At 63.3% G+C, this 109,198-nt stretch carries 122 protein-coding genes and 1 riboswitch (1 of these 123 cut by a window edge); of the genes, 68 read left to right on the plus strand and 54 right to left on the minus strand.

Annotated features, from left to right (window positions below; all coding sequences use genetic code 11):
• The 19 genes from ACODRW_RS13170 to ACODRW_RS13260 all read left to right on the plus strand — a co-directional run.
• Positions 1-369, plus strand: a 369-nt coding sequence (locus tag ACODRW_RS13170) for a hypothetical protein (protein WP_488905918.1), incomplete at its 5' end; no start/stop codon positions are given.
• A gap of 347 nt (positions 370-716) precedes the next feature.
• Entirely contained in the window at positions 717-851 is a 135-nt protein-coding gene (locus ACODRW_RS13175; protein ID WP_488905919.1) for a hypothetical protein, read from the plus strand.
• The gene (locus ACODRW_RS13180) at positions 851-1,183 is read left to right on the plus strand and encodes an HNH endonuclease (protein WP_488905920.1); all 333 of its coding nucleotides are present in this window, start codon (positions 851-853) and stop codon (positions 1,181-1,183) included. The genes ACODRW_RS13175 and ACODRW_RS13180 overlap by 1 nt, the downstream gene beginning before the upstream one ends.
• Positions 1,180-1,422 (plus strand): hypothetical protein, encoded by a 243-nt coding sequence (locus ACODRW_RS13185; protein ID WP_488905921.1) that lies wholly within the window; start codon positions 1,180-1,182, stop codon positions 1,420-1,422. Before ACODRW_RS13180 ends, ACODRW_RS13185 begins: the two co-directional genes overlap by 4 nt.
• Positions 1,423-1,581: 159 nt before the next feature.
• Complete coding sequence (locus tag ACODRW_RS13190) at positions 1,582-2,025, plus strand: terminase small subunit (protein ID WP_486636661.1); 444 nt, start codon at positions 1,582-1,584, stop codon at positions 2,023-2,025.
• An 82-nt stretch (positions 2,026-2,107) separates the two neighbouring features.
• Positions 2,108-2,617, plus strand: coding sequence for an HNH endonuclease (locus tag ACODRW_RS13195; RefSeq protein WP_488905922.1), 510 nt, complete (start codon positions 2,108-2,110; stop codon positions 2,615-2,617).
• Positions 2,610-4,283, plus strand: a complete 1,674-nt coding sequence (locus tag ACODRW_RS13200; RefSeq protein ID WP_488905923.1) for a terminase large subunit — start codon at positions 2,610-2,612, stop codon at positions 4,281-4,283. Before ACODRW_RS13195 ends, ACODRW_RS13200 begins: the two co-directional genes overlap by 8 nt.
• Positions 4,284-4,294: 11 nt before the next feature.
• A complete protein-coding gene (locus ACODRW_RS13205; RefSeq protein WP_488905924.1) occupies positions 4,295-5,551 on the plus strand; it encodes a phage portal protein in 1,257 nt (418 codons plus the stop codon).
• Positions 5,529-6,365, plus strand: a complete 837-nt coding sequence (locus ACODRW_RS13210; protein ID WP_488905925.1) for a head maturation protease, ClpP-related — start codon at positions 5,529-5,531, stop codon at positions 6,363-6,365. Before ACODRW_RS13205 ends, ACODRW_RS13210 begins: the two co-directional genes overlap by 23 nt.
• Positions 6,366-6,367: 2 nt before the next feature.
• Positions 6,368-7,585 (plus strand): phage major capsid protein, encoded by a 1,218-nt coding sequence (locus ACODRW_RS13215; protein WP_488905926.1) that lies wholly within the window; start codon positions 6,368-6,370, stop codon positions 7,583-7,585.
• A 54-nt stretch (positions 7,586-7,639) separates the two neighbouring features.
• A complete protein-coding gene (locus ACODRW_RS13220; RefSeq protein WP_488905927.1) occupies positions 7,640-7,855 on the plus strand; it encodes a hypothetical protein in 216 nt (71 codons plus the stop codon).
• Positions 7,836-8,180 (plus strand): head-tail connector protein, encoded by a 345-nt coding sequence (locus tag ACODRW_RS13225; protein ID WP_488905928.1) that lies wholly within the window; start codon positions 7,836-7,838, stop codon positions 8,178-8,180. Before ACODRW_RS13220 ends, ACODRW_RS13225 begins: the two co-directional genes overlap by 20 nt.
• A gap of 1 nt (position 8,181) precedes the next feature.
• Positions 8,182-8,493: a phage head closure protein gene (locus ACODRW_RS13230; RefSeq protein WP_488905929.1), complete on the plus strand. Its 312-nt coding sequence runs from the start codon at positions 8,182-8,184 to the stop codon at positions 8,491-8,493.
• A 7-nt stretch (positions 8,494-8,500) separates the two neighbouring features.
• The gene (locus ACODRW_RS13235) at positions 8,501-9,022 is read left to right on the plus strand and encodes an HK97 gp10 family phage protein (protein ID WP_488905930.1); all 522 of its coding nucleotides are present in this window, start codon (positions 8,501-8,503) and stop codon (positions 9,020-9,022) included.
• Positions 9,023-9,024: 2 nt separating this feature from the next.
• Positions 9,025-9,375 carry a DUF3168 domain-containing protein gene (locus ACODRW_RS13240; RefSeq protein ID WP_488905931.1) on the plus strand — a complete coding sequence of 117 codons (351 nt, stop codon included), beginning with the start codon at positions 9,025-9,027 and terminating at the stop codon, positions 9,373-9,375.
• Complete coding sequence (locus tag ACODRW_RS13245; RefSeq protein WP_488905932.1) at positions 9,375-9,809, plus strand: hypothetical protein; 435 nt, start codon at positions 9,375-9,377, stop codon at positions 9,807-9,809. Before ACODRW_RS13240 ends, ACODRW_RS13245 begins: the two co-directional genes overlap by 1 nt.
• A gap of 51 nt (positions 9,810-9,860) precedes the next feature.
• Entirely contained in the window at positions 9,861-10,505 is a 645-nt protein-coding gene (locus ACODRW_RS13250; protein WP_488905933.1) for a phage tail protein, read from the plus strand.
• Between the two features lie 13 nt (positions 10,506-10,518).
• The gene (locus ACODRW_RS13255) at positions 10,519-10,830 is read left to right on the plus strand and encodes a phage tail assembly chaperone (protein ID WP_488905934.1); all 312 of its coding nucleotides are present in this window, start codon (positions 10,519-10,521) and stop codon (positions 10,828-10,830) included.
• A gap of 47 nt (positions 10,831-10,877) precedes the next feature.
• On the plus strand, positions 10,878-11,144 hold the full coding sequence (locus tag ACODRW_RS13260; protein WP_488905935.1) for a DUF1799 domain-containing protein: 267 nt from the start codon (positions 10,878-10,880) through the stop codon (positions 11,142-11,144).
• A gap of 440 nt (positions 11,145-11,584) precedes the next feature.
• Here the strand turns inward: ACODRW_RS13260 and ACODRW_RS13265 are convergent, their stop codons facing one another.
• The gene (locus tag ACODRW_RS13265) at positions 11,585-11,890 is read right to left on the minus strand and encodes an Arc family DNA-binding protein (RefSeq protein WP_488905936.1); all 306 of its coding nucleotides are present in this window, start codon (positions 11,888-11,890) and stop codon (positions 11,585-11,587) included.
• An 89-nt stretch (positions 11,891-11,979) separates the two neighbouring features.
• Here ACODRW_RS13265 and ACODRW_RS13270 point away from each other — a divergent pair, with 89 nt between their 5' ends.
• The 17 genes from ACODRW_RS13270 (at position 11,980) to ACODRW_RS13350 (ending at position 25,651) form a co-directional block, all read left to right on the plus strand.
• Entirely contained in the window at positions 11,980-12,144 is a 165-nt protein-coding gene (locus ACODRW_RS13270; protein ID WP_488905937.1) for an Arc family DNA-binding protein, read from the plus strand.
• 118 nt (positions 12,145-12,262) lie between these two features.
• Positions 12,263-12,508, plus strand: a complete 246-nt coding sequence (locus ACODRW_RS13275) for a hypothetical protein (protein ID WP_488905938.1) — start codon at positions 12,263-12,265, stop codon at positions 12,506-12,508.
• A gap of 1 nt (position 12,509) precedes the next feature.
• Positions 12,510-13,214, plus strand: coding sequence for a phage antirepressor KilAC domain-containing protein (locus ACODRW_RS13280; protein ID WP_488905939.1), 705 nt, complete (start codon positions 12,510-12,512; stop codon positions 13,212-13,214).
• Positions 13,215-13,272: 58 nt separating this feature from the next.
• Positions 13,273-16,353 (plus strand): phage tail tape measure protein, encoded by a 3,081-nt coding sequence (locus tag ACODRW_RS13285; RefSeq protein ID WP_488905940.1) that lies wholly within the window; start codon positions 13,273-13,275, stop codon positions 16,351-16,353.
• A gap of 8 nt (positions 16,354-16,361) precedes the next feature.
• Complete coding sequence (locus ACODRW_RS13290) at positions 16,362-16,709, plus strand: hypothetical protein (RefSeq protein WP_488905941.1); 348 nt, start codon at positions 16,362-16,364, stop codon at positions 16,707-16,709.
• 254 nt (positions 16,710-16,963) lie between these two features.
• Positions 16,964-17,440, plus strand: coding sequence for a DUF1833 family protein (locus tag ACODRW_RS13295; RefSeq protein WP_446024375.1), 477 nt, complete (start codon positions 16,964-16,966; stop codon positions 17,438-17,440).
• Between the two features lie 9 nt (positions 17,441-17,449).
• Entirely contained in the window at positions 17,450-17,833 is a 384-nt protein-coding gene (locus ACODRW_RS13300; RefSeq protein WP_488905942.1) for a hypothetical protein, read from the plus strand.
• Positions 17,824-21,870 carry a TipJ family phage tail tip protein gene (locus tag ACODRW_RS13305; protein ID WP_488905943.1) on the plus strand — a complete coding sequence of 1,349 codons (4,047 nt, stop codon included), beginning with the start codon at positions 17,824-17,826 and terminating at the stop codon, positions 21,868-21,870. Before ACODRW_RS13300 ends, ACODRW_RS13305 begins: the two co-directional genes overlap by 10 nt.
• Positions 21,871-21,879: 9 nt before the next feature.
• Complete coding sequence (locus ACODRW_RS13310; protein ID WP_488905944.1) at positions 21,880-22,242, plus strand: hypothetical protein; 363 nt, start codon at positions 21,880-21,882, stop codon at positions 22,240-22,242.
• Positions 22,239-22,469 (plus strand): hypothetical protein, encoded by a 231-nt coding sequence (locus tag ACODRW_RS13315; protein WP_488905945.1) that lies wholly within the window; start codon positions 22,239-22,241, stop codon positions 22,467-22,469. Before ACODRW_RS13310 ends, ACODRW_RS13315 begins: the two co-directional genes overlap by 4 nt.
• On the plus strand, positions 22,459-23,394 hold the full coding sequence (locus tag ACODRW_RS13320; protein ID WP_488905946.1) for a hypothetical protein: 936 nt from the start codon (positions 22,459-22,461) through the stop codon (positions 23,392-23,394). Before ACODRW_RS13315 ends, ACODRW_RS13320 begins: the two co-directional genes overlap by 11 nt.
• 7 nt (positions 23,395-23,401) lie before the next feature.
• Complete coding sequence (locus tag ACODRW_RS13325) at positions 23,402-23,713, plus strand: hypothetical protein (RefSeq protein WP_488905947.1); 312 nt, start codon at positions 23,402-23,404, stop codon at positions 23,711-23,713.
• Positions 23,713-24,000: a DUF5658 family protein gene (locus tag ACODRW_RS13330; protein WP_488905948.1), complete on the plus strand. Its 288-nt coding sequence runs from the start codon at positions 23,713-23,715 to the stop codon at positions 23,998-24,000. Before ACODRW_RS13325 ends, ACODRW_RS13330 begins: the two co-directional genes overlap by 1 nt.
• Before the next feature lie 18 nt (positions 24,001-24,018).
• Entirely contained in the window at positions 24,019-24,294 is a 276-nt protein-coding gene (locus tag ACODRW_RS13335) for a phage holin family protein (protein WP_486636634.1), read from the plus strand.
• 58 nt (positions 24,295-24,352) lie between these two features.
• Positions 24,353-24,784, plus strand: coding sequence for a lysozyme (locus ACODRW_RS13340; protein WP_488905949.1), 432 nt, complete (start codon positions 24,353-24,355; stop codon positions 24,782-24,784).
• A 1-nt stretch (position 24,785) separates the two neighbouring features.
• Complete coding sequence (locus tag ACODRW_RS13345; protein ID WP_488905950.1) at positions 24,786-25,163, plus strand: hypothetical protein; 378 nt, start codon at positions 24,786-24,788, stop codon at positions 25,161-25,163.
• Positions 25,164-25,318: 155 nt separating this feature from the next.
• The gene (locus ACODRW_RS13350; RefSeq protein ID WP_488905951.1) at positions 25,319-25,651 is read left to right on the plus strand and encodes a hypothetical protein; all 333 of its coding nucleotides are present in this window, start codon (positions 25,319-25,321) and stop codon (positions 25,649-25,651) included.
• A gap of 495 nt (positions 25,652-26,146) precedes the next feature.
• On the opposite strand, the gene ACODRW_RS13355 is transcribed toward ACODRW_RS13350, so the two are convergent.
• The 4 genes from ACODRW_RS13355 to ACODRW_RS13370 form a co-directional block, all read right to left on the minus strand.
• Positions 26,147-26,452: a hypothetical protein gene (locus tag ACODRW_RS13355; protein WP_235088824.1), complete on the minus strand. Its 306-nt coding sequence runs from the start codon at positions 26,450-26,452 to the stop codon at positions 26,147-26,149.
• A gap of 81 nt (positions 26,453-26,533) precedes the next feature.
• On the minus strand, positions 26,534-27,163 hold the full coding sequence (locus ACODRW_RS13360; RefSeq protein WP_488905952.1) for a porin family protein: 630 nt from the start codon (positions 27,161-27,163) through the stop codon (positions 26,534-26,536).
• Positions 27,164-27,414: 251 nt separating this feature from the next.
• Positions 27,415-27,726 carry a hypothetical protein gene (locus ACODRW_RS13365; RefSeq protein WP_227108148.1) on the minus strand — a complete coding sequence of 104 codons (312 nt, stop codon included), beginning with the start codon at positions 27,724-27,726 and terminating at the stop codon, positions 27,415-27,417.
• 655 nt (positions 27,727-28,381) lie between these two features.
• Positions 28,382-28,636, minus strand: a complete 255-nt coding sequence (locus ACODRW_RS13370) for a hypothetical protein (protein WP_488905953.1) — start codon at positions 28,634-28,636, stop codon at positions 28,382-28,384.
• A 325-nt stretch (positions 28,637-28,961) separates the two neighbouring features.
• Between ACODRW_RS13370 and ACODRW_RS13375 the strand changes: the two genes are divergently transcribed.
• Positions 28,962-29,402 carry an SRPBCC family protein gene (locus ACODRW_RS13375; protein WP_227108146.1) on the plus strand — a complete coding sequence of 147 codons (441 nt, stop codon included), beginning with the start codon at positions 28,962-28,964 and terminating at the stop codon, positions 29,400-29,402.
• On the opposite strand, the gene ACODRW_RS13380 is transcribed toward ACODRW_RS13375, so the two are convergent.
• From ACODRW_RS13380 to ACODRW_RS13395, 4 genes are all read right to left on the minus strand, one after another.
• On the minus strand, positions 29,371-31,080 hold the full coding sequence (locus tag ACODRW_RS13380; RefSeq protein WP_107799275.1) for a cation:proton antiporter domain-containing protein: 1,710 nt from the start codon (positions 31,078-31,080) through the stop codon (positions 29,371-29,373). The two genes, ACODRW_RS13375 and ACODRW_RS13380, sit on opposite strands and share 32 nt — an antisense overlap.
• 149 nt (positions 31,081-31,229) lie before the next feature.
• Entirely contained in the window at positions 31,230-32,189 is a 960-nt protein-coding gene (locus ACODRW_RS13385) for a GGDEF domain-containing protein (protein WP_107799276.1), read from the minus strand.
• Between the two features lie 102 nt (positions 32,190-32,291).
• Complete coding sequence (locus ACODRW_RS13390; protein WP_107799277.1) at positions 32,292-33,413, minus strand: DmpA family aminopeptidase; 1,122 nt, start codon at positions 33,411-33,413, stop codon at positions 32,292-32,294.
• 2 nt (positions 33,414-33,415) lie between these two features.
• Positions 33,416-34,786, minus strand: a complete 1,371-nt coding sequence (locus ACODRW_RS13395; RefSeq protein ID WP_107799278.1) for an APC family permease — start codon at positions 34,784-34,786, stop codon at positions 33,416-33,418.
• Positions 34,787-34,900: 114 nt separating this feature from the next.
• Between ACODRW_RS13395 and ACODRW_RS13400 the strand changes: the two genes are divergently transcribed.
• Entirely contained in the window at positions 34,901-35,692 is a 792-nt protein-coding gene (locus tag ACODRW_RS13400) for a helix-turn-helix transcriptional regulator (RefSeq protein WP_107799279.1), read from the plus strand.
• Positions 35,693-35,699: 7 nt separating this feature from the next.
• Here the strand turns inward: ACODRW_RS13400 and ACODRW_RS13405 are convergent, their stop codons facing one another.
• The 5 genes from ACODRW_RS13405 to ACODRW_RS13425 all read right to left on the minus strand — a co-directional run bounded on the left by ACODRW_RS13405 (position 35,700) and on the right by ACODRW_RS13425 (position 39,634).
• Entirely contained in the window at positions 35,700-36,476 is a 777-nt protein-coding gene (locus tag ACODRW_RS13405; RefSeq protein ID WP_305883555.1) for a transporter substrate-binding domain-containing protein, read from the minus strand.
• A 75-nt stretch (positions 36,477-36,551) separates the two neighbouring features.
• On the minus strand, positions 36,552-37,229 hold the full coding sequence (locus tag ACODRW_RS13410; RefSeq protein ID WP_488905954.1) for a hypothetical protein: 678 nt from the start codon (positions 37,227-37,229) through the stop codon (positions 36,552-36,554).
• 86 nt (positions 37,230-37,315) lie between these two features.
• Complete coding sequence (locus ACODRW_RS13415) at positions 37,316-38,119, minus strand: hypothetical protein (protein WP_488905955.1); 804 nt, start codon at positions 38,117-38,119, stop codon at positions 37,316-37,318.
• A gap of 64 nt (positions 38,120-38,183) precedes the next feature.
• The gene (locus ACODRW_RS13420) at positions 38,184-38,705 is read right to left on the minus strand and encodes a cupin domain-containing protein (RefSeq protein ID WP_107799283.1); all 522 of its coding nucleotides are present in this window, start codon (positions 38,703-38,705) and stop codon (positions 38,184-38,186) included.
• A 176-nt stretch (positions 38,706-38,881) separates the two neighbouring features.
• The gene (locus ACODRW_RS13425) at positions 38,882-39,634 is read right to left on the minus strand and encodes a copper homeostasis protein CutC (RefSeq protein ID WP_253314656.1); all 753 of its coding nucleotides are present in this window, start codon (positions 39,632-39,634) and stop codon (positions 38,882-38,884) included.
• Between the two features lie 97 nt (positions 39,635-39,731).
• On the opposite strand from ACODRW_RS13425, the gene ACODRW_RS13430 reads away from it, so the two are divergent.
• Positions 39,732-40,220, plus strand: coding sequence for a MaoC family dehydratase (locus ACODRW_RS13430; protein WP_227108138.1), 489 nt, complete (start codon positions 39,732-39,734; stop codon positions 40,218-40,220).
• A 15-nt stretch (positions 40,221-40,235) separates the two neighbouring features.
• On the opposite strand, the gene ACODRW_RS13435 is transcribed toward ACODRW_RS13430, so the two are convergent.
• Both ACODRW_RS13435 and ACODRW_RS13440 read right to left on the minus strand, forming a co-directional pair.
• Positions 40,236-41,186 (minus strand): GMP reductase, encoded by a 951-nt coding sequence (locus ACODRW_RS13435; protein WP_227108136.1) that lies wholly within the window; start codon positions 41,184-41,186, stop codon positions 40,236-40,238.
• 187 nt (positions 41,187-41,373) lie between these two features.
• Positions 41,374-42,021 (minus strand): ParA family protein, encoded by a 648-nt coding sequence (locus tag ACODRW_RS13440; protein WP_227108134.1) that lies wholly within the window; start codon positions 42,019-42,021, stop codon positions 41,374-41,376.
• A gap of 103 nt (positions 42,022-42,124) precedes the next feature.
• Between ACODRW_RS13440 and ACODRW_RS13445 the strand changes: the two genes are divergently transcribed.
• On the plus strand, positions 42,125-42,787 hold the full coding sequence (locus tag ACODRW_RS13445; RefSeq protein ID WP_474456433.1) for an HAD family hydrolase: 663 nt from the start codon (positions 42,125-42,127) through the stop codon (positions 42,785-42,787).
• An 85-nt stretch (positions 42,788-42,872) separates the two neighbouring features.
• Here the strand turns inward: ACODRW_RS13445 and ACODRW_RS13450 are convergent, their stop codons facing one another.
• Entirely contained in the window at positions 42,873-43,802 is a 930-nt protein-coding gene (locus ACODRW_RS13450; RefSeq protein WP_107799289.1) for a DHH family phosphoesterase, read from the minus strand.
• A gap of 58 nt (positions 43,803-43,860) precedes the next feature.
• Entirely contained in the window at positions 43,861-44,448 is a 588-nt protein-coding gene (locus ACODRW_RS13455; RefSeq protein WP_488905956.1) for an IMPACT family protein, read from the minus strand.
• Positions 44,449-44,564: 116 nt separating this feature from the next.
• On the opposite strand from ACODRW_RS13455, the gene ACODRW_RS13460 reads away from it, so the two are divergent.
• From ACODRW_RS13460 to ACODRW_RS13500, 9 genes are all read left to right on the plus strand, one after another.
• A complete protein-coding gene (locus ACODRW_RS13460; RefSeq protein ID WP_255411645.1) occupies positions 44,565-44,693 on the plus strand; it encodes a hypothetical protein in 129 nt (42 codons plus the stop codon).
• Positions 44,694-44,840: 147 nt separating this feature from the next.
• Positions 44,841-45,275, plus strand: a complete 435-nt coding sequence (locus ACODRW_RS13465) for an NfeD family protein (RefSeq protein WP_488905957.1) — start codon at positions 44,841-44,843, stop codon at positions 45,273-45,275.
• A gap of 5 nt (positions 45,276-45,280) precedes the next feature.
• Complete coding sequence (locus tag ACODRW_RS13470; protein ID WP_107799292.1) at positions 45,281-46,231, plus strand: SPFH domain-containing protein; 951 nt, start codon at positions 45,281-45,283, stop codon at positions 46,229-46,231.
• Positions 46,232-46,346: 115 nt separating this feature from the next.
• Positions 46,347-46,880, plus strand: a complete 534-nt coding sequence (locus ACODRW_RS13475) for a septation protein A (RefSeq protein WP_107799293.1) — start codon at positions 46,347-46,349, stop codon at positions 46,878-46,880.
• Positions 46,880-47,182 (plus strand): YciI family protein, encoded by a 303-nt coding sequence (locus tag ACODRW_RS13480; protein WP_474456431.1) that lies wholly within the window; start codon positions 46,880-46,882, stop codon positions 47,180-47,182. Before ACODRW_RS13475 ends, ACODRW_RS13480 begins: the two co-directional genes overlap by 1 nt.
• Positions 47,179-47,445 (plus strand): BolA family protein, encoded by a 267-nt coding sequence (locus ACODRW_RS13485; RefSeq protein WP_081544784.1) that lies wholly within the window; start codon positions 47,179-47,181, stop codon positions 47,443-47,445. The genes ACODRW_RS13480 and ACODRW_RS13485 overlap by 4 nt, the downstream gene beginning before the upstream one ends.
• A 29-nt stretch (positions 47,446-47,474) precedes the next feature.
• A complete protein-coding gene (locus tag ACODRW_RS13490; RefSeq protein WP_107799295.1) occupies positions 47,475-48,263 on the plus strand; it encodes a peptidylprolyl isomerase in 789 nt (262 codons plus the stop codon).
• Positions 48,264-48,289: 26 nt separating this feature from the next.
• Complete coding sequence (locus tag ACODRW_RS13495; RefSeq protein ID WP_107799296.1) at positions 48,290-49,072, plus strand: peptidylprolyl isomerase; 783 nt, start codon at positions 48,290-48,292, stop codon at positions 49,070-49,072.
• A 255-nt stretch (positions 49,073-49,327) separates the two neighbouring features.
• On the plus strand, positions 49,328-50,959 hold the full coding sequence (locus tag ACODRW_RS13500; RefSeq protein ID WP_227108124.1) for a methyl-accepting chemotaxis protein: 1,632 nt from the start codon (positions 49,328-49,330) through the stop codon (positions 50,957-50,959).
• Positions 50,960-51,074: 115 nt separating this feature from the next.
• On the opposite strand, the gene ACODRW_RS13505 is transcribed toward ACODRW_RS13500, so the two are convergent.
• Positions 51,075-52,625 (minus strand): APC family permease, encoded by a 1,551-nt coding sequence (locus ACODRW_RS13505; protein WP_107799298.1) that lies wholly within the window; start codon positions 52,623-52,625, stop codon positions 51,075-51,077.
• A gap of 378 nt (positions 52,626-53,003) precedes the next feature.
• Here ACODRW_RS13505 and ACODRW_RS13510 point away from each other — a divergent pair, with 378 nt between their 5' ends.
• Complete coding sequence (locus ACODRW_RS13510) at positions 53,004-54,092, plus strand: polyamine ABC transporter substrate-binding protein (protein ID WP_107799299.1); 1,089 nt, start codon at positions 53,004-53,006, stop codon at positions 54,090-54,092.
• A 77-nt stretch (positions 54,093-54,169) separates the two neighbouring features.
• On the opposite strand, the gene acnA is transcribed toward ACODRW_RS13510, so the two are convergent.
• Positions 54,170-56,842: an aconitate hydratase AcnA gene (acnA, locus tag ACODRW_RS13515; protein ID WP_235088844.1), complete on the minus strand. Its 2,673-nt coding sequence runs from the start codon at positions 56,840-56,842 to the stop codon at positions 54,170-54,172.
• Between the two features lie 323 nt (positions 56,843-57,165).
• On the opposite strand from acnA, the gene fumC reads away from it, so the two are divergent.
• Positions 57,166-58,545, plus strand: a complete 1,380-nt coding sequence (gene fumC / locus ACODRW_RS13520; RefSeq protein WP_488905958.1) for a class II fumarate hydratase — start codon at positions 57,166-57,168, stop codon at positions 58,543-58,545.
• Between the two features lie 194 nt (positions 58,546-58,739).
• Here the strand turns inward: fumC and ACODRW_RS13525 are convergent, their stop codons facing one another.
• Positions 58,740-59,429, minus strand: coding sequence for an SOS response-associated peptidase (locus tag ACODRW_RS13525; protein ID WP_107799302.1), 690 nt, complete (start codon positions 59,427-59,429; stop codon positions 58,740-58,742).
• Between the two features lie 227 nt (positions 59,430-59,656).
• Here ACODRW_RS13525 and ACODRW_RS13530 point away from each other — a divergent pair, with 227 nt between their 5' ends.
• The 4 genes from ACODRW_RS13530 (at position 59,657) to ACODRW_RS13545 (ending at position 61,438) form a co-directional block, all read left to right on the plus strand.
• Positions 59,657-60,181 carry a P-loop nucleotide/nucleoside kinase family protein gene (locus tag ACODRW_RS13530; RefSeq protein ID WP_107799303.1) on the plus strand — a complete coding sequence of 175 codons (525 nt, stop codon included), beginning with the start codon at positions 59,657-59,659 and terminating at the stop codon, positions 60,179-60,181.
• A gap of 166 nt (positions 60,182-60,347) precedes the next feature.
• The gene (locus tag ACODRW_RS13535; RefSeq protein WP_488905959.1) at positions 60,348-60,794 is read left to right on the plus strand and encodes a hypothetical protein; all 447 of its coding nucleotides are present in this window, start codon (positions 60,348-60,350) and stop codon (positions 60,792-60,794) included.
• Between the two features lie 120 nt (positions 60,795-60,914).
• Positions 60,915-61,187 carry a hypothetical protein gene (locus tag ACODRW_RS13540; RefSeq protein ID WP_107799305.1) on the plus strand — a complete coding sequence of 91 codons (273 nt, stop codon included), beginning with the start codon at positions 60,915-60,917 and terminating at the stop codon, positions 61,185-61,187.
• A gap of 8 nt (positions 61,188-61,195) precedes the next feature.
• Positions 61,196-61,438: a hypothetical protein gene (locus tag ACODRW_RS13545; protein ID WP_488877135.1), complete on the plus strand. Its 243-nt coding sequence runs from the start codon at positions 61,196-61,198 to the stop codon at positions 61,436-61,438.
• A gap of 143 nt (positions 61,439-61,581) precedes the next feature.
• Here the strand turns inward: ACODRW_RS13545 and ACODRW_RS13550 are convergent, their stop codons facing one another.
• From ACODRW_RS13550 to ACODRW_RS13620, 15 genes are all read right to left on the minus strand, one after another.
• On the minus strand, positions 61,582-62,172 hold the full coding sequence (locus ACODRW_RS13550) for a HupE/UreJ family protein (RefSeq protein WP_488905960.1): 591 nt from the start codon (positions 62,170-62,172) through the stop codon (positions 61,582-61,584).
• Positions 62,156-62,821 (minus strand): urease accessory protein UreG, encoded by a 666-nt coding sequence (ureG, locus tag ACODRW_RS13555; protein ID WP_235088850.1) that lies wholly within the window; start codon positions 62,819-62,821, stop codon positions 62,156-62,158. Before ureG ends, ACODRW_RS13550 begins: the two co-directional genes overlap by 17 nt.
• Positions 62,822-62,851: 30 nt before the next feature.
• On the minus strand, positions 62,852-63,532 hold the full coding sequence (locus ACODRW_RS13560) for an urease accessory protein UreF (protein ID WP_488905961.1): 681 nt from the start codon (positions 63,530-63,532) through the stop codon (positions 62,852-62,854).
• Positions 63,529-64,023, minus strand: a complete 495-nt coding sequence (gene ureE, locus ACODRW_RS13565; protein ID WP_486637097.1) for an urease accessory protein UreE — start codon at positions 64,021-64,023, stop codon at positions 63,529-63,531. The genes ACODRW_RS13560 and ureE overlap by 4 nt, the downstream gene beginning before the upstream one ends.
• 9 nt (positions 64,024-64,032) lie before the next feature.
• Positions 64,033-65,733, minus strand: coding sequence for an urease subunit alpha (gene ureC / locus ACODRW_RS13570; RefSeq protein ID WP_107799311.1), 1,701 nt, complete (start codon positions 65,731-65,733; stop codon positions 64,033-64,035).
• On the minus strand, positions 65,730-66,035 hold the full coding sequence (locus ACODRW_RS13575) for an urease subunit beta (RefSeq protein ID WP_488877133.1): 306 nt from the start codon (positions 66,033-66,035) through the stop codon (positions 65,730-65,732). The genes ureC and ACODRW_RS13575 overlap by 4 nt, the downstream gene beginning before the upstream one ends.
• 10 nt (positions 66,036-66,045) lie before the next feature.
• On the minus strand, positions 66,046-66,348 hold the full coding sequence (gene ureA, locus ACODRW_RS13580; protein WP_107799313.1) for an urease subunit gamma: 303 nt from the start codon (positions 66,346-66,348) through the stop codon (positions 66,046-66,048).
• 27 nt (positions 66,349-66,375) lie between these two features.
• A complete protein-coding gene (locus ACODRW_RS13585; RefSeq protein WP_488905962.1) occupies positions 66,376-67,218 on the minus strand; it encodes an urease accessory protein UreD in 843 nt (280 codons plus the stop codon).
• 3 nt (positions 67,219-67,221) lie between these two features.
• Entirely contained in the window at positions 67,222-67,920 is a 699-nt protein-coding gene (gene urtE / locus ACODRW_RS13590; protein ID WP_488905963.1) for an urea ABC transporter ATP-binding subunit UrtE, read from the minus strand.
• Between the two features lies 1 nt (position 67,921).
• On the minus strand, positions 67,922-68,755 hold the full coding sequence (gene urtD, locus ACODRW_RS13595; protein ID WP_488905964.1) for an urea ABC transporter ATP-binding protein UrtD: 834 nt from the start codon (positions 68,753-68,755) through the stop codon (positions 67,922-67,924).
• 37 nt (positions 68,756-68,792) lie between these two features.
• Positions 68,793-69,893 (minus strand): urea ABC transporter permease subunit UrtC, encoded by a 1,101-nt coding sequence (gene urtC / locus ACODRW_RS13600; protein WP_488905965.1) that lies wholly within the window; start codon positions 69,891-69,893, stop codon positions 68,793-68,795.
• Positions 69,894-69,901: 8 nt separating this feature from the next.
• Positions 69,902-71,452, minus strand: a complete 1,551-nt coding sequence (gene urtB, locus ACODRW_RS13605; protein ID WP_488905966.1) for an urea ABC transporter permease subunit UrtB — start codon at positions 71,450-71,452, stop codon at positions 69,902-69,904.
• An 18-nt stretch (positions 71,453-71,470) separates the two neighbouring features.
• Entirely contained in the window at positions 71,471-72,736 is a 1,266-nt protein-coding gene (urtA, locus tag ACODRW_RS13610) for an urea ABC transporter substrate-binding protein (protein WP_488905967.1), read from the minus strand.
• Between the two features lie 130 nt (positions 72,737-72,866).
• Positions 72,867-73,784 carry a response regulator gene (locus tag ACODRW_RS13615; protein ID WP_488905968.1) on the minus strand — a complete coding sequence of 306 codons (918 nt, stop codon included), beginning with the start codon at positions 73,782-73,784 and terminating at the stop codon, positions 72,867-72,869.
• Positions 73,760-77,101, minus strand: coding sequence for a hybrid sensor histidine kinase/response regulator (locus ACODRW_RS13620; RefSeq protein ID WP_488905969.1), 3,342 nt, complete (start codon positions 77,099-77,101; stop codon positions 73,760-73,762). Before ACODRW_RS13620 ends, ACODRW_RS13615 begins: the two co-directional genes overlap by 25 nt.
• Positions 77,102-77,367: 266 nt before the next feature.
• Between ACODRW_RS13620 and ACODRW_RS13625 the strand changes: the two genes are divergently transcribed.
• Together ACODRW_RS13625 and ACODRW_RS13630 are read left to right on the plus strand one after the other, a co-directional pair.
• Positions 77,368-77,523: a DUF5993 family protein gene (locus tag ACODRW_RS13625; protein ID WP_158274275.1), complete on the plus strand. Its 156-nt coding sequence runs from the start codon at positions 77,368-77,370 to the stop codon at positions 77,521-77,523.
• A gap of 10 nt (positions 77,524-77,533) precedes the next feature.
• Positions 77,534-78,082, plus strand: coding sequence for a disulfide bond formation protein B (locus ACODRW_RS13630; RefSeq protein ID WP_107799321.1), 549 nt, complete (start codon positions 77,534-77,536; stop codon positions 78,080-78,082).
• Positions 78,083-78,100: 18 nt separating this feature from the next.
• Here ACODRW_RS13630 and ACODRW_RS13635 read toward each other — a convergent pair whose 3' ends face one another.
• On the minus strand, positions 78,101-79,027 hold the full coding sequence (locus ACODRW_RS13635) for a DMT family transporter (protein ID WP_107799322.1): 927 nt from the start codon (positions 79,025-79,027) through the stop codon (positions 78,101-78,103).
• Between the two features lie 120 nt (positions 79,028-79,147).
• On the opposite strand from ACODRW_RS13635, the gene ACODRW_RS13640 reads away from it, so the two are divergent.
• A complete protein-coding gene (locus ACODRW_RS13640) occupies positions 79,148-80,053 on the plus strand; it encodes a LysR substrate-binding domain-containing protein (protein WP_227108087.1) in 906 nt (301 codons plus the stop codon).
• Between the two features lie 4 nt (positions 80,054-80,057).
• Here ACODRW_RS13640 and ACODRW_RS13645 read toward each other — a convergent pair whose 3' ends face one another.
• The gene (locus tag ACODRW_RS13645; protein ID WP_107801776.1) at positions 80,058-80,333 is read right to left on the minus strand and encodes a hypothetical protein; all 276 of its coding nucleotides are present in this window, start codon (positions 80,331-80,333) and stop codon (positions 80,058-80,060) included.
• 447 nt (positions 80,334-80,780) lie between these two features.
• Entirely contained in the window at positions 80,781-81,455 is a 675-nt protein-coding gene (locus ACODRW_RS13650; RefSeq protein WP_146176637.1) for a hypothetical protein, read from the minus strand.
• Between the two features lie 263 nt (positions 81,456-81,718).
• On the opposite strand from ACODRW_RS13650, the gene ACODRW_RS13655 reads away from it, so the two are divergent.
• Both ACODRW_RS13655 and ACODRW_RS13660 read left to right on the plus strand, forming a co-directional pair.
• Positions 81,719-82,195, plus strand: coding sequence for a MarR family winged helix-turn-helix transcriptional regulator (locus ACODRW_RS13655; protein ID WP_235088857.1), 477 nt, complete (start codon positions 81,719-81,721; stop codon positions 82,193-82,195).
• Positions 82,192-82,716, plus strand: coding sequence for a hypothetical protein (locus tag ACODRW_RS13660; RefSeq protein WP_488905970.1), 525 nt, complete (start codon positions 82,192-82,194; stop codon positions 82,714-82,716). The genes ACODRW_RS13655 and ACODRW_RS13660 overlap by 4 nt, the downstream gene beginning before the upstream one ends.
• On the opposite strand, the gene ACODRW_RS13665 is transcribed toward ACODRW_RS13660, so the two are convergent.
• Positions 82,685-83,554 (minus strand): LysR family transcriptional regulator, encoded by an 870-nt coding sequence (locus ACODRW_RS13665; protein ID WP_253315463.1) that lies wholly within the window; start codon positions 83,552-83,554, stop codon positions 82,685-82,687. The genes ACODRW_RS13660 and ACODRW_RS13665 overlap by 32 nt on opposite strands.
• A 102-nt stretch (positions 83,555-83,656) precedes the next feature.
• Here ACODRW_RS13665 and ACODRW_RS13670 point away from each other — a divergent pair, with 102 nt between their 5' ends.
• Positions 83,657-84,730 (plus strand): alkene reductase, encoded by a 1,074-nt coding sequence (locus ACODRW_RS13670; protein WP_488905971.1) that lies wholly within the window; start codon positions 83,657-83,659, stop codon positions 84,728-84,730.
• Between the two features lie 33 nt (positions 84,731-84,763).
• Here ACODRW_RS13670 and ACODRW_RS13675 read toward each other — a convergent pair whose 3' ends face one another.
• From ACODRW_RS13675 to ACODRW_RS13685, 3 genes are all read right to left on the minus strand, one after another.
• Positions 84,764-85,678 (minus strand): tetratricopeptide repeat protein, encoded by a 915-nt coding sequence (locus ACODRW_RS13675; RefSeq protein WP_488905972.1) that lies wholly within the window; start codon positions 85,676-85,678, stop codon positions 84,764-84,766.
• A gap of 38 nt (positions 85,679-85,716) precedes the next feature.
• Positions 85,717-86,835: a hypothetical protein gene (locus tag ACODRW_RS13680; RefSeq protein ID WP_253315466.1), complete on the minus strand. Its 1,119-nt coding sequence runs from the start codon at positions 86,833-86,835 to the stop codon at positions 85,717-85,719.
• 120 nt (positions 86,836-86,955) lie between these two features.
• Positions 86,956-87,468 carry a hypothetical protein gene (locus ACODRW_RS13685; protein ID WP_488905973.1) on the minus strand — a complete coding sequence of 171 codons (513 nt, stop codon included), beginning with the start codon at positions 87,466-87,468 and terminating at the stop codon, positions 86,956-86,958.
• 651 nt (positions 87,469-88,119) lie between these two features.
• On the opposite strand from ACODRW_RS13685, the gene ACODRW_RS13690 reads away from it, so the two are divergent.
• On the plus strand, positions 88,120-88,623 hold the full coding sequence (locus ACODRW_RS13690) for a hypothetical protein (RefSeq protein WP_488905974.1): 504 nt from the start codon (positions 88,120-88,122) through the stop codon (positions 88,621-88,623).
• Between the two features lie 14 nt (positions 88,624-88,637).
• On the opposite strand, the gene ACODRW_RS13695 is transcribed toward ACODRW_RS13690, so the two are convergent.
• A complete protein-coding gene (locus ACODRW_RS13695) occupies positions 88,638-89,459 on the minus strand; it encodes a DUF2971 domain-containing protein (protein WP_488905975.1) in 822 nt (273 codons plus the stop codon).
• A 71-nt stretch (positions 89,460-89,530) separates the two neighbouring features.
• Positions 89,531-92,362, minus strand: coding sequence for a valine--tRNA ligase (locus tag ACODRW_RS13700; protein WP_488905976.1), 2,832 nt, complete (start codon positions 92,360-92,362; stop codon positions 89,531-89,533).
• Positions 92,363-92,479: 117 nt separating this feature from the next.
• Between ACODRW_RS13700 and ACODRW_RS13705 the strand changes: the two genes are divergently transcribed.
• The 3 genes from ACODRW_RS13705 (at position 92,480) to ACODRW_RS13715 (ending at position 97,746) form a co-directional block, all read left to right on the plus strand.
• On the plus strand, positions 92,480-93,706 hold the full coding sequence (locus tag ACODRW_RS13705; protein ID WP_107801778.1) for a diguanylate cyclase: 1,227 nt from the start codon (positions 92,480-92,482) through the stop codon (positions 93,704-93,706).
• 179 nt (positions 93,707-93,885) lie between these two features.
• Positions 93,886-95,772 (plus strand): amidohydrolase, encoded by a 1,887-nt coding sequence (locus tag ACODRW_RS13710; RefSeq protein ID WP_488905977.1) that lies wholly within the window; start codon positions 93,886-93,888, stop codon positions 95,770-95,772.
• Between the two features lie 138 nt (positions 95,773-95,910).
• The gene (locus ACODRW_RS13715; RefSeq protein ID WP_107799341.1) at positions 95,911-97,746 is read left to right on the plus strand and encodes an amidohydrolase; all 1,836 of its coding nucleotides are present in this window, start codon (positions 95,911-95,913) and stop codon (positions 97,744-97,746) included.
• 97 nt (positions 97,747-97,843) lie between these two features.
• Here ACODRW_RS13715 and ACODRW_RS13720 read toward each other — a convergent pair whose 3' ends face one another.
• The 3 genes from ACODRW_RS13720 to ACODRW_RS13730 all read right to left on the minus strand — a co-directional run bounded on the left by ACODRW_RS13720 (position 97,844) and on the right by ACODRW_RS13730 (position 99,321).
• Positions 97,844-98,176, minus strand: coding sequence for a DMT family transporter (locus tag ACODRW_RS13720; RefSeq protein WP_081544619.1), 333 nt, complete (start codon positions 98,174-98,176; stop codon positions 97,844-97,846).
• The gene (locus ACODRW_RS13725; RefSeq protein ID WP_107799342.1) at positions 98,177-98,629 is read right to left on the minus strand and encodes a multidrug/biocide efflux PACE transporter; all 453 of its coding nucleotides are present in this window, start codon (positions 98,627-98,629) and stop codon (positions 98,177-98,179) included.
• 242 nt (positions 98,630-98,871) lie between these two features.
• Positions 98,872-99,321, minus strand: coding sequence for a multidrug/biocide efflux PACE transporter (locus tag ACODRW_RS13730; protein WP_107799343.1), 450 nt, complete (start codon positions 99,319-99,321; stop codon positions 98,872-98,874).
• Between the two features lie 136 nt (positions 99,322-99,457).
• Between ACODRW_RS13730 and ACODRW_RS13735 the strand changes: the two genes are divergently transcribed.
• A complete protein-coding gene (locus ACODRW_RS13735; RefSeq protein ID WP_488905978.1) occupies positions 99,458-100,318 on the plus strand; it encodes a LysR family transcriptional regulator in 861 nt (286 codons plus the stop codon).
• A gap of 44 nt (positions 100,319-100,362) precedes the next feature.
• Here the strand turns inward: ACODRW_RS13735 and ACODRW_RS13740 are convergent, their stop codons facing one another.
• The 3 genes from ACODRW_RS13740 to speA form a co-directional block, all read right to left on the minus strand.
• Entirely contained in the window at positions 100,363-100,797 is a 435-nt protein-coding gene (locus tag ACODRW_RS13740; protein WP_107799345.1) for a hypothetical protein, read from the minus strand.
• 219 nt (positions 100,798-101,016) lie between these two features.
• The gene (locus ACODRW_RS13745) at positions 101,017-101,472 is read right to left on the minus strand and encodes an RICIN domain-containing protein (RefSeq protein WP_107799346.1); all 456 of its coding nucleotides are present in this window, start codon (positions 101,470-101,472) and stop codon (positions 101,017-101,019) included.
• A 263-nt stretch (positions 101,473-101,735) separates the two neighbouring features.
• Complete coding sequence (gene speA / locus ACODRW_RS13750) at positions 101,736-103,616, minus strand: arginine decarboxylase (protein ID WP_107799347.1); 1,881 nt, start codon at positions 103,614-103,616, stop codon at positions 101,736-101,738.
• Between the two features lie 655 nt (positions 103,617-104,271).
• Between speA and astE the strand changes: the two genes are divergently transcribed.
• Positions 104,272-105,270: a succinylglutamate desuccinylase gene (gene astE, locus ACODRW_RS13755; protein ID WP_488905979.1), complete on the plus strand. Its 999-nt coding sequence runs from the start codon at positions 104,272-104,274 to the stop codon at positions 105,268-105,270.
• 118 nt (positions 105,271-105,388) lie between these two features.
• Here the strand turns inward: astE and blaCHA are convergent, their stop codons facing one another.
• The gene (blaCHA, locus tag ACODRW_RS13760; protein WP_107799349.1) at positions 105,389-106,276 is read right to left on the minus strand and encodes a CHA family extended-spectrum class A beta-lactamase; all 888 of its coding nucleotides are present in this window, start codon (positions 106,274-106,276) and stop codon (positions 105,389-105,391) included.
• Between the two features lie 216 nt (positions 106,277-106,492).
• Between blaCHA and ACODRW_RS13765 the strand changes: the two genes are divergently transcribed.
• Complete coding sequence (locus tag ACODRW_RS13765) at positions 106,493-106,816, plus strand: DUF3761 domain-containing protein (RefSeq protein ID WP_227108053.1); 324 nt, start codon at positions 106,493-106,495, stop codon at positions 106,814-106,816.
• Positions 106,817-107,015: 199 nt separating this feature from the next.
• Here the strand turns inward: ACODRW_RS13765 and ACODRW_RS13770 are convergent, their stop codons facing one another.
• Together ACODRW_RS13770 and ACODRW_RS13775 are read right to left on the minus strand one after the other, a co-directional pair.
• Positions 107,016-107,996, minus strand: coding sequence for a sodium:calcium antiporter (locus ACODRW_RS13770; RefSeq protein ID WP_488905980.1), 981 nt, complete (start codon positions 107,994-107,996; stop codon positions 107,016-107,018).
• Between the two features lie 56 nt (positions 107,997-108,052).
• A riboswitch (yybP-ykoY riboswitch) is annotated at positions 108,053-108,197 on the minus strand.
• Between the two features lie 110 nt (positions 108,198-108,307).
• Positions 108,308-109,198 carry the end of a penicillin acylase family protein gene (locus ACODRW_RS13775; RefSeq protein ID WP_488905981.1) on the minus strand. It continues 1,275 nt past the right edge of the window, so only the last 891 of its 2,166 coding nucleotides appear in the window; its start codon lies off the right edge, out of view; it ends in the stop codon at positions 108,308-108,310.

Below are 109,198 nucleotides of genomic sequence, written 5' to 3' on the forward strand. Positions count from 1 at the left end.
TGCGACCTGAAGGCGCAAAGCGCGATGGTGATGGCCAAGATCAACCGGCTGCCGCTGGACCAGCGCGCCGTGCTGTGGGCTCTCCACGTTCAGCGCGAAACCGAGATGGTCTACCTGACAACGCACACGCCCTGCCGCTTCGGCTTCAAGACGGACCTCGACCTTATTCGCAAATGGGCAACCGGTGAAGGGCCGGGCTGCCGCGAGGTTGGAGACAGACACAAAATAAATTTTAAGACCGCGAATCGATACGAGAGACAAGTTGTGCAATTGCTGGAAGTCTTGATGCATAAGGCTTACAGCGCTCTAGAAGAGCCTCACTCCATAGCCCTGAAGCACCTACTGTACTCCGAACGCTTGACAGCCTGATGGTACAAAACTACTATATTTGCAGCAGCCCGAACTACGTCCAGAGTTCGGGCTTTTTGCGTTTCAGGCGCCATTCAGCCTACATCATCGAGACCCCCGCTCTGGGACATTGCTCTCGGCCGGTGGGCATTCTTCTGGAAAGTAGCCTCGGCTTGCGCAGTCATATTTCCTGTCGAGCGATTGTGAAATGTCTTCCCACTTGTACAGCAAGACAACCAGAAGCATAACGGCTGCTGCCGCGGAGATTCGCAGAAGCAGCTTGAACAAGTCAGCCATCCATATTCCCTTCAAGAATTACACCGTCCAATACTAGCCGGATGGCATCTTCCATTAAAGAGGTATGTGCCATGCGCACCTGGTATCTGCAAACCGACGGCAAGCGCCGCCTGATTGATGATCACATCCATAGCGGCTTTGTTGAGCTGGAACGCTGTGATGCGGAGAACTGGCTCGAGGCCAAGCGCATACTGGTCAGCGACTAATGCCCAAGCTAAAGACCCTGGGCAACCGAATCGGCTCGCTGAACACCGCCCGGGTGCAAACGATGCAAGCCGGCAGCTGGCGCACCAGCGAGATGACCAGTTCGCAACGCGGGTATGGATACCGCTGGCAGAAGGCGCGGGAGGGATACCTGCGCAGTCACCCGCTGTGCGTGATGTGCCAAGCGCGTGGGATGGTGGAGCCGGCAACGGTGGTTGACCACATCGAACCTCACCAAGGCGACCAGGCTAAGTTCTGGGATAAGACCAACTGGCAGGCGCTGTGCACGCCCTGCCATAGCAGCGAGAAGCAGAAGCAGGAGCGAGCGAGATGAGCATCAAGCCCCACAGCAACTACCAGAACAGAACCGTGCACACTGCCAACGTTGACGAAGCCGATCTGCATGCTCTGGCGCTGAAAGCTGTCGCCGAGAGCGTTGGCCTTGATCCAACTGCCCAAAACCTTGTTGTGCGTATCTACTCAACGACCCATCAAGAAGGCAGCCTTGGCACCAGCAAGCCGCGCGTTGTTGTCGAGATCATCGAGGATCACCGCGACTCAACTGGAGCGTAATCATTCAGCTGTGGCTGTCTATGGGCCTGCGCGGCCCTGTTCCAAGCATCAGCTCGGACCCTGCCGCCGGCAGGGGGGGTCAAAACCCTGGGGGGCATGAACCCTAGACCGGCTGTATTCCCACGCGCAGATTATTTCCCCCTTCTACGGATTTTGTTAATGGCTTTAACACCACGCAAACGGGCGTTCGCGGATGCCGTGTTAGCCGGCAAATCCAATAAGGACGCGGCAATCGCTGCGGGATACAGCGAAAAAACGGCGTCGGCGGCAGGGTCGCGCCTTGTTAAAGACCCTGATGTCGTCGAATACCTCGCGAAACACCGCAAAGCGGTAGAAAACGGCTCGCCACCTCCGTCCGCCCCATCGTTCGACCTTGGTAAGGCTCTGCAGCACAGCGATCCGCTGGTTTTCCTTAAAGCGGCCATGAACGACCCAGAACTGGAGCCGCGACTGCGCATCGATGCGGCCAAGGCGATGCTGCCGTTCACGCATAAGAAGCTGGGCGAAGGTGGCAAGAAGGACGAGAAGGACGAGGCTGCAAAGCGCGCTGCAAACAAGTTTGGCGCATTGGCACCTCCATTGAAGCTCGTTAGCGGCAAATGAATCGGATCCACAACAAGGTGAAGCCCGGAAGCGTAGACGCGCTTACCGGGCTTCTGTCCATTCAGACTTAATCGAGGCTCTCATGGCCAAGGCAGATCTAACCGCTGATCGAATCCGGGAAGTAGTCAAGTATGACCCGGTAACTGGAATTTTCACGTGGATCAAGACGCAGAGCAACCGCGCGATTGCCGGACGACGTGCTGGAACCAATCGTGGTGGCGGATACAGGCGGATATCTATCGATGGAGTTCTTGTTTATGAGCACCACCTGGCGTGGCTGCTTTGCAAAGGCGAATGGCCTACAAAGACGATCGACCATAAAGATGGAAATCCATCGAATAACGCGATCGAAAATCTACGCATTGGAACTCTAGCGGAGAACTGCCAGAACTTCGGCCTGCGCAAGACAAACACGAGTGGACATACAGGGGTTTCGCTTCATCGTAAGACGGGTAGGTGGTGCGCCTATATCTGGAAGGACAGGAAGAAGTTCCATCTAGGCCTATTCGATACGATTGCAGCAGCCGCGGATGCGTATGCGCGCGCCAAGGCCACTCTTCACACATTCCAACCGGTGTTACGAGATGCCTGAATGGACGACTGCATGCCCAGACTGGGGGGAACGGATCAAGCGCGGAGAGTCGATCATTCCGCCACCGATATTCCCTGACCAGGCTGAGCAAGCCCTCGGCATCTTTAAGCAGTTGAAGATCGTAGACGCACCAGGTTCGCCAACCTTTGGCGAGGCTGGTGCGCAGTGGGTGTTCGATCTCGTTGCGTCCGTATTCGGTGCGTATGACCCGGAGAGCGGGCGCCGCCTTATCACTGAATGGTTTGTCTGTATCCCGAAAAAGAACTCGAAATCTAGCTTGGCCGCGGGAATCATGATGACGGCCATGATCCTGAACTGGAGGATGTCTGCCGAGTACGCGATTCTCGCACCAACAATCGAAGTTGCGAACAACAGCTTTGCACCGAGCCGGGACATCGTGAAGCACGAGGAGGAACTCGACGACCTCTTCCATGTGCAGACACATATTAAGACGATCACGCATCGAACGACGGGTGCGACATTGAAAGTGGTCGCCGCCGACGAAAACACCGTCGGTGGGAAAAAGAGTGTAGGTACGCTCATTGATGAGCTTCACCTGTTCGGCTCCCAAGCGTCTGCTGAGCAGATGTTTCGAGAGGCAACCGGTGGTTTAGCATCGCGGCCGGAGGGCTTTGTCATCTATCTGACAACCCAGTCCGCAGATCCACCGGCCGGCGTGTTCCGGCAGAAGCTTCAATATGCGCGCGATGTGCGTGACGGGAAGATCGAGGATAACCGTTTCGTTCCCATAATTTTCGAGCACCCGCCCGACATGGTTGCGGCTAATGAGCACTTGAAAGTCGAAAACATCGCGATGGTAAACCCCAATCTTGGGTACTCCGTCGACGAGGAGTTCTTACGGCGCGAGTTTACCAAGGCACAGGCAAGTGGCGAGGGATCACTCCGAGGCTTTCTTGCAAAACACGCCAACGTTGAAATCGGCCTGGCGCTGCGGATGGACCGCTGGGCCGGCGCTGACTTTTGGCTGCAGCAAGCCCGCTCCGGGCTAACGCTTGAGGAGATTATCGCGCGAAGCGAGGTGATCACGGCCGGCATCGATGGCGGCGGCCTAGACGATCTTTTGGGTTTGTCCTTAACCGGCAGAGATCGCTCAACTGGTGAGTGGTTGGCATGGATGCACGCCTGGGCTCACCCGTCAGTGCTGGAGCGCCGCAAAGAAATCGCCTCAGCTTTGCAGGACTTCGCTCGCGATGGCAGCTTGACCTTGGTTAAGCGGATTGGTGAAGACGTCGATGAGATGGCCTCTTATGTTTCCCAGGTGGATGAGGCGGGGTTGCTGGACATGGTTGGCATTGACCCTGGAGGCATTGGCGGCGTGTTGGACGCTCTTGAATCTACTGGCATCGACAAGGAAAAGATCATCGGCATCAGCCAAGGCTGGAAGCTGGGGGGCGCAATCAAAACCGCAGAGCGCAAGCTCGCTGAGGGGGTTTTGGTTCACGACGGCTCGCGCATGATGTCCTGGTGTGTTGGCAATGCCCGCGCCGAGCCCCGCGGCAATGCCATCCTGATTACCAAGCAAGCCAGCGGCACGGCGAAGATCGACCCCTTGATGGCGCTATTCAATTCTGTGCAGTTGATGGCCCTCAACCCGGCGGCGCGAGGCGCATCCGTGTATGAGGCGCGCGGTATTCGATTTCTCTGAGGCTTCCTCCAATGAAATGGCTAGACAAAATACTTGGCGGCGCTAAGGCGACCGCCGCCGCCCAGCCACGCGCGGAAGCCGGCACAGGCATCACCTTCACCGGGCTGGATGACCCTGCGCTGCTGGAGTTTCTCCGCAACGGCTTGAGCTCGATGAACCTGCAGGGTGCCAGCAGCCTGCGAAATATGGCTGTCCTTCGCTGCGTTTCCCTGATCTCCAATGGGATCGGCATGTTGCCGGTCAATTTGCTGGAGTATGGCGACGCAAAAACGGTGGTAGAGGCTCACGCCGCGCATCGACTGATTAAGCGCAAGCCCAATGACTGGATGACGCCGATAGAGCTGAAGTCGCTGCTGCAGCTCCACGCCCTGCTGCATGGCAATGGCTACGCCAGAATCATCTGGGCCGGTGATAGGCCGATTCGAATGATCCCGCTTAACCCGTTGCGGACCGAGCCCAAGCTGACCGATGAATGGCGGATGGTTTACGAAACCACTCTGAACAACGGCAATAAGCTGACGCTGCCTGCCAAGGAGGTCTTTCACCTGCGCGACCTCTCGCTGGATGGCATTAAGGGCTTATCTCGATCCAAGCTGGCAGCCGAGGCAATCCAACTCGCGATCAGCGCGGAAAAAGCCGCCGGCCGGGTGTTCAAGACCGGGGTGATGGCCACCGGCGCCATCGAGGTGCCGAATGCGCTCTCCGACAATGCCTACAAGCGAATCAAGGAATCGCTGACCGACAACTACGGCGGCGCAGAAAACGCAGGCAATTGGATGGTGCTGGAAGAAAACGCCAAAGCAAACCGCTTCTCCAGTACTGCAGCTGAAGCCCAGCAGATAGAGAACAGGAACCACCAAATCGAAGAAGTCGCGCGGCTGTATGGCGTGCCAAGACCGCTGCTGATGATGGATGACACAAGCTGGGGCAGCGGTGTCGAGCAACTGGCGATTTTCTTCGTGCAGTACACCTTGGCGCCATGGTTCGTCGCCTGGGAGCAGGCGCTTGCGCGAGTTTTCCTAACCGACAAGGAATTGGACAAGCTCTACTTCAAGTTCAATGAGCGCGCCCTGCTCCGCGGCACGCTGAAAGACCAGGCGGACTTTTTCACCAAGGCGCTTGGCGCCGGCGGCCACGCGCCATGGATGTCGCAAAACGAGGTGCGCGGGCTATCCGAAATGCCGCGCTCGCCAGACTCCAGCGCCGACCAACTGCGCAACCCGATGACCCAAAAGGACAAGCCAAATGAGCCTGATCAAGCTGCCTGAAATCAGCGCTGACATTAGCCTCGGCAACATCCAGTTCGACATGCGTCCTGACGCGATGGAGCGCTGGGATCCGAGCATTGAGGCTTCCGACAAGGGAGAAGCCTCCATCTCCATCTATGGTCGCATTGGCCAGACTGACGACGGCTCCGGCGTCACCGCCAACCGCATTGGCGCCGCGCTCCGGGCCATAGGCCAGCGCGACGTGATGGTGAACATCAACTCGCCCGGCGGCGACTTCTTTGAGGGAGTGGCCATCTACAACCAACTCAGGGAGCACCAGGCGAAGATCACCGTCCGCGTCCTGGGAGTAGCCGCCTCGGCGGCATCGGTGATTGCCATGGCCGGAGATGACATCCTGATGGGCGACAGCACGCACATCATGATTCACAACGCATGGGCTGTGGCTGTCGGCAATCGACATGACTTCATCGAGTCCTCCAATCGGCTGGCCGTTTTTGATGCCGCGATGGCCAAGGTCTATGCCCAGCGAACGGGCATCGAAGAGACCGAAGCCGCTGCAATGATGGATAAGGAAACCTGGATCACTGCTGAAGCGGCGATATCCCGCGGCTTTGCAACGGGCCTGCTGCCCGCGTCCACGGTGTCCCAGACGCAGGCCTCCGCCAGCAACCAGAAGGCGATGGCTATCGTGGAAGCCGCCATGGCCAGGGCCGGTTATACCCGCTCAGGCCGCCGGGAAGTTTTCAAATCGCTGTTCTCTGGCACGCCGAGCGCTGCCGCACCTGCCACGCCGTGCGCTGGCGCCGAAGATGCAGCACTGCTGCAAAAACTGATCCTCTCCTTGAAAGCGTGAACATGAACAAACCTATCCCTCGCGGCCTGCTGGCCGTTCGCGCCGAAAGCGCCCCAGACGTTAAAGCCGTCGTCGACTCTCTGCAAAAGACCTTCTCCGACTTCAAAGCCGAGCACACCCGCCAGCTTGAGGATATCCGTAAAGGCCTCCCCACGGGCGACCAGGCCGGCGTTGTTGAACGCATCAATGCCGAAGTTGATCGCCTGCAAAAAGAAGTGGAAGACCTCCATGTCAAAATGGCGGCCGGCGTCGGCGGCCCGCAAGCAGGCATCCGCGATCAGGAGTATTCCACCGCCTTCATGGCCCACATGAAGAAAGGCGACGTTCAGGCCTCGCTGAACAAGGGCTCCGACCCGGATGGCGGCTTCCTCACCCCGACGGAGTGGGATCGCACCATCACCAGCAAGCTGAAGCTGATTTCGCCGATGCGGTCCTTGTGCGCGGTGCAAAGCATTTCCGGTAATGGCTTCACCAAGCTGTTCAGTGTGGGCGCTCCTTCCAGTGGCTGGGTGGGTGAATCCGAAGCCCGTCCGGCGACGGGCCAGGGGCAGTGGAAGCAGCTCTCCTACGCCACTGGCGAGATCTACGCCAACCCGTCCGCCACCCAGCAAATCCTGGACGATGCCGAGATTGATCTGGAATCCTGGCTGGCTGGTGAAGTGCAGGACGAATTCGCCAAGCAAGAAAACCTCGCCTTCCTGTCCGGCGATGGCGTGAACAAGCCGTTCGGCCTGCTGACCTATGTTGCCGGCAACGCCAATGCCAACAAGCACCCCTTTGGCCCCATCGCCAAGGTAAACAGCGGCGCGGCCGCGGCGATCACCGCCGACAGCATCATCAGCCTGATTTACGACTTGCCCAGCGCATTTGCTGCCAATGCGGCGTTCACCATGAACCGCAAAACGCAGTCCAACGTTCGCAAACTGAAAGATGGTCAAGGCAACTACCTGTGGCAGCCTTCCTATGTTGCCGGTCAGCCGGCAACCCTCGGTGGCTACGCCATTACCGAGGTGCCCGACATGCCGGATGTCGCAGCCAACTCGCTGCCGATCTTGTTCGGGGACTTCAAGCAGGGTTACCTGATCCTCGATCGCATCGGTGTCCGCGTGCTGCGCGACAACCTCACCAACAAGCCGTTCGTGAGCTTCTACACCACCAAACGTGTGGGTGGCGGCCTGCTGAACCCCGAGCCGCTGCGCGCGTTGCAAGTGGCCGTCTGAACGGCGCCAAGTTTATCTGGGCGGCTTCGGCCGCCCTACTTCATGGAGAAAACCATGCCCAAGTTTGCTAAGCCGTTCATCGGCGTGAAGGACCAGGATATCTACCCCTCTACGTTTGAAGCCGGCGACGAATGCCCGCCGGAGCTGGAACTGGCGGCGAAAGAAGCTGGCGTTCTGGCGGAAGGCGGTAAAAAGTCCGCCGCCAAAGAAGCGCAGACCCCTCCGCCGGCTGGAACGGAAGAATCGACCGATGCCGCTGGTCAATCCTGATACCGCCCGGCGACATTGCCGGGTTGACTCGGATGAAGAGGCCGACCTGATAGCGATCTACCTGGGGGCGGCCGAAGAAGCGTCGATGGCCTACCTCAATCGGTCGGTCTACCCGAACAAGCAAGAACTGGATGCCGCGGTGGCTGCGGGTACCGCGGGTGCCAACCCGATGGTGGTCAACTTCGCCATACAGGCGGCCATTTTGCTGACGCTCGGCCATCTCTTCATGAACCGTGAAGACGTGATCGTCGGTGTATCGGCCATTGAGATGCCTCGCGGCTCTCGCGACTTGCTTCGTCCGTATCGCATTATCCAAGGGGTCTGAAATGAGAGCGGGCCAACTCGACAAACGCGTCATCCTTCAGCAGTTGGTCCACGGTCGCGACCGCGCCGGCCAGCCGACCAACACCTGGCAGGATCTGCCGCCCATCTGGGCAAACGTCCGTTTCATGAACGGCCGCGAGTACATCAGCGCAGATCGTCAGCAGCAGGAAACGGTGGCCAGCATCCGCATCCGGCGCCGGCCGGTCACCGCCAGCATGCGGGTGCGCCACGCCGGCGTGATCTACGAAATATCAGCGGTGCTGCCGGATCAGCGCGGCGAGTATCTGGACCTCGCTGTTAAAGCAATCAAGTGAGACGGCCATGGGAAGACGGAGAGGAAGCGGAAGCGGCCGCGGCCACAGCACATCGGCGCAGCTATTCGACCGCGGCAGCGTCGGCATTGGCTTCGATCACTCGGACATCACCGCCGGCTTGAGTGAGCTGGCGGCCAAGCTGAGCGATGCCATGCTGTCTGGCGCGGCCGCCGGCGCGCGCGTGCTGTATGACGAAATCCATGCCAACGTGCCCGAGCAGTCCGGCCGGCTGAAGCAGTCCATTTACCGGACCTACGTCAAACAGCGCTCAGACGAGAAACGGCAGATCTACGCCATCGGCGTCAACAAGCGCACCGCCAAGCATTGGCACCTGATCGAATATGGCCACTGGCGCGTCAACCGCTTGGTGCAACTGAAAAGTGGCGAATGGGTGCCGACCAAGGAGCGGCTGGCTCATCCGGTTTGGGTGCCGGCCGAACCCTATCTGCGCCCGGCCTACGACGCCAAGATCGGCGCCGCGCTGGATGCCGCCCGTGACCGCATGCGCCAGAAACTGCAGGAGGGATAGCCGTGCCGCTGGAAGAACAATTGTTCAACACCCTGGGGCCGCTGGTTGCCAGCAACGTGTTCCCGGATACCGCTCCGCCAGGCACTGCGCCGCCCTACATCCTCTACCAGCAAGTCGGGGGCCAGCCGGTGCAGTTCCTGGAAGGCATTGGCAGCTGTGTCATGCCTCGTGTGCAAATCACCATCTGGTCGGAGTCCCGGCTGCAAGCCGCTGAGCTCCAGCGCGCCGCCCAGCGTCTGCTGGTGGCAGGACCGTTGTTCGGGCTGATTGCCGGCGGCGCGGTGGTGCTGTACGACCCGGCTGTCGGCTACCGCGGCAGCCGTCAGGACTTCCACTTTTCAGGAGACCCGTAATGCAGCCGACGCTGGCAGCCGGCACCGAGCTGGCCATCTCGCTGGCGCTGCCGGTCACGACGGACGCCGCCGGCTTTGCCGCGCTGGGGTTTACCCGAGTTCGCGGCGTGCGCACGGTTGGCGACATGGCAGAGCAGTGGCAGACCAGCGTCACCAACCTGGCAAACCGCAGTTACCCGCATGTCGCCAAGACCTGGCCCAGCGCCATCCAACAGGACATTGATCTGCTGCAGGTGGACGACGTCGGCCAGGCACAACTGATGCAGGCCTTTGGCCAACGCGGGCCCGCCGCTTTCCGCTTGGCCCAACCCGCCGGAGGATTTTGGTTCACCGCGCTGGTCACCTCGCGCGCCATCGGCGGAAGGTCGCCGGATGCACTGCTTGCCCGGCGCTTCACCCTGGTGCTGACCGCGCCACCGATCGAAATCGCTTAACCCACTGGCCCGCCCTGCGCGGGCCTTACTTTTTACGAAGAGAGGACCGACATGGCTGTTACCCTGCCCAGCGGGAGCACCCTGCAGATCGCCAGCGCTTACGGCGCGGCCAAGACCATCACCGCCATCACCAACGCCAACCCGGGCGAGGCCAGCGCCGTCGGCCATGGCTTTGCCGCCGCCGACATCATCGAGCTGACCAGCGGCTGGCAACGGCTGAATGGCCGCATCGTCCGCGTTGGTCCGGCGCCGGCCGCTGACAAGTTCAAGCTGGACACCATGGATACCACCGACACGAAAACCTATCCGGCTGGACTGGGTGTTGGCAGTGCCCGCGCCGTCTCCGGCTGGGTGCCCATGCCGCAGGTGCTGGAATTCAACACCAACGGCGGCGAAACCACCTACGCAAACTACAAGTTCCTGGAATCGGACGAAGAGCAGCAGATTCCCAGCGGCCGCTCGGCCATGTCCATCGCCATCAAGCTGGCCGATGACCCGACCCTGCCCTGCTACGCCGTACTGCGCGCAGCGTCCGACAGCCGCAAGCCCACGGCAATGCTGCTGACCCTGCCCAACGGTGGCGTGCTGCTCTACAACGGCTACGTGTCGTTCAACGACACCCCCGAGCTGTCCCAAGGCAACATCATGTCGGTGAAGGTCAGCTTCTCGCTGATTGGTCGCCCGACCCGCTACTGATCTGGAGGCCACCATGGCAAAACTGACCCTGGCCGCCGCGCCGACCTTTCCCGCCACCGTCGCCATCCCCGTACCGGGTGGCGGTACCGCGGAAGTGGTGCTTACCTTCAAGCACTGCACCAAGTCCGAGCTGCGCAAGCGCATCGAGAAGCTGGAGCAGACCAGTGATATCGACCTGATCGAATCCTGCGCCGCCGGCTGGGATCTGGACGACGAGTTCAACCGGGCCAACCTGGTGCAGTTGCTGGAAAACCATCATGGCGCTTGGTCGGCGATCTGGGGGGCTTACCTGCAAGAGCTCGTTGGAGTTCGGGAGGGAAACTAAAGGCCGCCGCGCGCGCGCTCTATGAGCCGGCGCCTGATGCAGCAAAATTGGCATCATTCGGGCTCCGGCCAGAGGATATGAACGAGCAGGACGTGGAGGTATGGCCAGATAATTGGCAGGCCGTCACTCTGTTTGCTCGAATGCGCACGCAATGGCGGGTTGGCTTCGGTGGTGCGGTCGGATTGGATTACAACGTGCTGTATCGGATGATCGGCCGCCTCAAGCTGGACGACGTCGAGGCGGAGGAACTGGAAGAGGACGTCCAGGTGATGGAGCTTGAGGCGTTGCGGGTGATGGCGGAGACAGGTGCCTAGCCCAAAAGCAGTCATGGTGATAGCATAGTTACGCGAAAACAAAGGGCTATTTTGTGTATGAAATATCTAGCATCCGCCATCGCAACCATGTTCGCTTTACTTGTTGCGGCCGGCGTGTCTCCAAACCCTGCGTTTGCCTCGCTGGTATTCATAGCTTTTCTGCTATTAGCTATCATCCCCGCAAAAATTGCAGAGAATAAGGGGCATGACTTCGTGTCGTGGTGGAGTTACGGGGTCGCCCTTTTCATTGTTGCATTCGTCCACTCGCTACTGCTTAAGCCAAACGAGGCCAGAGTAGAGGCACAGTACTTAGCTGAAGGCAGCTCAAAAAAGTGTCCATTTTGCGCAGAGCTAGTGAAACAAGAAGCTATAAAGTGCAGGCATTGTGGTAGCAACATCTGATTATCAGGAATGTCAAAAAGCCGCCCATGGGCGGCTTTTCACTTTGGTTTCTTCTTATTCTGTAGTGCTTGGAACCGTTCCATCTCATCTTCGCTGAAGACTCGCTCGACGATACGATCAGCAATCTCCCGAATCAAAAGCTCGCCGTTGGCTTCATCGATCAGCGCAGGGATAGTAGCTACTACGGCTCCTTCGGACGCAGCCGTCTCTCTCAAAAAAGACATCTCAAGCCGGTGAACAATCTCTGCATTGAGAGACCGGCCATTCTCTATAGCGGACTCCTGAAGGTTTCCCTTCAGGGCTTCCGGCATCCTGATGTTCACTTGTGGGTCTGTGCGTGCCATAAGCCAAATATTAATGCAGCACGGTGCTTGACCGCAATGAAGCACGGTACTACTATAGCACTGTGCTTTACCAAAAAGGGCCCTCGTAGATGAAAGCCATCGTTCCACAGCCAACGAGCATGAGGTTGCCAGAAGACCTTAAGGTCTGGCTGCAGCATAAGGCCGTTGATAACCGCAGGAGCTTGACAAGCGAAGTAATCGCGCGTCTTGAAGCCAGCAGAAAACAGGAGGAGAAAATTGAAGAATCATCCTGACGGTCACTTGGAGGCTGGTGGCCCGCTCTGGCAAGATTGCATTACAAACGAAAATGCCCCGGCGGCAACCGGGGCATCTAGAGAATTTCTGAATCGGGTAATTCAAGGAGAATTCGCTATGGAAACTAGCGCAAAAACCCAAAAAAGTCAAGTCAAGACCATGGCAGCCCGTAGCATGGACGCCGCCGACATCACCATGATTCACGCGGATAGCCTCTCCGGAATTCTGGCTGCTATTGCTAGGCTGTCGCAAGACGATACGATCACTAAACTGGCATCGCTTGGAAGAGCTGTCGCTGGCGACTTGCACAACGAGGCCGACATCTTCCGCGAGGAAGCAGAATCCATCGCCTTGGGGGTGTGACATGGAACTGATGACAATGAGCGCCGGCCAGCCGCTGACCATGAGCAGCCGGGAGATCGCGGATCTATGCGATAAGCGCCACGACCATGTTATGCGCGACATCCGCAACATGCTCAGCGACCTGAAAATCACTGACCCCAAATTTGGGGGCAGCTACCAAGACAGTACCGGCCGCGCCCTGCCGTGCTTCAATCTCGACAAAGAACTGTCGATGACTCTCGTCGCCGGCTACAACGTAGTACTGCGCAACCGCATCATCAAGCGCTGGATGGAGTTGGAGCAGAAAGCGCAACATCCCGACCCGATCCAGGTGCTGAATGATCCGGCGGCAATGCGCGGCCTGCTGCTGACCTACAGTGAGAAGGTTTTGTCACTGGAAAGCAAAGTGGAGTCCATGGCGCCCAAGGTCCAAGCCCTGGAGCGCATCGCGGAAGCCGAAGGCGCATCATGCATCACTAATGCTGCCAAGGCCTTGCAACTGCGACCGAAGGACTTGTTCACCTACCTCAATCAGCACCGCTGGATTTACAAGCGCCCCGGTAGCGCATCATGGACCGCCTACCAAGACAAAATTCAGGCCGGTGTGCTGGAGCACAAAGTCACTACCGTCAGCCGCGGCGATGGTAGTGAAAAAGTGGTTGAGCAGGTGCTGGTGACGCCCAAGGGGCTGGCCAAACTTGCTGAGAATGTTCGAACGATGCACTAAATCGCCTGTTATCTACTCAACCCGCCCTACGGCGGGTTTTTTATTGCCTGGAGTCCAAATGTCCAACGAACAAATCGGCCGCGGCGTCATTGAGCTCGAAGTCCGTGAAGAAGGCGTCACCGCCGCAATCGCAAAAGTTGACGCGGCTGTTGCCGGACTCGGGCAAACCGCTGCCAAGGCCGGCACGGAAGCCGGCGCCGGCATCGACAAGATCGGCCAGGGCGCGGAAAAGGCGGCGGGCAAGACCGAGCAATCCGGACAGCGCGTTAAGAAAACCCTGGCCAGCCTGCGTGAGAGCGCGGCGCCGGCGGATGCGGTCAGCGGATCGCTTGAGAAAATCGGCGACGCCGGCAACGAGGCCGCACGCAAGCTGGATGCTGCAACCCGCAACATGATCAGCTCGATCCAGCGCACCATGGTCACGATGCGCGTTGGCGACCGCAATAGCGCGGAGTATTTCCGGGTTCTCGCCGGCCAGCGCGGCGTTGATGTGGGGGCGTTGGAGCCCTACCTAAAACAGTTAGAAGCTGTATCGGCGCGCCAAGTCCGCGTTGGATTGACCGCGGGTGAAATGTCGAACGCAATGCGCATGCTGCCGGCGCAATTCACAGATATCGCCACTTCGCTCGCAGGCGGGCAAAACCCGATGCTTGTTTTCATACAGCAAGGCGGCCAAATCAAAGATATGTTTGGCGGTGTCGGGCCGGCCGCAAAGGCAATGGCCACTTATGTTCTCGGCCTTGTTACACCGCTCACTGTTACTGCTGCCGCATTTGCTGCGGTTGGTTACGCCGCATATCTCGGCAACGAGAATGTGAGCAGATTCAAAGACACGGTCAAACTGACCGGAGGCTCACTTGGTCTTAGCAGGGGTGAAATTGAAGCCTTTGCTAACGCGATAAAGATGTCTGCGAATGCGAGCACTCAAGCATCACGAGAAATGCTTGATGCTATAGCAAGAACCGGCCGGGTCGGCGGAGATTCGCTCAAGGCGATATCAGCGGCCGCACTAGCATACGCTGAAGTGTCAGGAGAGAAAGCCGAATCTGTTGCAAAAGACTTCTCAAAGATGGCGGATGGGGTTGCAGATTGGGCCGCTGAGCATAATAAGTCCATGCATTTTATTACGGCTTCAGAGTACGAATACATAAAGACACTAGAAGAAAGTGGAGACAAGCAAGAGGCCATTCGTGTTGTCTCCGACAAATTGCACCGTCAATTTGCCACAAGCGATAGCGAGAATCTCGTATTGCTTGTGAAGATATGGCGAGGCTGGGGATATGTAATTGACGATGTAGGGGAAGCAATGAAGCGTATTGCTTCTGCGGCCATTGGTATAGCCCCTCCAATAGAAAACCTATTCTCGGAAGCTGACAAGTCTGTACAGAACACCCTCAAGTCGCTAAGCAGTAATATGCTTACCCCAGCAGCACGAGAAACACTGCAAAGACAGCTGCAAGCACAGATAAAAGAAAGGGATGAGCTTGCAACACAAATCACTACACAGGCAAGGAAGAACAGGTTAAAACAAGCTGAAGCTGAGGCATCAGAGGATTCAATTGAATATCAGCGCTTGATCGAATCTCAAATGTCGAAGTCAGAAAAACGACTAAGCGCCTTCAAAAAGCTCAACGCGAGCTACTTCGGAAAAGGCAATACCGAAAAATTCGGAACAGATCAAATTAACGATTTGAGCTTGCTTTCCGAAGGGATGTTACTTGCACATGGTAAGAATGCCCAAAGGGCTCTTGCGGAATATAAAGCTGCGCGTGCTGCTATTGAAGAGAAGTTTAAAGATCCGCATCAAAGGAAATCATCGGCATTCGGCAAGGCCGAAGACCGTGATGTTGCTGACCTGCGCGCTCGGATCGAGGCTGAAAACCAGATTGCCGCGGCGATGCGGCAAAACGGCGCCGCATACGAAAAAATGACCGAAGGCGCGAAGCTGGCGCTGAAGTTTCGCCAGCAAGAAGGCGTGGCGATCACGGACGCGGCCAAGGCCAATCTGCGCTTGCGCGCCAGCCTGGCCGACGAGCTGGGATATCGCCAGGAACTGACCAAGGCACTGATGGAGCAGATCAGCGTCCAGAAAGCCCTGGACGAAGCGGACCAGCGCCGCGCCGGCGAGCAGGAGCTGCAAAGCGAGGATGTGCGCAAGCAACTGGAATTCCTGACCATGAACATGGTCCAGCGCGAGAAGTCGCAGGCAGCATGGGAAGCGGAGAAGGAAACCAAACGCCAACTGCTGGACCTGCAAATCAAGCTCAACCAGGCGCGCGCCGATGAGGCGGCCGCATCCACGCCTGGCGCCAAGGCGGTCCGATCCAAGATTGTTGATGACCTGGAAGGCGAGAAGCGCCTGTTGCAAATGGAGGGCGCCAAGAAGGTGGAAGCCGCGGTTCAGGCGGTGAATGACCGGCTCGCCATGGGCAGCAACTGGGTGGTCAGCTCGCGCCGCGCCCTGGAAGACTACGCCGACAACGCCATCAACATCGCTGATGAGGTTGGCGCGGCGTGGACCCGTGGCATGGGTGGCATGGAGGATGCGCTGGCCAAGTTCGTGATGACCGGCAAGGCCAGCTTCAAGGATCTGGCCAACAGCATCATCGAGGACATGATCCGCATCCAGATCCGGCAAAGCGTTACCGGTCCGTTGGCTGGCATGCTGCCGGGCTTGTTGTCCGGGGTTTTCGAGCGCAGCGGCCCCGCGGCCCCCATTGAGGCAGGAACCGTCATGCAGTCATCCGGCGGCGCCTGGCTGCGCGGCGTGCAGATGTTCGCCAACGGCGGCGCATTCACCAACAGCATCGTCAGCAAGCCTACGGCGTTTTCCCACGCAGGCGGGCTGGGGGTGATGGGTGAAGCTGGGCCCGAGGCGATCATGCCTCTGACCCGCGACGCGGCCGGCCGGCTGGGGGTGCGCACTGCTGGCAATGCCGGCGCGGCGCCGTCGGTGGATGTCCAGGTCAACGTGATCAACCAGAGCAGCCAGCCGCTGCAGGCCCAGCAGCAAGGGCAGCCGCGTATCGATCAGTTCGGCAAGGTCATCATCGATATGCTCGTCACCGACGTGCGCCGCGGCGGCCCGGTGTCGTCCACCATGGAAGCCGCCTACGGCCTGCGCCGCGGCGGCAGATAAGGAGAGCTATGCCCATCACCGCCCTGCCCGACTACGTGATGATTGACATGGAGGGCTACAACGAGAAAGCCGACTTCGGCGTGCAGCGCTCGCCGATGGATGGTGGCATTCCGAAGCAGCGCGCGCGGTGGTCGCTGCCGATCGTGACTCGCAGCATGACGCTGCTGATCGACGGCGCGGCCAACCGCGACGCCTTCGACGCCTGGCACCGGGAGACGCTGCGCGGCGGCGTCGACTGGTTCACGCTGAGCTTGTTCGGCAAGACCGCCCGGGCGCGCTTCACCGAGCCGCTGTCATTTCGGCCGAGCGGGCCGGAGGCGTGGACGGCGACGGCCGCCGTGGAGACGATTGGGTAGTCCAAAACCCGCAGGAGGAATCAAAATCCGGCGCCCTCGACAATTTGATGGTCTTTTAATCATCAATGGTATTGACCATCATGGAAAATTGTCTTGTTCGGCTGAGTTTTTTTGCTCTGATTATTGACTACGTAAGTCCAGGCACTTGTATCACTTCTGTCGTGCTGCTCATGTTGAGCTGTTTGCACGCGTGGCTTCACAGGCCATAAAACGTAGCCCCGCTCCTGCGGGGCTTTTTCATTTCTGGAGTCCGTATGGCCCGCCCCTACTCCCAACACGCGCGCGAGCAACTCAATGCCACCAGCGCTGACGACATCATGTTGGTCCTGCTGGAGATTCGGCACCCGTTGCTGGCTGTGCCGGTGCGCGTGGTCAACGACATGCAGAACATCGTGGTGGCCGGCAACGAGTTCATCGCCTGCGCGTTCAACATCACGCTGCCGGACGACTCCGACAATCAGTTGCCCGAAGCCCAGCTTGAAATCGACAACATCGGTCGCGAGTTGACTCAGTGGCTGGAGCAAAGCGGTGGCGGCGCCGGCGCCACCTGCCGGATCATGCAGGTCATGCGCGCCACGCCAGACCTGATCGAATTCGACATCACCATGGACTTGACAGGCCTGGCGATGGACCAGTCCACCGTTAGTGGCAAGCTCTGCTTCACCGACCTGCTCAACCAGCCCGCCGTCACCGTCTATTACCGGCCGGAAACCGCCCCCGCCCTGTTCTGAGGTTTTCCCATGCATTGGTCTGATCGCTATGTCGGCCAGGACTATGTCGCCGACACGGCCGACTGCGCCGTACTCGCCGGCACGGTCGCGCGTGAAGTGCTTGGCCTTGATGTCCAGCTCCCTGGCGAGCGGCGGCCCGGGCCATTTGGGCGCAATGCGCTTATCCAGCAGCACCAGGGCGCGTTCGCACGGCGAGTCGATACGCCGGCGGATGCTCAACCGGTGCTGCTGATTGCTCGCGGCCGCGCTCAGCACATCGGTGTGATGTGCCACTTGGCCGGCGAGTGGTGGGTACTGCACGCCGACGAATCCGCCGGGTTTGTGGTGCGCCAGCGGCTGCGCGACATGCCGCGGCAAGGCTATCAAGTTGAAGGGTTCTACGAATGGCTGTGACCAAACCGAAACTGGTGCATCTTCCGCACCCGCTGACCACCAATGGCAGGCAGGTGATCTACGAAGCCTTCCGCCGCAATGAGACCCTGGGCGGCTACCTGCGCCGGCTGCATATTGAAGTGGACCGCGCCCCGCTGGCTGTACAGGTCAACGGCCGGCCGCTGGCCGACTGGCGCCGCTACCGTCTGAGAGGCGGTGATTTTATCGAAGTCCGCGCGGTGGTGGCCGGCGGTGGCGGCGGCAAGATTCTCCGCTCGGTCGCCATGATCGCGCTGGTGATGATGGCCCCGCAGGTCGGTTTGATGCTGGCCACCCAGATTGGCATGTCGGCCACACTGGGCACCGCCTTGGTCATGCTCGGCGGTTCGATGCTGATCAACGCCCTGCTGCCGCCGCCCATGCCCGATTTAGGCGGTGTGAGTGGTCGCGATTACTCCGCCAGCAACAATTACGCGCTGTCCGGCGCTCGCAACCGCGCCCGAACCTTCGCGCCGATGCCGCTGGTGATCGGCCAGCGCCGTTTCGTGCCAGACGCCGGCGGCAACCCGTTTACCGAGTTCTCTGGCCAGGACCAGTTCCTGTACCAGGCCTATCACTTCGGGCTGCAACCCGATCTGCAATTGTCAGACTTCCGCATTGGCGATACGCCGATTGGCAATTACCAGGGCGTCGAGCTGTTCCATGCTGCCGCAGATGGACAGCTGCCGGCGGCGTTCGGCAATGTCAGCAGCGACACTGGCCGCGAGATCAAGGCCAGCGACGGCTGGGTGGTTCGTCAGCTTGCGCGCGAGACCATCGGCATCGGCATGGATCTGCAAGGCGTCGGCTATTACGCCAACGACGCTGGCGACATGGAATGGCGGAGTGTCAACGCTGAGATTCAGTACCGCCGCTTGCCGGATGGCGCCTGGCAGCCGTATGGCAGCGACCCTTACGGCAAATACGATGTTGGGAGCAACAGCATCACGCCGGTACGCCGCACCTTGATGCAGGAATTGCCGGTTTCACAGTACGAAGTCCGGGTCCGTAAAACCAGCGGCGACGTGATGTCCAGCCGTGAACGCAACGAGTTCGCCCTGGCCGGCCTGCGCGCATACCGCAAGGACACGACCAGCTATTCCGGTCAGCGCCGTGTCGGCCTCAAGATAAAAGCCAGCAGCCAGCTCAACGGCGCGGTGGACGAGCTGTCGGCGATGGCGATGGCCAGTTGCCCGGTATGGACCGGCTCAACTTGGACGACCCAGCCGACGATCAATCCTGCATGGTGGTATCTGTGGTTCGCACGCGGCGCATTTGACGGCCAGGGCCGCCGGATGTACGGCGCGGGCCTGCCGGATAGCCGCATCGATATCGAGGCCATCAAGGTGTGGGCGGCGTGGTGCGATACCAAGCAGTTGAGCGTCGGCCTGGTGCTGGACCGTCAATACAGCATCGCCGAAGTGCTGGGCCTGATTGCGCGCTGCGGCCGCGGTCGCTACACCTGGCAATCCGGCAAGCTCGGCGTGATCTGGGATGCGGCCAACCTGCCAGCAGTCGCGGTATTTGGCCCGGCCAACATCCGCGCAGGGTCGTTCAGGATCGAGTACGTCAACGAGAAGGTGGCCGACGAGGTCATTGTCAATTTTTCGAACAAGGACAAAGGCTACGAAATTGACCAGGTGCGCGTCGCCGTTCCTGGTGTCAGCACACCAACCAATCCGGTGACGCTGGACTTCATCGGCTGCTGCGATACCAGCATGGCCGGCAGGGAGGCCAATCTGATCGCCGCCTCTCAGCTCTATCACCGTCGGCGTGTGAGCTGGGAGACCGATTTCGAGGGCTTGGTTGCGACCCGCGGCGACGTGGTCCTGCTGAGCCATGACCTTGCCAACTGGTCGCACTCTGGCCGGCTGCTGGCCGGCGACCGCGGGCAACTGCGCTTGGATCGCTCCGTTCCGCTGGGCGTCAGCGGCTGGGTGGGCATTCGCTTCCCAGATGGCCGCTATGGCACCTATCGAGTCAAGGTGGGATCAGGCAGCAGCGACACCTTGCAACTGCGCGATCTGATCCCCGCGTCGGACGCTGGCGGCCCGCTGCCGGTGCCTGATGAGTCCCCGGATGCGGTGCCATACGACTGGATGTGGTTCTACGACGCCGCAACGCAGCCGGGCCGGCGCGTCAAGATCGTGGATGTGAAGCCCAGCGCCGAGGGCGTGAAGTTCACCGCCATCGACGATCGCCCGGAGTACTACGCGGCCGAAAGCGGCAGCTTCAGCAACAACGGCCCCGCTCCAACCTTACCGCCTGCGCTGGGCTTCCTGCGGCTGTCGGAGTCCAGCCGAGTGACCGGTGATGGCCGGCGCGTTGCCGTGGTGACCGCGGCATGGCCATCACTTCGCGGTGCGGTGAACTACCAATTGAAGTACCGCCGCGCCGGCGGAGCATGGGCGGCTCAGGTGGTGCCGGACACTTCGTTCAGTTGGGATGCGGACCCGCAGGATCTGGATGTGTCGGTGGTGGCGGTTTTCGCCGATGGCTCGATGTCTGCGCCAGCGGTCGCCTCGTTGAAGATCCAGGGGCACACGATGCCGCCGGCCACAGCTGCCGCGTTCACTGCGATCGGCGAGATGATGCAGATCACGCTGCGCTGGTCTTACCCCGCTCGGTCAGACCTGCGTGGCGCGCAACTGTTCGCCAGCACCGATGGACAGGTGTGGGTCAAGCTGGCCGACGTCGCCTACCCCGCAGCGGTTTACACCCATCTCGGGCTGATGGCCGGCGTCACCGTGCAATACCAACTGCGCATCATCGACACCTGGGGGAATGTCGGCGCCGCCACCACAGCGCAAGCCACCGTGATCCGCGATCCATCCGTGTTGCTGGACCAGTTGAAGAACAGCATCACCTCGGCCCAACTACAGGAGTCGCTGCGCACGCCAATTGAGCAAGCGGTTGGCGTTCAGGGCAGCGTCAATTCGCTGATTCAAGCCCAGATGCAGCAGATGCTGACGGCAGACGAGATCCGCAGCACCCAGGGAAACCACTACGCGTTCGCTAAGCGGCAACTCAACACGCTGGGCGACAGCCTTCGGCAAGAGGCGAGTGAGCGTCTGCTGCTGGCGGCCCGGGTGGATGAAAACGCTGCGGGCATCATCGAAGAGTCCACCGCCAGGGCAACGGCCGTCTCTGCGCTGTCTGAACGGGTAGGAACGATGCAAACCACGGTCGGCAGCCATACCGCCAGCCTGCAGGAGATCGGAAGGACGGTAGACGGCGTGATGGCTGAAAAGATCATCAAGCTGAATGCCTCCGGCAAAGTGTCCGGCATTGGCTTACGCGCCGACGCTTCCGGCAGCGCCGTCGACATCCTGGCCGATCGGTTTGTTGTCTCACTGCCGGACGGCTCTGGATCGCGCACGGTGTTTGTGCTGTCAACGATCAATGGCACGCCTGCGCTGGGCCTGGCAGGTGATCTTGTCGCGGATGGCTCTCTGATCGGCCGGCGAGTGCTGGTGGATGACTCTGTTGATGCGGCGAATATCAACACCCGTGGGCTGACGATACGCGACACCGCCGGCAATGTGGTCGTCGATATGACGGGCATGGGCGCCGCCTTCATCAAAGGGCTGCTTCAGGCCGGCCAGATCGACACTCGCGGCCTGACTGTGAAGCGGCCTGACGGCGTCGTCGTCGTTGACGCCAATGGGATGGATGCGACTTTCATTCGCAACCTGATGGTCGACACGCTGCAGATCAAAGGCGAGGCGGTCAGCAAAAACGACACCCGGACGGTGACGCAAAGCGGATGGCTATACCCCTTCAACTTTTCATTTCCGTTCTACTGTTCGGACCGCGGCACGTTGCTGGCATTTGGCGATGCGCCGTTTGCCAATGTCACATTGCAGGCACGGAATCGATCAACGCCCATCGGCGGATCCAGCGGCGTACTTGTGCTTGATGTTGCGGCAGGAGAAACGGTGTCGGTTTCTATATCGGGCCCAGGTGGATATAGCGCAAACGGTCAGATGCGCTACGGCGCCGTGCTGTTTCGGAGATAAGGAGGAGTCGTGGAGAAAATCAGCATCATCGAGTACGACGAGACCGGCCGCATATTGCAGACCGGTCTCGCGCCGCGCGAGAACGTGGAGATCGACTTCGCTCAGGGCAAATTGCTGCTGCAGGGCGAGGCCGACCCGGTGACACAGTACATCCGTGGCGACGGCATGATTGAGTCAAGACCGGTTAACACGGTCCGGCTTGATGGCATGGTGCTCCGTGATCTGCCAGTGCCATGCCGGCTGATCGTCGATGGCGTCGAGTATGCTTGCTCGGACACCGAGTGCCAGCTTTCGTTTTCGCTGCCAGGACTGCACCACATCGTCGTTGACGGTTTCCCCGCGCAGTTGGCTGTGTTCGAGGTGTCGACATGATGCAACTTCACCACCAGGGCGATCACCGCCCAGTCCGGGCCGTGGAGTATCCCGCTATTGGCGATCAACTTGATGTGTTGTGGCGCTGGGCGGCGCAACTGCCTACTGAGTTGCTCACCGACGAAATGCGTCAAATGCTGGCCAGCGTACGGGCCGTAAAAGATGAGTATCCCAAGCCCCGCCCAAGCGGGGCTTTTGATTTGGAGGACAAAAAACATGGCGGATGATTGGGCCGGGCTTGCGAATGGCCTCGGGAAAATGCAGACGATCTGGTATGTCGCGGCCCGCAGCTACTGGAGCGTGTTTGACCCCGACTCGGACATCGCAAACATTGTTGCCGAAGACGGCAGCACAAGGCAGGTGCCGAGCTGGCGAGCGCTGAACGGTGCCATCACCAAAGTCCGCGCCGATGGGGTCATGCCGCGCAGCGAGGTGAGCGAAGGACAACAGGATGCTGCTCTGCCGATGGGGGTATATCCCGTCAGGCGTAATGGTGAAACCGACTTGATGCTGGATGTCTCGGTAGCGCTGGGCAGCGCTCGACGATTACAACTGCTGGCCCAGTACGGAAACGAGTTGTTTTTCCGAGTAGCGCGTGATGGGGTGGACGCTTGGCAAGGAGTGGGAAGCCGAAAAAACAGGATTTGGCATTCCGGCAATATTGAGCCGTTGACTACCAATACCACCCAAACGATCACGGCGGAGAAGACTTTCTCAAGCTCCATAAACTCCACCATCGCCGGCGGCGCCTATTTGGATTGGAAGTGGCGGCCTGCAACCGTTGTGCTTTCGTGCCCTCGGAACGATTCAGCCTATGCAATATGGCGAGCCGTTCAGTACGGGACTCGTTATTTGGGTGCGTTTGACGTGCATGCAAACTCCAGCGACACCGGAGTCGTTTCTGCCGTGATGCACCTCAATGGTGGTGGAGATGCCGTTTATAGCCATTCTTGGTCCGGGCCTAATTATGAAGCGCCGGGCAATATCATTGCGGGCGGGGTAATTAGAACGGGGCAATTTACACGCGCCACGTTACCGATTGCGAGTACGTGTCCGGGTGCGATGGCGATCATCACTGATGGCCCAAGCGGGCCAACGCATGTTTTCAGCAACGGCCAGAAATGGCGCGTTCCAACCATGACAGACCTCTGAGGCTTATATGAGCACTCCTTTTTTGTATGAACTCCTGGTGAGAGGATCGCCGGCAGGCATTGTTGGCGCGCATGTGATCTATGCCGCCGAAGTTAAAAATGCATTGTCCGGAGAGATTCGAACAGAGACGGGCATGGCTCAGCCGGTTGCGATCGTCGCAGGAGCAGCCGGCCAGCCTCTTGGCGAAATCGCTGCTGCGCTCAATATCAATGCACTGGCTGAAATCGAAACGCTGAAGCAGCGGTTGCAAGAACGTGATGCGCAGATAGTAGACCTGCGAGCGCAGGTTTCTGCACTGTCCGAGAATGGGGCCCAATGATGCGGTGGCTGATCCTAATTGTGGCCATCCAGCAGTTGCTGGATATCGCAAGCACTTGGCATGCCCTGCGTGCCGGGATCGGTCGAGAGGCCAACAGCTGGCTGGCGCGCGTGATGCACCGCATCGGAGTGTTGCCCGCGCTGCTGCTGACCAAGCTGGCGCTGCTGGCCACATGCTGGTGGCTGCGGCCACCATGGCCAGCCTACGCGATTCTGGCGGTGATCTACGCCGCGGTGCTGATCAACAACTTTCGAGCAATCTACCAGGGCCGGCAAAACCGGCCCTGATCCATTTAGGGAGGAAGCATGCAAGAACACGAAAAGGGGTTGTTGGCACTGCTGGTGGTGGGCGCGCTGATTGGGATTGGCAAGCTGCTGGCAAGCCAGGAGGAGATCACCGTACGCTTGGCGCTCGGCCGCGCAATCCTCGGCGGAGCAACTTCGACGATTGCCGGCGTTGCGTTGATGCAGTTCCCCAACCTGCCGCTGCCCGCGCTTGTAGGTATCGGCGCCGGCCTCGGCATTCTGGGGGCACAGTATCTGGAGGCGTGGCTCAAAAAACGCGCAGACGTGATGCAGTAACAATCGGCTCAAAACCCAATGGCCCGCCAAGAGCGGGCTTTTTCTTTTGGAGGCATGCATGAAAACAAGCGATGCAGGAGTCACGCTGGTGAAGAGTTCCGAGGGCCTGAAGCTGGTCGCATACAAATGCCCGGCCGGCATCTGGACGAACGGCTACGGCCACACCGGCCCGGACGTTACGCCTGGACAAGTCATCACCCAGGCCCAGGCCGACGCGCTGCTGGCGCGCGATCTGAGCCGCTTCGAAACCGGCGTCACCCGACTGGTCAAGGTGCCGCTGACCCAGAACCAGTTCGATGCGCTGGTCTGCTTCAGCTACAACCTGGGCCTGGGCTCACTGCAGAGCTCAACCCTCCTCCGCTTGCTGAACGCTGGCGACTACGCCGGCGCGGCTGGCCAGTTCCCGCGATGGAACAAGGCCGGCGGCAAGGAACTACCTGGCCTGACCCGCCGCCGCGCCGCAGAGCAAGCACTGTTCATGAGGAAATGAAATGAACTGGAAACTGATCATTGTCGGTCTGGTGCTGGCCGCGGTGGCCGCTGCCGGCTGGCACTATCGCGCGGTAGTAGCTGAGCGAGACACGGCCCAGACGCAGGTCAAACAGGATCAGGCCGCGCTGGACACAAAGGCAAAACAGGATGCTGTCAGCGCCAAAATAGACGCCTCCGCCACCGCCACCGCGCAACAAACTCAAATCGTCTACCGGACCATCAACAAAGAGGTCACCAAGTATGTGGAAACTCATCCCGACGTTCGCACTCTTCCTGCTGGCTGGGTGCAGCTCCACAATGCTGCCGCTCTCGGCCGGCTTTCCGACGCCACCGGCTCAGCTCATGACGCCAGCGGAGCAGCTGCAGACGCTGAATGAAGGCGCAACCGAGAACGACGCGCTGCAGGTGGTCATAGGCAACTATGAGGTGTGCCGGCGCACAGCAGACAAGCTCGGCGGGCTTCAGGATTGGGTGAAGCATCAAGCCGCGGTGCAGTAGCTATGCTGGAATCTGGCCATAACCGGATTCCAGCATGCCACCCGAAGAGATACTTGAGCGCGCGGCAATCGCGTTTGACCACCTGGTCCGGAGCAAGACGTTGACGCTCGGTCAGGGGTCGCGGATCGTCGCGTCGTTCCGCGGCATCGAGCCGTTGGGTGGCGACCTGTTCCCTGCAGATGGGCGACAGCTGGAACTGGCGACGTGGATGCTGATGCTTATATCTGATCTCGATGGGATGATGAGACGATACCGCCAGCTTGGGCTGGCTGGTGAGACGCGAATGGCTGCTGTGCCATTGCTGCAAGACGCGATCAAGGAACGGTATAGAGGAGTGCTAGACGGCAGGCCTGCCAAGCCGTTTTGATGTGTCGGATTTGTGCCGCACACTTTTTGGCGTAGAAATGACGATGTGACGAATTTGCGCCGCAGCCCAGTTGTACTGAGCTGTACTGTGACGCAGAGTGCCGCAACTTGCGTGATGGCAAAAGGCGCAAGTATTTGATTTTAATACAAATTTACAAATTCAGTCGGTCTTGAAAACCGTCGTGGGTGCGAGCCCACCGTGAGTTCGAATCTCACCGCTTCCGCCAAAATAAATAGCCCAAGCCTATGCTTGGGCTATTGCCGTTTCGGGACCTCTACCGCGTGGACTTTAACTTTCCAGCACACTCCCAGCGGGCAAAATTTTGCCCTCATCCGCGATGCCCTCCTTGCTGCTGAACACCAAATCGCCCTGTCACGGCTCTTTGATGATGGCCCTGCTTCAAAGGCTCCACTTCTTCAGCTGTCCAAAATAAATAAAGCCCAGTTATGACCGGGCTCTATGCGGCGAGGGACCAAATGCATCCTTGACAGAAGGCTAATTTTCCAGCTCCATGGAATAGTCACTATTTCTTACTTTTGCCTTGTTATCATTTTCTATTTTTTTATTCGCAAAACTCCACATTTCTTTTAGGCTTTCCTTAAAGAAATAACCATCATCCTTAGAATTGTATTCACAATTTCTAATTTTACTATTCCGCCACAACCAGATTTCACTACTGCCCATATCAGAAAAAGCAGTCAATGTCTGAGCCACCGAGTTGGCAACCCCAACACATACCCCATATCTTTTGGACGTGGCCGCATCCATTTCCTTCGCACCAGCCACTATCGAAAATGACATCAGAACACTTCCTAAAAGCAAAAACCGCATATCCATCCTTATACAATATCAAGAAGCCCTCCAAATGGAGGGCCAACCAAATTAGAACTGGTAGCTTACACCAAGCTTGAATAGATTGGTGCCCGATGTCACATCCTTACTACCCTCACTCATGGAGTTCATCGCACTCTTGATATACTCGTACTCACCACGCAGGGCAAAGTTTTTTGTGATCGCATAGCTAGCACCAATGCCAATACCAGGCAGTACTTTGCGTTTACTTATGCTTGCACTTACTCCGCCGGCTTCTCCTTTGATTGAGGTGTGCACGTTGTTGAGGCTGACTTTGCCAAAAAGTTCAACATCTTCTGACACTGGCAGAATCCCGACCAGAGCCAGCCTCTCAGCATGCATCGGTACCGAATAGTTTGTTTTCCCGTCTTCGTCGACAGCAGAGTATTGCATCTTGCCGAAGTTGAGGTATGACACTTCCGTCGCAAAGTAGGAGCCGAAGCGGTAGCCGGCTCCGACCTCCCAGATACCTCCTGCGCTTTTATTGTCAGTGATTCCTTCTTGGCTCTTTACCTTCTCCGTGTTGTAGCCCAAATTACCAAAAACATACGCGCCACTCTCAGCCGCATGAGCGGTAACTGCGGACAGTCCCAGAATGGAAGCAATGATAAGTTTTTTCATTTTCAATCTATTGGTTGGTGGTTGGGCATTTATTTTCATCAAATTATTTCAAACGTTTGTATTACTTCTGTCAACTGACTAGCCAAGTTCCGTAACAGGGTGTAAATATTAGTTTACAAAACCCAATTAACATAATTTAATCGCATAAAATCACAATGGAAACACCCAATAAGCCCATGAAAAATAGAGCAATTAATCAACAATCCTCTAAGCGCAGAGCCTGTTAACGAAAAACAGCTCCACGAGCCAAAGCTCGCGAAGCTGTTGTTTAAGATTAAGAACTGAAAAGATTACAAATTACTGCATTGTCCTGTCACGCCGCTGCGCCAAGATTTGCCACCTGCATTTTTGCAGTTATGCGCATGTTGGTGGTTGCCAATGACTTTCCCCGTGCAGTTCTTTGCAGAGAAGCACTGCCCCGGCTTTCTTGGCTGGATTTGATCGACTAGAGCATTTAATGTTGCAGGCGGTTTGCCGGCTTGTTGCATGGCGGATGCGGCCTCCTTGGCGTTCGCCGATTCAGCAGGTGATGCGCTAACGAAGGAAGACGCCAGCATAAGAACGGCGGCAAAAGGAATAGTCAGAATATTTACAGTCTTCATAATCAAACTCCTTTAAATGTGCTAGAAATATGCAGAAAATTCACAAATCCCTATATTGACAATAAAATTAAGGCAATAGGAATACCTTAAGGCGCTTGCCTCGATACTCACACAAGCCTTGATTAAGGCAGTCAAAACACAACTAGCATTAACAATCAAGCCAATACCAATGCGGCCGCACACTTTAGGGACTGACTGGCATGTCTTCCGTTCTCAATTTTTGTTAGTTATTATTCACATTCTTTCAGCACGGTTTGTGCTTGCTGATCTTACTAATTAGAAAAATGCATAAAATAATATTCAGTCCATTTAGAGCAGCTCACTACACCTCGCAGAGAACCTGGGCTAAGGCGCGCCAACGCAGGCAGTACCAGTCGTACGACAAGGAGGTGCAAGGCAGGATCAGGGGTTTTGTTAGCGGGTCTTCGCTGCCTGCCTGAATTAATTAGCCCACATTCAAACCACATAAGTCACAGCGGATAGTGGAAACTGGCTGATTATGCCGGCCAATGAAATTACACAAAAAACAATCTGACTTGAAACTGTCTTGAGTGCGAGTCCACCGTCAGTCCAAGTCTCAGCGCTTTCGCCCATATCAAAAGCCCGGACGCATCGTCCGGGCTTTTCTCATTCCCGCCCTCTCACCGGCGGCAATCTATTTGACGGTTTCTGTCCGCGCCGCCGCCAGCAGCAGGCGCAGCCGCTCATACGCGCATTCCACGCCATACCTCGCCTCCAGCAGGCTCCACAAAACCTCCGGGGACAGTTCTACGATGAACGGCGTTTGACGCGGCGGTTGACGGGACATCTCCCGGCGCAGCGCCTCGGGCAATTGTTTGAAATGGGATTGGGCGGCACGAATATGCCTGAGGGCGCGACGCGCCTCGCGGAGGGTGTCGATCTTGGCCATGGCGGCCTCCTAGTAGCATTTTTGATTTCGCCCCTTTTGAGAGGGCGGCCGGGTGCTCAAAACCGCTACTAGTCGGCGGGCGTATTCCCCTTGCGGGTATTGTATTAGCCGCACACCCGGCCATGGACGCGCATTGTCCCACAAGTGGGAGTTTGCCAAAACCATGGACGCAAAAAAACCGCGAATCTTACGGGTGCGGTAGCCGCTAGTAGTATAGGTGTTTTGAGCACCGGGAATGACCATAGCCCGTTGGCGCGAAGCATGTCAACGGCACATGGTCCGCCGTCGTCTACACTCAAGTAGCATCGCCGTATTGGAGAATCCCATGCCCGCGCCGCCGCGCCATCTCAGCGTCAGTATTGCCTGCCCTTTCGCCCGCGCCTACGCCTTGCTGGCGCCGCCGGAAAACTTCCCGCGCTGGGCGTCCGGCCTGGCCGGGGCCTTGCGCCGCGACGGCGACGGCTGGCTGGCGGACACGCCGCAGGGCGTGATGCCCCTGCGCTTTTCGCCGGCCAACGACTACGGCGTGCTGGATCACTGGGTGTCGCCGCCCGGTCAGGCGGAGGTCTACGTTCCCTTGCGCCTGCTGGCGCGCGACGAGGGTTGCGAGTTGCTGTTGACCCTGTTTCGCCAAGCAGGCGTCGACGACGCGCAATTCGAGGCCGACGCCGACTGGGTGGCGCGCGACCTGGCCGCGGCCAAAGCCTGGCTGGAGCGGGATGAATCCGCGGGGCTCAGTGCGCCGCCCGCGGCGACTCCGCGGTGAAGCAGTGCAGCACATGGCGGCCGATGCTGCCGGCCAGCTCCTCGTCCGCCAGGAACACCGCGCCCAGCCCTTCTCCGCGCAATAGTTCGGCTTCCTCCCCGTTGCGCGCGCGCAGCGCGATGCGCAGCTCCGGGTTCAAGGTGCGCGCCACCTCCACCATCTGTCGCAGATTGAGCGCGTCCGCCGTGGTCACCGCCAACACCGAGGCGTTGACGATATGCGCCTGGATCAACACGGCCGCCTCGGCGGCGTCGCCGGTCACCGCCGCCCGGCCCTGATTGCGCAGCGTTTCCACCAGCTCGCGATTATGGTCCACCACCACAAAGGGCACCCGATTGCGCTCCAGCTCCGCCGCCACGCCGCGGCCGATGCGGCCGTAGCCCACCAGCACCACCTGGCCTTCCAGATATTTGCGTTCGGTGCTCATCGGCAGCTCGGCGTAGGGGTCCGCCCTGCGCTCCAGGCTGCGCGCCCATTCCGAGCGCGCCAGCAGCCAGCCGCGCAAGGGCTCCAGCAAGGCGAACAACAGCGGATTGAGGCCAATGGAGATCAGGGCGCTGGCCAGCACCAGGCTCATGCCCTGCGCCGACAGCAGGCCCAGCGACACGCCCAGCCCGGCCAGGATGAAGGAGAATTCCCCGATCTGCGCCAGGCTGGCGGCAATGGTCAGCGCCGTGCTCAAGGGATAGCGGTACAGAATGACCAGGGCCAGCGCCGCCAGGGTTTTGCCCAGCATGATGACGGCCACCGCGCTCAGCACCATCAGCGGCTGTTCCAGCAGAATCGCCGGATCGAACAGCATGCCCACCGACACGAAGAACAATACGGAGAAGGCGTCGCGCAGCGGCAGCGATTCGCGGGCGGCGCGGTGGCTGAATTCGGACTCCCGCATCATCATGCCGGCGAAGAAAGCGCCCAGCGCGAAGGAGACGTTGAACAGATGGGCGGCGCCGAAGGCGATGCCGATGGCCGCCGCCGTCACGGCCAGCGTGAACAGCTCGCGCGATCCGGTCTTGGCCACCCGCCACAGCAGCCACGGCAAGGCGCGCCGGCCGGCGATCAGCATCAGGGCGATGAAGGCGGCCACTTGCAGCAAGGTCAGCATAATGGTCTGCCACAGCGGCGCGGCGTTGGCGGCGGCGGGCGCGCCGCTCAACAACGCCGCCATCGGCGGCATCAGCACCAGCACCAGCACGCAGGCCAGGTCCTCCACCACCAGCCAGCCCACGGCGATGCGGCCGTTGATGGTGTCCAGGATGCCGCGCACTTCCAGCGCCTTGAGCAGCACCACGGTGCTGGCGCAGGACAGCGACAGGCCGAAGATCAAACCGCTGGACCAGCTCCAGCCCCAGCACCAGGCGATGAACAGCGCCAGCCCGGTGGCGGCGCTCATTTGCACGATGGCGCCCGGCACGGCGATGCGCCGGACCGACAGCAGGTCCTTCATCGAAAAGTGCAAGCCGACGCCGAACATCAGCAGCATCACGCCGATTTCGGACAGCTGCGCGGCGATCTTCATATCGGCGACGAAGCCCGGCGTGGCCGGGCCGATGACGATGCCGGCCAGCAGATAGCCGACCAGGGCCGGGATGCGCATCCGCTCGCAGAGCAGGCCCAGAATCAGGGACAGGCCGAGGCCCGCCGCAATGGTGGAAATCAAGGACACATCATGGACCATGGCGGCCGCCTCCCTAGTGTGGATTTTTTATTTAGGCGCACAGGATGCTGCGCAGTTTGTTTTCAGACTAGAGGGGCATGAAAAGTGAAAGTTCCGCTGTAAAAATCACGTGGACAAGCGGGCGCGCCGCTCCGGGAAGCCGCCCGCGGCTAGCGTTTGGCGGCCTTGATCGAATACATCAGCTCGTCGCCCTCCGCCAGCAGCGCCTCGATGGAGAAGTGGCGCTCCGCGTCCAGCTCCACGATGCCGTCGGAAAACGCCAGCCGATAAGGCTGGCCGGCGCCGGCGTTGTAAGCCTCCAGGTGACGCGCGAATTTGGCCATCGCCGCCTGCGCCCGCTCATGCTCGACATCGGACAGCAAGACCACGAACTCGTCCCCGCCCAACCGCGCCAGCAGGTCCGCGGAGCGGAAGGAGGCGCGCATCTGTTCGGCGAAAGCCGCCAGCGCATGGTCCCCGGCGGCGTGGCCGAAGCTGTCGTTGATCGCCTTGAACTTGTCCAGGTCCATGAAGGCCAGGCTGACCGGCAGGTTTTGCCGCGCGCAGAAATTGAGGCTGTACTGCGCCAGCAGCCGGAAGCCGCGCCGGTTGGAGAGACCGGTCAGCTCATCGGTGGTGGCGGCCTGGAAGGCGATCAGCTCAGCCTCCACCATGCGCGCCAGATCGTGCAGCGCCTGCGCGTCGTCGTGATCGAACTCGCGCGGCTGGACATCGATCACGCACAGGGTGCCCACCTTGGCGCCGTTGGCCGCGTGCAGCGGGCAGCCGGCGTAGAAGCGAATATACGGCGCGTCCGTCACCAGCGGGTTGTCGGCGAAGCGCTCGTCCGCCAGCGCGTCCGGGATGTAGAAGATGTCGTCGCCCAGTATGGCGTGGCCGCAAAAAGAAATATCGCGTCCGGTTTCCGCCGCCGACAGCCCGACGCAGGACTTGAACCACTGACGGTTCTCGTCCACCAGGCTGACCAGGGCGATGGGCACCCGAAACAAACGCTTGGCCATGCGGGTCAGGCGGTCGAAACGTTCCTCCGCCGCCGTGTCCAGCACGCCCAGCGCGCGCAGGGTCGCCAAACGCTGCGGTTCGTCGGCCGGGCTGTCCGGTGTCTTCATCTCCGCCTCCTGCTGTGTGTCCGCCGCCGATGCGGCCCCATGCCATGATAATAGCATTTCATGACGCAAACAAAACACCGGGGCCGCGCGCCGACGCGCCGGTCAGCGTGGACGCCAGCCGCTTTCCCGCAAAGCGGCCAGCAAGCGCTCGGCCTTGAGGCCATGCGCCGCGTGGCCGTGGTGGCCGCTCAGATCGCCCGCCGCCAGCAAGGCGTTGACGATGGCTTCTTCCACCGCTTCCGCCGCCGCCTCGAACAAGGGCGAGAGATGGTCCGCGTTCACCATTTCCACCGCGCAGGTCAAAGCGCCCTTGCCGGCGTAATCGGTCATCGGCAGGCCTTGGTTGCCGGTGGCGAAGGCCACGAAGATGTCGCCGCTGGAATCCTCGGTGCCGCCGCCGGTGCGGGCGATGCCGATGCCGGCGCGCTGCGCCAGCCGCCGGCATTGATCCGGCAGCAAGGGCGCGTCGGTGGCCAGCACCGCCACGATGGAGCCCATGCCCGGCTGCGGCAGCCGTCCGGCGTCAAACGGCGAGGGAATCTCCGCGCAGCTCAGGTGGCGGCCCACCGGGTAGCCCTCCACCAGCAAGGAGCCGCGCTTGCCGTGATTGGCCTGCACCAGCGCCCCCACCGTCCAGCCGCCCGCCTCCGCCGGCAGCCGTCGCGAAGCGGTGCCGATGCCGCCCTTGAACTCATGGCAGATCATGCCACTGCCGCCGCCCACGCTGCCCTCGGCCGGCAGGCCGCCGCTGGCCGCCGCTTGCGCGGCGCGCGCGTGTTCCGCCTTCACGTGAAAGCCGTTGATGTCATTGAGCAGGCCGTCGAAGGTTTCCAGCACCACCGGCATGGTCCAATACAGCTGCGGCTCGCCGGCCACCGCCTCGCGCTCGCCGGCGATCAAGGCGTCCCGCACCACGCCCACGCTATGGGTATTGGTCAGCGCGATCGGCGTGCTCAGCACGCCGGCCTCGCGCAGCCACTCCAGGCCGCTGGCGTCGCCGTTGCCGTTCAACACATGCACGCCGGCAAAGCACGGCATGCGCCGCGCCAGACCCGGCCGCGGTTCGATCACCGTGACCCCGGTGCGCGCGCGGCGGCCGTCGTCGAAATCCGCCCAGGCGGCGGCGTGCCCCACCCTCACGCCGGGCACGTCCGTAATCGCGTTCAGGGGGCCGGGTTCGCCCTGGCCGATGCGAATGCCCAATGCTCTGGCTCGTTTCAACATACTCACCTCTCTTTCTGTTCTTCAACGATCAATACGGCGGCGGGCTGCTTACGGCCCGCCAGCAAAAGCCCGGTCAGCGCGATGCCGCCGATAATCCACCAGTCCCGCGCGGGCGCGTCTCGCAGCACCGCCCATAATAGGGAGAGGCTGCCCGCCGCCGCCAACAAGGGCGGCCACGGCCAGCCGGGCATGCGGTAAGGATGCGGATGCCGGCCCAGGCGGCTGCGCAGGGCCGCCAGCGCCAGCAATAGATAGTTCAGCATCAGGATGATCACGGTGAAGGACGCCAGATCGCCCAGGCTGGAATGAAAGGTCAGCAAGGCGGATGGGACGGCCAGCGCCAGCGTGGCCACCCAGGGCGTGCCGAAGCGCGGATGGATGCGTTGCAGCGCCCGGCTCGCCGGCGCCGGCCACAAGCCGTCCCGGCCGCTGGAGTACAAGAAGCGGCCGCTTTGCACCACGATGGCGATGATGGCGTTGAACACCGATAGAAAGATGCCGCCGCTGATCACCCGCGCCAGCCCCGGGCTGCTCAAATGACTGAGCACGTAGTTGATCGGATCGGCCTGCCGGCTCATTTCCGCCAGCGAGGGCGCGCCCAGGATCAGCGCGGTCACCGGTATCAGTTCCACCAGCACCACGATGGACAGCGCCGCCAGCACCGCCTTCGCCACCGGCCGGCCGCTTTCGCGCATGTCCTCGGCAAAGTACACCGCCCCGCCGAAGCCGTTGTAGGCGAACACCGCCGTCCCCACCATGGCGATGATCGCCGCGGCGGGCACCGCGGCGAGGCCGCCGTCCGCCGCCGCCTTCACCGGCTGCCACAGCACCGTCGCCGGCTGCTGCGCTTCGCTGAAGCCCAGCCAGGCGATCAAGGCCAGCGCGGCCAGCTCCAGCAGCAGGAAGGAGCCGGTCAGCCAGGCGTTCAGCTTGATGTCCAGCACCGCGATGCCGAAACACAGCACGATCATGGTCAGCGCCACTTCAGCGCCGTCCAGCCGGGTGCCCAGCGCGGAGTTCAGATAGGGCGCGGCCCCGGTGGCCAGCACCGCCGGGATGAACAGCAGCAGGCATAGAATCAGCAGATACATTTGCAGGCTGAGCGCGCGGCCGAACACCCGCTCGATGATCACGTACTCGCCGCCGGCGTTGGGGTGGGCCGCGCCCAGCTCGGCGTAGCACAGCGCGAACGCGACGGCCAGCGCCGCCGCCAGCGCGAAGGCCAGAAAAGCCCCGCTGCCGGCGCCTTGCAGCGCAAACGGCGCGATCACGAAAATGGAACTGGCCGGCGTCACACCGGACACGGTTATCAACACGACGTCCGTCACGCTCAATGAACGGCGCAATCCGGGGCGGCTTGCGGCTTGGCTCATAGTGTTCTCCTCTTGTCGCTATGGTCTTGTAGTCAGACTTGCGGGAGACAGTGTATTTTGACGCGGGAGGGCGCCCAATCACCGTGATGGGTTACCCCGAGCGGGGATTGCCGGATGGAAGCTTTGTTGAAGGAACTGCCGCTGCACCATCATCTGGCGCAGCTGATGGCGCACATCGGTCTGCCCGGGTTTTGGCGTCAGCTGGTCTTGCTGTTGCGCGGCAGCGTGCCGCTGGACAATGCGCTGGCCGCCTGTTTCCACGCGAACGCGCCGCCGCAGATTCTGGAGGAATGCGATTTTCAGCACTTGGCCGCGCCGTCGCCGATGGCGCTTTACTGCCAGGGCCTGTATCTGCTGGACCCCTTCTATCAATACGCGCAGCGGCCTTTTCCCGACGGCCTCCACCACTTGCCCGACATCGCGCCGGACCACTTCCGCCAAAGCGAGTATTTTCAGCGTTATATGAGCGGCGAGGTGGGCGTGGACGAGGTCCAGCTGCTGCTGCGCCTGGCTCCGGACCAGGTGTTGACCTTGTCGCTGGGCAAGGCCAGCGCGTTCGAACCGGCCGACATCGGCAAGCTGCGCGTGATGCAGCCCTGGCTGCTGTCCGCGATGCGGCGTCACTGGCAGCTGAGCTCCGCGCCCACGCCGCCATCGCAGCGCCTTGCCGATCAACTGACGCAGACGCTGAGTCATTTTGGCCACGGCAGGCTGTCCGAGCGCGAGGCCGAGGTGGCGCGGCTGACGCTGTGCGGCCTGTCCAGCAAGGCCATCGCCCAACAGCTGGCCATTTCGCCGGAAACGGTCAAGGTTCACCGCCGCAATCTGTATCTGAAGCTCGGCGTGGCCAGCCACGCCGAGCTGTTCAATTGCTATATCGAGCAACTGCGAGGCAGCGAAGCCTAGGTCAGACTCACTTCCCCAGCCACTTGGCCGACAGGCCGGCGAATTCGCCGTTTTGCAGGCTCTGGCTCAGCCATTGATCCACCCAGGCTTTCCAGCGCCAGTCGTTGGGCAGCAGATAGGCTTTTTGCGAAAAGTCGAACGGCTTCTCCGGGTGCACCGCACACAGCTCCGGATGCAGCTTCTGCTGATAACGGGTTTCCACCGCGTCGGTCACCATCAGATCGGCCTTGCCGTCTATGATCTGCCGGAAAATGGTGACGTTGTCCGGATGCACGGTCAGCGCGGCCGCCGGCAAGCGGGCGCGCGCGAACTTTTCATTGGTGCCGCCCGGATTGACGATCAGCTTGACCCGGGGCTGGTTGATCTGGGCGATGGTCTGAAAACGCTGGACGTTTTCGCAGCGGGTGATCGGCGTCTTGCCGTCGTTCAGATAGGGCTGCGAATACAGCGCCCGCTTCTGCCGCTCCAGATTGATCGACACCCCGCTCATCGCGATGTCGAACTTGCCGGCCTCGTGGTCGCGCATCAGCGTCGGCCAGCTGGTGGCCACCAGTTCCAGCTTGACGCCCAGCGCCCGCGCCAGGCTCTCGGCCATCTCGATGTCCAGGCCGCGATAGGCGCCGCTGGCCGCGTCCCGCTCGCTGAACGGACGGTAATCGCCGGTGGTGCCCACCCGCACGCTGCCGCGTTGCAGGATATCGTCCAGGCGGTCCGCCAGCGCCGGCTGGCCGGCGATCAGGCCGGCCAAGAGCAGGCCGCCCAGTTTCTGTGATTTCTTCATCATGCTTGCTTTCTTCTTCTGTTGTTTGCGCAGCGGACGCTGCCAGCGCCCTGCTCGCAAGACTCGTTCGACGCGGCCTCAATAGGCCAGCGGGAAGGCGAAGACGTCTCGCTGATACGTCTCCACCACCACGCTGAACGGCGCGTTGTCGCTGCCGCGGTAGAGCACGGCGCGGTGTTGCAACACTTCCGGCGCGATATCCAGGCCGCCGGCGGCGATGCCCTGGGCCGCGGGCTTCATTTCCCAGCCCGCCGGCAACGGCGACCACAGCAATTTGACTTCCTCGGTTTGCCGGCGGAAGTTCAGCGCCGCCACCGCGCGGCCAAACGGCACGTCGCTGCCGTCCAGTTGGCGGTTCATCTCCGCGCTCAGCTTGGACGGCAAATACCAGTTGTCGGCCTCGGACAACACATGCTCGCCGCAAGCCAGCCGCACCCGGCGGTAGGCGATGCGCTCGTCCGGCCGCGCCTGCAACTGGGCGCGCACTTCCGGGCTGGCTTCCTTGTGATCCGCCGGATTGCGCAAGGCGCGAATCTGCGCCGGAGACGCCATTCGGTGATCCGCGCACCATTGCTGCAAGGTGCGGGTGGCGCTGCTATTGCTCAGCAAGGTGGCGTTCAAGGTCTGCAGCAGGGCCAGCGCCTTGACGCGGGTGTCTCGGCCGTCCTGCCAGCCGGGATAGGACCAGGCCTCCGCCAAGGCCGGACCGGCGGCCAGCCATAGACAGCCGGCGGCCAAAAGCGTTTTCTTATGCATGGGGATTCCTAAGGAAATCAAGGAGCGGAAAATAATAAAGCAAAAGCTTTAACTTTGATAGCAAGCAGTCGCTGAACAATCCATCATCATTTGTGCGCCGCCCCGCCGGCGTCGCGGTGCGCACCCAGCGCCCGCAGCTGGGTGAGAAAGGCCGGCGACTCGCGTTGCCGCTCCAGCTCCGCCCAGATCCTGCCCGGCAAGCTGGGTTCGCGGTGCGCCAATTGGCGCGACAACATCAGGAAATAAGGCTTTTCTTCCAAGGGCAGCCGGCAGCGCTCTATCGTCTCCGTCAGCTCGGGATGCTCGCGCAGGATCTGCTCCGCGCGCGGCGTCTGCAAGGCCGCTCCGCTCAAGCGCCGCAGGCGCAGCTTTTGCAGAATGGCCAGCGGATCGCGGTTGCTGTCGTCTATCTCCACCTGCTGCTTGCGCAAAAAGAGGCCGATGGAGAAATCGGTCTGCATGCCTATCGGCGCCATGCCGCTGGACAGGCGCGCGCCGTCCCAATCCACCGTGGTGCCCTTGAGCCGATACAAGGAATAACTGGCGCTGTGCAGCCGTTGGCCGGCGTCCGGTCCGCCGTCCGGCAGCATGGGGTACAGCCCCCATTGCGAACGCTCCGGCACGAAGCTGGCGGCGAAAGCGCCGTCCATCTTGCCTTGGCGCAGCATATTGATGCAGCGCCGCCACGGCATCGGGTGCAAATACAGCTCCAGCTTCAAGGCGCTCTGCACATGCTTGATCAGCTGAATGTCCAGCCCGCCGCCGCGGCCGTCCAGCCAGGGATAGGAAGCCTGATCCTCATAGCAGAACGACAAGGGCTCCGCCGCCGCGCCCAGCGGCCACGCCAGCGCCAACACCGCCGCCGCGCGGCTCAATGCCCGCCTCTTCATTGCCTTATCCATGGAGGAACGATGGTTCCGTTATCGCTCATGCCGCGGCCGCATGCCAAGCCGGCTATTTCCGGACCAGCGTCTGTTCCCGCTCCAGCATGTCGAAGATGCCGGGGCGCGCCGGCTCGCCGTCGTAGTACGGCGCGCTTTCCAGCCGCCCCACCTGCTTCAGATGGCGGACCAGCACCTTGCCGCTGTCCGGATAGACGCAGACCTCGTGCGGGTCGTTGACGCCGATGCCGAGGTAGACCAGGTCCTGATCGAAGGGGTTGGCGATTTGATGCGCGACGCCGGTGCCGGCCGGACAGGAAATGCAGTCGCCGGGCCCGATTTCCTGCAGGCTGTCGCCCAGTCGCAGCACGCCGCGCCCGGACAACACATAGAAAATCTCGTCCTCGCGGGCGTGGGAATGAAAGGGGCAGCCCGCATGCCCCGGCGGCAGACGGGTCAGATTGGCGCCCAGCCGGCCGGGCAAGGCGTCCAGCGCCGGCGTCAGCGGATGATAGCTGCCGCCCCACCCTTCGCCCTCCCGGTAGTCCACGGCTTCCACTTGGTCGATATTGACCACATGCGACGGCTTGCTCATCTTGCGCTCCTTAAAACCGCTGACAAAACCCCTGATCCTGCATTGCGCTTCCTGGTCGTACGGCTTGCACTGCCTGCGTCGGCGCGCCTTGGTTCAGATTTTGGTCCGCGGCTCTTGAATGGTCCGCGGCCGGAAATGTCAGCATCATCCTGCAAATGCGTGCCGTCCGACAAGCGTCAATCCAGGCCGCGCAGCAAATCCGTCATGGTCCGTATGGTTTCGGCGCAGCTTTCCCGTCTGTCGTACTCGTCCTGACCCGCCGCGCCCATGCTGATCCCGGTCTGGCGGTAGCGCATCGCGCTGGCCACCTTGACCCGGGCCGAGGCGTGGAATTCGCGGCAGCCGGTGGCGCGCGCGAGTTCGGCCAGATTGTCCGGCCGCACGCCGCCGCCCGGCATCAGGATCAGCCGCTCGCCCGCCTGGCGGCTCAGCCGGCGGATCAGGGCCGCGCCCGCCAGCGCGTCCGGCGCCTGGCCGGAGCTCAGCAAGCGCCGGCAGCCGCTGGCGATGATCTGTTCCAGCGCCCGCTCGGGATCCCGCGCCATGTCGAAGGCGCGATGAAAGGTGGTCGTCATCGGCCCGGCCAGCTGGACCAGTTCTCGGCTGCGCTCCACGTCCACCTCGCCGTCCGCGGTCAGCAGGCCCAGCACCACGCCGTCCGCCCCCAGTTCGCGGCAGGCCAGCACGTCGCGGCGCATCACGTCGAACTCCTCGTCCGAATACAGAAAATCGCCACCGCGCGGACGCACGATCACATGCAGGCCAATGTCCAGCCTCTGCCTCGCCAGCGCAATCATGCCAGGCGACGGCGTGAGCCCGCCGGTTTCCAGGCTGGCGCACAATTCCACCCGGGCCGCGCCGCCCTGCGCGGCGGCCAGGCAAGACGCCAGCGAGCCGGCGCACACTTCCAACTGTCTATCTTGCGACAAAATATCCCCCTTGCTGGGCTGAACGCACCAGGGATTTTGACCCGTTTCGCCGGCCGCGTTAAGCTGCGCGCTCGAGATGACGCAAACGTAAGTCGATATGCTCTATTTTGAAGATTTGAAAGCCGGACAGCTGTTCCACAGCCCCACCCATGTATTGAGCGAGGACGAGTTGATCGGCTTCGCCCGGCAGTATGATCCGCAATACTTCCACACTGATCCGCAGCGCGCGGCGGACAGCCTGTTCGGCGGCCTGGCCGCCAGCGGCTGGCAGACCAGCAGCCTGAGCATGCGGCTGGTGACCCAGACCGAGCTGGGCAAGATGGCCAACGGCTTGATCGGCATGCAGATCGACAAGATGCGTTGGCCCCAGCCCACCCGCGCCGGCGACGCCTTGCGCGTCACCGTGGAGGTGCTGGACAAGCGCCGCTCCAACAGCCAGCCCGGCTTCGGCGTGGTGAAGGTGCGCTGGACCACCGTCAATCAGCGCGACGAGGTGGCGATGCAGCTGGAGTGCTCGATCTGGGCGCAATGCCGCGCCCAGCCGCAAGCAGAAGAAGCGCCGCACCCGGCGGCGCAGCACGCCTGAGCCGCGCCGCCCGGATCAGCGGCGAACCTGGATCAGTTCCGCCCCGCGCAAGGCCTGCAGAGTGTTGCCGCCGGCGTAGCTGATCGAGGACTGCAGGTCTTCCTGCAGTTCGCGCAGCAGCTTGCCGATGCTGCCCTTGTACTCAACAAGAATCTTCTTGCCTTCCACGTTGACGTAGGCGCCCTTGTTGAACTGAGAGGCGCTGCCGAAGTATTCCTTGTAGTGCTTGCCGTTGATCTCGACGATCTCGCCGGCGGATTCGTCATAGCCGGCGAACAGCGAGCCCGCCATGACCATGCTGGCGCCGCAGGCCAGCGCCTTGGCGATATCGCCGTGCTCGACGATGCCGCCGTCGGCGATCACCGGCACGGACACCGCGGCCACGCAGTCCTGCACCGTGGAAATCATCGGGCGGTGGAAACCGGTCTTGTTCTTGGTGATGCAGACGCGGCCGCCGGCGATGCCGGCCTTGATCGCGTCGCAGCCCCAGCTTTCCAGATCGCGCGCGGCTTCGCCGGTGGCGATGTTGCCGCCGATCAGAAAGGTCTCGGGGAAGGTCTGCTTGATGTGCTTGATCATGCGCTCCGCCTTCACGCACCAGGCATTGGCGATGTCCAGCGTCATGTATTCAGGAGTGAGGCCGGCCTGCTTGAGCGCGGCCAGCTGTTCCAGCGTGTCGTCGTTGACGCCGACGCTGATGGAGGCGAACAGGCCCTTGTCCTGCATGGCGCGGGTAAAGGCCACCGCGTCCACATTGAAGCGGTGCATGGTGTAGAACCAGTTCCGAGCGGCGAAGAGCTCGCTGGTTTCGGCGCAGACCACCGACTTCATGTTCGACGCGTAAACCGGCATGTCGAAACGGCGCGGGCCGAATTGCACCGAGGTGTCGCACTCCTTGCGGCTGTCCACCACGGTTTTTTTCGGCACCAGGTAAACGTCGCCGTAATTGAGTTCTGTCTTGATCATGCGTGTGCTCCCAAAGCGGAAAAGAGTCAAAAAACAAGGGGCCCCAAACATAAACGGGAGCTCGACGGCTCCCGTTTACAGTGTCCCCTGCGACGCTCTCGTTTGGCTCGCACGCACTTACCGGCACACCTTACGCCGCAGGTTTCTTCACGTCAAGCGATTTTATTTCAGATCAAGACAAAACATTTCATTTGTCGCACCAGCTGCCGTCCTCCTCGCCCAGCCAGTTGAGCAGAGGCTGCCAGGCCTCGCGGTCGCGCTGCGCGCGCGACGGCGGCAGGTCGAACAGGGACAAGCCGCTGGACGCCGCCTGCACGTAAAGCTGAGTGTCGCGCAGCCAGGTCAGCACCGGCACCTGATGCTCCGCCAGGAATTTCTCCAGTTCGCGCGCGGAGCGGGTGCGCGGGTCCACCCGCATGCCCACCACCGCCATGAAGGCCTTGTTCTTGCGGATGGCCTTCTCTTCCAGCAGCTGTTCGAAAAAAGCCTCGCTCGCCCACATGTCGAACGGCGACGGCTGGATGGGCACCAGGATGCGCTCCACCCGGGACACCAGGGCCGCCAGCTTTTTGCCGTGCAGGCCCGCGGCGCTGTCCAGCACCACCACCTCCGTGCCCTTGGGCGGCCGCGCCGCTTCTCCGGCCTTGACCTCCCAGCCGGCGATGGAAGGCAGCGCCGCGTCGCGTTGCGCCAGCCAGCCCAGCGAGGATTGCTGCCGGTCCACATCGCCCAGCATCACGCGCTTGCCGCGCGCGGCGTAATAGCCGGCCAGATTGGTCGCCAAGGTCGATTTGCCGCTGCCGCCCTTGGGGTTGGCCACCAATACCGATTGCACATCCGCCTCCTCTGCCGTTTGCGATGGCCCACTATACCAGAGGGGAAGCGCTTGCCGCAGCCGGGCGATCGGGTTAAGGTCGAAGCCCGGAAAAGGAGTCCGCATGCCGCAAAACTATGACGCCATCCTGTTCGACATGGATGGTTTGATGATAGACACCGAAAGAATTTCCATGGAGTCCTGGCGCCGCGCCGCCGACGAACTGGACATGACGCTCAGCGATCAGCTGCTGCTGGACATGGTGGGCCTGTCCATGCGCCGCTGCACCGAATTCCTCAGTGAAAGGCTGGGCAGCCAGGACGACGCCGTCGCGCTGCAGAATGTGGGCCGCCGGCATTACTGGCAGATGCTGGAACATGAGGAGATTCCGCTGAAGGGCGGCATCGAGGCGCTGCTGGACTGGGCGCGCGGACAAAACCTGCCGCGCGCGGTGGCCACGTCCACCCAGCGTCAGCTGGCGGACATCAAGCTGGGCCGCACCGGGCTATCGCGTTATTTCGACACTGTGGTGGCCGGCGACGAAGTCGCCCACACCAAGCCGGCGCCGGACGTTTACCTGGCCGCCGCGCGCAAGCTGGGCGTCGATCCGCTGCGCTGCGTGGTGCTGGAAGACTCGATCTACGGCCTGCACGCCGGCGTCGCCGCCGGCATGCGGGTGATTCTGGTGCCGGACCTGGTCACGCCGCCGGCGGACCAGACCCATCACGCGCTGGCGGTATGCCAGGACCTGCATCAGGCGCTGGAAGTGTTGCAACAGCTGGCCTGATACGAGCGGCTGCGCGTAATGAGGCGCGGCACGGCGAGTTCAGCCGCCTCGCCACGCCTTAACGCGCACCATCGTCAACGGGCTTTCAGCCGTGGCCGCGGATGCGCGCGACCAGCTCGTCGCGCACATCTTCGGCCTGGTCGTTGCCCACCTGGCAGGTGCCGGCCGCCTCATGGCCGCCGCCGCCGTACTGCAGCATCAGCGCGCCCACATTGGTGCGCGAGCTGCGGTTGATGATGGACTTGCCCACCGCGAACACCGTGTTCTGCCGATTGACGCCCCATAGCTGGTGGATGGAGATATTGCAGTCCGGGAACAGCGCGTAAATCATGAAGCGGTTGGTGGGATGGATCACGTCCTCATGCAGCAGGTTCAACACCACCAGATTGCCGTAGACGCGGGAACAGCGCCGGATCTGCTCCTTGGCCAGCGCCTCGTGCTTGGCGTACAGCTCCACCCGCTCCTGCACGTCCGGCAAGGCCAGGATTTGATCGATGCTGTGGTCGCGGCAATAGCGGATCAAGTCCAGCATCAGCTGGTAATTGCTGATGCGGAACTCCTTGAAGCGCCCCAGGCCGGTGCGCGCGTCCATCAGATAGTTGAGCAGCACCCAACCGGACGGATGCAGCACTTCCTGCAAGGTGTACTGCGCGGAATCCGCCTTGTCCACCGCCTCCATCATCTCGTCGCTGATATTGGGAAACACCTGCTTGCCGCCAAAGTGCTTGTACACCACCCGCGCCGCCGACGGCGCCTTGGGGTCGATCACGTAATTGTCCGCGCTGGAATTGCGCAGGGTTTCGGAAAGATGGTGGTCGATGACCAGGTGCGCCGCCGCCACGTAAGGCAGGTTGGTGGTGATGTCGTTCTCGGTGATCTCCACCTTGCCGTCCTGCATGTCCTTGGGGTGGGCGAACTTGATCTCGTTGATCATATTCAGTTCGTTGAGCAGCACCGCGCACACCAGTCCGTCGAAATCGCTGCGCGTCACCAGGCGATATTGCTGTTGCGACATGAGTTCCCTCTCTCCCTCTTGAAGGGCCGGCGCGGCCCCGCCCGCGCCGTACGGCGCCTCAGTCGGCCGGCGACACCTCCAGCGCGCCGGCCATCCCGTCCGTCAACGCCGCCAGCAAGGCCTCCGCCTCCGCGAGCGGCAGGCTCAGCGTCAAGCTCACCCGCTCGCCGTAAACGGGCGCCGATACCGGCACGCCCAGTTCTTGGCATAAATGGCGCAGCCGCGCCTCGCCGGCGAAATCCACCGTCGCCACGTAATCGCCACGCGGCACCACCGCCGTCAGGCTGGCCGCGTCCATCGCGGCGTTGACAGCTTGAGTGTAGGCTCTGACCAAGCCGCCCGCACCCAATTTAATTCCGCCGAAATAACGGACCACCACCGCCAGCACATCGCAAACGTCCTTGTGCCGCAACACGTTGTACATCGGCCGCGCCGCGGTGCCGGAAGGCTCGCCGTCGTCGTCCAGCATGGAATCCGCGCCGCACAGCAGCACCGCGCAATAATGGCGCGCGTCCGGCCATTGCGCGCGGATCTCCGCCAGCCGCGCCAACGCCTCTTCCCGGCTGCTCACCGGCTGCACGATGCCGATGAAGCGGCTCTTCTTGATTTCGATCTCGGCCTGGGCCGACGCTTGCAAATGGAACATTCCGTCCCTCTGACTGTCCGAAGGAGTGGATTGTACCCCAGCGCCGGCAAACCGCCCGGGCAAGCACTACAATGAAAACGGGAATGCGCCTTGTTCACCTTAGAGGAGCCAAAGCCATGATCATCCTGCTTGTCGTGCTCGCTTCGCTGCTTGCCGTGGTCTGGTTCATGCTGGACAAATTCTGGCTGGATGAAGAGGAAGAGGCTCGCCTGTCTCATTATCTGCCGGACAAGGATCATGTCTGAGAACCGGTTCAGGGTCTCGCGAGCAAGAGCGAGACCGTAAACCGGTTCTAGGCGTCCGCCTGTTTTTTTCACGGTCGACGCCCGCTCGCTTGTCATTCCGCGGCGATGGCATGAAAATGAGCGCTTCAATTTGACAAGGGCATTGTTTTGCCGCTAACCACCATCTGGATTGCCAGCGCGCTGATCGCGCTGATCGCCGAGTTCTTCTCCGGCACCTTTTACCTGCTGGTCGTCGCCGTCGCCATGCTGTGCGGCGGCGCTGCCGCTTGGCTGGGCGCGGCCGAGGCCAGCCAATACGTGATCGCCAGCCTTGCCGGCGTGATCGGCGTGGCGCTGGTTTACGCTTACAAGCGCCGTCATCCGTCCGTCGCCGCCCAGCCGCGCGCGGACGATCCCGATCTGGGCCAGCCGGTGCAAATCCTCCACGCCTCCCCCGCCGGCCACGTCCGCGTGCAATACCGCGGCGCGGCCTGGGACGCGTCTCCCGTCGACGGCGCCGCGCTGGAAGCCGGCGCCACCGCCTACATCGTCGGCCGCGACGGCAATCTGCTCAAAATCAGTTCAACCCAACCGGAACAATAAGACCCATGGAACTCCTGCCCCTGATCCTGCTCGCCGCCGTCATCGTTTTCGTGTTCAAATCGCTGGCCGTGGTGCCGCAGCAGAACGCCTACATCGTCGAACGCCTCGGCCGCTATCACGGCACCCTGGCGCCCGGCCTCAACATCATCATTCCCTTCATCGACCGCATCGCCTACAAGCACAGCTTGAAGGAAGTGCCGCTGGACGTGCCCAGCCAGGTCTGCATCACCCGCGACAACACCCAGCTGAAAGTGGACGGCATCCTCTACTTCCAGGTGACCGACGCCCAGCGCGCCTCCTACGGCACCAGCAACTTCATCATCGCCATCACCCAGCTGTCGCAAACCACGCTGCGCTCGGTGATCGGCAAGATGGAGCTGGACAAGACCTTTGAGGAACGCGACGAGATCAACCAGACCGTGGTGGCGGCGCTGGACGAGGCCGCGGTCAACTGGGGCGTGAAAGTGCTGCGCTACGAGATCAAGGACCTGGTGCCGCCGCAGGACATCCTGCACGCGATGCAGGCGCAGATCACCGCGGAACGGGAGAAGCGCGCGCGCATCGCCCAGTCCGAAGGCTTGAAGATGGAGCAGATCAACCTGGCCAACGGCTCGCGCGAAGCGGCGATCCAGAAATCCCAGGGCGAGATGCAGGCCACCATCAACAACTCCGAGGGCGACAAGCAAGCCGCCATCAACAAGGCGCTGGGCGAGGCCGAAGCGCTGCGTCTGGTGGCGGACGCCACCGCCGACGCGATCAAGCGCGTGGCCAGCTCCATCCACACCGAGGGCGGCCTGGAAGCGGTCAACCTGAAAGTGGCCGAACAATACGTGGCCGCCTTCGGCAAACTGGCCAAGGAAAACAACACCATCATCCTGCCGGCCAACGTCGCCGACGTCGGTTCGCTGGTGGCCAGCGCGATGAGCGTGGTCAAGCAGACCCAGGCCCCGCGCTAAAGGCCGCTCCGGCGGCGCCCCGTTCGCGGGCGCCGGCCGGATCAAGAACCCGCACCTCACTCTTCAACCCTTGCCCGGCTTGAATATCCGCCGGGCCGCCCCCATAATCGTGCGCATGAAATTCTTCACCGACCTGTTTCCCGTCGTCCTGTTCTTCGCCACTTACTGGCTGAGCCGCGACATGTTCATCGCCACCGGCGTCGCCATCGCCGCCACCACCTTGCTGGTGGGCTGGACCTGGCTGCGCCACCGCAAGGTGGACACCATGCAGTGGGTCAGCCTGGGCCTGATCGTGGTGCTGGGCGGCGCCACCCTGCTGCTGCACGACAAGCACTTCATCATGTGGAAGCCCACCGTGCTGTACTGGGTGATGGGCGCCGGCCTGCTGATCAGCGACTTCCTGGGCAAGAACGGCCTGAAGCTGATGATGGGCCAGCAGCTGCAATTGCCGGCCCCGGTCTGGCGCAAGCTGACCTGGGCCTGGGTGGGTTTCTTCGCCTTCATGGGCGCGCTCAACCTCTTTGTCGCCTATCGCTTCAGCGAAGACGTCTGGGTCAATTTCAAACTGTTTGGCGGCCTGGGCCTGATGCTGGCCTTCGTCATCGCCCAAAGCCTGTTCCTCGCCAAATACATTGAGGAAAAGAAATAATGCTTTACGCCATCATCGGCCAAGATCATGAAGATTCGCTGCCGCGCCGGCTGGAGGCCCGCCCGGCCCACCTGGCGCGCTTGCAGGCGCTGCAGGACGCCGGCCGCCTGGTGCTGGCCGGCCCCTGTCCCTCCATCGACAGCGCCAGCCCCGGCCCGGCCGGTTTCAGCGGCAGCCTGATCGTCGCGGAATTCGAATCGCTGGACGCCGCCCAGGTCTGGGCCGACGCCGATCCCTACGTGGCGGCCGGCGTCTACGCCGACGTCAGCGTCAAACCCTTCCTCAAGGTGTTTCCGCAATGAGCGCCACGGTTGAACTGCTCAGCGCCGCCTTGCAGGCCTTGACGCCGGAACACCTGGACATCCAGGACGACAGCGCCTTGCACGCCGGACACGCCGGCGCGCGCGACGGCGGCGGACATTACACGCTAACCATCGTCAGCGCCCGCTTTCAGGGATTGAGCCGCGTGCATCGCCACCGGCTGATCTACGAAACGCTGGGCGACTTGATGCAAACCAAGGTGCACGCTCTGGCCATCAGAGCGTTCACGCCAGAAGAAATCTGACTTGATTCCATAAGAAGGATAGATACCCCATGAAGCTTTCCCGCATCGCCGCCCTCGCGCTGGCCGCCTCCGTCGCCCTGCCCGCCGCCGCGGAATCCATCGCCGTGGTCAACGGCGCCGCCATCGACAAGAAGGAACTGGACGCGGCCGTCGCCAACATCGTGCAAAGCAGCGGCGGCAAGGCCCAGGACAACCCTGAGCTGCGCGAGCAATTGAAAACCTCGCTGATCACTCGCGAAGTGATTCTGCAGGAAGCGCGCAAGCGCCAGCTGGACAAGCAGCCGCTGTTCACCCAGCGCCTGGACGACATCCGCAATGAAATGCTGCGCGAAGCGCTGTTCGCCGACATCGCCAAACAGGCGCCGGTGACCGACGCTCAGATCAAGGGCGTCTACGACAAGCTCGCCGCCCAACAGACCGGCAGCAAGGAAGTCCACGCGCGCCAGATCACGCTGAAGAGCGAGGCCGACGCGCAGAAGGCGATCGCCGATCTGAAAAAAGGCGCCAAGTTCGACGAACTGGTGAAGACCCGCTCCATCGACCCCAACGCCAAGCAAAGCAACGGCGAAATGGGCTGGGGCAACCTCAACCGCATGGACCCGCCGCTGGCCGCCGCGCTGAAAGACATCCGCAAAGGCCAGACCAGCGGCAAGCCCTACCAGTCCCCGTTGGGCTGGCATGTGTTCAAGGTGGAAGACATTCGTGACGCCAAGCTTCCGTCGCTGGATGAGGCCAAGCCGCAAATCGGCCGCCAACTGCAAGAAGAAGCCATCGCCAAGGCAGTGGAAGACCTGCGCGCCAAGGCCAAGATCCAATAAACCAACCCATCAGGACATCTAAGAATATGCGTAAAATCTTGCTGACCAGCGCCCTCGTCGCCGCCTTCGCCGGCAGCGCCATCGTGGTTGCCGGCCCGGTCGTCAACGGCCAGGCCATCACCGACGCCCGCATCGACGCCGTGGTCAAGATGATGGAAGCCCAGGGCCAGCCGGCCAACCCGCAAGCGCGCGACATGGTCAAGGATCAACTGGTCACCGCCGAAGTGCTGCGCCAGGAAGCCGTGAAGAAGGGTCTGGACAAGTCGCCGGAATTCGCCGCCGAACTGGCCAATATGCAAGCGATGGCGCTGGCCAACCGCCTGATCAAGGATTATGAAAAGTCCAATCCGGTCAGCGACGCCGATCTGAAAGCCGAATACGACAAGCTGGTGGCCAGCGTGCCGGAAACCAAGCAATACCACGCTCGCCACATCCTGGTGAAGACCGAGGCCGAAGCCAAGGCGGTGATCGACGCGCTGAAGAAAGGCAAGTCTTTCGACAAGCTGGCCAAGGAGAAGTCCCAGGATCCGGGCAGCAAGGACAAGGGCGGCGATCTGGACTGGCAGGAAGCCGGCACCTTCGTGGCGCCGTTCTCCGAAGCCATGACCAAGCTGTCCAAGGGCGAAGTGACCGCCAAGCCGGTGAAGACCGAGTTCGGCTGGCACGTGATCAAGCTGGACGACGCCCGCGTGCAACGCAATGTGCCGGCGCTGGACGACATCCGCCCGCAACTGACCCAGCGCATCATGGGCGGCCGCGTGGAAAAGCTGATCGCCGAGCTGAAAGCCAAGGCGCAAATCCAGAAGTAAGCCGCAAAACGCGGCAAGCCCGAGCAAGCGGACCCCGGTCCGCTTTTTTCATACCCGTCGCATAAGCGCTGCCGCCGCGCCGCGCCCCGGCCCGCCTCGCCGGCGCGCCGCCTCATGCCCATGGTTTTTGCGCGAAGACGCAAAAACGTCTCCAAAAATTTATCCGCTGTCCTATAAGTAATTATTCACTTTTTGATCACTTCATAAATATATTAAATTGGAAGCACCACAATAAAGTCACCACGGGACAAACTGATGAAAAACCTGCGCATTGGACAAAGACTCGCCCTCGCCTTCGGCGCGCTGATCGCCCTGGTGCTGATCATGAGTGTGGTCATGCTCAACGGGCTCTCCTCCATCAGCGACAGCATGGAGGACATCACCGACAACCGGCTGGAATCCTTGCTGATAGTCGCTCAGCTGGATCACCACCTGCAGCAGCAGCGCATCGGCGCGCGCGATCTGATCATTGAAACCGATCCGGCCAAGATGGCCGAGATCAAGGCGCAGACCGACCAGACCATCAAGGCCTTCAACAACGCCGAAAAGGCGCTGGAAGACCACTTCACCAAGTTCCCGCCGATACCGGCCACCGCCGCCCTGCTCAAAGACGTGGGCCAGGCCCAGGAGGCGCTGGACGCCCCCACTAAAAAGCTGATGGCGCTGGCGATGGCCAACCAGAACAAGGAGGCGGAAGCCTTCATGGTCGGGGAGCACCGCCCGCTGATCCACCAGCTGGAACAAAAGGTGGAAGCCCTCAGCAAGGCGCTGGCCGACCGTGCCCAGGACAGCCGCAAGGACGCTGAAACCAGCGCCACCGCCGTGCGCGCCACCTCGCTGACCATCACCGCCATCTGCCTGGGCGCGGCCGTGCTGATAGGCTGGCTGCTGACCCGTTCCATCACCCGCCCGCTGAACAGCGCGGTGGAAGCCGCGCGCGAAGTGGCCGCCGGCAATCTGCGCATCGAGCTGCAGCCGGACGGCAAGGACGAGCCGGCCCAGGTTATCGCCGCGCTGGCCGATATGCGCGAACAACTGGTGAAAGCCATCGGCAACGTCCAGCAGGGCGCGGAAGAAGCCAATAGCGTGGCCGGCCAGCTGTCCGAATCCGCCGACCAGGTGCTAACCGCCTCCCATCAGCAAAGCCAGGCCGCCGCCAGCTCCGCCGCCGCGGTGGAAGAGCTCACCGTCAGCATCAGCCACGTGGCCGAAGCCGCCCAGGAAGTGCGCGAACACGCGCAGACCAGCCTGGTCACCGCCAAGAACGGCACCGCCCAGCTCAGCCTGCTGATCAAGGAAGTCGACAATGTCGAGAAAGCGGTCAACGGCATCGCCGAAGCGGTGAAGAACTTCGTCGCCAACACCCGCAAGATCACCAGCATGACCAGCCAGGTGCGCGACATCGCCGATCAGACCAATCTGCTGGCGCTGAACGCCGCCATCGAAGCCGCGCGCGCCGGCGAACTGGGCCGCGGCTTCGCCGTGGTGGCCGACGAAGTGCGCGTGCTAGCGGAACGCTCGGCGGAATCCGCCAAGGAAATCGATCAGGTCACCCATGTGTTGGGCACCCAGTCGGTGGAACTGGAAGACGCCATCACCAGCAGCCTCGCCTCCCTGAGCAGCAGCCAATCCTTTGTCTCCACCGTTGAAGCCGCCTTGCAAGAAGGCGAACAGGCGGTAGCCAAATCCACCGACAGCACCGGCACCATCGTCAGCGCGGTGCAGGAGCAGAAGCTGGCCAGCACCGAGATTGCCCAGAACATGGAGAAAGTGGCGCAGATGGCCGAGGAAAACACCGCCATCGTCAGCAATGTGGCGGACAGCTCGCGCTCGATGTCCGACATCGCCCAGAACCTGCATCAGGCGGTGCGTTTCTTCCGCATCTGAGCCGCCGGCGCGAGTCAAACATCAAAGCCGCCCTCCCGGGCGGCTTTTTCATTTGCGCGCGCTCAGCGGGTTTCAACGCCACCCCGCCGACGCGCAGCTGATCGCAAACAGATGCTCAGATTTTTTCGTCGAAGCTGAACACCGGCGTGCCCTTCTTCAGCACCTCGCCACGGAAGAAGGCCGGATGCTTGCGGTACATGTACAGCATGAGCAGCAGGCCGACCAAGGCCACCGTCACGCCCAGGATGAACACCAGACCCAGGCCGCCGATATGCGAGCCGCTGCCGAAAGCCGGATCCATGCTGTCCAGCGTGGTGCGGATCAGGGCGACGAACAGCAGGACGCCGCCCAGCCCCGGGCACAGGCCGCGCAACAGGAAATGGCGCGCCGAAGTCAGCGCCTGCTTGCGGAAATACCAGACGCAGGCAAAGGCCGTCAGGCCGTAATAGAAACACACCATCATGCCCAGCGCGGTAATGGTGTCGGACAGCACGTTTTCGCTCAAGACCCGCATCACCGCGTAAAACGCCGAAGCCACCAGCGCGGACACCACGGTGGCGTAAGCCGGCGCCTTGAAGCGAGACTCCACCACCGCGTATCTGGCCGGCAAGGCCTGGTAATGGCCCATCGCCAGCATGGTGCGCGCCGGCGACATAAAGGTGGACTGCAGGGAGGCCGCGGAACTGGACATCACCGCCAGCGACAGCAGAATGGCCGCCGGCCCCATCACCGGCCCGGCCAGCGCGGTGAACACATTGGCGGCGATGGCCGGGTTGGCGAGGCCGGTGGCGTCCGTGCCCACGCCGGCGAAGGACACCACCGCCGCGCTGATCAACACATAAGAGCCCACCAGCAGCACCATCACCAGCGTGGCGGCCTTGCCGGACAGATTGGCGCGCTTGTCGCCGGTGGTCTCCTCGCTGATGGTCACCACCGTGTCCCAGCCCCAATAGGCGAAGATGGACACCGCCACCCCGGCGGCGAATTGGGAAAAGCTTTCCACGGCGAAGGGATTGAACCAGCTCCACTCCACCGGAATGGAATACGGATGGCCGCCGTCGGCGGCGGCGCTGAACGCCGCCCATGCGAACCAGGCCAGCACCAGCACCTGGAACGACACCAACACATACTGCACCCGTTTGGTGGATTGCAGGCCGCGACAGGAAATCCAGGTGGCCACCGCCATGAAACCAAGGCAGGAGACGATGTTCACCGCCGTGTTGTCAGGCAGGGCCGCGATGTCCGGCCGCCCCAGCGCCTGGCCCAAGGCCAGATACATGAAATCCATCGCCACCGCGGCGGTGTTGGACAGCACCAGCACCGTGGACACCACCAGCCCCCAGCCGGCGATCCAGCCTATCCACGGCCCGAAGGCGCGCGTGGCCCAGGTGAAGGACGTCCCGGCGTCCGGCATCTCGCGGTTCAGCTCGCGGTAGCCTATCGCCACCAACAACATGGGAATGAAGCTGACGAAAAACACCGCCGGCATCTGCTTGCCCACCTGAGAGGCCGCTGGCCCCAGCGAGGCGGTCAGCGTGTACGCCGGCGCGCATACGGAAATGCCGATCACCACCAGCCCGAGAATGCCGATGGAGCCGGCGGGCAAACCCTTGGCGCTCAAGCCTCCCCCGTCCGGGGCCGGCAGCGCGTTGTCAACATTACGCATGGTGCATCTCCTTTGTCCTGGGCCGCGTCGCAACGTCGGCCCTCGCCTTGTTATGTGCCCGCGTCGGCGCTCAAGCGCCGTCGCGAATGCGCGCGTCCCGCCGTGTCCGCCGGCCGGTCCCGCTTATGGCAGGACCGCGCGCGTCAGGCGTGGTTGCATGGAGTATGCAGATAATTAACACAAAAACATCAAATGGCAAAAATAATAGACGCCACCAGCGCGGGGCGATATGCTGGCTCGGCAAGATCCGGCCCCGCGCCGGCGCCTTGCGCCAGAGCCGGGCCTACCGGCCGCCGCATAAGAACCTGCTTACGATCTGCCGCGCGTTGGCGATACGGCGCAGGAAAGAACCATGCAAAGAGAGAGAAGGAAGAGAACATGAATACCTGGAAGCACTGTCTGCTCGCGCTCGGCCTCGCCGGCGCCGCCCACGCCCAAGCCAATACCGTCAACGTCTACAACTGGTCCGACTACATCGCTCCCACCACCGTGCCGGCCTTCAGCAAGCAAACCGGCGTCAAGGTCAATTACAGCGTCTACGACAGCATGGAAACCCTGAACGCCAAGCTGATGACCGGCCGCTCCGGCTTCGATCTGGTGGTGCCGTCCAATAATGTGCTGGGCCTGGGCATCAAGGCCGGGCTGTTTCAGCCGCTGGACAAGAGCAAGATTCCCAACTACAAGAACATAGACCCGGCGCTGCTGAAAATGATGGAAGTGTCCGATCCGGGCAATAAATACGCGGTGCCATATTTCTGGGGCGTGATCACCCTGGGCATCAATGAGGAAAAGGTCAAAAAAGCGCTGGGCGGCAAGCTGCCGGCCAATGAATGGGATCTGCTGTTCAAGCCTGAGTACGTGTCCAAGCTCAAATCCTGCGGCGTCAGCATTCTGGACTCCCCGTCCGAATTCTTCCCGATGGCGCTGCACTACTTCGGCAAGGACCCGGGCAGCACCAAGGAAGCCGACTACCGCGCCATCATGCCGCAGCTCAACGCCATGCGCGCCAGCGTCACCCGCATCTCCTCCTCCGGCTACATCAACGACATGGCCAGCGGCGAAGTCTGCCTGGCCATGGGCTACGGCGGCGACCTCAACATCGCCAAACGCCGCGCCGCGGACGCCAAGAACGGCGTCAAGGTGGTTCCGCTGATGCCCAAACAGGGCGTGGCCATCTGGGTGGACAGCATGGCCATCCCCAAGGACGCCAAGAACGTGGCCAACGCGCTGTCCTTCATCAACTACAGCCTGGAACCCAAGATCGCCGCGGACAACGCCAATACCGTGACCTTCGCCCCGGGCAGCCTGCCGGCGCGGCAGTTCGTCAACAAACAGTACCTGAACGACCGCTCCATCTTCCCCAATTCCGAAGACCTGAAAAACAGCTTCATTCAAAAGAGCGTGGGTCAGGAAACCCTGCGCATCTACGGCCGTTTCTGGCAAAACTTCAAGCTGGGCCGCAGCTGAAGCCGCGCGGCTCCGCCAAAGCGCAACAGCCGCTCAAAGCGGCTGTTGTGCTTTAAAACGCGGTCAGATGTCGGCGCTCAAGCCAGCAACTGGCGCAACACATAGGGCAGGATGCCGCCGTGCCGGTAGTAATCCACCTCCACCGGCGTGTCGATGCGCAGCAGCAAGGGCAGTTCGCGTTCGCCGCCGGCGGCGTCGCGGATCAGCAAATGCACCCGCTGCTGCGGCGCGATGCCGTCCTCCAGCCCGCGCAGCTCGAAGGTTTCGTCGCCCTTGAGGCCGGCGGCGCTGTCCCCGTCCAGGAACTGCAGCGGCAACACCCCCATGCCCACCAGATTGGAACGGTGAATGCGCTCGAAGCTCTTGGCCACCACCGCGCGCACGCCCAGCAGGCGCGTGCCCTTGGCCGCCCAGTCCCGGCTGGAGCCGGTGCCGTACTCCTCGCCGGCGAAGATCAGCGTGGGCGTACCGGCGCGCACATAGCTCATCGCCGCGTCGTAGATGGCCATTTGCTCGCCGTCCGGCTGCAGCAGGGTCAGGCCGCCCTCCACCGGCTTGCCGTCGGCGTCCGGCGCCAGCATCAGGTTGCGGATGCGCACATTGGCGAAAGTGCCGCGCATCATCACCTCGTGATGGCCGCGCCGCGAGCCGTAGCTGTTGAAATCGCCGGGCGAGATGCCCTGCCCCTGCAGATACAGGCCCGCCGGCGAGCTCGGCTTGATCGAACCGGCCGGGCTGATGTGGTCGGTGGTCACCGAATCCCCGAAGATCGCCAAGGCGCGCGCGCCGCGGATCGGCGGCTGCGGCGCGGGCTGCATCGCGAAATCCTGGAAGAACGGCGGTTCGGCGATATAGCTGGACGCCTCCCAGCCGTAGACCTCGCCCGCGCTGGCGGCGATATCGTTCCACAGCGGGTTGCCGCTGGCGAAATCCTGGTACAAGCGGCGATACGTGGTCGCGTCCGTCGCTTGCAGCAAGGCGGCGCCCACCTCCTGCTGGCTGGGCCAGACATCGCGCAGATACACCGGCTTGCCGTCCACGCCGACGCCCAAGGGCTCATGCTCCAGATCGATGTCCACCCGGCCGGCGATGGCGAAGGCCACCACCAGCGGCGGACTCATCAGGAAGTTGGCCTTGATCGCCGGATGAATGCGCGCCTCGAAGTTGCGGTTGCCGGACAGCACCGACGCGCAGATCAGGTCCTGCCCGCTGACCTCGCTCTCCAGCTGCGGCTCCAGCGGGCCGGCGTTGCCGATGCAGGTGGTGCAGCCGTAGGCGGCCACGCGGAAACCCAGCTGCTCCAGCGGCGCCAGCAAATGCGCCTTGCCCAGGTAGTCGGTCACCACCCGCGAGCCGGGGGCCAGCGAGGTCTTGATGTGACCGGCCACGCTCAGGCCGCTGGCCACCGCCTTCTGCGCCAGCAGGCCGGCGGCCAGCATCACCCCGGGGTTGGAGGTGTTGGTGCAGGAGGTGATCGCCGCGATCAGCACCGAACCGTGACGCAGCTTGCCGCTGAAGCCGCCGGCGCCCTCCTTGCCGTAACCGCCGGTTTTGGCCGGCTGGTGCAAGAGCTCGTTGAAACGCGTCTTCAAGTCCGGCAGGGCGATGCGGTCCTGCGGCCGGCGCGGGCCGGCCACGCTGGGCGCGACCGTGGCCAGATCCAGCTCCAGCACGCTGCTGTAATCGATTTCGCCCTCCTGCGGCATGCCGAACATTTGCTGCGCCTGGAAATAGCGGCGGAACGCGTCCACTTCCGCCTCGCTGCGGCCGGTGGCGGTCAGATAGGCGGCGGTCTGCTCGTCCGGCGGGAAGAAGCCCATGGTGGCGCCGTACTCCGGCGCCATGTTCGCCAGCGTGGCGCGATCCTGCAGAGTCAGCGAGGCCGCGCCGGCGCCGTAGAACTCCACGAACTTGCCCACCACCTGCGCCTTGCGCAGCATTTCGGTCACGGTCAGCACCAGATCGGTGGCGGTCACGCCCTCGCGCAGCCGGCCCTTCAAATGCACGCCCACCACGTCCGGCGTCAGGAAATACACCGGCTGGCCCAACATGCCGGCCTCCGCCTCGATGCCGCCCACGCCCCAGCCCACCACGCCCAGGCCGTTGATCATGGTGGTGTGCGAGTCCGTGCCCACCAGGCTGTCCGGGTAATAGACCCCGCCCTTGCTCAACACTCCGCGCGCCAGATACTCCAGGTTCACCTGGTGGACAATGCCGATGCCCGGCGGCACCACCTTGAAGGTGTCGAAGGCCTGCATCCCCCATTTGATGAAACGGTAGCGTTCCGCGTTGCGGCGGAATTCCAGTTTCATGTTAAGGTCCAAGGCGTTGTTCTCGCGGAAGTGGTCGATCTGCACCGAGTGGTCCACCACCAGGTCCACCGGCACCAGCGGTTCGATGCGCTTGGGCGGCTTGCCGAAGCGCTCGGCCACCGAACGCATCGCCGCCAGATCGCACAGCAGCGGCACGCCGGTGAAATCCTGCAGCACGATGCGCGCCACCACAAAGGGGATCTCCTCGCTGCGCGGCGCCTGCGGCCGCCAGCCGGCCAACTGCCGCACATGCTCCTCGGCTACTCGCTGGCCGTCCAGATGGCGCAGCAAAGACTCCAGCACGATGCGCAGCGACACCGGCAGCCGGCCGACATCGCCGACGCCCAGCTCCGCCAGCGCCGGCAGCGAATGGAATTGACAGGACTGGCCCGAGGCCAGGGTAAAGGAACGCAAAGTGGATTCGGAACGAAGCGACATGAAGGACTCCTGTTGAAAGCCAAGATGCAAGCCAAGAACCTGTTTACGACCCGCCGCGCCGCGGCGGGATGTTAGACAAAGGCCTTGAAACCCGCTTCGAAACGCTCATGCGGCACCTGCGCATTTGCTTTCTCAGCGGTTTTCGCCTGGTCTCTCGGGATCGTAAACACGCACTCAAGGGCGAAAACCATGGGAGCGCCTCGACAAGCGGTCTGTCCGAGGCGCTCCGCCTCATGTTCAGACCGGGAAAAGGGTCAATGGTTCAGCCCTTAACTTGCATTTAGCATACAATCGAAACCTCATTCCCGTGCGAAAGGCATGCCATGACACACAGAATAGAACACGATTCCTTCGGCGACATCGAAGTCCCCGCCAACGCGCTGTGGGGCGCGCAGACCCAGCGCTCGCTCGGCCACTTCGCCATCTCCAGCGAAACCATGCCGCCGGAACTGATCCTGGCGCTGGCCCAGGTCAAACGCGCCGCCGCGCTGGCCAACCGCGAACTGGGCAAACTGCCGGCGGACAAGGCCGACGCCGTCGTCGCCGCCGCCGACGAAGTCCTGGCCGGCAAACATCCGGACGCCTTCCCGCTGTCGGTATGGCAAACCGGCTCCGGCACTCAGAGCAATATGAATATGAACGAGGTGCTGGCCAACCGCGCGTCCGAACTGCTGGGCGGCGAGCGCGGCCCGGGCCGGCTCGTCCACCCCAACGACGACGTCAACCGCGGCCAGTCCTCCAACGATATCTACCCCACCGCCATGCACGTGGCCGCCGCGCGCGCGGTGCACGACAGGCTGCTGCCGGCGCTGGGCCGGCTGCGCGCCGCGCTGACGGACAAGGCGGCCGCCTTCGCCGACATCGTCAAGATAGGCCGCACCCATTTGCAGGACGCCACTCCGCTGACCCTGGGCCAGGAGCTGTCCGGCTGGGTGGACCAGCTGGAGCAAGCCGAACACGCCGTCCGCGCCGCGCTGCCCGGGCTCTACCAATTGGCCGTGGGCGGCACCGCCGTCGGCACCGGCCTCAACACCCATCCGGAGTTCGGCCCGCGCGTGGCCGCGGAGCTCAATCGCGCCTGCGGCCTGCCCTTCGCCAGCGCCGGCAACAAGTTCGCCGCGCTGGCCGGCCACGACGCGCTGGTGCACTCCCACGGCGCGCTCAAGCAACTGGCCACGGCGCTGATCAAGATCGCCAACGACATCCGTTGGCTGGCCTCCGGCCCGCGCAGCGGCCTGGGCGAATTGCTGATCCCGGAAAACGAGCCGGGCAGCTCCATCATGCCGGGCAAGGTCAACCCCACTCAGTGCGAGGCGATGACCATGTTGTGCTGCCAGGTGCTGGGCAACGACGTGGCGCTGTCCATCGGCGCCGCCTCCGGCAATTTCGAATTGAACGTGTTCAAGCCGCTGATCGTCCACAACTTCCTGCAAAGCGCGCGCCTGCTGTCAGACGGCATGGACAGCCTCAACCATCATTGCGTGCGCGGCATGCAGGCCAACCGCCCGCGCATCGAGCAATTGCTGGAGCAATCGCTGATGCTGGTCACCGCGCTCAACCCGCACATCGGCTACGACAAGGCCGCCGCCATCGCCAAGCTGGCCCACGCCAACGGCGGCACCCTCAAGCAGGCGGCGCTGGAGCTGGGTTATGTGACGGCGGAGCAGTTTGATCAGTGGGTGGATCCGAAGGCGATGATCTAAGCTCTTTTTCAGTGCGCTGAACCTGGCTTGGCGCACAGAAAACCGCGCATCCTGGCTGCCCCAGGCTTCTGCGACAGACCTCCGCGCGGGATCGCTACGCTCCACCCACCCTACCCATGGCAAACCGCCGCGCGTAGGGAGGGAGGAGCCATAAGCGATACCCGCCAGCATTCGCGGCTTTGCTCATACGGCGTTCAGTCGAACAAACCCAAGGTTCGCGGCAGCGGCTGAGGCGCCGGCTTGGGCGCGCCCTGGCGCGGCGCCAGCGGCGCGTCCTCGGCACGCATCTCCTCCGCCGGATACAGCCGCAGCAAGCGCTGCGCGTCCTCCGGCCTCCGCGCCGTCAGCCAGGCCTGGTAATCCTCCGGCCGCACAATCACCAGCGAACGCTTCTCATCCTCCGGCTTGTGGGTGCGGCGCATCAGCGCGTGCGCCTCGGCGTTGACCGTCAATTGGGTGAAAGCGTGGCTGATCGAACCGTCCGGTTCCGACCAGGCCCGCCACAGCCCGGCCACCGCGAACGGCGCGTCGTCGGCCAGGCCGATGCGCCAGCGCACCGCGCGGCCGCTTTCATACGAGGGTTCGAAAAAGGCCCGCATCGGCACCAGGCAACGCTGGCCGGCCCGCCACGGGTAGCGGAAGTTTTTCAGTTCGGCCACGGTTTCCGAACGCGCGTTGGTGGTGGACAGCCGCATGCCGTCCGGCTGATGACGCTTGGGCACCAGGCCATAATTGCCCAGCCGCGGCTCCAGGCCCCGGCGGCCGGCCACGATGAAGGGCGCGGCGTAATCCTGCCAGGCCTCTTCTTGCCAAAGCAGCTCGCCGGCCTCCACGCCGAACAACGGCAGTTGATCCGGATGGGGACATAGATAATTGACGCACATCGGTCCAGTCTACCGGATATCGCGCCGGCCGGCCCGCCTCAGCGGTTTGACAAGGCCGGCCCAAGCGGCCACCATAAGGCCACTATGCGCCGTTTCGCCCCCTTCTCCAGCCAAGATTGGATTGACGCCTTTTTTTGAGGCGGGTTGGCGCGCGGCCAGACGAAGCCCGGCAACCCGCCCCAACCGGCGGGTTTTTTCATATATGCCCCTCTCCCAAGGAGACTGTCATGCCAAGCAATGAACAATTCAAAGATACGGCCACTGAGGCGACACTGCACTTGGTTTGCGGCAAAATAGCGGCGGGCAAGTCCACGCTGACCCGCCGCCTGTCCGATCAGCCCCGCACCGTGCTGATCAGCGAAGACGACTGGCTGGCCAAGCTCTATCCCGGCGAGATCCGCACGCTGACCGACTATGTGCGCCGCTCGCAGTCGCTGAAAGACGCGCTGGCGCCCCATGTCTCCGCTCTGCTGCGGCAGGGCCTGTCCGTGGTGCTGGACATGCCGGCCAACACCCTGGACAGCCGTCGCTGGATGCGCGAGCTGATCGAGTCCAGCGGCGCCGCCCACCAGCTGCACCATCTGGACGTCAGCGACGAGGCCTGCAAGGCGCGCTTGCGCCAGCGCAACGCCAAGGGCTCCCACCCGTTCAGCGTCAGCGAGGCGGAGTTCGACCACATCACCCGCTACTTTGTGCCGCCCAGCCCGCAGGAAGGCTTCAACGTCGTGGCCCATCTCAGCGCCGAGGCTTGAAACGCGCCTGCCGTCCCTGCGAAAAACGCCGGCTTGCCGGCGTTTTTTCATGGCCGCGCAAGCGGCGGCGATCGCTCCTCCGCCCCAGGCATGGCCTGTCGGATATATAAATCAATAACCATATGACAGCTTACCAGCCGGATATATTTAGGCTTGAATAGCAAACATGAACACCACCGAAATCCGCCGCCACAAGCTGGGCCTGTTGATCGAACGCGATTTTGACGGAACCGTTTCCCGACTCGCGGAGCTGATCGATCGCCGCCCTCCGCAAATCTACCGCCTGTTCTCGGACGCTCCCAGCGGCCGCGGCATGGGAGAACACCTGGCCCGCCACATCGAAAACCGGCTGAACCTGCCCCGCTACTGGCTGGATCAGGAAGGCGACATCGACGCCCTTCCCCCGCTGCACGCGCGGGTGGCGGAGTTCGAGGCCTCGCTGTCGGAACGCGCCTTGCTGCAGTTGTTGATCGACGATCTGCATCGCGGCGTGCGCGGGCAGACTCTCAGCCGCAAAGCGCTGATCAGCCTGCGCGGCATGGTGGAAGCGCTGACTCAGGAGCCCCCTCTGCCGCAGCCGGCGGACGCTTGGGCGGGCGGCGCGGCGGAATGAGCCGGCGCGCGGCCATGGGCCGATACGCAACACTCCGCCGTAGATAACCTAGTGGTTATTGTTGCTTAATATCTTTATTGATAGGCTATGCTGATCGCCTTGTGAGGAATGGAGATTGGCATGACCTTCCCGCCGCTTCGCCCCCGGCTTACCGACTACGGCAGCTGCATCGCCGTGGAGAGCCTGCGCCTGCTCAAACCCCTGCCCGTGGTCAAGGCCGCGCTGCACACCCCCAAGGGCGTGCTGCCGCGCCGGGTCTGCGCGGTCAGCATCCAGCGTCGGAGATTGTGGGCGGACCGCCACACCGGCGCGCTTTACTGCGCGGAAACCGGCTACAGCCTGCGCCACACCAATCTGCGCCTCCAGGTGTGCCCGCAAGCGCTCAGCGTTTGAACGCCGCCATGCCCTTATCGACTCAAGCGGAACGCGCCGTCGCCGCCAGCGCCATGGACACGCTGCAATCGCTGGCCTCGCTGATGCGCGCGATCGAACGCCTGAACGAAACGGCTGACTCTCAAACGCGCGAGCACATCGCCCAACTCTGCCGGCTGGCGGCGGAGATGGCGCAGGACGCCCACAATGAGCTGGATCTGATCCGGGAGCGGGCGGCCCAGGCCGGCCGCGACGCCGCGACGCGCGCTTAGAGCCTGTTTACGATCTGCTGCGCTTCGTGAAACTGGGCGCGGCGAGTAGCACTTCGAATTGCTCATTTATCAGCGGTTTTCGCCTTGTCTCGCTCTTGCTCGCGAGATCGTAAACACGTTCTTAGAAGCGGCTTAGAAGCCGCTTAGACCCAGCCGCCCAGCATCAACACTCCGCACGCGGCGATGCCGCCGCCGGCGACGCGCCCCAGCCGCTCGCCCAAGGCAAGGCGCGTTTCCGCCCGTCCCAGCAGCAAGCCGGCCGCGTGCAGCAGGCCGGAGGCCAGCACGAAACCGGCGGCGTAAGCCAGGCCGGAGGCGTCGTGCGGCATTTCCTGGCCGTGGGCGACGCCATGCAGCAAGGCGAAGCCGGCGATCGCCGCCAAGGCCAGGCCGCGCCGCGGCTGCAAGGCGAAGGCCAGCAGCAGGCCCAGCGCGATCACGCTGGCGGCGATGCCGCTTTCCAGCGCCGCCACGCTCACGCCCAGCCAGCCCAACACGCCGCCCGCGGCCAACATGGCCATGAAGGTCAAGGGCCCTTGCCAGCGAGCCGCGCCGCCCAGCCGCCACGACCACAAACCCACCGCCAGCATGGCCAGCAAATGGTCCAACCCGCCAAGCGGATGCGCGAGGCCGCTGGAAAAGCCGGCGACGGCGTGGCCGGGGTGAGCCTGAGCCAGTCCGCTGGCCAGCAATAGCGCCAGCGCGGCCGGCGTGAATTTACGCAGAAAGGTCATTTTCAGCTCCCGAGACCTCAAGTTGCAGCATGCCCTGGGTTTCGATGAAGGCGATGATGTCGTTCAGCCCCTGGCCAAGCTTGAGATTGGAGAACACGAAGGGCCGTTCGCCGCGCATGCGGCCGGCGTCGCGCGCCATCACCTCCAGCGAGGCCCCCACCAGCGGTGCCAGATCGATCTTGTTGATCACCAGCAGGTCCGACTTGCAGATGCCCGGCCCGCCCTTGCGCGGAATCTTGTCGCCGGCGGACACGTCGATCACGTACAGCGTCAGATCGGACAGCTCCGGGCTGAAGGTGGCGGCCAGATTGTCGCCGCCGCTTTCAATGAAGATCAGGTCCAGGCCGGGATGGCGCGCGTTCAGCCGCGCCACCGCCTCCAGATTGATGGACGCGTCTTCGCGGATGGCGGTGTGCGGGCAGCCTCCGGTCTCGACGCCGATGATGCGATCCGCCGCCAGCGCCTGGTGCTGGACCAGAAATTGCGCGTCTTCCTGGGTGTAGATGTCGTTGGTGACGGCGGCGACATTGTATTTGTCGCGCAGCGCCGCGCACAGCGCCCAGGTCAGATGGGTCTTGCCCGAGCCCACCGGCCCGCCTATGCCCACCCGCAACGGCCCGCGCCCCTGGGCGAGTCCTGTCGTGTTCATTGCTTTCTCCTTGAGATAGCGGCCGCCGGCTCAAGACCGGAACAGCCTGCTGTACTGGGTTTCATGCTTCATCGCCGCCCAGGCGAGGCCGGGGGCGAAATTGCTCAGTTGGTCCGCTGGCAGCCGCCGCGCCTCGGCGCCGGCGGCCGCCGCCGCCGGCAACAAGGCCGACAATAATTGCTGGCCGGCCGTCTGCCCCATCGGCATCGCCTTGAGCAGAACCGTGACCTGATTCTCCAGCCAGCCCCATAGATACGCGTCCACCGCGCCGGCCTCGTCCACGCCCAAGGCGCGCGCCGCCTGCGCCCAAACCGCCGGCAGCGCCAGCTCCGCTTGTTCCAGCCCGGCCGGCCACGGCAAACCGGCACATTCCGGCAACGCTTGCAGCAGGCGGCGCAGCGAATACCCCATCTGCACGGTTTCCTGCCTCAGTTCGCGGCTGTCGCGGCTGGCCAGCAATTGCTGATTGATCCGCGTCAGCGCCGGCTGCTCGTCGGCGGCCAGCGCGCGCCAGGCCTGGGCCAGCAGCGCGGCTTCGAAACGGGACAGCGGTCCTTGCAGCGCATCGCCCAGCCAGGCGGCGGCGCTGGCGGCGTCATGCACCAGGCCCAGCTCCAGCGCGCTCTCCAGCCCTTGCGAATAGCTATACGCGCCGATAGGCAGGCCGGGGCTGACCAGCCGCATCAGTTGCAGCCGCGCCAGCGCGCTCATGCCGCGCCGTACTGATGCAGCCGCGGCGGATACTGGAAGGCCGCCTCCTTGCCGTGGGAGTGATGGTGGCCGCCGCCGTAAGCGCCGGACTCCGGCTGGAACGGCGCGTCGATTTTTCGCACCTGCGCGCCCATCTGCTCCAGCATCCGCGCCAGCACCTCGTCGTCCAGCAGCCGCAGCCAGCCCTCGCCCACTTGCAGATGCACATGGCGGTTGCCCAGGTGGTAGGCGGCGCGGGTCAGCGCGACGGCGTCGGCGCAACAGACATGCAGCAAGGCCTCCGCCGCGGCCGCCACCCGCACCCGGCGGCCATCCTCGGCCTGCAACACCTCGCCGTCGGCCAGCGGCGGCCCCGGTTCCAGAAACAGGCCGCAGTCTTCGCCGGCGGCGCTGCGGGTGCGCAGCCGGCGCTTGCCGCGCAGTTCGTAACTCATCAGCAACTCATCGTCCCAGGCGCTCGCATCGTCGGCGCGGCGTGTCAGCAACAACATGGCATCCTCTCAAAACAAGAAATAGCGCTGCGCCAGCGGCAGGCGCTCGGCCGGTTCGCACCACAGCAATTCGCCGTCGGCGCGCACCTGGTAGTTTTGCGGGTCCACCTCGATATGCGGCAGGTAATCGTTGTGGATCAGATCGGCCTTGCTCAGCTGACGGCAGCCCCGCACCGCCACCAGCCGCTTGCGCAGGCCCAGTTCCGCGCCGACGCCGGCCTGCAGCGCCGCCTGCGACACAAAGGTGACGCTGCCGCGCGCCACCGCCGCGCCGCAGCTGCCGAACATCGGCCGGTAGTGCACCGGCTGCGGCGTCGGGATGCTGGCGTTAGGATCGCCCATCGCGGCGGCGGCGATGACGCCTCCCTTGAGGATCAGGCTGGGCTTGACCGCGAAGAAGGCCGGCCGCCACAGCACCAGATCGGCCAGCTTGCCGGCTTCGACGCTGCCCACCTCGTGGGCGATGCCGTGGGTCAGGGCCGGGTTGATGGTGTACTTGGCCAGGTAGCGCTTGACCCGGAAATTGCTGTGGCCGGGACCGTCGCCCGGCAAGGGGCCGCGCTGGCGCCGCATCTTGTCCGCCGTCTGCCAGCAGCGCAGTATGGTTTCCCCCACCCGCCCCATCGCCTGGCTGTCCGAGGACATCATCGCGAAGGCGCCCAGATCGTGCAGGATGTCCTCGGCGGCGATGGTTTCGCGCCGGATGCGGCTTTCGGCGAAGGCCACGTCCTCGGCGATGCCCGGGTCCAGGTGATGGCAGACCATCAACATGTCCAGGTGCTCGTCTATGGTGTTGACCGTGAACGGCCGGGTGGGATTGGTGGAGCTGGGCAGCACATTGGCGTGGCCGCAGGCCTTGATGATGTCCGGCGCGTGGCCGCCGCCGGCGCCCTCGGTGTGATAGGTGTGGATGGCGCGGCCCTTGAACGCGGCCAGCGTGGCCTCGACGAAGCCGGATTCGTTCAGGGTGTCGGTGTGGATGGCCACTTGCACGTCCATCTCGTCCGCCACCGTCAGGCAGTTGTCTATCGCCGCCGGCGTGCTGCCCCAGTCTTCGTGCAGCTTGAGGCCGATGGCCCCGGCGCGCACTTGCTCGCGCAGCGGCTCCGGCAGGCTGGCGTTGCCCTTGCCGGTGAAGCCCAGATTCATCGGAAAGGCTTCCGCCGCTTCCAGCATCCGCGCCAGATGCCACGGCCCCGGCGTGCAGGTGGTGGCCTTGCTGCCGGTGGCCGGCCCGGTGCCGCCGCCTATCATGGTGGTGACGCCGGACATCAGGGCGTCTTCGATCTGCTGCGGGCAGATGAAGTGGATGTGGCTGTCGATGCCGCCGGCGGTGACGATCATGCCTTCGGCGGCGATGATTTCGGTGGCGGCGCCGATGGCGATGTCGACGCCGGGCTGGATGTCCGGATTGCCGGCCTTGCCGATGGCGGCGATGCGGCCGTCCTTGAGGCCGATGTCGGCCTTGACGATGCCCCAGTGGTCCAGGATCAGCGCATTGGTCAACACCGTGTCGGCCACCTCCGCCGCCAGGCCCTGGCCCTGGCCCATGCCGTCGCGTATCACCTTGCCGCCGCCGAACTTCACCTCCTCGCCGTACACGGTGTAATCGCGCTCCACTTCCACCCACAATTCGGTGTCGGCCAAGCGCACCCGGTCGCCGACGGTGGGGCCGAACATCTCGGCGTACGCCTGTCTGCTGATTTTCATAAGGCCCCCATCACCTTGCCCTGAAAGCCGTACACCCGGCGCCGGCCGGCCAGCTCCACCAGCTCCACGCTGCGGACCTGCCCGGGCTCGAAGCGCACCGCGGTGCCCGCGGCGATGTTCAGCCGGCAACCGCGGGCGGCCTCGCGGTCAAACTGCAAGGCGTCGTTGGTTTCGGCGAAGTGATAATGCGAGCCCACCTGGATCGGCCTGTCGCCGGTATTGGCCACCGTCAGCGTCAGGGTGCGGCGGCCGGCGTTGAGCTCGATCTCACCCTCGGCGGCCTGGATCTGTCCGGGAATCATCGCGGCCTCCTCATACAATGGGCTGGTGGACGGTGACCAGCTTGGTGCCGTCCGGAAAAGTGGCTTCCACCTGGATGTCGGCGATCATCTCGGCCACACCGTCCATCACGTCCTCGCGGCCCAGCAAGGTGGCGCCGTAATGCATCAGCTCCGCCACGCTGCGCCCGTCGCGCGCGCCCTCCATGACGGCGGCGCTGATATAGGCCACCGCCTCCGGATAATTCAGCTTCAGGCCGCGCGCGCGGCGGCGTTCCGCCAGCAGGCCGGCGGTGAAGATCAAGAGCTTGTCTTTTTCTCTGGGCGTCAATTCCATCGTGAAGTCCCATTTCTCATTGAAGGGTCAAGTCGCCCAGATGCGCGGCTCCTGCGCCGCGCGGCCGTGGGTGAACGGGTAAAGCAAGCGCCGCGCCCGCCGCAGCCAATAATGGGCGGCTTCGGCGCTGTCGCCGATGAAGCGCGCCAGCCAGACGTCCGGCAGTTGGCTGGCGGCGGCGCGGCCCGCCAGCGGCAGCGCCAATACCGCCTGATGCAAGGCCTCCGGCAGCGCCGGCCCGGCCCACAACAGCAGGCCGACCGCGGTCTGGCCACCCATTCCGACCGCCGCGTCCAGCATGCGGTCGCCGCCGGCCAAGGCGGCGCGCTCGCACCAGATCAAGCGACCGTCGCGTTCTATGTCCAGGCTTTGACGCCAAAGCCCGCGGTCGAAGCGCTCGCCGCAGGCCGGCCGCCCCAGACAGAGCACGTCGCCGTACAGCAGCGCGGCGTCGCCCAGCAGCTGGACGCGGCCTTGCAAGCTCACCTCGGCGCCGGCGAACAGAATGGTTTCCAGCGGCAGCCATTCCAACCGCGCGCCGGCGGCCAAAGACAGCTCCAGCCGCTGGCTGGCCGGGCGGCCGAAGCCGTCGTACCACTTGGCGGCGCCGGGGCTGGTCAGCAGCGCGTCCGCGCCCTCCTCCAACGTCACCGTCAGGCTCAGGCTGTCGCCGCCGGCCATGCCCCCCGGCGGATGCACGATGATGTGCTGGCACTGGCCGGCGTCGTCGGTGAAGTGGCGCTGCACCCGCAAGGGGCCGCAATGCCGCCGCCGCACCGGAATGGTGCGTCCGTCGCGGCGCCGGTAGCTCAGCTCCAGTTCGGCGGCCCAGGGCGGCGGCAGGCCGACGGCGGCGGCATCGCGTCGCATCGCTCAGATCGCCAGCAGCCCGCGCACGCCGTCCGCCCGCATGTCCCCGCCCAGGCCGCTTTGCACCACTTCACCGCGCGCCATCACCAGGTAGCGGTCCGCCAGCGCCTCGGCGAAGTCGTAATACTGCTCCACCAGCAGGATGGCCATCTCGCCCCCGGCCGCCAATTGGCGGATCGCCGCGCCGATCTGCTTGATGACGGAGGGCTGGATGCCTTCGGTCGGCTCGTCCAGCATCAGCAGCGACGGCCGTCCGGCCAAGGCGCGGCCAATCGCCAATTGCTGCTGCTGGCCGCCGGACAGGTCACCGCCGCGGCGGCCGCGCATCTCGTACAGCACCGGGAACATCTCGAACACGCTGTCCGGCAAGCGGCGGCCGGCCGCGCCGGAGAAACGCGCCAGACCCAGGCGCAGGTTTTCCTCCACCGTCAGCCGCGGAAAGATTTCGCGCCCCTGCGGCACATAGGCGATGCCGCGCGCCGCGCGCTGATGCGGCGCCAGCGCGGCGATGTCCTCGCCGCGCCAGCGCATGCGCCCGCCGCGTATCGGCAATTGCCCGCTCAGGCATTTGAGCAGCGTGCTCTTGCCCGCGCCGTTGCGCCCCAGCAGGCAGGTGATCCGCCCCGTCTCGGCGCGCAGGCTGATCCCGCGCAGGATGCGGCTGCCGCCGTAATACTGTTCCAGTCCGTCGATTTCCAGCATGTCAGCGCCCCAGATACACTTCGATCACCCGCTCGTCCGCCTGCACCTGCCGCAGCGTCCCCTCCGCCAGCACCGCGCCTTCGGCCAGCACCGTCACCCGGCCGCCCAGGCTGGCGACGAAATCCATATCGTGTTCCACCACCATCAGGGAGTGCTCGCCCTTCAGGCTCAGCAGCAGCTCCGCGGTCTGTTCGGTTTCGGCGTCGCTCATGCCGGCCACCGGCTCGTCCAGCAAGAGCAGCTGGGGTTGCTGAGCAAGCAGCATGCCAATCTCCAGCCATTGCTTTGGGCCGTGCGACAGCAGGCCGGCCAGCCTGCCGCGCTGCTCCTGCAGCCGCACCCGTTCCAGCAATTCGTCGACGCGGCGGCGCTGAGCCGCGCCCAGCCGCGCGCGCAGGCTGGCGCGCACCGAGCGGTCTCCGGCCAGCGCCAGCTCCAGGTTGTCCGCCACCGTCATCGCCTCGAACACCGTGGGCTTCTGGAATTTGCGCCCTATGCCCAGTTGGGCGATCTCGGCCTCGTCGTATCTGCGCAGGTCCAGGGTCTGGCCGAAGAACACGCTGCCGGCGTCCGGCCGGGTCTTGCCGGTGATCACATCCATCATCGTGGTCTTGCCGGCGCCGTTGGGGCCGATCACCACGCGCAATTCGCCGACTGCGATCGACAGCGTCAAACGGTTCAGCGCGCGGTAACCGTCGAAATCAACTATGACATCGTCAAGATATAATATCTGTCCATGCCGAATGTCCAGCCCCGGCGTCAATGGCCGGGACAAGCCCACCGCCTCGCCCTCCCACTGTCCGCGCGGAACGGGATTTTCGCTTGTTGTATTCATGTCGCATATCCGGGAAATCAATAAACGCGCGGCCGCCTCAAGCGCCGCGGCCTCGCGCCAGCCAGCCCATCAAGCCGCGCGGCAGCAACAGGGTGCCGGCGATGAACAGCCCGCCTAGGAAGAACAGCCAGTACTCCGGAAAGGCCACGGTAAACCAGCTCTTGGCGGCATTGACCAAGACGGCGCCCAGCACCGGTCCGATCAAGGTGCCGCGGCCGCCCACCGCCACCCAAATGGCGGCCTCGATCGAATTGCCCGGCGACATCTCGCCCGGATTGATGATGCCGGCCTGCGGCACGTACAAGGCCCCGGCCAGGCCGCAGAGCATGGCGGACAACACCCATACCGCCAGCTTGTAGTCTTGCGGCCGGTAGCCGCAGAACATCAGCCGCGATTCGGCGTCGCGCACCGCGGTGAGCACGCGGCCGAACTTGCCGCGCGTCAGCCGGAACGCCCCCAGCAAAGCCAGCGACAGCAAGAGCGCGCTGAGGACGAACAGCCAGGCGCGGGTGGCCGGCTCAGCGATGCCGAAGCCCAGGATGCGCTTGAAGCCGGTAAAGCCGTTATTGCCGCCAAAGCCGGTTTCGTTGCGGAAGAACAGCAGCATCGCCGCATAGGTCAGCGCCTGGGTGATGATGGAAAAATACACGCCGCGGATGCGGGAACGGAAAGCCAGCCAGCCAAAGCCCAGCGCCAACAATCCAGGCGCGCCCACCGCCAGGCACAGGGCCCAGGCCAGGTGTTCGCTGCCCTGCCAGAACCACGGCAGCGTCCGCCAGTCCAGCGACACCATGAAATCCGGCAGCGCGCTCTGGTAGACGCCGTCGCCGCCGATCTGACGCATCAGATACATGCCCATGCCGTAGCCGCCCAGCGCGAAGAACAGGCCGTGGCCCAGGCTGAGCAAGCCGGCATAGCCCCAGACCAGGTCCAAAGCCAGCGCCAGCACCGCGTAGCACAGAATCTTGCCCGCCAGCGTCAGAACATAGGCCGACACCCGCCAGCCGCTGTCCGCCGGCGCGAACACATGCAGCAAGGGCAAGGCCAGCAGACCGAGCCAGACCAGCACCAGCGCCGCCGCGCCCCAGCGCCGTCGGCCCAGGCCGGACAAGAGCCGCAAAGAGTAAGGAAGATGCATGGCGGCTCCTAATCCACGGCCCGGCCCTTGAGGGCGAACAGGCCTTGCGGACGTTTTTGGATGAACAGAATGATGCCGGCCAGGATCAGAATCTTGCCCAGCACCGCGCCCAGCGCCGGCTCCAACAGCTTGTTGGCCACGCCCAGGCCCAGCGCGCCCCATGCCGCGCCGGCCAGCTGGCCCACCCCGCCCAGCACCACCACCATGAAGCTGTCGACGATATAGCCCTGACCCAGGTCCGGGCCGACATTGCCGATCTGGCTCAGCGCCACTCCGCCCAGGCCGGCGATGCCGCTGCCCAGGCCGAAGGCCAACATGTCCACCCGCCCGGTGGCCACGCCCAGGCTGTCCGCCATGCGCCGGTTCTGAGTCACCGCGCGCACGAACAGGCCCAGCCGGCTGCGGTTCAGCGCCAGCCAGACCAGGCCCAGCGTCAGCGCGGAGAACAGGATGACGGCGATGCGGTTGTAGGGCAGCGTCAGCGCCGGGCTCAAGGCCCAGCCGCCGTTCAGCCAGCCGGGGTTGGCCACCGCCACGTTTTGCGCGCCGAACAAGGTCCGCACCAGCTGCATCAACACCAGGCTGATGCCCCAGGTGGCCAGCAGCGTTTCCAGCGGGCGGCCGTAGAGGTGGCGGATCACCAGCCTCTCCAGCGCCATGCCCACGGCGGCGGTCAGCAGGAAGGCCGCCGGCAGGGCCAGCGCCAGATAGGCGTCGGCGGCGGCCGGCCAGCGGCTGTGGAACAGGCTTTGCGCCGCGTAGGCGACATAGGCCCCCAGCATCAGCATTTCGCCATGCGCCATATTGATCACGCCCAGCAGGCCGTAAGTGACGGCCAGGCCCAAGGCCGCCAGCAGCAGCACCGAACCCAGGCTGAGGCCGGCGAAGGCCGCGCCCAGCAGATTGTCTATCCGCACGCTGGCGCGGATGGCCGCTTGCGCCCTCATCGCGGCGGCGTCGGTCAAGGGCGCCAGCAAGGCCAAGGCCGCCGGATCGCCGCTGTCCGCCAGCGCCATGGCGGCGGCCCGCCGCTGCGCCGGGTCCGGACTGCTCAGCGACAGGCGGGCGCCGGCCCGTTCCAGCGCGCGCCGCAGCTCGGCGTCGCCCTCCCTCGCCAAGCGTTCCCTCAGCAAGGGCAGCAGCGCCGGGTTCCCGCTGTCGGCCAGCGCGCGGACCGCGGCCAGCCGCCGCCCGGGGTCCGCCGCGGCCAGTTCGTCGACCGCGTGAAACACCGCCAGGGCGCCGCGCAGCCGGTTGTTCAACGGCAGCGGTTCCAGGCTGGCGGCGTCGCCCGCCGCCGGCTGGCCGGACACCGCGTCGCCAAGCGCGCCGTCCGGCCGCTGCCACAGCACGCGCAGACCGTCGGCGGACTGCAATAGCCGGCCCTGCTCCAAGGTGGCCACCGCCGCGCGGCGCTCGGCGTCCGGGCGCGGCGCCCAGCTTTCGATCAAGCCGGCGCGTTCGGCCGGATCGGCTCCGGCCAGCTCGGCCAAGGGGCCGGCGCCGGCCGCGGCGCACCACAGCGCCAGCGCCCAAGGCAGGGCTTTACTCCAGGACATGGCGGGCTCCTTTCCGGCTCACTTGCTTTTCACCGGGGTGTCCGGCCGCTTGTCGTTGCCGGGCAGATACGGGCTCCACGGCTGGGCGCGCACCACGCTCCGGCTCTTCCACACCACCGAGAACTGCCCGTTGGGCTGAATCTCGCCAATCATCACCGGCTTGCGCAAATGATGGTTGCGGGCGTCCATTTCCAGCGTGAAGCCGGACGGCGCGTCCATCCGCAGCCCGGCCAGGGCCTTGCTCACCGCGGCCGCGTCGGTGCCGCCGGCCTTGCGCACAGCCTGCGCCCACAGCCGGACCCCGACATAGGTCGCCTCCATCGGATCGTTGGTCACCAGCTTGTCCGCCCCGGCGACGCCCTTCTTGCGCGCCCAGGCGCGGTAGTCCGCCACCCACTTGGCGTTGACCGGATTTCTCACGCTCATGAAGTAATTCCAGGCCGCCAGATGGCCGGCCAGCGGTTTGGCGTCGATGCCCTTCAGCTCCTCCTCGCCCACCGAGAACGCCATCACCGGCACCTCGGCCGCCTTCAGGCCCTGATTGCCCAGTTCCTTGTAGAACGGCACATTGGAGTCGCCGTTGATGGTGGACACCACCGCGGTCTTGCCGCCGGCGGCGAACTTCTTGATGTTGGCGACGATGGTCTGGTAATCGTTATGGCCAAACGGGGTGTAGGCCTCCTGGATGTCCGCGTCCTTGACCCCCTTGGTTTTGAGAAAGGCGCGCAGAATCTTGTTGGTGGTGCGCGGATAGACGTAATCCGTGCCCAGCAGGAAGAAGCGCCGCGCGCCGCCGCCCTCCTTGCTCATCAGGTATTCCACCGCAGGGATCGCCTGCTGATTGGGCGCGGCGCCGGTGTAGAACACATTGGGCGACATTTCCTCGCCCTCGTACTGCACCGGGTAGAACAGCAGGCCGTTCAGTTCCTCGAACACCGGCAACACCGATTTGCGCGACACCGAAGTCCAACAGCCGAAGGTCGCCGCCACCTTGTCGCGGCTCAGCAATTGGCGCGCCTTCTCCGCGAACAGCGGCCAGTTGGACGCCGGGTCCACCACCACCGGCTCCAGCTTCTTGCCCAAGACCCCGCCTTCGGCGTTGATCTGGTCGATGGCGAACAGCGCCATATTCTTGAGCGAGGTTTCGGAAATGGCCATGGTGCCGGACAGGGAGTGCAACACCCCCACCTTGATGGTGTCGGCGGCGAGAGCCGGCGCGGCGCCGAAGCCGCTCAGCGCCAGGCTCAGCGCAAGGGAAGACAAGACATGAGGGCGAATCAACATGGGAAGCTCCTGGGGCGATCCTGAAGCGCCGGGAGGCCGTCCGGCCGGCCCGGCGAGGAATTGTTGCACTGCAGGATCAGACTAAGCCCCGGCCCGCCCGGCCGGAATACGTTACATGACGTATGCCCCGTCACCCGCCGCCGCCGGCGCTGCGCAAGGCCAGCGCCGCGGCCGAGGTGCGGGTCTCCACCCCCAGGCGGGCGAACACATGCTCCAGGTGCTTGTTGACGGTGCGCGGACTCATGCCGAGGATGTCGCCGATATCGCGGTTGGTCTTGCCCAGGCTCAGCCAATGCAGCACCTCGGCCTGGCGCGGAGTCAGCCCCAGCGCCCGCATCAGGCGCCGCGGCGCCGCGCCGTCTCCCGCCTCGCTCAAGGCCAGCAGGCACTCGTCCCCGGCCAGCCGCCGCGCCAGCAAGGCCGCGCCGTCGCCTTCGGCCAAGGTCAGGCTGGCCCCCGCCGCGGCCTGGGCCAGCCAGGGCCGCCAACGCGCCGCCAGCGCCGCCTCGGACCAGCCGTGGGCTTGCAGCAGGCCGCGCGCGCGCTCGGTCAGCCACAGCGGCCGGCCGCTGGCCGGGTCCGCCGCCAGCAAGGCCTGGCCCGACGCCTCCAGCGCCTGCCGCGCCCGGCACAGCTGGCGCGCGCTGCCGATATGGGCGGCCAGCCGCGCCAGCACCTCCGCCGGCCGCAGCGGCTTGATCACGTAGTCCGCGCCGCCGGCGGCAAACGCCGCCAGCACGTGCTCGCTGTCGCTGAGCCCGGTCATGAACACGATGGGAATCGCCTGCGTTTCCGCCCCCGCCTTCAAGCGCCGCGCCGTCTCGAAGCCGTCCATGCCCGGCATCAACGCGTCCAGCAGAATGATGTCCGGCCGGCACTCGGCGGCGCGGCCCAAGGCCGCCGCGCCGTCCGTGGCCAGCAAGACCCGGTAGCCGGCCAGGTCCAGCGCATCGTGCAGCAAGGCCAGGTTTTCCGGCTGATCGTCCACGATCAGCACCGTCGCCCGCTCCGGCCGCGGCGCGCTCACGCCGGCGCTCCCGGCAGCCATCGCAGCAATTCGTCCAGCCGGCAGCCGTCCAGCAGGCTCCGCGCCCGCGCCAGAAACGGCCCGTAAGCCGGGTCCGCCCCCAGCGCGCCCACCTCCATGCGCAGCAAGGCGGCGCGCGCGCCGCGCAGATAGCCGCGCCGCAAAGCCTGCCGCAACTCGTCCAGCGCCTCCTCCGGCGGCCAGCGCAGCGCCGGCTCCTCGCCGCTCAGCCACTCCAGCTGCAAGCGTCGGCCTATCCAGTCCAGCAGCTGCTCGACGCGGATGGGCTTGACGAAGAAATCCTCGGCGCGGATGCCCGCGTCGTTGTCCTGTCCCCGCTCGAAGGCGTTGGCGGAAATCACCGCCAGCGCAGGCGCGTCGCCGTGCCGGCGACGGATGCGCCGCAGGGTTTCCCAGCCGTCCAGGCCCGGCATCGCCAGATCCATGCACACCAGATCCGGCAGCGTCCCGGCCTGCTCCAGCCAGTCCAGGCAAGCCTGGCCGCCGGCCGCCTGCTCCACCTCGAAACCCAGGGGCGACAAAGCGCTGGCCAGCATCTCCCGGTCCTGCTCATGATTGTCCACCAGCAGCACCCGCCGCCTCCGGCCCTGGTAGCCGACGCGCGCCGACAAGGGCGCCGCCGGCGCGGCGCCCAGCCGCGGCAGGAACAGGCGCAACGTGAACACGCAGCCCCCGCCCGGCCGGCTGTCCAGCCTCAGCTCCCCGCCCATCAGCGAGGTCAGCATGCCCGCAATGGTCAGCCCCAGCCCGCTGCCGCTCTGGCCGGCGGCCCCGCCGCCGCGCTCAAACGGCTCGAACACGCGCTCGGCCTCCTCCGGCGCGATGCCGGGCCCGGTGTCGGCAATTTCAAAACACGCCACCTCGCCCTGATAACGCAGGCCCAGGCTGACCTCGCCATGAGTGGTGAACTTGACCGCGTTGCCCAGCAAATTGATCAGAATCTGCCGCAGCCGCCGTTCGTCGGCGCGCACCAGCGCCGGCCACTCGCCTTGCGGCAGGAAGCGGAAGTCCAGGCCCTTGTCCCGTGCCTGCAGCTGGAACATCGCCGTCAATTGGCCGATCAGCGCGGCGAAGTCCAGCGGCCGCGGCTCCAGGCTGAGCCGGCCGCTTTCTATCCGCGCCAGATCCAGCGTGCCCTCGATCACCGACAGCAGGTGATCCCCGCTGCGGCGGATCACCGCCAGCGCCGGCCGTTTCGACGGCGGAATCTCCAGGTCCCCGTCCAGGATCTGCGCATAACCCAGCATGCTGTTCAGCGGCGTACGCAGCTCATGGCTGAGCGTGCTCACGTAGCGGCTCTTGGCCTGATTGGCCTGCTCCGCGTCGCGGCGCGCCTTTTGCAGCAAGGCGTCGGTGCGGCGATGGGAAGCGATCTCGCGCAATAAGCGCTGGGTCTGCCGCTTGGATTCCTGCCGCGCCACCTGCCGGCTCTGCCGCAACAAGACCAGCCACCAGGCCAGCACGCTGCAGCCCAGCAGCAGGCCCGCGCCCAATTGCGGCAGCCGCGCCGCCAGCCCCTCCAAGGCCGGGCGGCTCCGCGCCCAAAAGGACAAGCCGGCCATAAGCAGGCCCAGCCCCGCCAGCATGGGCGTCATCAGCAGCAGATAATCGGCCAGGCCGCGTTGCAGATACGGCCGGCAGCCCCGCGGCAGCAGCCGGCTCAGCCAGGCGCGCCACTGCTTGTCCAGCCGCGCCTTGGGCTTGCAGCGGTCCTCGCAACGCGCGTCCAGCGTGCAGCACAAGGAACAGATCCAGCCGCGATACGCTGGGCAACTGACCATGTCCGGCGGCTCGTACTGGCGGCGGCACAATACGCAGCGCTGCGGCGGAGCCGGCGGCGACGCCGGCTGTCGCGCCAGGTAATAACGGCCGCCGCTGAGCCAGGCCAGCACCGGCGTGGCCAGCAAGGCGGTCAGCAAGGACAGGAAGGGGGCCAGCGGCTGCATCTGCTCGCCCAGCGCCCCCAGATGCGCCGACACCGAAACCGCCGAGGCCAGGAGCAGCGAACCCAGCCCCACCGGATTGACGTCGTAGAGATAGCCGCGGCGGAACTCAATGCCCGGCGGGCTCAGCCCCAGCGGCTTGTTGATGGCCAAATCCGCCGCCACGGTCACCATCCAGGCGATGGCCAGATTGGCGAACAGCGCCAGCACGTGCGCCAGCGCCTGGAAAATCTCCAGCTCCATCAGCAAGAGCGCGATCAAGAGATTGAAAGCCACCCACACCACCCGCCCCGGATGGCTATGGGTCAGCCGCGCGAAGAAATTGGACCAGGCCAGCGAACCGGCGTAGGCATTGGTGACATTGATCTTCAGCTGCGACAGCAGCACGAACAGCACCGTCGCCGCCAGCGCCAGCCGGCCGTCGCCCCAGATCCGGGCGTAGCCGAACCAATACAGGCGCGCCGGATCCGGCGCCGGCCCGCCGACCTGACCATGGTCCAGAACCAGCCAGGCCAGCAGCGCGCCGCCCAACATCTTCAGCATGCCGGGCAATACCCAGCCCGGGCCCCCGGCCAGGCAGGCCAGCCACCAGCGGCGGCGCTGGCCGGCGGCGGGCGGCGGCATGAAGCGCAGATAGTCCGCCTGCTCCCCCATCTGCGCGATCAAGGCGATGCCGATGCCGAAAGCCGCACCAAAACGACGCAGATCGAAGCCGCCCGCACCGCCTTCCGCCCCGGCGTAGTGCCAAAAGCCGCTCAAGGCCTCCGGCTGGCGCGCCAGCACGAAACCATAGGGCAGCAACAGCAAGCCCAGCCACAGCGGCTGGGTCCAGACTTGCAGCCGGCTGATGGCGGTGACGCCGTGGGCCACCAGCGGCAGCACCGCCACGGTGCACAGCACATAGCCCCAGGCCGGCGGCAGGCCGAAGCCCAACTCCAGCGCATAGGCCATGATGGCCGCTTCCAGCGCGAAGAAAATAAAGGTGAAGGCCGCGTACAGCAAAGAGGTGACGGCGGAACCCAGATAGCCGAAGCCGGCGCCGCGGGTCAGCAGATCCATGTCCACGCCGTAGCGGGCGGCGTAAACGCTGATAGGCAGGCCGGCCAGCAGAATCACCAGCCCCACCGCCAGAATGGCCCAGGCCGCATTGACGAAGCCGCCCGCCGTCAGCATCGCCGCGCCCACCGCCTCCAACACCAGAAAAGCGGCGGCGCCGCCCAGCGCGGTGTGCGCCACCCGCCACGGCGACCAGCGCCGGAAGCTCTGCGGGGTATAGCGCAAGGCATAGTCTTCCAGCGACTCGCGCGCCACCCAACTGTTGTAATCGCGGCGAACTTTCACCGCGTAAAGCGGCGCGGGATGGGAAGCGGACATGGCGGCGGCCTTGAGGCGATGCTAACAACTGCTTTAATGCAAAAAGCCTGCCAAGCGCCGCCGCGCGCGGCAAAAGGCCGCCATTTCCCATCGCCGCCCTGCGCGCCGTTTTATACGATACGAATGGCGAATGTACTGATTCAGCGGCGAATTTCGGGCCGCCGCCTGCAAACAAGCTATTCACACAACATTAAGCAAGCGCTAATATTGATTGGCAACCACCACCCAGGCCGGCTCCGCCGGCCCGCCACATTAAGGAATTCCCGATGGATACCCTGCTGTTTCTGCTATTGGCCGCCTCATTGCTGGCCTTGATCCTGCGCAAGCGCCAATGGGCCTACGCCTGCTGGGGCCTGGCCTTCGCGCTCACGCTGTACTGGTTCAAGTTCCACGCCACCAGCAGTCTGCCCATTTCGCTGTGAGGAACCCGACATGACGCACAACCTCACCGACAAGTTGAACCAACTGGGCCTGCTGCTGATCAACCTGATGCTGCTGGTCGCCTTCTACTTCCAGTTCGCCCAGCATGAGCTGCCCTGCCCGCTCTGCCTGCTGCAACGCGTGGCCTTGTGCGCCATCGCGGTGGCGCTGGCCGCCAATGTGCTGCTGGGCGACAAGCCCGGCCATTACGGCATGATGCTGCTGGCCGCCGCCGCCGGCTTCGCCGTGGCCGGCCGTCAAGTGCTGCTGCACATCGCCCCCGGCGACGCCGGCTTCGGCCCGCCCATCCTGGGCCTTCATTTCTACACCTGGGCCGCCATCGCCTTTTTCGCCGTCTTCATCGGCTGCGGCCTGCTGCTGATGCAGTGCCAGCGCGAACACAGCTTCGACCGTCAGCCCCCGGCGCAGCTGGGCCGGCTGGCCAAGGCCGGCGTCGCCCTGACCATGGCCCTGCTGCTGGGCAACGCCCTGTCCGTATTCCTGGAATGCGGGCTGGCGGCTTGCGGAGAAAGCCCGATCAGCTATCTGCTGCTCAATTAAGCCCGCGCCGCGCCGCCGCTAGATCGACCAATCCTCGTCCGGCGCGGCGGCGCGCGCCGCCGGCGCTTCCGGCCGCAGCACCAGCCACAGCGCCAGCGCGATCAAGGCGCCGCCCAGAGCCTGGGACAGCGTCGCCGTCTCTCCCAGCGCCAGCCAGCTCCAGAAAATGCCGAAGGGCGGAATCAGAAACGTCACCGTCAGCGCCTTCAGCGGGCCGACGTCGGCGATCAGGCGGAAATACAAGACATAGGCCAGCGACGTGCACAGCAGGCCCAAGGCCAGCATCGCCAGCCACACCTCCGCCCCCGCCTCCGGCCAGCCCAGCGGCTGGGAACTCGCCTGCCAGGCCATCAAGGGCAATAGCAGCAAGACCGCGCCCAACTGGCTGCCCAGAGCCACCACGCGGCTGTCCAGCCCGCCGCGGTCCGCAATCCAGCGCTTGGTCAGAAAACCGGCCAGGCCGTAACAGGCGGTGGCCGCCAGGCAAGCCGCCACGCCCCACAAAGCCGCCGTTCCCGTCGCCAGCGGGCCCGTCTGCGTCAGCACCGCCACGCCGGCCAGGCCGATCAGCACGCCGGCCAGCTTGTTGGCGCTAATGCGTTCCCCAAACGCCGCCGCGCCGATCAACACCCCCATCAGCGGCGTGCTGGCGTTCAGGATCGCGCTATAGCCGGCCGGCAACACCCGGGCCGCCAGCGCGAACAAGAGAAAGGGCAAGCCGGAATTGATCACCCCCAGCAGCAAGGTGGCGGCCAGCTTGCCCTTGAAGGACAGCCCCACCCGCAACAAGGCGATCAGCCCCAGCAGGCCCGCCGCCCCCAGCGCCACCCGGCCAAACGCCGTCGGCAACGCGCCCAGCGCCGGCGCGGCGATGCGCATGAACAAAAAGCTGCCGCCCCACAAGGCCGCCAACAACAGCAAACGACTCAAGCTCGCCATTCCCATGATGCCTCTCCCTTCGCCTTGTATTTAACTTTGCTAAACCAGATACTGAAATCATCAACCGCATAGATGCCGCAAACAAACGATTTTTCCTGCCTGACGATTTAGAAAATCTAAACTCATATGCCCAAACCGCCGCTGGAATCCCTGCGCTTCTTCGAAGCCGCCGCGCGCCGGCTCAGCGTCAAGCTGGCCGCCGAAGAACTGCACGTCACCCCCGGCGCGGTCTCCCAGCAACTGCGCAAGCTGGAAGACTGCCTGGGCCAGCCGCTGTTCGAGCGCCGCGCGCGCGGCCTGACGCTCAACGCCGCCGGCCGCGACTACCTGGCCGCCTGCCGGCAAGCGCTGGACCTGATAGACCACGCCACCGCGCGGCTGACCGGCGCCCGCCGCGTAATCCTGCTCAGCTGCACCCCCTCGTTTGGCGCGCAATGGCTGCTGCCCCGGCTGCAGGGCTTCATGCGCGAGCACCCGCGGATCGACGTCCACGTCAGCACCGGCAACCGCGTGGTCGACCTCGCCGCCGAAAACATCCACTTCGCCGTGCGCCACGGCCTGGGCGATTACCCCGGCCTCAGCGCCTGCAAGCTGCTGGACGACGAACTGACGCCGGTATGCGCGCCCGCGCTGCCGGCGCGGCTGGACGCCCTCGGCGGCGAGCGGCTGCTGCACGACGAACACCGCGGCGACTGGCGGCTGTGGAGCCGCGCCGCCGGCCTGGAACTGGACTGCGAACAAGGCGTGGTCTGCGTGGACTCCAACGCCGCCATAGAGGCCGCGCTGGCCGGCCGCGGCTACGCGCTGGCGCGGCGCTCCTTGCTGCAAGCCGAACTGGCCGCCGGCCGGCTGCGGGAACTGCCGGCGCCGCCGCTGCGCAGCGCCCTCGCTTATTACCTGATACACCGTCCGGACCTCATGCGCGACCCGGAAATGGGCGTCTTCAAACAATGGCTGCTGGAACAAGCCGCGGCGGCCCAAAACAAAAGCCCGCCGGGCGGCGGGCTTGTTGCGCAACAGCGTCTTGGCTAAGGGCCTACAGACGCACGTTCTCGATGCGGGTCACATGCGGCGGCTTGCCGCCCAGCGGCTGGTAGATGTACACCGCCACCAGATGCGGCTGCGCGCCGGGATACACCACCTCCGCGCTGGCCAGGAAAATATAGTTCTCTCCGGCCACCACTTGCGTGGACACCGCCAGCGGCACGTATTTCACGCCCAGCAAACCTTCCGTGGCCTGATGGAAAACCTTGCGGTCTTTTTCATCCACCGGCTGGAAACCGGACCAACCACCCAGCAATTGTTCAGACATGATCATGCTCCCGTAATGAGTTATCCAACACTGGAAACAACACGGAGCCCGCTTCGCTTGCCCCGCCCAATGCCGGTATAGCAAGGGCTCCCGCGCCAGGGCAAGGCTTTAGTTATTACTACGTAATTCACATTTCAAACTAAATTCCCATTTATCATTTTCATATCGCCAAACAGACTTTGGCCAGCCGCTCGGCGTCGCCGGCCAAGCCGCGCACGCATGAAAAAAGCCCCGCGTAGGGGCTGGATTCATCATGGGCATCGCGTCAGCATACGGACAGACGCGCAGCGTAAAGCGGCTCTCAGAACGTGTTTACGATCTCGCGAGCTAAGGCGAGACAAGGCGAAAACCGCTGAGAAAGCGGAGTGTACACACGGCCTATGAGCATTTCGAAGGGGTACTCGCCGTGCCGCGTCTCACGACGCGCAGCAGATCGTAAACAGGTTCTCAGAAATTCAAAGCCCAATCCGGTTGCAAGGCCTTGATCAAGCCCGGCGGCAGACGCTCGCCCTCCACCAGCAAGGAACACTCCAGCGAGAAATGCCGGGGGTCGGACTTGGAGGCCGTCAACAACAAACGCGGCACGTCCGCGTACTGCTGCTCGGGCTTGATGGTTTTCCACGCGCCCTTGTCCCATTGGCGGTACAGCGTACAGACGCCGCCCTTTTCCTTGTCGCAGCTGAATGTCAGATCCGGCCGCTGGGCGACGAATTGCTGGAGCGTCATATCCCGCTGCCCCAGCAAGCGGAAACCCCAGTTATAGGACTCCAACACCCCGTTGACGTCCATCGGACCATTAGTGTTGTGGAAGTGTTCTTCCACGTAATCGCGCAAGGCCCACTGCGGCGTCAACGCCACCGGCTGATCGATGGCGGAATGGCGCAGCAGCGACGTCAAGCCTTCGGACGCGCCGCTGACGTCCTCCTCCATCTCCTGCGCCTGATCGCGGACAGGCTGCATCCGCAACGCGGCGCGGCCGTTTTCCACCGTCACCGGCAGGCCGGGAACGGCCTTGCCGGGCTGGGCGATGTAGCGAAAGAAACTGCCGTCGCAATTGAACATCTGGCGCAGCGCCTCATCATCGGCATGGGCGTGCAGGCTGAGCAACATCAAGAAGGGCAAGCATTTTTTCATTGGCTTTGAACTGCGCTTTTTAGGAAGCCGACGATGCTAACATAGAAATTACATTTTCATTTTTGACTGTATTTACAAGTACATACGCATTCATCATCCATTGCCGCCCAATGAACGCGCCCGCCCGGCCTGAAGCCCTCGCCCTGACTTGCCGCCTCCAAGCAACCGTATTCATGCCCAGACCAAAATGATCTTGCAATCTGACAACTGGTTGTCAATAATGGCAACCGGTTGTCAAACAGAGAAACCCCATGTCCACCCAACAAAACCATCGCCCTCAAGACATCACCGAGCTGATGTTGCTGATCTTCCGCCTGAACGGCGCCCTGCTGGAAAGAGGCGACCAACTGGTGGCCCACCTGGGCATCAATAGCGCGCGCTGGCAGGTGCTCGGCGCGGTGGGCCTGGCCGACGGCCCGCAAACCGCGCCGCAAATCGCCGCCCGCATGGGCATCAGCCGCCAAGGCGCGCAAAAACAGCTGCACAAGCTGGTGGAGGAAGGCTATTTCGACGTGCTGCCCAACCCCCAACACGCCCGCTCCCCGCTGTACCGGCTGAGCGCCAAGGGCGAACGCACCGTGGCCGGCACCCAAGATTGCCAGGCACGGTGGACCGCGCAACTGGCGCAACAGCTGCCCGACGCGGACTTCGACGCCGCCCGCCAAACCCTGCAACAACTGCTGCGCGTGCTGGAAACGCTCAGCCCGCCCATTGGAGAAGAGAAATGAACCGCTTCCTCAAACTCATCCACTTCATCGCGCTGGCCCTGTTCCTGGGCAGCATTCTGGCCTGGATCGTGCTGTCCGAAACCGCCCCGGCCGCCCCGGCCCTGCTGGCGCAGACGCGGCAGTACATCCATATCGGCACCTGGGCGCTGACCGTGCCCGGCCTGTGGCTGATGTTGATCAGCGGCCTGCTGCTGGGCTACCGGCGTTACGGCCCGCGCAACCGCTTCTTCCAGCTCAAGCTGGGCCTGACGCTGCTGATCCTGCTCAACGCCAGCTTCGTGGTGGTGCCGGCGGTGGACACGGCCAATCAACTGGCCCAAGCCGCGCTGCTTGAGGGTACGGGCGGCGCGCCGGGCGCGGACTTTCAGGCCGCCACCCTGCGCGAGGCGATAGGCGGCGGGCTCAACATCCTGCTGATCGTGATCACCGCCGCCGTCGGCGTTTGGCGGCCCGGCGCTCGCGGCCGCTTCACGGCGGACGGCCATGGCGTCAACGCAGGCGCTGCTGTAAAAACTCGATGAAGCGCTGGGTCTTGGCCGGCAGCAAACGGGTTTCCGTCAGCGCGTACACCGGCACCGGCGTGCCGTGCCAGCCGGGCATGATCCGGCGCAGGCCGCCGCTGGCCACCTCGTCCGCGACAATCTCCTCCGGCATCAGCACAATGCCCATGTCCAGCGTCGCCAGCCGCTTGGCCAAGCCGATGCTGTTCAAGGCGAAGCGCCCGCCCGCCGCAACGGCGAGCTCCCGCCCTTCGCCGTGGAAGGTCCAGGCGTCGGGCTTCAGCACGCTCAGGCACTGATGCCCCGCCAGCTCCGCCGGGCTTGCCGGCTCGCCCGCGCGGGCCAGATAGCCGGGCGAGGCGTACAGCCCGGGCGTCAGCGCGCCCAAGGTCCGCGCGATCAATTGCGAACTTTCCGGCGTCCCCATGCGCACCGCCACGTCGAAAGGCTCGCTCACCAGATCGACGCGCCGGGGAGTCAGGTCCAAATCGAAATCGATGCCGGGATGAAGCCGCGCAAACTCGGCGATCATCGGCGCCAGATAGGTCACGGCGAAATCCACCGGCAGCGAGGCGCGCAACACCCCGCTGGGCTGGGCCAGCATCTCGCCCAATCGCTCGTGCGCCAGCCGGGCCTCGTCGACGATGCGCCGGCAGCGCTCGTAGTAAAGCAGCCCGGCCTCGGTCAGCTCTATCCGGCGAGTCGTGCGGTGCAACAAGCGCAGCCCTATCGACTTCTCCAGCGCGGCAATCCGCCGCGACAGCGTGGAGTTCGGCACCCCGATCGCCTCCGCCGCATTGCGGAAGCCCTTGGCCTTGACCACCTCGACGAACAAAGCCATATCGTTTAGCAATTCCACCTAATTGCTCCAATAATGGATCAGTATTATCCAAAATACCCTATTTATCTCACAAATAAAGCCGGCGATGATGAGAGCACCCCACCAATAGGAGAAAGCACAATGAACACCGTATTCGACCCCGCCCGCCTCGCCGGCCTCACCCTGAGCAACCGCCTGGTCATGGCCCCGATGACCCGTTCCCGCGCCCAGGCGGACGGCAGCCCGAGCCCGCTGGCCGCCCGTTATTACGCCCAGCGCGCCGGCCTCGGCCTGATCATCAGCGAAGGCACCCAGCCGTCCGACGCGGGCCAAGGCTACCTCGCCACCCCCGGCATCTACACCGACGCCCACGTCGCCGGCTGGAAACACACCACGGACGCCGTCCATGCCCAGGGCGGGCGTATCTTCATCCAGCTGATGCACGCCGGCCGCATGAGCCACCCGGACAACACCCCGCGCCATGAGCTGGGCGTCGCGCCCTCCGCCATCGCCCCGGGCGCCGGCATGTTCACCGCCACGGGGATGCAGCCGATTCCCAGCCCGCGCGCGCTGAGCGCCGAACAAGTGCGCCAGACGGTGCAGGACTTCCGCCGCGCCGCCCGCCGCGCCATTGAAGCCGGCGCCGACGGCGTGGAAATCCACGGCGGCAACGCCTACCTGGTCCAGCAATTCCTCGCGCCCAGCGCCAACACCCGCGACGACGAATACGGCGGCTCCCTGGAAAACCGCGCCCGTTTCGCCATCGAAGTGGCCACCGCCATCGCCGAGGAAATCGGCCCGGACAGAACCGCCATCCGTCTATCGCCCGGCCTGAGCATCTGGGGCATAGACGAAGGCGAACAAGGCCCGGCGCTATACCGCTATCTGGTGAGCGAACTGAACAAGCTGGGACTGGCCTACCTGCACCTGATGCACCTGGGCGACGAGGCCTTGCTGGCCGATCTGCGCCAACGCTGGCAAGGCGTGCTGATCCTCAACCGCCCGGGCCGCCCGCGCGAGCAGATCGGCGCCGATATCGCCGCCGGCCTGGCGGAGCTGGAATCCTACGGCGCCATGGTGTTGGCCAATCCGGACTTTGTGGAACGGCTCAAGCGGAATGCGCCGCTGAACGCGGCCGACAAGAACAGCTTCTACGGCGGGAACGAACAGGGTTATACCGACTACCCCGCCCTGAGCGACGCGCAGCCGGCTTAATAGCGGCGATGGCAGCGGCCAGCCGGGCGCCGGCTAGCCGCCCTGCTTCGCATACTGGGCGATGTAGCGCCGCGCCAGCTTCTTGGCCGCCGCCAGCCAGGCGCCGCTCAACTTGGGCTCGACCTGCTCCAGACTGCGCGACGCGGTGGGGCTGCCGTTCACCTTGGCCACCGCGAACCAGGCGTAAGCCTCACCGGGATCCGCGCGTACACCCTTGCCCAGCAAATACATCCAGCCCAGGCTGACCTGCGCGTTGCCCAGACCTTGCACCGCCGCCAGGCGGTACAACTCCACCGCCTTGGCCGCATCCGCCTGCATGCCCAAACCGTTGGCGTACATCCAGCCCAGATTGACTTGCGCCAGGTCGTAGCCGCGCGCCACACCCTTGCGATACCAGTCTGCTGCCTGGCCATAATCCTGCTCCACGCCGCGCCCGCCCTGATACATCCAGCCTAAGCTGACCTCGGCGTCCACCAGGCCCTGCTGCGCCGCCTTGCGGAACCAGTTAGCGGCCTCGGCATCGTTCTGCTCCACGCCAACGCCATGCAGATACATGAAGCCAAGATCATGCTGCCGCTCTGCCTCGCCTTGCTCCGCCGCTTTGAGCAGCGTGGCGAAGGCTTGACGGTACAGCTCGGCCGCCGCCTCATACCCCCCCTCCCTGCCTTCGGCGACATAAAGATTGGCCAAGCTAATCTGCCCGCTGGTATTACCCTGCTCGGCTGCCTTGCGCAGCCACAGCAAGGCCTGCTGTTTATCCTTCGCAACCTTGACGCCGTCCTTGTACATCGCGCCCAACGCCGCCTGAGCGCTGGCGTCGTTGTTCTGCGCCTGCTGTCGTATCTGTTCCAGCGGCTTGTCCAGCCACGCCTGGTAGGGCGTGGCCGCGTCCACACCGCCGGCCAGCGCCAACAATCCAAACACTACAGCACCTAGTTTTATCTTCATTAGCCTTCACCCTTACCCATTCTCAAATACGGCCAGCTCTAGTCCGCACGCGGCACCTTGACCACGAAATGCTTGCCGCTCGTGAGCTTGCCCATAAACACCTCGCCGGACTTGCTCATCAAGAAGGGAAACGCCTCCAATTCCACGCCTTTGGGAATCTCCACTCCGTGTTGTTGCAGATAGTCGGTGAACTTGATCGCCGTGTCGGAATCACTCCAGATCACAGGGTAAGGATCGCCTGTTTTTTGCAAGCGGCGCGCGAACACATTCATCTTCAATTCGCTCCCACTGCCTATCATCACCCGGCCATCGGCGCTGATGCTGGATACGCCGCCCTCCGGTTCCGCGCCAATACCGTTCAGCACTTTCACGCCACCGCTCTGGGTCCAGACAATGGGCACGCTTTGAAACAGCCAACCTCCATTTATTGGCCGCTTGTTGTGATCGGCATGGCCAACAATGATCGAGCCATCCTGGCTGCCATCAAAGAAGACCGGCCCGCTAGCGCCAATTCCGTACAGCGCTTGCAAACTCTGCGGCTGCCAACCCAGGGCCCGAGTCCAGGTAAAGAAGGTGGACAGACCGGCCTCCTCTAACCTCTTCCCATACCTAACAGCCAAGAAGTAATGTTGGCCAAACTTCTTGGGGGTAAGCTTTTCCGTGGTCAAAAGGTCCGGCATCTTCGGCACCTCCTCCTGGCGGGCATTGGTGCACCAGGTATCGCCCTGCGGCAGCGCCGCCGCGCAAGCGTAATCACTCGCGACATAGGGCACCGGATAAGCTTCTCCATCCTTACCCACCGAGAAGCTGACCCAGGCGTTGTTGTTGTGATAGGTATTCACCACCGGGCCGACACCGTCCTGAACGAAGTGATATTCCGCCTCGGCATTCTCGCCGCCATAAGGCTTGACGCCTTGTTGGCTGATCACCACGAAGCGGCCCTTGATCTGCTTGAAGATAAAAGCGCCGCCACTGAGCTTGCCAGCTACCCAGGAACCGTCTTCCGCCACATGATCCAAACTCAAGTTGCCCTTGACCGGGAACTGATCCTCGACAATCCAAAACTGCTTGGCGGCGGGAAAACCCTCCGCGCGCGCGCCCATAACGGAGCCACATAACAGTAAGCCCAAGCCAATCTTCTGAACGATGCTGTGCATGCTTATTCTTTCTTTTTCAATAAAAAAACCCCGCCAGCGTCAACTGGCAGGGCATTCTATGAAATTAGCCTAGAGCCGCCAAGCACGGTTTGACCCAGGCCAAGCCGCGCTCAAGCTCGCTCAACGCTTACGCTTGCCCTCCAGCCACGCCATCAGATCCCGGCTGCGCTGCAACTGGTGCATCGCCTCCACGTGGCGGTACAGGTTCAACTGCCTCCCGGCCACGCCCAGCAAGATCTCCAGATAGTTGAAAAAGCCGCGGCGCAAACCGTTGCGGTGGCTGCGGTCGCTGTGATCCATATCCCTGGCAATGCGCAGCAGCAGGCCGCGGCCGGCGTCCAGCTCATTGCTTTTCAGCCACAGCGCCAGGTGCGCGGCGTACTGGCGGCCCAGCATGCAGGCCTCGGCGTAATCCTCGGGTTCGGCCGGTTGCCAGTAATGCGGATGATTGCGGCCCGGAATGAAGCGGACAAAAGGCAGACGGGTTGCCTTGGTTTCCACGGAAACACAGCGATACTGCGAGCGCCGCAGCGCCGGCTGTTGCGGGGAAACGCTGTCCTGCTGGACGGCTTGATCCTTGGAATGGGACGGAGTGGATTCGATGTTGGGCATCGGACGGACTGGCTTCGCCATTGCAACCTCCTTGAATGAAGGGCCTGGCCGATAGACGCGGCAAGGCGGGCACATGACAAGGCTGGTCTCACCGGTATCTTGGTCCGGCGCGCCCATGGGGCGCCCCTGCCATGGCCCGCCCAAATAGGCAAAGCAATAGCAACCGGACACGAAAATGCCGCTTTCGCGGCGTGTCCGCCAAGATACAAACTCAGGAGACCAGTCCCGGCGCTGTTTGTGTGGCAGCGCGGGGACCATTGTTGGCTAGATGGCGGGGGGAGTCAAGACATTCAACAACTAAATCTCTTGCGTGGCTCTCCGAAAATCTACTGTGTATTTCATCACATCGTTGGTGTGCGGAGCCTTAGTCTTAGTCAGCCATATGCTCTCGCTCACTCCCTACAGTATTCAGGTTCATATGAGCAATACGCCATACTCTAGAATCAACCCCACCTGAATTTTTAAGTACCCATGCCCCCGAATTAAGCCAAAAAATTATTTACTTAAACACCAAATAAACATCAACAAAAAACTTGACATAGACGATACCAACAACCAACATATCAACCTTACATTATTTATTCAAGGGCACACTCAACTTTAACTTCCCACACCCCTTAGTAAACGTCAATCAAATAAATTTTGATTTACCTTAAATCCCCTAGAATGACAATGGAAAAAGAAAATATCACTTTAATTATTAGCATTGCGTCCATCGCAATCAGTATCGCCATTTTTTTTGTAACCTACGTGCAAATGAGAATTTATAGCGCCCAGACGAAACTGGGGCTTTACAACAAAAGATTTTCCATTTATGCATCCGCACTAAATTACTACCAAGCAATCTACTACAGCCCTCTAGAAACAATAATAGAGAAAAAAATTGAATTTACAAAATCATATAGAGAGTCCAAATTCTTATTTGATGAAAAAGATAAAATTTACGAAACCCTTGGAGAAATACAAAACAATGGCAATAGCGTTTATGAATACAAAAAACACAAACACGAAAGAGAAAACAACACTACCAATGATCGACTTTGTTTGGAAACGATGCAAGAAATAAGCAATAAATCTCTAGTCAGTTTTGAGAAAAATCTACATAAACTTGAAACACAAATTCAAAAGTACATTCAATTCAGAAACACCTCTGGATGGAAGTTTTTGAGAGATTAAATTTAGCTCAAGCCTCACCCATCTACCGATGGGTTAAAGTACTCAATTAAATCTCGACTCCAATCCCCTCCCAATTTATGGCTATTCAAACTCCAAGCACCGGCTCTACGATCTACCAAAAAAATGTCCGCACTAGAAAAAACCGCTAGAGCTTTTCCCACCGAACCCTCCCAACCACCAAAAAACACATCGACATCCTCTTTATTGCCATATTCAACATGATTCATCCCAAAATAAATCTCCTTGACGGCCAAAGGATTAACTCTCTCCACAACCCCTTTTTCATCAACAAAAGTGACATTTCTTCTTTCAAATGAGTCCCTATGGCGAACCACCCTTACCTCTTCCTCATAAAACCATTCTTGCCCCTTACAAAGATACATTCGCTGAAGAGCCGAAATATAGTTCGGATCAAATCCAATGACTCGACAATAAGCAACCTCCTCATTAAGTGAGTGATCAAAATTCCACTGAGGCTTAGTACGAGAATAAACAACACTACCATACTGACATGGCAATACACACTTATCAGCATCATTCATTCCCAGCAGACTCACATCAAACCCAACAACTACACCTTTATGTGAATCACCATAATGCGCCCACATCAGAGAGTTCAACGAGTCTCTCGTCAGACAAAAAACAACAGAACTCTCTCGAATAGCCCGATCCCGATTAAAGCCATGTAAAGGACGACCCCTCCAGTCATTCTCAAACTCCGCTGCAGTCGTCTCGAACGGATCATTAAAATAAAATGGATTTTTGTACATTATTGTACACTGCCCCAGAATATATTTTTCCCAACTATCTTTTGAATAGTATTTATACAAAATCATGCTGTTCCTCCCCTCTAAAAAAAAGCCCCATGCTGATAGCAATAGGGCTTTTGATCTTCACAACATCAGCATCAAGCTAGTTTAGCCAACTGCACCTTGATCTTGTCCAGCTTGTCCTTCAACTCAGCCAACTGCGCCTTGTCGCGCTCCACCAGGTGGGCCGGAGCTTTGTCGACATAGCCCGGCTTTTCCAGCTTGGCGGTGAGCTTGGCCAGTTCGGCTTCCGCCTTGCCCTGCTCCTTCGACAGGCGCGCGGTTTCCGCGGCCTTGTCCACTTCCACTTTCAACATCAGGCGGGCGTCGCCGGAGATGGCCACCGGGGCGTCGTCTTCCGGCAGAGCGGCAACGATGGAACCTTCGGTCAGCCGCGCCAGCAGCTTGAGATAGGGCACGAAGTCCGCCACCGTGGCGTCGCCGGTTTCGATGAACAGCGGCGCTTTGACGGCCGGGCCGATGCCCATTTCGCCGCGCAGATTGCGCACCGCGTTGACCATGTCCTTGAACGCGTCCATGCGGCTGTTGGCGGCGGCGTTGATCTTGCCGGCGTCCGCCACCGGCCACGGGGCCAGCATGATGGACGGGGTGGTCTTGGCGTTGGCCAGCGGGGCCACGGTCTGCCACAGCTCTTCGGTGATGAAGGGCATCAGCGGGTGGGTCAGGCGCAGCGCCACTTCCAGCACGCGGACGATGGTGCGGCGGGTGGCGCGCTGCTGGGCTTCGTTGCCGGTTTGCAGCTGCACCTTGGCCAGTTCCACGTACCAGTCGCAGTATTCGTTCCAGATGAATTCGTAGATGGTCTGGGCGGCGATGTCGAAGCGGTAGGTTTCCAGCGCGTTGGTGACGTCGATCTCGGCCTGTTGCAGGCGGCCGATGATCCACTGGTCAACAAAGGAGTACTCCAGCGGCAGGCTTTCGTCCTGGCCGCAGTCCTTGCCTTCCACGTTCATCATCACGAAGCGGGTGGCGTTCCACAGCTTGTTGCAGAAGTTGCGGTAGCCTTCGGCGCGTTTGAAGTCGAAGTTGACGCTGCGGCCCAGGGTGGCGTAGCTGGCCATGGTGAAGCGCAGCGCGTCCGTGCCGTAAGCCGGGATGCCTTCCGGGAACAGCTTTTCCGTGGCCTTGGCGATGGCCGGGGCTTTTTCCGGGCGGCGCAGGCCGGTGGTGCGCTTGGCCACCAGCGGTTCCAGCGCGATGCCGTCGATCAGGTCCACCGGGTCGATGACGTTGCCCTCGGACTTGGACATCTTCTTGCCTTCGTGGTCGCGCACCATGCCGTGGATGTAGACGTCGCGGAACGGAACCTTGCCGGTGAAGTGCTTGGTCATCATGATCATCCGGGCGACCCAGAAGAAGATGATTTCGTAGCCGGTCACCAGCACATTGGAGGTGAGGAAGGCGCGCAGTTCGGGGGTGTCTTGCGGCCAGCCCAGGGTGGAGAACGGCACCAGGGCGGAGCTGAACCAGGTGTCCAGCACGTCTTGTTCGCGGCGCAGGGTCTTGCCCGGCGCTTGCGCCTGGGCGTCGGCTTCGCTGCGGGCCACGTAGATGTTGCCGTCTTCGTCGTACCAGGCCGGGATTTGGTGGCCCCACCACAGTTGGCGGCTGATGCACCAGTCCTGGATGTTCTTCATCCACTGGTTGTAGGTGTTGACCCAGTTTTCCGGGATGAAGCGCACTTCGCCGCTTTCCACGGCTTCAATCGCCTTGGCGGCAATGGATTGGCCGGTGGGGTCCGGATTGCCGTCTTTGTCCAGCGCCACTTTGTCCATGGCGACGAACCATTGGTCGGTCAGCAGCGGTTCGATCACGGTGCCGGTGCGATCGCCGCGCGGGACCATCAGTTTGTGCGGCTTGGTGTCCAGCAGGTAGCCCTGGGCTTGCAGGTCCGCCAGCATGGCTTTGCGCGCGTCCTGGGTGCTGAGGCCGGCGTAGGCGGCCGGCAGTTCGATCACGCCCTGGGCGCTGCCGTCGAAGCCGAAGATCTGCGCCTTGGCCAGGATTTTGGCTTCCAGGCTCATCACGTTGATAAGCTGGGTGCTGTGGCGCTTGCCCACTTGGTAGTCGTTGAAGTCGTGCGCCGGGGTGATCTTGACGAAGCCGGTGCCGAACTCTTTGTCCACGTATTCGTCGGCGATCACCGGGATCTGGCGGCCGGTGAGCGGCAGTTCCAGCTGCTTGCCCAGCAGGTGCTGATAGCGCTCGTCGTCCGGGGCGATGGCCACAGCCACGTCGCCCAGCAGGGTTTCCGGACGGGTGGTGGCGACGGTGACGAACTCGTCGCTACCCACCACCGGGTATTTGATGTGCCACATGTGGCCGTCTTCTTCCTCGGAAACCACTTCGAGGTCGGAGATGGCGGTGCCCAGCTTGGAGTCCCAGTTGGACAGGCGCTTGCCGCGGTAGATCAGGCCTTGTTCGAACAGGCGGACGAAGACTTCGGTCACCACTTCGGCGCGGGTGTCGTCCATGGTGAAGTATTCGCGGTCCCAGTCCACGGAGCAGCCGACGCGGCGCATCTGGCTGGTGATGGTGCCGCCGGACTGCTCTTTCCATTCCCACACTTTGGAGGTGAAGGCGTCGCGGCCCAGGTCGTGGCGGTTGACGCCCTGCTCGGCCAGTTGGCGCTCCACCACGATCTGGGTGGCGATGCCGGCGTGGTCGGTGCCGGGCACCCACAAGGTGTTGTCGCCCTTCATCCGGTAATACCGGGTCAGACCGTCCATAATAGTCTGATTGAAGGCGTGGCCCATGTGCAGGGTGCCGGTCACATTGGGCGGCGGCAGCTGGATGGCGAAGGACGGTTTGGCGGTGTCCATGCTGGGCTTGAAGTAGCCGGCCTGTTCCCACTGATCGTACCAGCGACGTTCGATGTCGCCGGGTTCAAAGCTTTTGGCAAGTTCCATGGTGATGAATCGTAGTTCTTCTAGAATGGAAAAAATGGGTCGATTATACCCGGTTTTGGAGTGTTCTCCGAGAGCCGGCGCGGGCGGATCAGGCGGTAGGCAAGGGATATGCGGACGATGAGCGAAGAAACGCGCGTTTTGGTGATTGAAGACAGCATGGTGTTGATCCGCCCCTTGTGCCGCATGGTGGAGGAAATCGGCCTTACGCCGGTGCCGGTGTGTTCGCTGCTGGAGGTGCGCGAGGCGCTGACGTCCGGCCAGCATTTCCTCGCCGCGGTGGCGGATTACAATTTGCCGGATTCGCCCGGCGGCGAGCATTTGCCCTTGCTGTTTCAAGAGGCCATCCCCACCATCGTGCTGACTTCGCGCACCGACGGCGAGGTGCGCGACCGCATCTTGCAGCTGCCGGTGGTGGATTACGTCAGCAAGGAAAGCCCGGCGGCCTTTGATTACGTGATGCGGATGCTGACCCGCATCCGCAAGAATCCGGGCATCAAGGTGCTGGTGGTGGACGATTCCGCGTCCTACCGCCAGTTTCTGCGCGAGAACCTGGAGCGCCACCGCTACCAGGTGCTGGAGGCGGAGGACGCCAAGCAGGCGCTGGAGATTTTGCACCGCGACAAGCACATCAAGCTGGTGCTGAGCGACAACGACATGCCGGGCATGGACGGGGTACGGATGACCAGCACGATACGCCGCTTCCTGGATCACGACCGCCTGGCCATCATCGGCATTTCCGGCAACCAGGACCCCACCATGACCACGCGCTTCATCAAGGCCGGGGCGGACGACTTTCTGCAAAAGCCGTTTAACTTTGAGGAGTTCTTCTGCCGCGTCACCCGCAATGTGGAGTTTGTGGAGAACCTGGAATCCCTGAAGGAAACCGCGGACCGCGACCCGCTGACCAATTTATCCAACCGCCGGCATTTTTTTGAGCAGGTGATGCAGCTGAAGAACGGCTACGGGGTGGCGGTGCTGGACATCGATCACTTCAAGCGGGTGAACGATCAATACGGCCACGATGTGGGCGATCAGGTGATCTGCAACACCGCGCGGCTGATGGAGCAGTTTTTCCCGGACGGCATCGTGGCGCGCTTTGGCGGCGAGGAGTTCGTGATTCTCAGCCCCAGCCCCATCGAGCTGGACATGGTGTGCCGGCTGGAGAGCCTGCGCCTGGCGATAGAGGGCTGTATCCTGACCACCGCCAAGGGCGGGCTGCGCTACACGGTGAGCATAGGCGTGGCGGCGTCCGACATGCCCGAGGTCAGCCGGCTGCTGAAGCTGGCGGACGAGCGGCTGTATCACGCCAAGCAGCACGGCCGCAATCAGGTGTGCGGCGGCTGAGAGCCGGTTCACAATCCGCTGCGCGCCGCGAGGCCGGGCGCGGCGGCCCGCCCCCGCCCGAATGGCCAGTTCGGCGTTTTTTTGCGCCGGGACGCCGCCTATAATGACATCGCTTTTTCCGTTCCTCGCGCGCGGCCCCGCGCTTCTCCCGGAGCCGGCGTTTCAACCGGACATCCGCCATGAGTCATCATCACCCGCACGGTCCAGGCTGCGCCTGCTGCACTCTTCCCTTGTTGGCTCAGCTGCACGATGAGCTGTTTGAGCGGCCGGACTGGCAGGACGAGGCCAAACGGCTGATCCGCCAGCAGGAAAAACGGTTGTTGCCGCCCTCTCCGCCGCAGACGCTGATCATTTACGGCGGGCCCATCCACACCCTGGCCAGCAGCGGGAGGCAGACGGTGGACGCCGTCGGCATCGCCAAGGGCCGCATCGTGGCGACGGGTTCGCGCGAGGAGGTGCGGCAGGCCATGGCCGCCGCCGGCCATAAGAAACCGGAGGAGATGTCGCTGGAAGGCGGCACCCTGCTGCCCGGCTTCGTCGATCCCCACATGCATATCCTGCCCAGCGCCTTGTTCTCGTCCTGGCAATACGTGGGCGCGTTCTCCGGCCAGACGCTGAAGCCGGATTACAACATCGCCGGGGTGGTGGACACGGTGCGCGCGGCGCTGGCCGACCCCAAGAAACAGCAAAAGGCCAAGGACGGCGCGGCCTGGGTGCTGGGTTTCGGCCTGGATCCCTCGCTGATGCGGGAGTGGACCGAGCCGGATCTGGACTGGTTCGCCCAGTTTGGCGATCAGACCCCCATTTTCCTGATGAACGCTTCCGGCCATATCGGCTACGCCAACGCGCCGGCGCTGGCCAAGGCCGGCATCAGCCCGGAGTGCAAGGGCGTGCTGGTGGAGGAACAGGTGCTGCAGATGATGCCGGCGCTGCCCTCCCCGTCCCCGGCCACGCTGCTCGCCAGCATCAGCCAGGTGCTGCACGGCGCGGCCAAGATGGGCAACACCACGCTGTTCGACGCCGGCCTGGGTTCCGGCAAGGGGGTGTTCGAGGTCTTGCTGCTGGACCTGGTGGCCCAGACCGCGCTGAACCCGGTGCGCATCGCCGCCGCGCTGTTTTCCAACGAGACGCGGCAGATGGACGAGTGGACGCGGCTGTTCCGCCCGGACCTGGACGGCATGGAGGACAAGCGCTTCAGCATCAAGGCGCTGAAACTGGTGTCGGACGGTTCCAACCAGGGGCTGACCGGCTATCAGACCGAGGCCTATAAATGCTATCCGCAGCACCAGGTGCCCAATGTGCCGGCCACCGGCCTGTTCAATTTCCGCCCGCCCAGCGCCTTTACCCCGCATTTGCGGCAGGCGGTGGAGCACGGCTGGCCGGCCATGGTGCACGCCAACGGCGACCGCGCCATCGACGAGGTGCTGCAGGCTTACGAGCACGCGCTCAATCACCCGTCCGCGCCGCTGCGCCCGGATTGCGCCGGCGCGCGGCTGCGTCATCGCATCGAACACGCTTCGCTATTGACCGACGAGCACATTTCCCAGATGGCGCAACTGCAGTTGTCGCCCAGTTTTTTGATCGGCCACGTCGGCTATTGGGGCCACGCCTTCCAGCAGACCATTCTGGGCGAGGCGCGCGCCAAGCTGCTGGACCGCTGTCTGTCCGCCAAGCGCGCCGGCCTGCGCATCAGCCTGCATTCGGATCACTTCGTCACCCCGCTGGGCGGCTTGCGCATGATGGAGCAGGCGATTTTCCGGGTGATGGAGGCGGCGCCGGAACAGGCCGGCGGCAAGCCGGCGCTGAACCCGGCGGAACGGCTGGACCGGCTCAGCGCCTTGCGCGCGGTGACGCTGGACGCCGCCTGGCAATGCCATATGGACCACGTCGTGGGTTCGCTTGAGCCGGGCAAGCTGGCGGATCTGGTGGTGCTGGAGCAGGACCCGCTGGACCCGGCGGTGAGCAATCTGCGCGATATCGCGGTGCTGCAGACCTGGCGCTCCGGCGCGCCGGTGTATCTGAACGCCAAGCTGGGTTGCGCGACGGAGTCGGCGCCGCCGGTCTGAGGCGCGCGGCGCCGCAAGGGCCCGGCGCGTGCCGGGCCTTGCTCAGCTTTTGTCAGCCTGGCGCCCTTGCCATCGACATACAATTCGCCCTGTGCGCGGCGCCGCCGCGCCGTCCCGACGCCATGCACAGGAGCGCCCATGTCCCTTCCCCATCAACCCGGCTGCGCGTGCTGCACGCTGCCCCGGCTGTCCACCCAGCTGGACGCCTTGCAACATCACAACTGGACCGAAAGCCTGTCCGGCCTGATCCGCGTCGCCGCCGAGCGCGCCAAGCTGGCGCTGCATCAGGACGCGGCCATTTTCCACGGCGGCCCCATCTACACGCTGCAAGGCGGACAGCCCGGCCGGGTGGAAGCGCTGGGCGTCGCCCACGGCAAGGTGGTGTCGGTGGGCAGCCTGCGGCAGGTGGAGGCCGATATGCAGGCCCAGCCGCGCGCGGAGCGGATTGATCTGCGCGGCAAGACCCTGCTGCCGGGCATGGTGGACCCGCATATGCACATCCTGCCCAGCGCGCTGTACCGCAACTGGGTCAATCTGAGCCCCTTCGAGGATCAGATCCTGCGCCCGGGCTACAATCTGGGCTGGATTGCCGAGAAGCTGCGCAACGAGCTGACCGCCCGGCACGGCCACGCGCGCGCCGACGCGCCGCAATGGCTGACCGGCTTTGGCGTGGACCCTTCGCTGATGACGGAATGGCAGGAGCCGGATCAGCCCTTTCTGGACCAGATCAGCACCGAGACGCCCATCTTTCTGATCAACGCCTCCGGCCACCTGGGTTACGCCAACTCCCCGGCGATGAAGCTGGCCGGGCTGGACCCCGACACCAAGGGGGTCACCACCGAGGCCGACGTCGGCAAGGTGCTGGCGGTGATTCCCGGCCTGGCCGCTCCGCACTTGCTGAGCAAGCTGCAGGAAATCCTGCACGAGGCCGCGTCCAGAGGCATGACCACGCTGTTCGACGCCGGCCTGGGCGCCGCCATGGGCCAGCTGGAAATCACGCTGCTGCGCGCCTTCGCCCAAAGCCCGCTGGCGCCGGTGCGCATCGGCGCGGCGCTGTACTCCAACCAGGACTGGCTGCAAGAGCAGTGGCTGCACACCTTCCAGCCCAATCACATTCCGCACGACGACGACCGCTTCAGCATCCGCGCGCTCAAGCTGATCGCCGACGGTTCCAATCAGGGCCTGACCGGCTACCAATCGCAAGACTATTGCTGCGCGGACCAGCACAGCGTGCCCAATGTCTCTCCGCGCGGCCTGTTCAACTTCGAGCCGCCCATCACCTTCGCCGCCCAGTTGCAGCGCGCGCTGAACGCCGGCTGGCCGGTGCTGGTGCACGCCAACGGCGATCAGGCGGTGGATTACGTGCTGGCCGCCTTCGAACTGGCGCTGTACGACGAAAACGCCAAGGACGGCGCGCCCAATCCCAAGCTGGCGCTGCGCTCGCGCATCGAACACGCCTCGCTGCTGAGCGACGCCAGCATCGCCACCATGGCGCGGCTGAAGCTGTCGCCCAGCTTCCTGATCGGCCACGTCGGTTACTGGGGCCACACTTTCAAGACCACCATCCTGGGCCGCGAGCGCGCCCAGATGCTGGACCGCTGTCAGTCCGCGCTCAAGGCCGGTCTGCGCATCAGCCTGCATTCGGATCACTTCGTGTCGCCGCTGGGCACGCTGCGGATGATGGAACAGGCGGTGACGCGGGTGATGGAGGCGGACCCGGAGCGGCAGGCGCTGAATCCGGCGGAGTGTCTGGACCGGCTCTCCGCGCTGCGCGCGGTGACGCTGGACGCCGCCTGGCAGTGCCATATGGACCACATCGTCGGCTCGCTGGAACCGGGCAAACTGGCGGACCTGGCCATCCTGGAACAGGACCCGCTGGACCCGGCGGTGCCGGCCGGATCGCTGCGCGACATTCCGGTGCATCAAACCTGGCTGGCCGGCAAGCCGGTCTTCCACAACCCCAAGACGCACTGAGCCGCGTCCGGCACGCAAAACAAAACCAGCCGGGATTCCCGGCCGGTTTTTGCGTTCCGCCCTCTTCCGCCGCGCGGGCCGAGAGCGGGACTTCGACTCAATGCGCCACGGACTTGGACATCAGATTCATCACCAAGACCCCGGCCACGATCAGGCCCATGCCTATCATCGCCGGCGCGTCCAGCTTCTGGCCGTACATGACCCAGCCGACGATGGAAACCAGCACGATGCCGACGCCGGACCACAGCGCGTAAGCCACGCCCACCGGGATCTGGCGCAGGGTCAGCGACAGCATGTAGAAGGCCAGCATATAGCCGGCGGCCGTCAGCAAGGATGGGCCGATCCGGGTAAAGCCGTCGGAGGCCTTCAGCGAGGAGGTGGCGATCACCTCGCTGACGATGGCGACGGCCAGGAACAACCAGGTTTTCATTCAAGACTCCAGTTCGGCGCAAGGCTTGCCGCCGCGCTCGCGCAGCTTGGCGCGCAGGGCGTCGTACAGCCAGTTGAATACATAAGTGTAAGGCAGGAAGAAGGCGAAGAAGCCCAAATCCAGCAAGAAAGCCTGCCAATAGCTGACGTTCAGCCACCAGGCCGCCAAGGGCACCAGCATGAACACCAGGCCGCCCTCGAACATCAGCGCGTGCAAGCAGCGCACGCCCACCGTGCGGCTCCAGCCCATCGCCGCTTCCAGGCGGTCGAACAGCATATTGAACACCACGTTCCACAACATGGCCGCGGTGGACATCATGAAGGCCAGCGCGCCCATGTGCAGCAGGCTTTGTTCCATCACCAAGGAAGCCAAGGGCACCAGCAGGGCCATCGCGCACAGTTCGTACATCACGGCGTGGAAGCCTCGCTCCAGCCAGGATTTTTGTTTGTCCATACTATTTCACAATCATGACCGTTTAAAGAATCCGTTCACGATCCGCTGCGCCGCGGCGGGATTGTTGGACAGAGGCTTGAAGACCGCTTCGAAACGCGCATGAAGCGCTCGCGCATTCCGCTGTCTCGGCCGCAAAGCCTTGTCTCGCCATGGTCCGCAAGATCGTAAACGTCAAGATAGTCGCTATTCTGATTGGTTTTTCGGATGGTTAAAAAATAATAACCATCGATAAAACCGATACATCAAGCCATGCCGGCGCGGGCGCGGCTCAGGCGGCGCAACAGGCTGGCGCGCAGTCCGTCGTACAGCCAGTTGAAAACAAAGGTATAGGGCAGGAAGAACAGGAAAAAGCCGATATCCAGCAAGAAGGCCTGCCAGTAACTGATCTCCAGCCACCAGGCCGCCAGCGGCACCAGCAGAATCACCAAGCCGCCCTCGAACAAGAGCGCGTGCGCCGCCCGCAACGCCGGGGTCCGCGTCCAGCCGCGCCGCCGTTCCACGCGTTCGAACAGCGCGTTGAAGACGATGTTCCACGACATCGCCGCCGTGGTCATCATCAGGGCCAGCGCGCCGATCTGCGCGGTGTCCTGATTCAATAGCCAGCTGGCCAAGAGCATCAACAACATCACGGCGCACAGTTCGTAAGCCACGGCGTAGAAGGCGCGCTCCAGCCAGGATTTCTTTACTTGCATCGATTCTCCTTGATCCGCCGCGGCGCTTGGAAGCGGTGTGCGACCTGCTGCGCCGCGGCTTGATTGGCAAGACAATGACGCGATTTTTATTGGTTTTTCGGATAGGATAAAGATGGGTTAAATCGGAGAAACCGATATGAGCATGTCGCTAGACGCGCTGGCGGCGTTTGCCAACGCCGCCGAACTGGGCTCGTTTTCCGCCGCGGCGCGGCGGCTGGGCAAGAGCCAGTCCACCATCAGCGAGGCCATCGCCAATCTGGAAATCGATCTGGCGGTGCAGTTGTTCGACCGCGGCAGCCGCCAGCCGGCGCTGACCCAGGCCGGCCGTCATCTGCTGGGCTACGCGCGGCAGATGCTGGCCATAGGCGATGAATTGAACCAGCAGGCGCAGCTGCTGACCGCCGGGCTGGAGCCGCGGCTGACCCTGGTCTTGTCCGACACCTACCAGTCATCCCGCTTTCAGGAGGTGACCCGGCAGTTGGAACGGCACTTCGAGGCCTTGGAGCTGGAATGCCTGGTGGGCGAACAGGACGACGTACTGGACTTGATCCAGACCGGACGCGCGCACCTGGGCTGCATGGCGGCGCTGGAGCAGTACCCGGCCGATATCGGCCACGCCACGCTGGGCGAGGTCAGCGAAGTGGCTTTGTACGTGGCGCGCAGCCATCCGCTGGCGGCGCTGGAGCAGGTGGACCGGCAGGCGCTGAGCGGCTACCGGGAGTTGCGGCTGAACACGTACACCGAAAGCAAGCCGGACACGCTGAGCCGGCGCTGCTGGTTTGCACCCAGCTATCTGATGCTGCTGGAAATGGCGATCCTGGGCGCCGGCTGGGCCGAGTTGCCGCGCTGGCTGGCGGATTCCTTCGGCGCCGGCCGGCTGAGCGAACTGCATGCGCCGGGCTGGCCCAAGGCGCGCCACATCGATCTGGTGTGGTCGCGGCGGCGGCCGCTGGGCCTGGCCGCCGTCTGGGTGCGCGAGCAGTTGCTGCGCTCCTGACAAGGCCGCCGCGCGTGACGCCAGGCGCGGCGGACGCCGAGGACTCAGCCGCCGGGCGCGGTCATCGGCCGCAGAATCCACATCGGCGGCCGGCCGGGATGCAGCTTGCGCAGCCGCAAGGCCGGCGGGAAGATTTTTTCCATGCCGAAGCCGAAGGCCAGGGTGCGATCGGCCTGGCTGACGATGTTGCCGGGCTGGGAGAACACATCCCAGCGCTGGCTGGGCAGCGCGGGTTCCGGCAGCAGATCCAGTTGCAAGGGCGAGCCGTCGGCCACTTCATTGGCGGCGATCACCAATTGATTGCCGCTGGTGGCCAGCGCGAACAGCCCGCGGTCGAAGTCGATATTGAACAAGGCGGCGAAATTGTTCTGGAACGGCTGCAGGCTGAGCCGGGAGCCCTTGATCGAATCCTCGGCCACAATGGCGTAATCCGGGAAATAGGCCGAGGTGATGAAATACGAAGTGCTGCTGAAACCCATCGTTTGCTCCTTGCATGAACCCCAAAAGCGGCGGCGAGCCTTAGAACCTGTTTACGATCTGCTGCGCGTTGGCGAGACGGCGTTGAAAACCCCTTCGAAATGCTCATGTACCAACCGTACATTCCGCTTTCTCAGCCGTTTTCGCCTTGTTTCGCCCTTGCTCGCAAGACCTTGAACAGACTCTTTGCGCCCGCCGCCGCGATCTTTGCCCTTCGCTGATTAAGCGGTTTCCAGCACCAGTTCCGAGCGTTGCGCCGAGGTCAGCGGCTTGAGCGCCCATTGCTGAGCCGGCGAAGCGTTGAACTCGTACAGCCAGATCAGGCTGCCCACGCCGCCGCGGCTTTGGTTGTCTATCACCAGATTGTTGTTTTGACGGCTGGAGATATAGCCCGGACGGGAGAACAGGTCCCATTGCTGGCTGAGCGAGGACGGATTGTACGGACGCAGCACCAAGGGCTTGCCGCTGGACAGGTCGGAAATGTCGATCACCAGCTGGTTGCCGCTGGTGGCCAGCGCGAACACGCCGTTGGCGAAGTCGATGTTGAACAGCGACAGGAAGTTGCCTTGGATGGGCTGCAGGTACAGCTGGGAACCGCTCATCGAATCTTTGGCGGTAATGCCCAGCGCGGTGTTTTGGCTATAGGTGAGGAAGTAAGGAACGCTAGAGAAAGACATATGGCAACCCCCATGTTTATGCCAATCAATTATTGGCTTTCTCAAACTAGCAAGGTTTGCCCGTATTGCAAGCGCCGGCCCGAAACCGGCCGCGCCCGGCGTAAAATCCAGATAAAAATCCGATCAGAAACACGAACTTAGACGACGATAAGTGAAATTGCTTAAAGTCATCCGGCACAGAACGGTCTGTTCGACAACAGACGCGGCGCCAACAAAAACAGCCGGGCGTCAGCCCGGCTGTTTTGATCCGTCCCAGCAGTCGATCAGACCGACAAATAAGACGATTGCTTCAGGCCGCGGCAGAACTCGGCGAAGAACAGGCTGCGCTCTTCGCTGCTGAGGTCGGCGGCGCGCGACTTGGCTTCGTAGCGGTTGAGGATGTCTTCCGGCGACAGGTGCACGTAACGCAGCATGTCTTCTATGGTGTCGTGCTCTTCCACGCCGGAGAACTCCAGCTCGCCGCCGTCGCGCACATAGACGTTGACCGAGTCGGTGTCGCCGAACAGATTGTGCATATCGCCCAGGATTTCCTGGTAAGCGCCCACCAGGAAGACGGCGATCAGATACTCGTCGCCCTGCTTCACCTCGTGCACGGACAGGCTGGATTCTATGCTCTGCTGGTCCACGTACTGCTTGAGCTTGCCGTCGGAATCGCAGGTCAGATCCTGCAGCACCGCGCGGCGGGTGGGCTGCTCGTTCAGGCGGTGCAGCGGGGTGATCGGCAAAATCTGGTCGATGGCCCAGGTGTCCGGCAGGCTCTGGAACACCGAGAAATTGCAGAAGTACTTGTCGGCCAGTCGGTCGGTCAGTTCGTCGTACACCTGGCGCTGCGAACGCTGGCTGGCTTGCAGCTGGCTGTGCAGGCGGCGGCACAAGGCGGCGTGCACGTCTTCGGCCAGCGCTTTTTCCTTCAGCGACAGCCGGCCGGCGGCGTACAGATCGGTGACTTCCGACACGTAGTGGCTGGCGCGGTAGTAGATTTCGGTGACCAGGTCGTCGTCGTTCAGCTGAACCAGTTCAAACAGCTTGCGCACCGGCTGCGACAAGGCGGCGATGTCGTCCACCTGCGGCACTTCGTCCGGCAGGCGCTCCACATCGGTCACGTTCATGATCAGCACGGCGTGGTGGGCGGTCATCGCGCGGCCGGATTCGGACAGGATGCGCGGATGCGGAATGCCGTTCTCGCCGCAGAACTCGGACAGCATGGACACGATCACGTGCGCGTACTCGTCCATATCGTAGTTGATGGAGCTGTCGTTGCGCGAATGGGTACCGTCGTAATCCACGCCCAGGCCGCCGCCCACGTCCACGTGGTCGATGGGCAGACCCAGCGCGCGCAGTTCCGCGAAGTAGCGGATGGCCTCGCCGAAGCCGCTGCGGTAATCGCCGATGTGGGCGATCTGCGACCCCATGTGGAAGTGCATCAGACGCACGCAGTCGGCCAGGCCGGCGGCGGTGAGCTTGTCCGCGGCGGAGATCAGCTGGCCGGCGGACAGGCCGAACTTGCCCTTCTCGCCGCCGGTGTCCGCCCACTTGCTGGACGCCAGCGAGGACAGACGCACGCGCATGCCGATATTGGGACGGATGCCCAGCTTGCGGGATTCATCGATCACCAGCTCCACTTCGGATTCTTTCTCGATGACAATGAACACCTGGTGGCCCAGACGTTCGCCCATCAAGGCCAGGCGGATGTAGTCGCGGTCCTTGTAGCCGTTGCAGACGATGGTGCAGCCCTTGGGCGCCAGCGCCAGCACCGCCATCAGTTCCGGCTTGGAGCCGGCTTCCAGGCCGATGGACACGTCCGGCGTGGCGATGATGCTCTTCACCACCGCTTCTTGCTGGTTGACCTTGATCGGATAGATGGCGGTATAACGATTGCCGTAGCCTTGTTCGGCGATGGCCTTGTCGAAGGCCGCGCACAGACGCGTGACGCGGTCTTGCAGAATATCGGGAAAACGCACCAGCAACGGCAGGTCCAGGCCCTTGCCGGACAGTTCGCCCACCAGACGATGCAGGTCGATTTCCTTGTTTTGGCGCACATTCGGACGCACGACGATATTGCCGTTGGCGCCCATGTCGAAGTACCCCGCTCCCCAATGCCGGATGCCGTACAACGCCCGGCTATCAGCCACAGACCAAGCCATGAGTTTTCCCCTCAAGAACTGACGGAAAGCCCTGAACCCCGCGCAATGATGGGTGGACAGGGATTTCCAAAGGACGCGCCCAGGCCGCCGCCGAAAAAGCGATGAGCCAGCCGCAGGAGCATCCTTATGATGGATAACCCCGCTCCTTAGTGCGCGGCTTTCGGGCTGAACAGCTTTTATGTGGGCCTGGGATGTCGGAGCGAAACAATTGAATTGTAGGTTTGCAAAGCTGCAAACGAGCGCGGATTGTAACAACATCACGCGGCTTGACAAGTAAAAAAATGTATAAAAATCCGCATGTCCAATTTAATCGACAAGCCCGCGCCGGGCGGCCCGGCAAGCCTTGCCGGGCAAGGCTTGAGCAAAAACAGCCCCCTATATTTTTCTCATGCCGGCAAGCGGCCGTTTCTCCGCCCGGGGACCTCGCGGTTCCGGCAATGGACTTGTCCAAAATATTCAACAAGAGCGCGCCCCGGCCCCTTGCTCCGCCACGCCAAAAAACCACAGCGCGGCCCGGCGCGCCAAGCCGCGCCGAACAAGGCTTTTAGCCCAAATACGGCATGTTTTTTCAAATCTGCGCCACGCGCCGCCACCTGCCGCGCCGGCTCTGGTTACAATGCCCCGGTCATCACTAGCCGCAAGCACGAGCCAGCCCATGCGCGAGCATCACCACGATTTTCTGTCCTGGACCATGAATCCGGCCTCCCCGGCCTCCGCCGAATGGCAGCTCCACTCCGGCGTGCGGGCGCGCTGGCTGGATTACGGCGTCGTCGAGCTGGAACCCCTCGCCGCCGCCGCCGATTCCCTGCTGCTGTCCAGCGGCGTGCACGGCAATGAGACCGCGCCTATCGAGGTGCTCAACGCCATCCTGGCCGACATCGCCGGCGGCAGGCTGGCGCTGCGCTGCCGGCTGCTGGTGATCTTCGGCAATCTGGACGCGATGCGGCTGGGCAAGCGTTATCTGGATTACGATATGAACCGGCTGTTCAACGGCGCGCACGCGCGCCAGCCGGAAGCGCGCGAAGCGGCGCGCGCGGCGCGTTTGGAACAGGCGGCGGCGGACTTTTTCGCCTCCGCCCGCGGCCGGCGCTGGCATTACGATCTGCACACCGCGATCCGCGGCTCGGTGTTCGAGAAGTTCGCCATCTACCCCTATCTGCACGACCGCCCGCACAGCCGCGCGCAGCTGGCCTGGCTGAAGAGTTGCCAGGTGGAAACCGTGCTGCTGCACAGCCAGCCGGCCAATACCTTCAGCTACTTCACCAGCCGCCACTGCCAGGCGGACGCCTTCACGCTGGAGCTGGGCAAGGCGCGGCCCTTCGGCCAGAACGACCTGTCCCGCTTCGCCGGCATCGACCAGGCGCTGCGCCGGCTGCTGGCGGAGCCGGAGCAAGAACTGCCCGGCTACCGCGACGGCGATCTGCCGCTGTTCCAGGCCAAGTACGACATCGTCAAACACAGCGAAGCCTTCCGCCTGCACCTGGCCGACGACGTGGAAAACTTCACCGCGTTGCCGGACGGCTTCCTGATCGCCGAGGACGGCGAACACCGCTATGTGGCCGTCGGCGGCGATGAGCGCATCCTGTTCCCCAATCCCACGGTCAAGCCCGGACTGCGCGCCGGCATCGTGGTGGCGCCGGCGCGGCTGCCTTAAACGCGATTCAAGGTTCCGCGCGGACGCCCAGCCCTCAAGGGGGCCGCGCGCGACAACGCCGCGGCCATGGCCGCGGCGTCGTTCATTCCGGCAGGACCTGCCCGCCCCGCGCGGCGTTTCAAGCGAACTCAGCGGCCGCCACCCTCGCTACCGCGGCGATCACCGCGTTGCGCTCGTCCATCATCGCCGTCGAGCCCCAGTAATAGACCGACAGCAACAACGGCGACTTGCCCGGCCGCCAGGCCACGGCCACGTTGTTGGCGGCGCCGTGGCCGCCGCTGCCGGTTTTGTCCCCCACCCGCCACTCCGCCGGCAAGCCGGCGCGGATGCGCAGATTGCCGGTGGTGTTGCCCAGCAGCCAGTCGTTCAGCAAACCGCGCTGCCGCTCCGGCAATAGCGGGGAAAACAGCAGCGCGCGCAGATTGGCCGTCATCGCCGCCGGCGTGGTGGTGTCGCGCGGATCGTCCGGCTCGGCGCGGTTCAGTTCCGGCTCGACGCGGTCAAGCCGGCTCAGGCCGTCGCCCAGCGAACGGGCGAAGCGGGTCACCTCCTGCGGCCCGCCCAACTGCTCCAGCAGCAGATTGGCGGCGGTGTTGTCGCCGAAGCGCATCGCCGCGTCGCACAAGTCTTTCACCGACATGCCCTGCTCCACGTATTGTTCGGCGATGGGCGAATAGTCGATCAATTGCTCGCGCCGGTAGCCGACATGGCGATAGAGCAGATCCGGCTGCGTCGCGCTGCGTTGCAATAAGGCGCCCACCAGCAGCAGCGTGAACGTGCTGCACATCGGGAAGCGCTCATCGGCCCGGTAAGCCAGCGTCCGCCCGCTGTCCGCCTCTTGCGCGAACACGCCGATGCGGCCGCCGGCATTGCGTTCCAGCTCCGCCAATTGACGCGCGGCCGGGGCTTCGCCCGGCACCCGCAACGGCGGGCGCGCGCAACCCCAGATCAACGGCGTGGCGGCCAAGGCCGCCAGCAAGACGCGCCGCTGCGCAAAATCATCCATAGATCAATCCCCAGATTCGGTATGACGGCGCGGCCCGTCGCAACGGCCGGCCATCGCGGTTTAGTTCCCCCGATGCGCATTGCCGCTACCCGCCGCAATGACAATGAACTAAAGTGCGATACATATTCTTTTGCGCCTGAACTCTGAAAATAGATGCGTCAAAACATCACGAACAGGTTCAAGCACTTTTAATGACACATTAAACAATCGAATGACATGAAAAAGCCTGCACAGTTCCGTATCCCCGCTTTGCGGCGCATCGCTGGCCTGCTCGGCCTCAGCCTGGCCCTGCTGGCCGCGCCGCTTGAAGCCAAAACGCCGCACACGCATCGGCACGCCAGCGCGCCGGCGCAAGAGCAGTTGCTGGAACACGGCAGCTACACCAACTCCGACGGCGTGGAGGTCCACAGCCCGGCCCATACCCGCTCCGGCAAAGCGCCGGCCGGCGCCAGCGCGCGCTGCCGCGACGGCAGCTATAGCTTCAGCCAGCACCGGCGCGGCACGTGTTCGCATCATGGCGGCGTGGCGGCCTGGCTCTGAGAACCTGTTTACGATCTGCTGCGCGTCGACGATACGGCGTTGAAAACATCTTCGAAATGCTCATGTACCACGCGTACATTCCGCTTTCTCAGCCATTTTCGCCTTGTCTCGCCTTAGCTCGCGAGATCGTAAACACGTTCTGAGAACCCGTTCATAGTCTGCTACGCTTCAGCGATACGGCATTGAACGGGCTCTTGCCTCACACCAGACAGCCGGCAAACAGTAGGTACACCGCGCCCGCGCCCAAGAGCCAGCGGCCGTCCACGCTGCCGCGGCGGAACAACAGCCACAAGCCGGCGATCGCCGCCATCGTGGCCAGGCCGGACCACAGCAGGACGCCGTCGAACATCCACGGAGTGAAGAACAGGCCGAAGGCGCTGGGAATCGTCGCCTGTATCATCATCGCGCCGGAGATATTGGCCAAAGCCAGGCGCTCCTTGCCCTGGCGCAGCCAGATCAGCGCGTTCATGATTTCCGGCAATTCCGTGGCCACCGGGCTCAGCAGCAAGGCCACCAGATGCGGCGCCATGCCCCAGTGTCCGGCCAGCGCTTCCAGCTGCGCGACGAAACCGTGCGCCGCCGCCGCGATCACCGCCAAGGCCAGCAGGGCCTGCGTCGCCGCCCAGCCCAGGCCGCCGCCGGCGCGCAGCTTCAAGGCGTCCAGTTCTTCCTCTTCCGGCGCGGTGTCCGCGCTGCGGATCTCGCGCCAGACATAGGCGGCGTAAGCGGCCAGGAACAGCACGCCCAGCCAGGGCTTGATGGCGAAGGCCAGCAGGCCCAGCGCCACCTTGAACGCGAAAATCAGCAAAAACGCCAATTGGTCGCCGGCCAGCCGGCGGTGATCGACGCGCAGCAGGTAGTCGCCGCGCCCCAGCCGGCTGCGGTTGCGCCACAGCGCGAAGCCCACCACCGCGTACGCCAGCGTAGCCAGCACCAGCGGTCCGCCCAGGGCGGCGCCGACGCCGATGTCCTTATGTTGCGGCGTGCCGCCGAAGGCCATCGCGGTCAAGGTGACGGCGCTTTCCGGCAAGGCGGTGCCGAAAGCGGCGAGCACGGTGCCGACGGCGCTGGCGCCCAGGTTCAGATGGCGTCCGCACCATTCGATGGCGTTGACGAAGTATTGACAGGAAAGATAGATCAGGACGGCGAGGCCGAGCAGAAGCGACAGGGTCAACAGCATAGATAGTCTTGGGCCGGGCAAGCGGATGGACAATGGCGCAACGACGCGGCTTGCCCGGCGGCAAACGCATCGTGGCCAAAGGTCTCGCTTGGCGGCGCCGGCAATGCCGGCCGCTGACCGCGCCATGAGGAAAGCTCCTCAAGTTTGTTGACGCGGCCTCTTCGGCGGGGCCGAAGATGGCTACTCCCCAATGACAACGGCGCCATTGTGCCAGCCTGGGCGCAATGGCGCAAACCTAGGCGTCCGTCATGCGACGCCCACAGCGGATGAAGGCGAAGGGCCGCGACGTCGCCGCCGCGGCCGCCTCGGCGCTAGCGGCGGAACCACTCGCGCTTGGACAGCGCCGCCTCCACCTGCTCGCGATTGAGCAAGGCGTCGCGCATGGCGTTCCGCGCCGCCAGCTCCATCTGGTCGCCGTAGTAAGGCGATTGCGGCTGGCTGCTGTTGCCGTAGGTGTTGATCACCTTGGCGCGCAGCGGCCGGCCGAACTCCACCAGGGCGGTGAAGGTGTCGCCGAAGATGGCGCGCTGGCGGCCGTCGCTGTCGCCGATATAACTGAAGGTGCGGAAAGCCCCCAAACCCTCGGCGCCGCCGCTGGCTGGCTGGTCCAAGCGCGCCGCGCCGCCGGCGGGGCCGCGCCGCAGCCGGTAGACTTCGCCGAAGGCGATGTCCAGCGGCACGCCGGCCTGTTGCAGCCCCTGGGCCGCCGCGCCCAGCTTGCTGAGCGCGAAGCCGGCGTCGCGCAGGCCGGCGGGCGTGTCGTAGGGCTGCGCCGGATCCGCTTCCCGGCGGTAGCGCAAGGCCTCTTCGCCGCCGGAGGCCGCCACCCAGGCGGCGAACAGCACCGCGCCCTTGCTGGCGGCGTCGCTGCGCCGGTCCCATTGGGCCAGCACTTGCGCCGCGGCGATCAGGCCGGCGTCGCCGGAGGCGCGCGCATAGCCGATCAAATCGTCCAGCACCCGGTCCGCCAGCAGCAGCCGGGTGTCGTGCTTGGCGCTGAGCAGCGTATCCAGGGTGAAGGCCGGCGTCTGTTCGATCAGCTCGATGCCGCGCTGTTCGCGCAGCAGCGGCGACGCCCGCGGCGACAGATAGCCGGCGTAGGCGGCCGGGTCCAGCGCCGGCTTGCTCATATACCAGGGCACGCTATTGGAGTTCTGCACCCAGCCGCTGGACGGATTGGCCACCTGCGGCAATTCGTCCAG

This window comes from Chromobacterium sp. FG89 (assembly GCF_057808735.1).

What these genes read in the sequence shown, in the direction of transcription:
- blaCHA (WP_107799349.1), bottom strand. Translation starts at nt 106,276, where the DNA reads ATGGATGATTTTGCGCAGCGGCGCGTCTTGCTGGCGGCCTTGGCCGCC.
- ACODRW_RS13635 (WP_107799322.1), bottom strand. Translation starts at nt 79,027, where the DNA reads ATGGGAATGGCGAGCTTGAGTCGTTTGCTGTTGTTGGCGGCCTTGTGG.
- ACODRW_RS13545 (WP_488877135.1), top strand. Translation starts at nt 61,196, where the DNA reads ATGCCCTTATCGACTCAAGCGGAACGCGCCGTCGCCGCCAGCGCCATG.
- speA (WP_107799347.1), bottom strand. Translation starts at nt 103,616, where the DNA reads ATGGCTTGGTCTGTGGCTGATAGCCGGGCGTTGTACGGCATCCGGCAT.
- ACODRW_RS13550 (WP_488905960.1), bottom strand. Translation starts at nt 62,172, where the DNA reads ATGACCTTTCTGCGTAAATTCACGCCGGCCGCGCTGGCGCTATTGCTG.
- ACODRW_RS13660 (WP_488905970.1), top strand. Translation starts at nt 82,192, where the DNA reads ATGAACCGCTTCCTCAAACTCATCCACTTCATCGCGCTGGCCCTGTTC.
- ACODRW_RS13210 (WP_488905925.1), top strand. Translation starts at nt 5,529, where the DNA reads ATGAGCCTGATCAAGCTGCCTGAAATCAGCGCTGACATTAGCCTCGGC.
- ACODRW_RS13265 (WP_488905936.1), bottom strand. Translation starts at nt 11,890, where the DNA reads ATGGCACGCACAGACCCACAAGTGAACATCAGGATGCCGGAAGCCCTG.
- ACODRW_RS13370 (WP_488905953.1), bottom strand. Translation starts at nt 28,636, where the DNA reads ATGGCCAAGATCGACACCCTCCGCGAGGCGCGTCGCGCCCTCAGGCAT.
- ACODRW_RS13385 (WP_107799276.1), bottom strand. Translation starts at nt 32,189, where the DNA reads ATGAAGACACCGGACAGCCCGGCCGACGAACCGCAGCGTTTGGCGACC.
- ACODRW_RS13450 (WP_107799289.1), bottom strand. Translation starts at nt 43,802, where the DNA reads ATGTCGCAACAGCAATATCGCCTGGTGACGCGCAGCGATTTCGACGGA.
- acnA (WP_235088844.1), bottom strand. Translation starts at nt 56,842, where the DNA reads ATGTCGCTTCGTTCCGAATCCACTTTGCGTTCCTTTACCCTGGCCTCG.
- ACODRW_RS13510 (WP_107799299.1), top strand. Translation starts at nt 53,004, where the DNA reads ATGAATACCTGGAAGCACTGTCTGCTCGCGCTCGGCCTCGCCGGCGCC.
- ACODRW_RS13280 (WP_488905939.1), top strand. Translation starts at nt 12,510, where the DNA reads ATGGAACTGATGACAATGAGCGCCGGCCAGCCGCTGACCATGAGCAGC.
- ACODRW_RS13250 (WP_488905933.1), top strand. Translation starts at nt 9,861, where the DNA reads ATGGCTGTTACCCTGCCCAGCGGGAGCACCCTGCAGATCGCCAGCGCT.
- ACODRW_RS13365 (WP_227108148.1), bottom strand. Translation starts at nt 27,726, where the DNA reads ATGAAGACTGTAAATATTCTGACTATTCCTTTTGCCGCCGTTCTTATG.
- fumC (WP_488905958.1), top strand. Translation starts at nt 57,166, where the DNA reads ATGACACACAGAATAGAACACGATTCCTTCGGCGACATCGAAGTCCCC.
- ACODRW_RS13225 (WP_488905928.1), top strand. Translation starts at nt 7,836, where the DNA reads ATGCCGCTGGTCAATCCTGATACCGCCCGGCGACATTGCCGGGTTGAC.
- ACODRW_RS13585 (WP_488905962.1), bottom strand. Translation starts at nt 67,218, where the DNA reads ATGCGACGCGATGCCGCCGCCGTCGGCCTGCCGCCGCCCTGGGCCGCC.
- ACODRW_RS13405 (WP_305883555.1), bottom strand. Translation starts at nt 36,476, where the DNA reads ATGATGAAGAAATCACAGAAACTGGGCGGCCTGCTCTTGGCCGGCCTG.
- ACODRW_RS13705 (WP_107801778.1), top strand. Translation starts at nt 92,480, where the DNA reads ATGAGCGAAGAAACGCGCGTTTTGGTGATTGAAGACAGCATGGTGTTG.
- ACODRW_RS13395 (WP_107799278.1), bottom strand. Translation starts at nt 34,786, where the DNA reads ATGAGCCAAGCCGCAAGCCGCCCCGGATTGCGCCGTTCATTGAGCGTG.
- ACODRW_RS13455 (WP_488905956.1), bottom strand. Translation starts at nt 44,448, where the DNA reads ATGTTCCATTTGCAAGCGTCGGCCCAGGCCGAGATCGAAATCAAGAAG.
- ACODRW_RS13435 (WP_227108136.1), bottom strand. Translation starts at nt 41,186, where the DNA reads ATGATCAAGACAGAACTCAATTACGGCGACGTTTACCTGGTGCCGAAA.
- ACODRW_RS13245 (WP_488905932.1), top strand. Translation starts at nt 9,375, where the DNA reads ATGCAGCCGACGCTGGCAGCCGGCACCGAGCTGGCCATCTCGCTGGCG.
- ACODRW_RS13540 (WP_107799305.1), top strand. Translation starts at nt 60,915, where the DNA reads ATGACCTTCCCGCCGCTTCGCCCCCGGCTTACCGACTACGGCAGCTGC.
- ACODRW_RS13470 (WP_107799292.1), top strand. Translation starts at nt 45,281, where the DNA reads ATGGAACTCCTGCCCCTGATCCTGCTCGCCGCCGTCATCGTTTTCGTG.
- ACODRW_RS13220 (WP_488905927.1), top strand. Translation starts at nt 7,640, where the DNA reads ATGCCCAAGTTTGCTAAGCCGTTCATCGGCGTGAAGGACCAGGATATC.
- ACODRW_RS13490 (WP_107799295.1), top strand. Translation starts at nt 47,475, where the DNA reads ATGAAGCTTTCCCGCATCGCCGCCCTCGCGCTGGCCGCCTCCGTCGCC.
- ACODRW_RS13270 (WP_488905937.1), top strand. Translation starts at nt 11,980, where the DNA reads ATGAAAGCCATCGTTCCACAGCCAACGAGCATGAGGTTGCCAGAAGAC.
- ACODRW_RS13680 (WP_253315466.1), bottom strand. Translation starts at nt 86,835, where the DNA reads ATGCACAGCATCGTTCAGAAGATTGGCTTGGGCTTACTGTTATGTGGC.
- ACODRW_RS13200 (WP_488905923.1), top strand. Translation starts at nt 2,610, where the DNA reads ATGCCTGAATGGACGACTGCATGCCCAGACTGGGGGGAACGGATCAAG.
- ACODRW_RS13685 (WP_488905973.1), bottom strand. Translation starts at nt 87,468, where the DNA reads ATGGCGAAGCCAGTCCGTCCGATGCCCAACATCGAATCCACTCCGTCC.
- ACODRW_RS13500 (WP_227108124.1), top strand. Translation starts at nt 49,328, where the DNA reads ATGAAAAACCTGCGCATTGGACAAAGACTCGCCCTCGCCTTCGGCGCG.
- ACODRW_RS13625 (WP_158274275.1), top strand. Translation starts at nt 77,368, where the DNA reads ATGGATACCCTGCTGTTTCTGCTATTGGCCGCCTCATTGCTGGCCTTG.
- ACODRW_RS13380 (WP_107799275.1), bottom strand. Translation starts at nt 31,080, where the DNA reads ATGGTCCATGATGTGTCCTTGATTTCCACCATTGCGGCGGGCCTCGGC.
- ACODRW_RS13460 (WP_255411645.1), top strand. Translation starts at nt 44,565, where the DNA reads ATGATCATCCTGCTTGTCGTGCTCGCTTCGCTGCTTGCCGTGGTCTGG.
- ACODRW_RS13765 (WP_227108053.1), top strand. Translation starts at nt 106,493, where the DNA reads ATGAAAAAGCCTGCACAGTTCCGTATCCCCGCTTTGCGGCGCATCGCT.
- ACODRW_RS13640 (WP_227108087.1), top strand. Translation starts at nt 79,148, where the DNA reads ATGCCCAAACCGCCGCTGGAATCCCTGCGCTTCTTCGAAGCCGCCGCG.
- ACODRW_RS13330 (WP_488905948.1), top strand. Translation starts at nt 23,713, where the DNA reads ATGCGGTGGCTGATCCTAATTGTGGCCATCCAGCAGTTGCTGGATATC.
- ureA (WP_107799313.1), bottom strand. Translation starts at nt 66,348, where the DNA reads ATGGAATTGACGCCCAGAGAAAAAGACAAGCTCTTGATCTTCACCGCC.
- ACODRW_RS13735 (WP_488905978.1), top strand. Translation starts at nt 99,458, where the DNA reads ATGAGCATGTCGCTAGACGCGCTGGCGGCGTTTGCCAACGCCGCCGAA.
- ACODRW_RS13320 (WP_488905946.1), top strand. Translation starts at nt 22,459, where the DNA reads ATGGCGGATGATTGGGCCGGGCTTGCGAATGGCCTCGGGAAAATGCAG.
- ACODRW_RS13410 (WP_488905954.1), bottom strand. Translation starts at nt 37,229, where the DNA reads ATGCATAAGAAAACGCTTTTGGCCGCCGGCTGTCTATGGCTGGCCGCC.
- ACODRW_RS13725 (WP_107799342.1), bottom strand. Translation starts at nt 98,629, where the DNA reads ATGGACAAACAAAAATCCTGGCTGGAGCGAGGCTTCCACGCCGTGATG.
- ACODRW_RS13675 (WP_488905972.1), bottom strand. Translation starts at nt 85,678, where the DNA reads ATGAAGATAAAACTAGGTGCTGTAGTGTTTGGATTGTTGGCGCTGGCC.
- ACODRW_RS13190 (WP_486636661.1), top strand. Translation starts at nt 1,582, where the DNA reads ATGGCTTTAACACCACGCAAACGGGCGTTCGCGGATGCCGTGTTAGCC.
- ACODRW_RS13560 (WP_488905961.1), bottom strand. Translation starts at nt 63,532, where the DNA reads ATGAGCGCGCTGGCGCGGCTGCAACTGATGCGGCTGGTCAGCCCCGGC.
- ACODRW_RS13215 (WP_488905926.1), top strand. Translation starts at nt 6,368, where the DNA reads ATGAACAAACCTATCCCTCGCGGCCTGCTGGCCGTTCGCGCCGAAAGC.
- ACODRW_RS13205 (WP_488905924.1), top strand. Translation starts at nt 4,295, where the DNA reads ATGAAATGGCTAGACAAAATACTTGGCGGCGCTAAGGCGACCGCCGCC.
- ACODRW_RS13695 (WP_488905975.1), bottom strand. Translation starts at nt 89,459, where the DNA reads ATGATTTTGTATAAATACTATTCAAAAGATAGTTGGGAAAAATATATT.
- ACODRW_RS13525 (WP_107799302.1), bottom strand. Translation starts at nt 59,429, where the DNA reads ATGTGCGTCAATTATCTATGTCCCCATCCGGATCAACTGCCGTTGTTC.
- ACODRW_RS13345 (WP_488905950.1), top strand. Translation starts at nt 24,786, where the DNA reads ATGAACTGGAAACTGATCATTGTCGGTCTGGTGCTGGCCGCGGTGGCC.
- urtE (WP_488905963.1), bottom strand. Translation starts at nt 67,920, where the DNA reads ATGCTGGAAATCGACGGACTGGAACAGTATTACGGCGGCAGCCGCATC.
- ACODRW_RS13655 (WP_235088857.1), top strand. Translation starts at nt 81,719, where the DNA reads ATGTCCACCCAACAAAACCATCGCCCTCAAGACATCACCGAGCTGATG.
- ACODRW_RS13195 (WP_488905922.1), top strand. Translation starts at nt 2,108, where the DNA reads ATGGCCAAGGCAGATCTAACCGCTGATCGAATCCGGGAAGTAGTCAAG.
- ACODRW_RS13355 (WP_235088824.1), bottom strand. Translation starts at nt 26,452, where the DNA reads ATGTCATTTTCGATAGTGGCTGGTGCGAAGGAAATGGATGCGGCCACG.
- ACODRW_RS13745 (WP_107799346.1), bottom strand. Translation starts at nt 101,472, where the DNA reads ATGTCTTTCTCTAGCGTTCCTTACTTCCTCACCTATAGCCAAAACACC.
- urtC (WP_488905965.1), bottom strand. Translation starts at nt 69,893, where the DNA reads ATGCATCTTCCTTACTCTTTGCGGCTCTTGTCCGGCCTGGGCCGACGG.
- ACODRW_RS13275 (WP_488905938.1), top strand. Translation starts at nt 12,263, where the DNA reads ATGGAAACTAGCGCAAAAACCCAAAAAAGTCAAGTCAAGACCATGGCA.
- ACODRW_RS13485 (WP_081544784.1), top strand. Translation starts at nt 47,179, where the DNA reads ATGAGCGCCACGGTTGAACTGCTCAGCGCCGCCTTGCAGGCCTTGACG.
- ACODRW_RS13445 (WP_474456433.1), top strand. Translation starts at nt 42,125, where the DNA reads ATGCCGCAAAACTATGACGCCATCCTGTTCGACATGGATGGTTTGATG.
- ACODRW_RS13285 (WP_488905940.1), top strand. Translation starts at nt 13,273, where the DNA reads ATGTCCAACGAACAAATCGGCCGCGGCGTCATTGAGCTCGAAGTCCGT.
- ureG (WP_235088850.1), bottom strand. Translation starts at nt 62,821, where the DNA reads ATGAACACGACAGGACTCGCCCAGGGGCGCGGGCCGTTGCGGGTGGGC.
- ACODRW_RS13505 (WP_107799298.1), bottom strand. Translation starts at nt 52,625, where the DNA reads ATGCGTAATGTTGACAACGCGCTGCCGGCCCCGGACGGGGGAGGCTTG.
- ACODRW_RS13710 (WP_488905977.1), top strand. Translation starts at nt 93,886, where the DNA reads ATGAGTCATCATCACCCGCACGGTCCAGGCTGCGCCTGCTGCACTCTT.
- ACODRW_RS13740 (WP_107799345.1), bottom strand. Translation starts at nt 100,797, where the DNA reads ATGGGTTTCAGCAGCACTTCGTATTTCATCACCTCGGCCTATTTCCCG.
- ACODRW_RS13295 (WP_446024375.1), top strand. Translation starts at nt 16,964, where the DNA reads ATGGCCCGCCCCTACTCCCAACACGCGCGCGAGCAACTCAATGCCACC.
- ACODRW_RS13300 (WP_488905942.1), top strand. Translation starts at nt 17,450, where the DNA reads ATGCATTGGTCTGATCGCTATGTCGGCCAGGACTATGTCGCCGACACG.
- ACODRW_RS13230 (WP_488905929.1), top strand. Translation starts at nt 8,182, where the DNA reads ATGAGAGCGGGCCAACTCGACAAACGCGTCATCCTTCAGCAGTTGGTC.
- ACODRW_RS13375 (WP_227108146.1), top strand. Translation starts at nt 28,962, where the DNA reads ATGCCCGCGCCGCCGCGCCATCTCAGCGTCAGTATTGCCTGCCCTTTC.
- ACODRW_RS13530 (WP_107799303.1), top strand. Translation starts at nt 59,657, where the DNA reads ATGCCAAGCAATGAACAATTCAAAGATACGGCCACTGAGGCGACACTG.
- ACODRW_RS13335 (WP_486636634.1), top strand. Translation starts at nt 24,019, where the DNA reads ATGCAAGAACACGAAAAGGGGTTGTTGGCACTGCTGGTGGTGGGCGCG.
- ACODRW_RS13770 (WP_488905980.1), bottom strand. Translation starts at nt 107,996, where the DNA reads ATGCTGTTGACCCTGTCGCTTCTGCTCGGCCTCGCCGTCCTGATCTAT.
- ACODRW_RS13715 (WP_107799341.1), top strand. Translation starts at nt 95,911, where the DNA reads ATGTCCCTTCCCCATCAACCCGGCTGCGCGTGCTGCACGCTGCCCCGG.
- urtA (WP_488905967.1), bottom strand. Translation starts at nt 72,736, where the DNA reads ATGTTGATTCGCCCTCATGTCTTGTCTTCCCTTGCGCTGAGCCTGGCG.
- ACODRW_RS13185 (WP_488905921.1), top strand. Translation starts at nt 1,180, where the DNA reads ATGAGCATCAAGCCCCACAGCAACTACCAGAACAGAACCGTGCACACT.
- ACODRW_RS13730 (WP_107799343.1), bottom strand. Translation starts at nt 99,321, where the DNA reads ATGCAAGTAAAGAAATCCTGGCTGGAGCGCGCCTTCTACGCCGTGGCT.
- ACODRW_RS13620 (WP_488905969.1), bottom strand. Translation starts at nt 77,101, where the DNA reads ATGTCCGCTTCCCATCCCGCGCCGCTTTACGCGGTGAAAGTTCGCCGC.
- ACODRW_RS13415 (WP_488905955.1), bottom strand. Translation starts at nt 38,119, where the DNA reads ATGAAGAGGCGGGCATTGAGCCGCGCGGCGGCGGTGTTGGCGCTGGCG.
- ACODRW_RS13235 (WP_488905930.1), top strand. Translation starts at nt 8,501, where the DNA reads ATGGGAAGACGGAGAGGAAGCGGAAGCGGCCGCGGCCACAGCACATCG.
- ACODRW_RS13670 (WP_488905971.1), top strand. Translation starts at nt 83,657, where the DNA reads ATGAACACCGTATTCGACCCCGCCCGCCTCGCCGGCCTCACCCTGAGC.
- ACODRW_RS13180 (WP_488905920.1), top strand. Translation starts at nt 851, where the DNA reads ATGCCCAAGCTAAAGACCCTGGGCAACCGAATCGGCTCGCTGAACACC.
- ACODRW_RS13630 (WP_107799321.1), top strand. Translation starts at nt 77,534, where the DNA reads ATGACGCACAACCTCACCGACAAGTTGAACCAACTGGGCCTGCTGCTG.
- urtB (WP_488905966.1), bottom strand. Translation starts at nt 71,452, where the DNA reads ATGTCCTGGAGTAAAGCCCTGCCTTGGGCGCTGGCGCTGTGGTGCGCC.
- ACODRW_RS13175 (WP_488905919.1), top strand. Translation starts at nt 717, where the DNA reads ATGCGCACCTGGTATCTGCAAACCGACGGCAAGCGCCGCCTGATTGAT.
- ACODRW_RS13390 (WP_107799277.1), bottom strand. Translation starts at nt 33,413, where the DNA reads ATGTTGAAACGAGCCAGAGCATTGGGCATTCGCATCGGCCAGGGCGAA.
- ACODRW_RS13400 (WP_107799279.1), top strand. Translation starts at nt 34,901, where the DNA reads ATGGAAGCTTTGTTGAAGGAACTGCCGCTGCACCATCATCTGGCGCAG.
- ACODRW_RS13535 (WP_488905959.1), top strand. Translation starts at nt 60,348, where the DNA reads ATGAACACCACCGAAATCCGCCGCCACAAGCTGGGCCTGTTGATCGAA.
- ureC (WP_107799311.1), bottom strand. Translation starts at nt 65,733, where the DNA reads ATGAAAATCAGCAGACAGGCGTACGCCGAGATGTTCGGCCCCACCGTC.
- ACODRW_RS13615 (WP_488905968.1), bottom strand. Translation starts at nt 73,784, where the DNA reads ATGGCTGCCGGGAGCGCCGGCGTGAGCGCGCCGCGGCCGGAGCGGGCG.
- ACODRW_RS13350 (WP_488905951.1), top strand. Translation starts at nt 25,319, where the DNA reads ATGCCACCCGAAGAGATACTTGAGCGCGCGGCAATCGCGTTTGACCAC.
- ACODRW_RS13645 (WP_107801776.1), bottom strand. Translation starts at nt 80,333, where the DNA reads ATGTCTGAACAATTGCTGGGTGGTTGGTCCGGTTTCCAGCCGGTGGAT.
- urtD (WP_488905964.1), bottom strand. Translation starts at nt 68,755, where the DNA reads ATGAATACAACAAGCGAAAATCCCGTTCCGCGCGGACAGTGGGAGGGC.
- ACODRW_RS13700 (WP_488905976.1), bottom strand. Translation starts at nt 92,362, where the DNA reads ATGGAACTTGCCAAAAGCTTTGAACCCGGCGACATCGAACGTCGCTGG.
- ACODRW_RS13690 (WP_488905974.1), top strand. Translation starts at nt 88,120, where the DNA reads ATGGAAAAAGAAAATATCACTTTAATTATTAGCATTGCGTCCATCGCA.
- ACODRW_RS13305 (WP_488905943.1), top strand. Translation starts at nt 17,824, where the DNA reads ATGGCTGTGACCAAACCGAAACTGGTGCATCTTCCGCACCCGCTGACC.
- ACODRW_RS13720 (WP_081544619.1), bottom strand. Translation starts at nt 98,176, where the DNA reads ATGAAAACCTGGTTGTTCCTGGCCGTCGCCATCGTCAGCGAGGTGATC.
- ACODRW_RS13340 (WP_488905949.1), top strand. Translation starts at nt 24,353, where the DNA reads ATGAAAACAAGCGATGCAGGAGTCACGCTGGTGAAGAGTTCCGAGGGC.
- ACODRW_RS13255 (WP_488905934.1), top strand. Translation starts at nt 10,519, where the DNA reads ATGGCAAAACTGACCCTGGCCGCCGCGCCGACCTTTCCCGCCACCGTC.
- ACODRW_RS13360 (WP_488905952.1), bottom strand. Translation starts at nt 27,163, where the DNA reads ATGAAAATAAATGCCCAACCACCAACCAATAGATTGAAAATGAAAAAA.
- ACODRW_RS13315 (WP_488905945.1), top strand. Translation starts at nt 22,239, where the DNA reads ATGATGCAACTTCACCACCAGGGCGATCACCGCCCAGTCCGGGCCGTG.
- ACODRW_RS13480 (WP_474456431.1), top strand. Translation starts at nt 46,880, where the DNA reads ATGCTTTACGCCATCATCGGCCAAGATCATGAAGATTCGCTGCCGCGC.
- astE (WP_488905979.1), top strand. Translation starts at nt 104,272, where the DNA reads ATGCGCGAGCATCACCACGATTTTCTGTCCTGGACCATGAATCCGGCC.
- ACODRW_RS13420 (WP_107799283.1), bottom strand. Translation starts at nt 38,705, where the DNA reads ATGAGCAAGCCGTCGCATGTGGTCAATATCGACCAAGTGGAAGCCGTG.
- ACODRW_RS13430 (WP_227108138.1), top strand. Translation starts at nt 39,732, where the DNA reads ATGCTCTATTTTGAAGATTTGAAAGCCGGACAGCTGTTCCACAGCCCC.
- ureE (WP_486637097.1), bottom strand. Translation starts at nt 64,023, where the DNA reads ATGTTGTTGCTGACACGCCGCGCCGACGATGCGAGCGCCTGGGACGAT.
- ACODRW_RS13290 (WP_488905941.1), top strand. Translation starts at nt 16,362, where the DNA reads ATGCCCATCACCGCCCTGCCCGACTACGTGATGATTGACATGGAGGGC.
- ACODRW_RS13325 (WP_488905947.1), top strand. Translation starts at nt 23,402, where the DNA reads ATGAGCACTCCTTTTTTGTATGAACTCCTGGTGAGAGGATCGCCGGCA.
- ACODRW_RS13575 (WP_488877133.1), bottom strand. Translation starts at nt 66,035, where the DNA reads ATGATTCCCGGACAGATCCAGGCCGCCGAGGGTGAGATCGAGCTCAAC.
- ACODRW_RS13475 (WP_107799293.1), top strand. Translation starts at nt 46,347, where the DNA reads ATGAAATTCTTCACCGACCTGTTTCCCGTCGTCCTGTTCTTCGCCACT.
- ACODRW_RS13495 (WP_107799296.1), top strand. Translation starts at nt 48,290, where the DNA reads ATGCGTAAAATCTTGCTGACCAGCGCCCTCGTCGCCGCCTTCGCCGGC.